Annotated in this window: 107 protein-coding genes and 4 tRNA genes (2 of these 111 cut by a window edge); 33 read left to right on the top strand and 78 right to left on the bottom strand. The window is 67.7% G+C overall.

Annotated elements, in window-relative coordinates:
- Nucleotides 1–144, bottom strand: the 5' end (the start) of a protein-coding gene (locus WIX39_RS12120; protein WP_205366972.1) for a M20/M25/M40 family metallo-hydrolase. 1,155 nt of this gene lie to the left of the window's left edge; the window shows 144 of its 1,299 coding nt (coding positions 1–144); it begins with the start codon at nt 142–144; its stop codon lies beyond the left edge, outside the window.
- A 41-nt stretch (nt 145–185) separates the two neighbouring features.
- A complete protein-coding gene (gene polA / locus WIX39_RS12115) occupies nt 186–3,005 on the bottom strand; it encodes a DNA polymerase I (protein WP_081266876.1) in 2,820 nt (939 codons plus the stop codon).
- Nucleotides 3,006–3,101: 96 nt separating this feature from the next.
- On the opposite strand from polA, the gene WIX39_RS12110 reads away from it, so the two are divergent.
- The 3 genes from WIX39_RS12110 to WIX39_RS12100 are packed head-to-tail and all read left to right on the top strand — an operon-like array spanning nt 3,102 to nt 5,439.
- Nucleotides 3,102–3,476, top strand: a complete 375-nt coding sequence (locus WIX39_RS12110) for a hypothetical protein (protein ID WP_106937515.1) — start codon at nt 3,102–3,104, stop codon at nt 3,474–3,476.
- A gap of 58 nt (nt 3,477–3,534) precedes the next feature.
- Complete coding sequence (locus WIX39_RS12105) at nt 3,535–4,599, top strand: homoserine kinase (protein ID WP_409195072.1); 1,065 nt, start codon at nt 3,535–3,537, stop codon at nt 4,597–4,599.
- Nucleotides 4,600–4,608: 9 nt separating this feature from the next.
- Nucleotides 4,609–5,439 (top strand): BPSS1780 family membrane protein, encoded by an 831-nt coding sequence (locus WIX39_RS12100; protein ID WP_106935217.1) that lies wholly within the window; start codon nt 4,609–4,611, stop codon nt 5,437–5,439.
- A 2-nt stretch (nt 5,440–5,441) separates the two neighbouring features.
- Here WIX39_RS12100 and WIX39_RS12095 read toward each other — a convergent pair whose 3' ends face one another.
- From WIX39_RS12095 to WIX39_RS12085, 3 genes are all read right to left on the bottom strand, one after another.
- Nucleotides 5,442–6,941, bottom strand: coding sequence for a DUF3999 domain-containing protein (locus WIX39_RS12095; protein ID WP_106935218.1), 1,500 nt, complete (start codon nt 6,939–6,941; stop codon nt 5,442–5,444).
- 17 nt (nt 6,942–6,958) lie between these two features.
- Complete coding sequence (locus tag WIX39_RS12090) at nt 6,959–10,669, bottom strand: DUF2339 domain-containing protein (protein ID WP_106935219.1); 3,711 nt, start codon at nt 10,667–10,669, stop codon at nt 6,959–6,961.
- 107 nt (nt 10,670–10,776) lie between these two features.
- The gene (locus tag WIX39_RS12085) at nt 10,777–13,212 is read right to left on the bottom strand and encodes a UvrD-helicase domain-containing protein (RefSeq protein WP_106935220.1); all 2,436 of its coding nucleotides are present in this window, start codon (nt 13,210–13,212) and stop codon (nt 10,777–10,779) included.
- Nucleotides 13,213–13,418: 206 nt separating this feature from the next.
- Here WIX39_RS12085 and WIX39_RS12080 point away from each other — a divergent pair, with 206 nt between their 5' ends.
- Nucleotides 13,419–14,396, top strand: coding sequence for a GMP reductase (locus WIX39_RS12080; RefSeq protein ID WP_081266881.1), 978 nt, complete (start codon nt 13,419–13,421; stop codon nt 14,394–14,396).
- A gap of 30 nt (nt 14,397–14,426) precedes the next feature.
- Here the strand turns inward: WIX39_RS12080 and WIX39_RS12075 are convergent, their stop codons facing one another.
- Nucleotides 14,427–15,293 carry an alpha/beta hydrolase gene (locus WIX39_RS12075; RefSeq protein ID WP_106935221.1) on the bottom strand — a complete coding sequence of 289 codons (867 nt, stop codon included), beginning with the start codon at nt 15,291–15,293 and terminating at the stop codon, nt 14,427–14,429.
- 91 nt (nt 15,294–15,384) lie between these two features.
- On the opposite strand from WIX39_RS12075, the gene WIX39_RS12070 reads away from it, so the two are divergent.
- Nucleotides 15,385–15,460: transfer RNA gene (locus tag WIX39_RS12070), tRNA-Ala, on the top strand.
- Between the two features lie 52 nt (nt 15,461–15,512).
- On the opposite strand, the gene WIX39_RS12065 is transcribed toward WIX39_RS12070, so the two are convergent.
- Entirely contained in the window at nt 15,513–16,220 is a 708-nt protein-coding gene (locus WIX39_RS12065) for an SDR family NAD(P)-dependent oxidoreductase (protein ID WP_081266883.1), read from the bottom strand.
- Nucleotides 16,221–16,359: 139 nt separating this feature from the next.
- Between WIX39_RS12065 and WIX39_RS12060 the strand changes: the two genes are divergently transcribed.
- From WIX39_RS12060 to WIX39_RS12050, 3 genes are all read left to right on the top strand, one after another.
- Nucleotides 16,360–16,435 (top strand) — tRNA-Lys (locus WIX39_RS12060).
- 598 nt (nt 16,436–17,033) lie between these two features.
- Nucleotides 17,034–17,306, top strand: coding sequence for a hypothetical protein (locus WIX39_RS12055; protein ID WP_155742437.1), 273 nt, complete (start codon nt 17,034–17,036; stop codon nt 17,304–17,306).
- Between the two features lie 315 nt (nt 17,307–17,621).
- Nucleotides 17,622–18,431 carry a response regulator transcription factor gene (locus WIX39_RS12050; protein ID WP_106935222.1) on the top strand — a complete coding sequence of 270 codons (810 nt, stop codon included), beginning with the start codon at nt 17,622–17,624 and terminating at the stop codon, nt 18,429–18,431.
- A 55-nt stretch (nt 18,432–18,486) separates the two neighbouring features.
- Here WIX39_RS12050 and WIX39_RS12045 read toward each other — a convergent pair whose 3' ends face one another.
- The 6 genes from WIX39_RS12045 to WIX39_RS12020 all read right to left on the bottom strand — a co-directional run bounded on the left by WIX39_RS12045 (nt 18,487) and on the right by WIX39_RS12020 (nt 20,974).
- Nucleotides 18,487–18,903 (bottom strand): hypothetical protein, encoded by a 417-nt coding sequence (locus WIX39_RS12045; RefSeq protein ID WP_106935223.1) that lies wholly within the window; start codon nt 18,901–18,903, stop codon nt 18,487–18,489.
- Nucleotides 18,904–19,443: 540 nt separating this feature from the next.
- Nucleotides 19,444–20,007 (bottom strand): HNH endonuclease, encoded by a 564-nt coding sequence (locus tag WIX39_RS12040; protein WP_409195071.1) that lies wholly within the window; start codon nt 20,005–20,007, stop codon nt 19,444–19,446.
- Nucleotides 20,008–20,068: 61 nt separating this feature from the next.
- Nucleotides 20,069–20,142, bottom strand: a tRNA-His gene (locus WIX39_RS12035).
- A 34-nt stretch (nt 20,143–20,176) separates the two neighbouring features.
- The gene (locus WIX39_RS12030) at nt 20,177–20,383 is read right to left on the bottom strand and encodes a short-chain dehydrogenase (protein WP_409195070.1); all 207 of its coding nucleotides are present in this window, start codon (nt 20,381–20,383) and stop codon (nt 20,177–20,179) included.
- A gap of 39 nt (nt 20,384–20,422) precedes the next feature.
- Nucleotides 20,423–20,499 (bottom strand) — tRNA-Arg (locus tag WIX39_RS12025).
- A 271-nt stretch (nt 20,500–20,770) separates the two neighbouring features.
- Nucleotides 20,771–20,974, bottom strand: a complete 204-nt coding sequence (locus WIX39_RS12020; protein ID WP_155742439.1) for a hypothetical protein — start codon at nt 20,972–20,974, stop codon at nt 20,771–20,773.
- Nucleotides 20,975–21,126: 152 nt separating this feature from the next.
- On the opposite strand from WIX39_RS12020, the gene WIX39_RS12015 reads away from it, so the two are divergent.
- A complete protein-coding gene (locus WIX39_RS12015) occupies nt 21,127–21,522 on the top strand; it encodes a hypothetical protein (RefSeq protein ID WP_106935225.1) in 396 nt (131 codons plus the stop codon).
- An 11-nt stretch (nt 21,523–21,533) separates the two neighbouring features.
- On the opposite strand, the gene WIX39_RS12010 is transcribed toward WIX39_RS12015, so the two are convergent.
- The 23 genes from WIX39_RS12010 to WIX39_RS11900 are packed head-to-tail and all read right to left on the bottom strand — an operon-like array spanning nt 21,534 to nt 46,797.
- Entirely contained in the window at nt 21,534–21,968 is a 435-nt protein-coding gene (locus WIX39_RS12010) for an acyl-CoA thioesterase (RefSeq protein ID WP_081266890.1), read from the bottom strand.
- Between the two features lie 2 nt (nt 21,969–21,970).
- Nucleotides 21,971–22,501: a MarR family winged helix-turn-helix transcriptional regulator gene (locus tag WIX39_RS12005; protein WP_081266891.1), complete on the bottom strand. Its 531-nt coding sequence runs from the start codon at nt 22,499–22,501 to the stop codon at nt 21,971–21,973.
- A complete protein-coding gene (locus WIX39_RS12000) occupies nt 22,498–23,274 on the bottom strand; it encodes an SDR family NAD(P)-dependent oxidoreductase (RefSeq protein ID WP_081266892.1) in 777 nt (258 codons plus the stop codon). Before WIX39_RS12000 ends, WIX39_RS12005 begins: the two co-directional genes overlap by 4 nt.
- 53 nt (nt 23,275–23,327) lie before the next feature.
- Nucleotides 23,328–24,074: an SDR family NAD(P)-dependent oxidoreductase gene (locus WIX39_RS11995; RefSeq protein WP_106935226.1), complete on the bottom strand. Its 747-nt coding sequence runs from the start codon at nt 24,072–24,074 to the stop codon at nt 23,328–23,330.
- A gap of 4 nt (nt 24,075–24,078) precedes the next feature.
- Complete coding sequence (locus tag WIX39_RS11990; protein WP_106935227.1) at nt 24,079–25,668, bottom strand: ATP-dependent acyl-CoA ligase; 1,590 nt, start codon at nt 25,666–25,668, stop codon at nt 24,079–24,081.
- Complete coding sequence (locus WIX39_RS11985) at nt 25,658–26,389, bottom strand: ABC transporter ATP-binding protein (RefSeq protein ID WP_081266895.1); 732 nt, start codon at nt 26,387–26,389, stop codon at nt 25,658–25,660. The genes WIX39_RS11990 and WIX39_RS11985 overlap by 11 nt, the downstream gene beginning before the upstream one ends.
- Nucleotides 26,386–28,173 carry a branched-chain amino acid ABC transporter ATP-binding protein/permease gene (locus WIX39_RS11980; RefSeq protein WP_106935228.1) on the bottom strand — a complete coding sequence of 596 codons (1,788 nt, stop codon included), beginning with the start codon at nt 28,171–28,173 and terminating at the stop codon, nt 26,386–26,388. The genes WIX39_RS11985 and WIX39_RS11980 overlap by 4 nt, the downstream gene beginning before the upstream one ends.
- A complete protein-coding gene (locus tag WIX39_RS11975) occupies nt 28,170–29,225 on the bottom strand; it encodes a branched-chain amino acid ABC transporter permease (protein WP_081266897.1) in 1,056 nt (351 codons plus the stop codon). Before WIX39_RS11975 ends, WIX39_RS11980 begins: the two co-directional genes overlap by 4 nt.
- 34 nt (nt 29,226–29,259) lie before the next feature.
- Nucleotides 29,260–30,423, bottom strand: coding sequence for an ABC transporter substrate-binding protein (locus tag WIX39_RS11970; protein ID WP_081266898.1), 1,164 nt, complete (start codon nt 30,421–30,423; stop codon nt 29,260–29,262).
- A 42-nt stretch (nt 30,424–30,465) separates the two neighbouring features.
- The gene (locus tag WIX39_RS11965; RefSeq protein ID WP_106935229.1) at nt 30,466–30,930 is read right to left on the bottom strand and encodes an aromatic-ring-hydroxylating dioxygenase subunit beta; all 465 of its coding nucleotides are present in this window, start codon (nt 30,928–30,930) and stop codon (nt 30,466–30,468) included.
- On the bottom strand, nt 30,927–32,252 hold the full coding sequence (locus tag WIX39_RS11960) for an aromatic ring-hydroxylating dioxygenase subunit alpha (RefSeq protein WP_106935230.1): 1,326 nt from the start codon (nt 32,250–32,252) through the stop codon (nt 30,927–30,929). The genes WIX39_RS11965 and WIX39_RS11960 overlap by 4 nt, the downstream gene beginning before the upstream one ends.
- A 26-nt stretch (nt 32,253–32,278) precedes the next feature.
- Entirely contained in the window at nt 32,279–33,424 is a 1,146-nt protein-coding gene (locus WIX39_RS11955; RefSeq protein WP_081266901.1) for an ABC transporter substrate-binding protein, read from the bottom strand.
- A 1-nt stretch (nt 33,425) separates the two neighbouring features.
- Nucleotides 33,426–34,592 carry an ABC transporter substrate-binding protein gene (locus WIX39_RS11950; protein WP_106935232.1) on the bottom strand — a complete coding sequence of 389 codons (1,167 nt, stop codon included), beginning with the start codon at nt 34,590–34,592 and terminating at the stop codon, nt 33,426–33,428.
- Between the two features lie 49 nt (nt 34,593–34,641).
- Nucleotides 34,642–35,376 carry an SDR family oxidoreductase gene (locus tag WIX39_RS11945; protein WP_106935233.1) on the bottom strand — a complete coding sequence of 245 codons (735 nt, stop codon included), beginning with the start codon at nt 35,374–35,376 and terminating at the stop codon, nt 34,642–34,644.
- Nucleotides 35,373–36,185: a cyclase family protein gene (locus WIX39_RS11940; protein WP_106935234.1), complete on the bottom strand. Its 813-nt coding sequence runs from the start codon at nt 36,183–36,185 to the stop codon at nt 35,373–35,375. Before WIX39_RS11940 ends, WIX39_RS11945 begins: the two co-directional genes overlap by 4 nt.
- A gap of 16 nt (nt 36,186–36,201) precedes the next feature.
- Complete coding sequence (locus tag WIX39_RS11935; protein ID WP_106935235.1) at nt 36,202–37,455, bottom strand: SDR family NAD(P)-dependent oxidoreductase; 1,254 nt, start codon at nt 37,453–37,455, stop codon at nt 36,202–36,204.
- Nucleotides 37,452–38,627 (bottom strand): thiolase family protein, encoded by a 1,176-nt coding sequence (locus WIX39_RS11930; protein WP_106935236.1) that lies wholly within the window; start codon nt 38,625–38,627, stop codon nt 37,452–37,454. Before WIX39_RS11930 ends, WIX39_RS11935 begins: the two co-directional genes overlap by 4 nt.
- Complete coding sequence (locus WIX39_RS11925) at nt 38,624–40,249, bottom strand: AMP-binding protein (RefSeq protein WP_106935237.1); 1,626 nt, start codon at nt 40,247–40,249, stop codon at nt 38,624–38,626. Before WIX39_RS11925 ends, WIX39_RS11930 begins: the two co-directional genes overlap by 4 nt.
- 14 nt (nt 40,250–40,263) lie before the next feature.
- Nucleotides 40,264–40,752 carry an aromatic-ring-hydroxylating dioxygenase subunit beta gene (locus tag WIX39_RS11920; protein ID WP_106935238.1) on the bottom strand — a complete coding sequence of 163 codons (489 nt, stop codon included), beginning with the start codon at nt 40,750–40,752 and terminating at the stop codon, nt 40,264–40,266.
- Nucleotides 40,752–42,065, bottom strand: a complete 1,314-nt coding sequence (locus WIX39_RS11915; RefSeq protein WP_409195069.1) for an aromatic ring-hydroxylating dioxygenase subunit alpha — start codon at nt 42,063–42,065, stop codon at nt 40,752–40,754. Before WIX39_RS11915 ends, WIX39_RS11920 begins: the two co-directional genes overlap by 1 nt.
- Before the next feature lie 20 nt (nt 42,066–42,085).
- Nucleotides 42,086–43,078, bottom strand: coding sequence for a PDR/VanB family oxidoreductase (locus WIX39_RS11910; RefSeq protein WP_106935240.1), 993 nt, complete (start codon nt 43,076–43,078; stop codon nt 42,086–42,088).
- A gap of 13 nt (nt 43,079–43,091) precedes the next feature.
- Nucleotides 43,092–44,600, bottom strand: a complete 1,509-nt coding sequence (locus WIX39_RS11905) for an indolepyruvate oxidoreductase subunit beta family protein (protein WP_106935241.1) — start codon at nt 44,598–44,600, stop codon at nt 43,092–43,094.
- Between the two features lie 4 nt (nt 44,601–44,604).
- Nucleotides 44,605–46,797 carry an indolepyruvate ferredoxin oxidoreductase subunit alpha gene (locus WIX39_RS11900; RefSeq protein WP_106935242.1) on the bottom strand — a complete coding sequence of 731 codons (2,193 nt, stop codon included), beginning with the start codon at nt 46,795–46,797 and terminating at the stop codon, nt 44,605–44,607.
- A 144-nt stretch (nt 46,798–46,941) separates the two neighbouring features.
- Here WIX39_RS11900 and WIX39_RS11895 point away from each other — a divergent pair, with 144 nt between their 5' ends.
- Nucleotides 46,942–47,421 (top strand): MarR family winged helix-turn-helix transcriptional regulator, encoded by a 480-nt coding sequence (locus WIX39_RS11895; protein ID WP_081266913.1) that lies wholly within the window; start codon nt 46,942–46,944, stop codon nt 47,419–47,421.
- A gap of 27 nt (nt 47,422–47,448) precedes the next feature.
- Here WIX39_RS11895 and WIX39_RS11890 read toward each other — a convergent pair whose 3' ends face one another.
- The 6 genes from WIX39_RS11890 to orn all read right to left on the bottom strand — a co-directional run bounded on the left by WIX39_RS11890 (nt 47,449) and on the right by orn (nt 54,152).
- Complete coding sequence (locus WIX39_RS11890; RefSeq protein ID WP_106935243.1) at nt 47,449–48,333, bottom strand: quinone oxidoreductase family protein; 885 nt, start codon at nt 48,331–48,333, stop codon at nt 47,449–47,451.
- On the bottom strand, nt 48,330–49,133 hold the full coding sequence (locus tag WIX39_RS11885) for an alpha/beta fold hydrolase (RefSeq protein WP_106935244.1): 804 nt from the start codon (nt 49,131–49,133) through the stop codon (nt 48,330–48,332). The genes WIX39_RS11890 and WIX39_RS11885 overlap by 4 nt, the downstream gene beginning before the upstream one ends.
- Nucleotides 49,130–50,134 (bottom strand): 3-hydroxybutyryl-CoA dehydrogenase, encoded by a 1,005-nt coding sequence (locus tag WIX39_RS11880; RefSeq protein ID WP_106935245.1) that lies wholly within the window; start codon nt 50,132–50,134, stop codon nt 49,130–49,132. Before WIX39_RS11880 ends, WIX39_RS11885 begins: the two co-directional genes overlap by 4 nt.
- On the bottom strand, nt 50,124–51,197 hold the full coding sequence (locus tag WIX39_RS11875; protein ID WP_106935246.1) for an NAD/NADP-dependent octopine/nopaline dehydrogenase family protein: 1,074 nt from the start codon (nt 51,195–51,197) through the stop codon (nt 50,124–50,126). The genes WIX39_RS11880 and WIX39_RS11875 overlap by 11 nt, the downstream gene beginning before the upstream one ends.
- Before the next feature lie 211 nt (nt 51,198–51,408).
- A complete protein-coding gene (locus WIX39_RS11870; protein WP_106935247.1) occupies nt 51,409–53,307 on the bottom strand; it encodes a DEAD/DEAH box helicase in 1,899 nt (632 codons plus the stop codon).
- Between the two features lie 248 nt (nt 53,308–53,555).
- Nucleotides 53,556–54,152: an oligoribonuclease gene (gene orn, locus WIX39_RS11865; protein ID WP_106935248.1), complete on the bottom strand. Its 597-nt coding sequence runs from the start codon at nt 54,150–54,152 to the stop codon at nt 53,556–53,558.
- A 60-nt stretch (nt 54,153–54,212) separates the two neighbouring features.
- Between orn and WIX39_RS11860 the strand changes: the two genes are divergently transcribed.
- The 3 genes from WIX39_RS11860 to rsgA are packed head-to-tail and all read left to right on the top strand — an operon-like array spanning nt 54,213 to nt 56,837.
- Nucleotides 54,213–55,472 carry a M48 family metallopeptidase gene (locus tag WIX39_RS11860; protein ID WP_106935249.1) on the top strand — a complete coding sequence of 420 codons (1,260 nt, stop codon included), beginning with the start codon at nt 54,213–54,215 and terminating at the stop codon, nt 55,470–55,472.
- Between the two features lie 33 nt (nt 55,473–55,505).
- Nucleotides 55,506–55,865 (top strand): 4a-hydroxytetrahydrobiopterin dehydratase, encoded by a 360-nt coding sequence (locus WIX39_RS11855; protein WP_106935250.1) that lies wholly within the window; start codon nt 55,506–55,508, stop codon nt 55,863–55,865.
- A 12-nt stretch (nt 55,866–55,877) separates the two neighbouring features.
- Nucleotides 55,878–56,837, top strand: a complete 960-nt coding sequence (gene rsgA / locus WIX39_RS11850) for a ribosome small subunit-dependent GTPase A (RefSeq protein ID WP_081266922.1) — start codon at nt 55,878–55,880, stop codon at nt 56,835–56,837.
- A 9-nt stretch (nt 56,838–56,846) separates the two neighbouring features.
- On the opposite strand, the gene WIX39_RS11845 is transcribed toward rsgA, so the two are convergent.
- The 8 genes from WIX39_RS11845 to rpsP form a co-directional block, all read right to left on the bottom strand.
- Entirely contained in the window at nt 56,847–57,890 is a 1,044-nt protein-coding gene (locus tag WIX39_RS11845) for a hypothetical protein (RefSeq protein WP_234382727.1), read from the bottom strand.
- Nucleotides 57,887–58,981 carry a histidinol-phosphate transaminase gene (gene hisC, locus WIX39_RS11840; protein WP_106935251.1) on the bottom strand — a complete coding sequence of 365 codons (1,095 nt, stop codon included), beginning with the start codon at nt 58,979–58,981 and terminating at the stop codon, nt 57,887–57,889. The genes WIX39_RS11845 and hisC overlap by 4 nt, the downstream gene beginning before the upstream one ends.
- Nucleotides 58,982–59,003: 22 nt before the next feature.
- A complete protein-coding gene (locus WIX39_RS11835) occupies nt 59,004–60,005 on the bottom strand; it encodes a CobD/CbiB family protein (RefSeq protein WP_081266924.1) in 1,002 nt (333 codons plus the stop codon).
- Nucleotides 60,006–60,035: 30 nt separating this feature from the next.
- The gene (locus tag WIX39_RS11830; protein ID WP_106937517.1) at nt 60,036–60,755 is read right to left on the bottom strand and encodes a CoA pyrophosphatase; all 720 of its coding nucleotides are present in this window, start codon (nt 60,753–60,755) and stop codon (nt 60,036–60,038) included.
- A 162-nt stretch (nt 60,756–60,917) separates the two neighbouring features.
- Complete coding sequence (gene rplS, locus WIX39_RS11825) at nt 60,918–61,298, bottom strand: 50S ribosomal protein L19 (protein WP_081266925.1); 381 nt, start codon at nt 61,296–61,298, stop codon at nt 60,918–60,920.
- A gap of 110 nt (nt 61,299–61,408) precedes the next feature.
- Complete coding sequence (gene trmD, locus WIX39_RS11820) at nt 61,409–62,155, bottom strand: tRNA (guanosine(37)-N1)-methyltransferase TrmD (RefSeq protein WP_081266926.1); 747 nt, start codon at nt 62,153–62,155, stop codon at nt 61,409–61,411.
- Between the two features lie 16 nt (nt 62,156–62,171).
- A complete protein-coding gene (rimM, locus tag WIX39_RS11815) occupies nt 62,172–62,726 on the bottom strand; it encodes a ribosome maturation factor RimM (RefSeq protein ID WP_081266927.1) in 555 nt (184 codons plus the stop codon).
- 16 nt (nt 62,727–62,742) lie between these two features.
- On the bottom strand, nt 62,743–63,006 hold the full coding sequence (gene rpsP / locus WIX39_RS11810; RefSeq protein WP_007831311.1) for a 30S ribosomal protein S16: 264 nt from the start codon (nt 63,004–63,006) through the stop codon (nt 62,743–62,745).
- 179 nt (nt 63,007–63,185) lie between these two features.
- Here rpsP and WIX39_RS11805 point away from each other — a divergent pair, with 179 nt between their 5' ends.
- Together WIX39_RS11805 and WIX39_RS11800 are read left to right on the top strand one after the other, a co-directional pair.
- Nucleotides 63,186–63,710: a GNAT family N-acetyltransferase gene (locus tag WIX39_RS11805; protein WP_106935252.1), complete on the top strand. Its 525-nt coding sequence runs from the start codon at nt 63,186–63,188 to the stop codon at nt 63,708–63,710.
- Between the two features lie 7 nt (nt 63,711–63,717).
- Nucleotides 63,718–64,164 (top strand): hypothetical protein, encoded by a 447-nt coding sequence (locus WIX39_RS11800; protein ID WP_081266929.1) that lies wholly within the window; start codon nt 63,718–63,720, stop codon nt 64,162–64,164.
- A gap of 19 nt (nt 64,165–64,183) precedes the next feature.
- On the opposite strand, the gene WIX39_RS11795 is transcribed toward WIX39_RS11800, so the two are convergent.
- The 5 genes from WIX39_RS11795 to hda all read right to left on the bottom strand — a co-directional run bounded on the left by WIX39_RS11795 (nt 64,184) and on the right by hda (nt 69,015).
- The gene (locus tag WIX39_RS11795; RefSeq protein WP_081266930.1) at nt 64,184–65,194 is read right to left on the bottom strand and encodes an inorganic phosphate transporter; all 1,011 of its coding nucleotides are present in this window, start codon (nt 65,192–65,194) and stop codon (nt 64,184–64,186) included.
- A gap of 14 nt (nt 65,195–65,208) precedes the next feature.
- Complete coding sequence (locus WIX39_RS11790) at nt 65,209–65,853, bottom strand: DUF47 domain-containing protein (protein ID WP_081266931.1); 645 nt, start codon at nt 65,851–65,853, stop codon at nt 65,209–65,211.
- A gap of 162 nt (nt 65,854–66,015) precedes the next feature.
- Nucleotides 66,016–66,663, bottom strand: a complete 648-nt coding sequence (gene folK / locus WIX39_RS11785) for a 2-amino-4-hydroxy-6-hydroxymethyldihydropteridine diphosphokinase (RefSeq protein ID WP_106935254.1) — start codon at nt 66,661–66,663, stop codon at nt 66,016–66,018.
- A complete protein-coding gene (gene pcnB / locus WIX39_RS11780; RefSeq protein WP_409195068.1) occupies nt 66,660–68,300 on the bottom strand; it encodes a polynucleotide adenylyltransferase PcnB in 1,641 nt (546 codons plus the stop codon). The genes folK and pcnB overlap by 4 nt, the downstream gene beginning before the upstream one ends.
- A 28-nt stretch (nt 68,301–68,328) precedes the next feature.
- Entirely contained in the window at nt 68,329–69,015 is a 687-nt protein-coding gene (gene hda / locus WIX39_RS11775) for a DnaA regulatory inactivator Hda (RefSeq protein WP_285412070.1), read from the bottom strand.
- A 141-nt stretch (nt 69,016–69,156) separates the two neighbouring features.
- On the opposite strand from hda, the gene purM reads away from it, so the two are divergent.
- The 5 genes from purM (at nt 69,157) to WIX39_RS11750 (ending at nt 73,612) form a co-directional block, all read left to right on the top strand.
- The gene (gene purM, locus WIX39_RS11770) at nt 69,157–70,197 is read left to right on the top strand and encodes a phosphoribosylformylglycinamidine cyclo-ligase (RefSeq protein ID WP_106935256.1); all 1,041 of its coding nucleotides are present in this window, start codon (nt 69,157–69,159) and stop codon (nt 70,195–70,197) included.
- 51 nt (nt 70,198–70,248) lie between these two features.
- The gene (locus WIX39_RS11765) at nt 70,249–71,340 is read left to right on the top strand and encodes an AI-2E family transporter (protein WP_081270624.1); all 1,092 of its coding nucleotides are present in this window, start codon (nt 70,249–70,251) and stop codon (nt 71,338–71,340) included.
- Nucleotides 71,341–71,463: 123 nt separating this feature from the next.
- Nucleotides 71,464–72,024: an isochorismatase family protein gene (locus WIX39_RS11760; protein WP_106935257.1), complete on the top strand. Its 561-nt coding sequence runs from the start codon at nt 71,464–71,466 to the stop codon at nt 72,022–72,024.
- Nucleotides 72,021–72,647 carry a DJ-1/PfpI family protein gene (locus WIX39_RS11755; RefSeq protein WP_106935258.1) on the top strand — a complete coding sequence of 209 codons (627 nt, stop codon included), beginning with the start codon at nt 72,021–72,023 and terminating at the stop codon, nt 72,645–72,647. Before WIX39_RS11760 ends, WIX39_RS11755 begins: the two co-directional genes overlap by 4 nt.
- Entirely contained in the window at nt 72,608–73,612 is a 1,005-nt protein-coding gene (locus tag WIX39_RS11750) for a GlxA family transcriptional regulator (RefSeq protein ID WP_409195067.1), read from the top strand. Before WIX39_RS11755 ends, WIX39_RS11750 begins: the two co-directional genes overlap by 40 nt.
- Nucleotides 73,613–73,636: 24 nt before the next feature.
- Here WIX39_RS11750 and WIX39_RS11745 read toward each other — a convergent pair whose 3' ends face one another.
- The 5 genes from WIX39_RS11745 to murJ all read right to left on the bottom strand — a co-directional run bounded on the left by WIX39_RS11745 (nt 73,637) and on the right by murJ (nt 78,406).
- Nucleotides 73,637–74,929, bottom strand: coding sequence for an RNA polymerase sigma factor (locus WIX39_RS11745; RefSeq protein WP_409195066.1), 1,293 nt, complete (start codon nt 74,927–74,929; stop codon nt 73,637–73,639).
- Between the two features lie 28 nt (nt 74,930–74,957).
- A complete protein-coding gene (locus WIX39_RS11740) occupies nt 74,958–75,389 on the bottom strand; it encodes a YciI family protein (RefSeq protein WP_106935261.1) in 432 nt (143 codons plus the stop codon).
- 140 nt (nt 75,390–75,529) lie between these two features.
- Complete coding sequence (locus WIX39_RS11735; RefSeq protein WP_081270630.1) at nt 75,530–75,958, bottom strand: bleomycin resistance protein; 429 nt, start codon at nt 75,956–75,958, stop codon at nt 75,530–75,532.
- Between the two features lies 1 nt (nt 75,959).
- The gene (locus WIX39_RS11730; protein WP_106935263.1) at nt 75,960–76,811 is read right to left on the bottom strand and encodes a SirB1 family protein; all 852 of its coding nucleotides are present in this window, start codon (nt 76,809–76,811) and stop codon (nt 75,960–75,962) included.
- 41 nt (nt 76,812–76,852) lie between these two features.
- Entirely contained in the window at nt 76,853–78,406 is a 1,554-nt protein-coding gene (gene murJ, locus WIX39_RS11725) for a murein biosynthesis integral membrane protein MurJ (protein WP_081270632.1), read from the bottom strand.
- A gap of 129 nt (nt 78,407–78,535) precedes the next feature.
- Between murJ and rpsT the strand changes: the two genes are divergently transcribed.
- Nucleotides 78,536–78,850: a 30S ribosomal protein S20 gene (gene rpsT, locus WIX39_RS11720; protein ID WP_007831346.1), complete on the top strand. Its 315-nt coding sequence runs from the start codon at nt 78,536–78,538 to the stop codon at nt 78,848–78,850.
- A 136-nt stretch (nt 78,851–78,986) separates the two neighbouring features.
- Here rpsT and WIX39_RS11715 read toward each other — a convergent pair whose 3' ends face one another.
- Nucleotides 78,987–79,316, bottom strand: coding sequence for a DUF3579 domain-containing protein (locus WIX39_RS11715; protein ID WP_081270633.1), 330 nt, complete (start codon nt 79,314–79,316; stop codon nt 78,987–78,989).
- Nucleotides 79,317–79,476: 160 nt separating this feature from the next.
- Here WIX39_RS11715 and WIX39_RS11710 point away from each other — a divergent pair, with 160 nt between their 5' ends.
- The 8 genes from WIX39_RS11710 (at nt 79,477) to WIX39_RS11675 (ending at nt 86,730) form a co-directional block, all read left to right on the top strand.
- On the top strand, nt 79,477–80,685 hold the full coding sequence (locus WIX39_RS11710; RefSeq protein ID WP_081270634.1) for an aspartate aminotransferase family protein: 1,209 nt from the start codon (nt 79,477–79,479) through the stop codon (nt 80,683–80,685).
- On the top strand, nt 80,682–81,617 hold the full coding sequence (gene argF, locus WIX39_RS11705; RefSeq protein ID WP_106935266.1) for an ornithine carbamoyltransferase: 936 nt from the start codon (nt 80,682–80,684) through the stop codon (nt 81,615–81,617). Before WIX39_RS11710 ends, argF begins: the two co-directional genes overlap by 4 nt.
- Nucleotides 81,618–81,645: 28 nt before the next feature.
- Nucleotides 81,646–82,203 carry a hypothetical protein gene (locus WIX39_RS11700; protein ID WP_106935267.1) on the top strand — a complete coding sequence of 186 codons (558 nt, stop codon included), beginning with the start codon at nt 81,646–81,648 and terminating at the stop codon, nt 82,201–82,203.
- Entirely contained in the window at nt 82,200–82,514 is a 315-nt protein-coding gene (locus tag WIX39_RS11695; protein WP_106935268.1) for a YkgJ family cysteine cluster protein, read from the top strand. Before WIX39_RS11700 ends, WIX39_RS11695 begins: the two co-directional genes overlap by 4 nt.
- A gap of 78 nt (nt 82,515–82,592) precedes the next feature.
- A complete protein-coding gene (gene kynB, locus WIX39_RS11690; RefSeq protein ID WP_081270638.1) occupies nt 82,593–83,243 on the top strand; it encodes an arylformamidase in 651 nt (216 codons plus the stop codon).
- A gap of 10 nt (nt 83,244–83,253) precedes the next feature.
- Nucleotides 83,254–84,531, top strand: a complete 1,278-nt coding sequence (gene kynU / locus WIX39_RS11685) for a kynureninase (RefSeq protein ID WP_285412081.1) — start codon at nt 83,254–83,256, stop codon at nt 84,529–84,531.
- Nucleotides 84,528–85,376: a tryptophan 2,3-dioxygenase gene (gene kynA / locus WIX39_RS11680; protein ID WP_285412082.1), complete on the top strand. Its 849-nt coding sequence runs from the start codon at nt 84,528–84,530 to the stop codon at nt 85,374–85,376. The genes kynU and kynA overlap by 4 nt, the downstream gene beginning before the upstream one ends.
- Nucleotides 85,377–85,479: 103 nt before the next feature.
- Nucleotides 85,480–86,730, top strand: a complete 1,251-nt coding sequence (locus WIX39_RS11675; protein ID WP_285412083.1) for an SMI1/KNR4 family protein — start codon at nt 85,480–85,482, stop codon at nt 86,728–86,730.
- A gap of 18 nt (nt 86,731–86,748) precedes the next feature.
- Here the strand turns inward: WIX39_RS11675 and WIX39_RS11670 are convergent, their stop codons facing one another.
- The 11 genes from WIX39_RS11670 to WIX39_RS11620 form a co-directional block, all read right to left on the bottom strand.
- On the bottom strand, nt 86,749–87,933 hold the full coding sequence (locus tag WIX39_RS11670; RefSeq protein WP_409195065.1) for an FAD-dependent monooxygenase: 1,185 nt from the start codon (nt 87,931–87,933) through the stop codon (nt 86,749–86,751).
- A 5-nt stretch (nt 87,934–87,938) separates the two neighbouring features.
- On the bottom strand, nt 87,939–88,229 hold the full coding sequence (locus WIX39_RS11665) for a DUF6587 family protein (RefSeq protein WP_081270642.1): 291 nt from the start codon (nt 88,227–88,229) through the stop codon (nt 87,939–87,941).
- Nucleotides 88,230–88,358: 129 nt separating this feature from the next.
- Complete coding sequence (gene feoB / locus WIX39_RS11660; RefSeq protein WP_285412087.1) at nt 88,359–90,254, bottom strand: ferrous iron transporter B; 1,896 nt, start codon at nt 90,252–90,254, stop codon at nt 88,359–88,361.
- The gene (locus WIX39_RS11655; RefSeq protein WP_081270644.1) at nt 90,247–90,546 is read right to left on the bottom strand and encodes a FeoA family protein; all 300 of its coding nucleotides are present in this window, start codon (nt 90,544–90,546) and stop codon (nt 90,247–90,249) included. Before WIX39_RS11655 ends, feoB begins: the two co-directional genes overlap by 8 nt.
- A 204-nt stretch (nt 90,547–90,750) precedes the next feature.
- Nucleotides 90,751–91,587, bottom strand: coding sequence for an iron uptake system protein EfeO (efeO, locus tag WIX39_RS11650; protein WP_155742641.1), 837 nt, complete (start codon nt 91,585–91,587; stop codon nt 90,751–90,753).
- 52 nt (nt 91,588–91,639) lie between these two features.
- A complete protein-coding gene (gene efeB, locus WIX39_RS11645; protein WP_409195064.1) occupies nt 91,640–92,965 on the bottom strand; it encodes an iron uptake transporter deferrochelatase/peroxidase subunit in 1,326 nt (441 codons plus the stop codon).
- 19 nt (nt 92,966–92,984) lie between these two features.
- The gene (gene efeO / locus WIX39_RS11640) at nt 92,985–94,175 is read right to left on the bottom strand and encodes an iron uptake system protein EfeO (protein ID WP_409195063.1); all 1,191 of its coding nucleotides are present in this window, start codon (nt 94,173–94,175) and stop codon (nt 92,985–92,987) included.
- A gap of 8 nt (nt 94,176–94,183) precedes the next feature.
- On the bottom strand, nt 94,184–95,020 hold the full coding sequence (efeU, locus tag WIX39_RS11635; RefSeq protein WP_081270647.1) for an iron uptake transporter permease EfeU: 837 nt from the start codon (nt 95,018–95,020) through the stop codon (nt 94,184–94,186).
- Nucleotides 95,021–95,133: 113 nt separating this feature from the next.
- Entirely contained in the window at nt 95,134–95,598 is a 465-nt protein-coding gene (locus WIX39_RS11630; protein WP_409195062.1) for a metallophosphoesterase family protein, read from the bottom strand.
- Nucleotides 95,599–95,602: 4 nt separating this feature from the next.
- Nucleotides 95,603–98,470 carry an aconitate hydratase gene (locus WIX39_RS11625; RefSeq protein ID WP_409195061.1) on the bottom strand — a complete coding sequence of 956 codons (2,868 nt, stop codon included), beginning with the start codon at nt 98,468–98,470 and terminating at the stop codon, nt 95,603–95,605.
- Between the two features lie 114 nt (nt 98,471–98,584).
- Complete coding sequence (locus WIX39_RS11620; protein WP_409195060.1) at nt 98,585–98,998, bottom strand: hypothetical protein; 414 nt, start codon at nt 98,996–98,998, stop codon at nt 98,585–98,587.
- Nucleotides 98,999–99,118: 120 nt separating this feature from the next.
- Here WIX39_RS11620 and WIX39_RS11615 point away from each other — a divergent pair, with 120 nt between their 5' ends.
- Nucleotides 99,119–99,982, top strand: coding sequence for a helix-turn-helix domain-containing protein (locus WIX39_RS11615; protein WP_081270651.1), 864 nt, complete (start codon nt 99,119–99,121; stop codon nt 99,980–99,982).
- Here WIX39_RS11615 and WIX39_RS11610 read toward each other — a convergent pair.
- The 6 genes from WIX39_RS11610 to WIX39_RS11585 all read right to left on the bottom strand — a co-directional run bounded on the left by WIX39_RS11610 (nt 99,870) and on the right by WIX39_RS11585 (nt 108,483).
- On the bottom strand, nt 99,870–102,146 hold the full coding sequence (locus WIX39_RS11610) for an acyl-CoA dehydrogenase (protein WP_081270652.1): 2,277 nt from the start codon (nt 102,144–102,146) through the stop codon (nt 99,870–99,872). The two genes, WIX39_RS11615 and WIX39_RS11610, sit on opposite strands and share 113 nt — an antisense overlap.
- 278 nt (nt 102,147–102,424) lie before the next feature.
- Nucleotides 102,425–105,010 (bottom strand): bifunctional aconitate hydratase 2/2-methylisocitrate dehydratase, encoded by a 2,586-nt coding sequence (locus tag WIX39_RS11605; RefSeq protein ID WP_081270653.1) that lies wholly within the window; start codon nt 105,008–105,010, stop codon nt 102,425–102,427.
- An 80-nt stretch (nt 105,011–105,090) separates the two neighbouring features.
- Nucleotides 105,091–105,663, bottom strand: coding sequence for a hypothetical protein (locus WIX39_RS11600; RefSeq protein WP_106935283.1), 573 nt, complete (start codon nt 105,661–105,663; stop codon nt 105,091–105,093).
- 34 nt (nt 105,664–105,697) lie between these two features.
- Nucleotides 105,698–106,696 carry an HpcH/HpaI aldolase/citrate lyase family protein gene (locus WIX39_RS11595; protein ID WP_409195059.1) on the bottom strand — a complete coding sequence of 333 codons (999 nt, stop codon included), beginning with the start codon at nt 106,694–106,696 and terminating at the stop codon, nt 105,698–105,700.
- The gene (gene tam, locus WIX39_RS11590; RefSeq protein WP_409195058.1) at nt 106,693–107,484 is read right to left on the bottom strand and encodes a trans-aconitate 2-methyltransferase; all 792 of its coding nucleotides are present in this window, start codon (nt 107,482–107,484) and stop codon (nt 106,693–106,695) included. The genes WIX39_RS11595 and tam overlap by 4 nt, the downstream gene beginning before the upstream one ends.
- A 12-nt stretch (nt 107,485–107,496) precedes the next feature.
- Nucleotides 107,497–108,483: a malate dehydrogenase gene (locus tag WIX39_RS11585; RefSeq protein WP_301506779.1), complete on the bottom strand. Its 987-nt coding sequence runs from the start codon at nt 108,481–108,483 to the stop codon at nt 107,497–107,499.
- 183 nt (nt 108,484–108,666) lie between these two features.
- Here WIX39_RS11585 and WIX39_RS11580 point away from each other — a divergent pair, with 183 nt between their 5' ends.
- The 3 genes from WIX39_RS11580 to sdhD all read left to right on the top strand — a co-directional run.
- Complete coding sequence (locus WIX39_RS11580) at nt 108,667–109,425, top strand: GntR family transcriptional regulator (RefSeq protein ID WP_106935286.1); 759 nt, start codon at nt 108,667–108,669, stop codon at nt 109,423–109,425.
- Between the two features lie 226 nt (nt 109,426–109,651).
- On the top strand, nt 109,652–110,098 hold the full coding sequence (gene sdhC / locus WIX39_RS11575; RefSeq protein ID WP_081270659.1) for a succinate dehydrogenase, cytochrome b556 subunit: 447 nt from the start codon (nt 109,652–109,654) through the stop codon (nt 110,096–110,098).
- A 13-nt stretch (nt 110,099–110,111) separates the two neighbouring features.
- On the top strand, nt 110,112–110,450 hold the 5' portion of the coding sequence (sdhD, locus tag WIX39_RS11570) for a succinate dehydrogenase, hydrophobic membrane anchor protein (protein WP_081270660.1). The gene runs 27 nt beyond the window's last position; 339 of the gene's 366 nt are visible here — the first part of the coding sequence; its start codon is at nt 110,112–110,114; the stop codon falls past the right edge of the window.

The raw sequence follows: 110,450 nt of genomic DNA, 5'->3' as shown, positions 1-110,450 counted from the left end.
TTTCAGCGTCTCGAGCAGCGCCGGCTTTTCCTTGGCGGCGAGCGCAGCGATGCGGGCGTCCGGCGCGGCGAAGGCGGTGCCGAGCGTGGCGGCGCAGACGGCAAAGACGGCGGTGTGCAGGAACTTGCGATGCGGGAATTTCATTGGGGAGGTTTTTTCTTTCGTCTCGTGTTCGAGCGTGGTTTTCAATGCGCCTTGTCCCAGTTGGGGCCGACGCCGATCTCGGCGAGCAGCGGCACCTTCAGCGCGGCAACGCCGGCCATGATGCGCGGGATTTCCGTGCGCACCCATTCGACCTCTGCCTCGGGCACTTCGAACACCAGTTCGTCGTGCACCTGCATGATCATCTTCGTGCCGCGCTTCTCTTCGTCAAGCACGTTCTGTACCTTCACCATGCTGAGCTTGATGAGGTCGGCCGCCGTGCCCTGCATCGGCGCGTTGATGGCCGCGCGCTCGGCGCCGCCGCGGCGCGGGCCGTTGGGCGAGTTGATCTCGGGCAGGTACAGGCGCCGGCCGAACACGGTCTCCACGTAGCCCTGCTCCTTGGCCAGCGCCTTGGTCTCGTCCATGTAGGCCTTCACGCCCGGGTAGCGCGCGAAGTAGCGTTCGATGTAGGACGCCGCGGCCTTGGTCTCGATGCCGAGGTTCCTGGCCAGCCCGAAGCTGCTCATGCCGTAGATCAGCCCGAAGTTGATGACCTTGGCATAGCGGCGCTGCTCGCTCGACACCTCGCCCGGCGTGGAGCCGAACACCTCGGCCGCCGTGGCGCGGTGCACGTCGATGCCTTCGGTGAACGCGCGCAGCAGCGACTCGTCGCCGCTGATGTGGGCCATGATGCGCAGCTCGATCTGCGAGTAGTCGGCGCTGGCGATCACGCTGCCGGCGGGCGCCACGAAAGCCTCGCGCACGCGGCGGCCTTCGGGCGTGCGGATCGGGATATTCTGCAGGTTGGGGTCGTTGCTGCTCAGGCGCCCGGTGACGGCCACGGCCTGCGCATAGTGCGTGTGCACGCGGCCGGTGCGCGGATTGGCGAGCTGTCCCAGCTTGTCGGTGTAGGTGCCCTTGAGCTTCGACAGGCCTCGGTGCTCGAGGATCTTGGCGGGCAGCGGGTAGTCCTCGGCCAGTTTCTCGAGCACTTCCTCGTCGGTGCTGGGCGCGCCGCTCGGCGTCTTCTTGATCACGGGCAGGCCCAGCTTGGTGAAGAAGATCTCGCCGATCTGCTTGGGCGAGCCGAGGTTGAAAGGCTGCCCGGCGATGTCGTAGGCCTCCTGCTCGAGCGCCATGATGCGCGTGCCGAGTTCGTGGCTCTGCGAGGCCAGCGTGGGCGCGTCGATCAGCACGCCGTTGCGCTCGATGCGGTAGAGCGCCTCGCTCGAATCCATTTCGAGCTGGTAGATGAAGCGCAGCTTTTCGTCGCGCTCCAGCTGGGGCCAGAGGGTGTTGTGGACGTCGAGCGTCTGGTCACTGTCCTCGCACGAGTATTCGGCAGCCTTGGCGATGTCGACCTGGCTGAACGGGATCTGGTGCGCACCCTTGCCGCACAGGTCTTCGTACGAGATGCCGCTGCGGCCCAGGTGGCGCTCGGCCAGGCTCGACAGGCCGTGCGGCTTGTGCACTTCGAGCACGTAGCTCTGCAGCATGGTGTCGTGCGCATAGCCCTGCACCTCGATGCCATGGTTGGCGAACACGTGGCGGTCGTACTTGATGTGCTGGCCGAGCTTCTTCTTGTCGCCGTTCTCCAGCCAGGGCTTGAGCCTGGCGAGCACTTCGTCGATGGGCAGCTGCTGGGGCGCGTCGGGATAGTTGTGCGCGAGCGGAATGTAGGCCGCCTCGCCGGGCGTGACGCTGAAGCTCACGCCGACGATCTGCGCGACCATCTCGTCGAGCGAGGTGGTCTCGGTGTCGATGGCGGCCAGCTCCGATGCCTCCAGCCTGGCAAGCCACGCATCGAACTGCTCCCAGGTCATGACGGTGTCGTACTTGAGATTGCTCGCGGGAGCCGCCGCCTCCAGCGCCGACATGTCGGCGGGCTCGTCGAACAGGCCGCCCTGGTCCTTGCCGGCCTTGGCGCCGGCTTTCTTCTTCTTGATGCTTTCCTCGATCAGCTCGGGCGGCACTTCCTGCGCCTCGAGCGTCTTCACAAGGCTCTTGAAGCCGAACTTCTCGTAGAAGGGCTTGAGCTCGGCCGTCTGCGGCGCGCCGACCGGCAGGCTTTCGAGCGACGGCAGCCCGGCGACGTGGCCGTCGAGGTCGCAGTCGGTGCGGATCGTGACCAGGCGCTTGCTCAGCGGCAGCTTGTCGAGCGCGCCGCGGAGGTTTTCGCCGGCGGCGCCCTTCACTTCAGCGGCGCGTTCGACCAGCGCGTCGAGCGAGCCGTATTCCAGCAGCCACTTGGCCGCCGTCTTGGGACCGACCTTGGGCACGCCGGGCACGTTGTCGACGGAGTCGCCCACCAGCGTCTGGTAGTCGACCATCAAGTGCGGCGGCACGCCGAACTCGGCCGTCACGCCGGCCACGTCGCGCTTCTTGCCGTTCATGGTGTCGATGATGGTGATGTGCTCGTCGACCAGCTGGCTCAGGTCCTTGTCGCCGCTGGAGACGATCACCTCGATGCCCTGCGCGGCGGCGATCTTGGCGAGCGTGCCGATCACGTCGTCGGCCTCCACGTCGGGCACGCTGAGCACGGGCCAGCCGAGCAGCCTGACCACCTCGTGGATGGGGTCGATCTGGCTGCGCAAGTCGTCGGGCATGGGCGAGCGGTTGGCCTTGTATTCGGGGTACCAGTCGTCGCGGAAAGTCTTGCCGGGCGCGTCGAAGATGCAGGCCGCGTAGTCGGCGCGGACCTCGCGGCGCAGCGCGGTCATCATGTTGATCATTCCCCGGATGGCGCCGGTGGCCGGGCTCTTCGGGTCGCCGGGCACGGCCCGAAGGTCGGGCATGGCATGGAAGGCACGGTAGAGGTAGCTCGAGCCATCCACGAGCAGCAGCGTTTTCTTGTCGGTCATCGGGTCATTTTGCCGTGCCCGCACTGGCCTGCGGAACCACACCGGAACGAGGTGCAAACCGACACCCCCGTGCAGGCGCACGCCTACAATCAGTGCATGCCTAGCTCCACACTCCTGGTCGCCCGCCGCATCCTGCTGGCGCTGGCTTTCGCAACCCCGTTTGCCGCCACCGTGCACGCGCAGCAGCCTGCGCCCGCGCCGGCTGCCGCACCGCCGGGCGATCCGCTACAAAATCAGGAGCAGGCCGCCGAAGGCCGACGCAACCAGAAGGTGGAGAACCTGCACACCGAGGACAGCGCCGCCACCGTCGACGAAGTCCGCTACGGCGGCCGCACGCAGAGCATCAACGTCAAGCCCAAGTCGAACATGCCCGGCTACGAAGTGCTCCCGGCCGACGCGGCCACCGGTCGCCAGGGCTCCACGGAAACGGGCGCCAATGGCCCCCGCGTCTGGAACGTGATGAAGTTCTGATGACCGTGCGCCTCTCCGTTTCCGCAGCAGCAAGCGCAACGCGGCGCTGAGCCCCGTCATGGCAGTTTTTACCGAAGTCGATTTCGGCGAGGCAGACGCGCTCGTCCGACGCCTGGGCCTGGGCCCGCTGCGCGAGCTGTGCGGCATCGAGGGCGGCATCGAGAACACCAACTACTTCGCGACCACCGAGTCCGGCGAGTTCGTGCTCACGCTGTTCGAGCGGCTGAGCGCCGAGCAGCTCCCCTACTACCTCTGCCTGATGAAGCACCTGGCGAGCGCCGGCCTGCCGGTGCCCGCGCCCGTGGCCGAGCCGCCAGCGCCCGAGAAGGCCGCCAGGAAGGGGCCGTCCCCCGCCGCAGGCACCGCTGAAGCCGCATGCGACCTGCTGCACACCGTCGCAGGAAAGCCGGCCGCGGTGGTCCAGAAGCTTTCCGGCCGCAGCGAGCTGGCGCCCGGCCCCGCCCACTGCGCCGAACTCGGCGCGATGCTCGCGCGCATGCACCTCGCGGGCCGCGACTACCCCCGCATCCAGCCCAACCTGCGCGGCCTTCCCTGGTGGAACGAGACCGTGCCGGTGGTGCTGCCGTATATCGAGGAATCGCAGGCGACGCTGCTGCGCGCCGAGCTGGCCTACCAGAACCACGTCGCCGAATCGTCGGCCTATGCGGCGCTGCCGCGCGGGCCTGTGCATGCCGACATGTTCCGGGACAACGTCATGTTCGCAACCGGCGACAACGACGATCGCGCCCCGCCCCGCCTGACCGGCGTGTTCGACTTCTATTTCGCCGGCACCGACACCTGGCTGTTCGACCTGGCCGTGTGCCTGAACGACTGGGCCATCGACCTGCCGAGCGGCCGGCACGACGCCGAGCGTTCCGAGGCCCTGCTGTCCGCCTACGAAACCGTGCGCCCGCTGAACGCGGCCGAGCGCGCGCTGCTGCCCGCGATGCTGCGCGCCGCCGCGCTGCGCTTCTGGATCTCCCGCCTCTGGGACTTCCACCTGCCGCGCGAGGCGAGCATGCTCAAGCCCCACGACCCCGCGCATTTCGAGCGCGTGCTGCGCGACCGCGCCACCCACCCGCATGCCATGGCCCAGGCGCTCGCGCCGCTCATGGCAGCCTGACCCTCACCCATGAAACTCAACCTCGTGCCGGCGCGAACCGGCGCCGAATGGGTCCGCCTCGGACTCAAGACCTTCTGGCGGCAGCCGCTGGCCTTCATCTCGCTGTTCTTCCTGCTGATGGCGATCATGTCGACGGTGTCGATCCTGCCGGTGATCGGCAGCATCATCGCGCCGGCGCTGGTGCCGTTCATGACGCTGGGCCTGATGGTGGCCACGTCGGTGGCATACACCGACAACGCCGAGGGCGCCGGCCGCGCGGGCGATGCACGGCGCCCCACGGGTTCGGCAATGCTCGTGGCGGTGTTTTCCGCCATGCGCGCCGAGTGGCGCGCGCTGCTGGTGCTGGGCGTCATTTCAGCCATCTACTTCGTGCTGGCCGTGCTGTTGACCGCGCTGGTCGACGGCGGGCAGCTCGCAAAGGCCTATCTGCTCGACGATCCGCTGACGCCCGAGATCATTGCCAGCAGCGACTTCCAGCTCTCGCGCATGCTGCTGATGTGCCTGAACCTGCCGCTGTCGCTGGCCATGTGGCACGCGCCGGCGCTGATTCACTGGCACCGCGTGGAGCCGGTGAAGAGCATTTTCTTCAGCATCGTCGCGCTGTTCCGCAACTTCGGCGCCTATGCGCTGTTCGGCATCGCGTGGTTCGGCGTGTTCCTGATTGCCGGCATCGGCATGGGGCTGGTGGCAACGGTGCTGGTCGGCGTGGGCGCGCTGGGCGCCGGCGGCGCCGCGCTGGCGGTGGGCAACATCCTGATCATCGGCACGGCGCTGGTGCTTGCGGCGATGTCGCTGAGCTCGACCTGGTTCACCTTCCGCGACACCTTCGATCCCAACTGAAATCAGTCGCCCGCGGCCTGCTCCCTCGCCTTGCGCAGGCTCGCGAACAGCGACCACGCCATGCCGGCCAGCAGCAGCAGGCCGGCACCCAGAGCCCCCCACAGCCACCATTTGCGCAACGACGCCTGAATGGGAGCGGTTTGCGCCTGGACAGCCGGCGCCACGGCGGCGGCAGCGCTCATCAGGGGCAGCGCGACCGAGGCACCGTCGGCGGCAACGGGCTTGTCAGCCGCATAGCCGGGAATGAGCGTGGACAGCGCCAGCGGCGCACCGGGCTCCGCGCCTTCCACGGTGCCCGCGGCTTCCGGCGCCGAGCGCCATGCCAGCGAGAACGGCGCCGCTCCCTGAGCCAGGAACACCAGCGTGCGCGGCACCGCGCCCACGGAAATGGTCGGCGGCGTGGCGCCCAGCACGCTCATGGGGCCGGAGGTACGCAGCCGCAACCGCGCGTGCACGGCTCCGTCGAGCGCCAGCACCGGGGAACGCGCTTCGCCGCCGGCCTGCGCGAGCCGGTACACCACGGTGTCGACCAGCGGGGTTTCGTCCGCCAGGGCCGAGCGTTGCACCGGCTGGCGCTGCCGATGCCGCAGCGCGTAAAGCGGATTGAGCGGCACCGGTCGCGGCTGTACGGCCGATGACGTGGGCGCGGGATCGGACAGCCCGGAAATCGCGACCTGCGCCAAGGTGTTGATGTCGGCGAGGTCGATGCGCAGGCTCTGCAGCGGCAGGCCGCGCGGCGGCAGGTAGTCGCAGTAGTCGGCGGCGCAGCGTTCGGGCTTCAGCGAAGCAGACCATTCGAGCGGCGCGGCCGGTTCGATCTCCTGCACGCTGTCGATGCCCACGCCGGTCAGCGCCACGCCGTGCTGCGGATCGCTCCAGCGCAAGCGCAGGAAGCGCGTGCGCAAATTGCCCAGGTCGACCGCGAGGCGCTCGATGGTCTGGCCGCCATGGGACAGCCGCACGAGTTGCTCCTCACCGCCCACCGAGCGCCAGCGGCGCAGGTCGTCGCTGGCCTCCAGATGGAAAGCGAACAGGCCGCGCGCGTCGGGCGCGATCTCGAAGCGCGCCTGCAGCAGGCTGCCCTTGACCCGGCTCAGGTCGATGAGCCATTGGGCCGCGTCGGCCACCTTGCGGCTGGCGGCCTTGCCTTCAAGCGCCAGGGAGCCGTCGGGGCGCACCGTGAAGGCGAGCGCCGCATCGCCGGATGCCGCGCTGGCATCGACACCGGGCAACGCGAAGATCGGCACGTTCCGCGAGGCGATTCGCGGTGTCGCGGCTTCGCTGCGCAGCCATGCGTAGGGCACCGCATGGCCGGCGCCGTTGCGCACCCGCAGGTCGCGCAAGTCGGCATAGGCGGCGCGGCCATGGATGGAGAGCGGCAGCGTGAGACGGTGGTAAGGCCCGGGGCCTTGCAGTGTGATGGGCGCGGTGGTCGCCGGCTGTGCGACGGCGCTCCCAGCCGTCACGGCCAGGAGCGCGGTGACCGCGCGGAGCGCCCGCATGGAACAAAGATCTCGGCTCATGCAACCCCGCCTTCCGTCGGCGACTTCTCCGACGCATCCTGTGCCTCTTCCCGCTTCGGCGGCACGGGCGCGAAATACCCCACCAGCAGGAGCAAGGCTCCCACCGCGATGAACGACACGATGCGGAACAAACCGCCTCGGTCCGCCAGTTCGACGAAGAACAGCTTCAGCACCACCACGCCGAGCAGCGCCGCGCCAGCCACCCACAGGGTGCGCACCCGGCGCGAATGGCCGAGCACCATCGCGACCACGCCGCAGACGGCCCAGGTGATGGACAGCGCCGCCTGCGTGAGCCATGAGGCATAGAGCGCATCGAAGCGCCATTCGACGCCCGCGTAGTGGTGACAGGTGCGCAGCACCATGCCGGTGAGCAGCGCAAGCCCGGTGAAACCGGCCGCGCCCTTCGCGACCATCGGCTGCACGCGTGCGAACGACGCCGTCGGCAGCGCACGCCACCACAGCACCAGCGCGAACAGCATGAGCCATTGCGCGAGTTCGAGCGGGTTCAGCAGCGGCACATAGGGCAGCGGCGCCGCATCGCCGGGGCTGACGGCGTTCGTCACCCACACCCAGGCGAGCAGGTATGCGGCCACCGGCGTCGCGGCCAGCTCCAGGTAGGCGCCGCGGTATTCGGCCAGCGGCCAGCGTTGCAGCAGCGCGCGCGAGCGCATCGCCCACAGCACCAGCGCCGGCACGATCGCCCAGCCCAGCAGTTGCCAGCTCGACCACTCGGCGCCGACGCGGCCGAGCTGCCATTGGCATTCGCGCGCGGCCAGCAGCAGGAAGAGCCAGAAGCCGGCGACATGGAAAGGCGTCAGCACCCAGGCCTCGAACCACTGCTTCTGCGCGCGCAGCAAGCGCAGATGCCAGGCGAGCGCAAGGGGCCAGGCGATCCAGCCCAGCGTGCTCGACGGCACGTAGAACAGCGTCGGCCCGCCCACGATGCAAAAGGCCGCGATCAGGCCGAAGCCCGGCAAGGTGGCGATGGTCGCCCTGCCCAACTGCTGCCAATCGCGGCGATGCGCGACCAGCGCCGCCAGCGCGGAGGTGACGAGCGCCACGGCCGTCGCAGCCGCCGGCACGTAGACCGACAACCCGTGGCGATCCAGCACGCGAACGCTTTCGTCCAGCATGCCGAACAGCCACCAGCCGAGGCCCCAGACCACCGGCGTCCAAAGCACCACAGGGATGGCGCACCACGCATTGGCCCAGCGCTGCCGCGCCGAGCCGGCAGGCTCGCTCGCGCGAGGCCGCGCTTCGTCGCGCAGCCAGTCGCCTGCCAGCAGTGCGGCCAGGCCGAGCACCACGGGCGTCCAGAAACGCAGGCTGGCGAAGGCCGGTGCGCCGGCTGCATCGAGCCCGGCCGACTGGGTCGCGCCGAATGCGAGAGCGCTGATCACCTGCAGCACCCCGGCCAGCGCGGCGAGCGGGAAATGCGCCATGCGCAGCGCAACCCACAGCACCGCCGTGGCGGTGAGCGGCCACAGCAGCGCGGCCTGCGCGAGGCTCAGCTGGAACAGCATCGCCAGATGCAGCAGGCTCACGCCGGCCAGCACGCCGACCACATTGCCCGTCGACCACACCGGCTGCACGCCGCGCGCCAACGCGGCGCGATGCGCCTGCAGCATCGACCACGCGGCGCTGCCGAGCACGCTGAGCGCGATGACAGTGGCCGCCACGGCACCCTGCCATCCGCTTTCGAGCACGCGCCCGTCGACGACTTCGCCGGTGCGGTGCAGCGTCGCGATGAATCCCGCAACCGCCAGCGCCTGCATGCCGAAGCTCACCCGCGCGAGCGGCGACAACGCGAAGCGGATCGCCACCGCAAAGGTGACCGAGGCGAGCACCGCCGTTGCAGCGGCCGCCCACGGCGGCGTCCACCACTGCCACAGCAGCAGCGTGAGCGCGGCCATGCCGAGCCACGGCAGGGCGCCGCCGGCCACGGCTTCCACGCCCTTGCCCTCGTCGAGCCGGACGCGGCGGTGGATGGCCCACATCGCGAACGCGCTCACGGCCACGAGCACCGGGCCGATCAGCGAACCGTCGAGCAAGGGGTGCCCCGGTGCTGCGTCGAGCCGGGTGGCCTCCAACAGCTTCAGCACGGCGCCGGCGAACACCACGAACGAGAAGGCCCGCGCATACACCCGCTGCTGCCGTGCGCCCAGCCAGTACATGCCAGCGGCTTCCACCGCCCAGGCCGCGCCGGTCCACTGCCCTTCAAGGCCCAGCGGAATCGCGAGGGTGCCGAAGATCACGCCGACGATGGCGTAGGCCTCCGCGAGCAGAGCCAGCCCCTTGGGCTGCGTGGCAAACACCAGCCGGCCCAGCACGAGATAGAAGGCCGCGAGCGCCATCGCCGAGAACGCGGCGCCGTATTCCCACGGACGCATCAGCAGGACCTGCATGCCGAACGCGACCATCGGCGTACCGAACACCAGCGAGCTGTCGACACGGCCCGCGCGGCGCAGGGTGTCGAGCGCGCGGGTGGCCAGCGGCTGGGCGGGCTGCACCGGGGCGTCGAACAGCGTGCGGCGCGCGAACAGCAGGCCGATGGCGGTGAACAGCAGGAAGAAGACGATCAGGAAGGGCTGCACCGTCGCGTACTGGTCGTCGGTGTAGTACTTGTGCGCCCAGCCGGCCGCCAGCGTGAAAGTGCCGACGAAGCCGATCAGGTTGAGCACGCGCCAGGCCCGGAACCACGCGATCAGCACGATGCCGACATCGAGCACCAGCAGGTAGGTGAAGAGCCCCACCGGCTGGTTGGACCCGGTGGACGCCAGCACCGGCGCGGCGAAGCCCTCGAGCGCCGCGACGATCGCCAGCACCGGCGCGTTCTGCAGCACCGCCAGCGCCGCGCTCAGCACCGCCACGCCGAAAAGGAATGCGAAGCCGACGCTGGCCGGCAGCAGCCCGCTGAGCTTCATGGCCGCGAGCGTCGTGAGATAGAAGACACCGATACCCGCGCCCTGCAGGATCAGCGCATAGCCCGCGCGCTTGTTGCGCAGCAGCCAGCCCAGCACCAGCAGGCCGGCGCCGACCAGCGCCACCGCCGCGTAGCGCAATTCGATCGGCACGGTCACGCGTTCGGCCGTGTAGCGCAGCAGGAAAGCCAGGCCAAGGAACAGGATCAGCACGCCGAGCTTGACGAGCATGTTGCCGCCGAAGATCAGGTTGGCGATGGGCGCGGGGAGACGATCGCGCAGCGGGACCGGAGGTGGCGGCGGCGGGCGGCGCACGGGTGCGGCTACCGGGGGCTTGGGAGTCGGAGCTTCAGGAGCGGCGGGCTGGGGTGCGACCTCCGGCCCAGGCACCTGCACGACGGCGACTTGCGGCCGTTGCACCTCCAGCGGCTGGGCGGGCGGCAACGGAACTTCGGCCAGCGCGACTTCGGGCACCGCAGGCAGCTCGGAGGCTTGCACCGCACTGTCGCCCGCGCCCTGCGTCAGCCGCCGCTCGAGCGTGGCGACCCGCTGTTCGAGTTCCATCACGCGCCGCTGAAGCTTCACCATGCCACCGTCGGCGGCCACAGGGTCCGCGGGAGCCTGGCCCGGGATGCGTTCAGCTTCGGTGCGATGCGGCGGGACCTTCTTCTTGCCGAGCAACCGCGGCAACAGGAACGCACCAGCCACCGCGAGCACCAACGCCACGGGCACCGATTCGAACAGCGCCCCTATGAACAGGCCGGCAATGATGCCTATGAACCACATCCTGACTCCCCTTGTTTGGCGAGTGCGGAGTTTACGGCGGTTCAGCAGGCGGGGCCGCACGGCGCCGCGAGCAGCCTGGGTTGTTAGCTATAGCTTTAGTAGCAAGCTCAGATTGGCGTGAGCTTGGCCACCGACAAGGCCAGCCACTTGACGCCGTGCCGCGCGAACTTGACCTGCGCCCGCGCGTCGTCGCCGGTGCCTTCGAGGGCCGTCACCGTGCCTTCGCCGAACTTGTTGTGGAACACCTGCATGCCCGAGCGCAGTCCGTGCGAAGGCGCCGTCTTCTGCGGCGGCACCGGCGGGCTGGCGAAGGTGTCCTTGTCGCGGCTGCCGCCGTAGCTGTTGGCGCCGTAGCCGCCACCGCCGCCTCCCCCGCCACGCGTGCTGCCGTAGCCGCCGCCGTATCCGAAGGCCGAAGTGCCGCCGCCGAAACCCTGGTTCTTGGGCGTGAGCCACTTGAGCGCGCCCTCGGGCAGCTCCTCGAAGAACCGGCTCTTGACGTTGTAGCGGGTCTGGCCGTGCAGCATGCGGGTCTGCGAATGGCTCAGGTACAGGCGCTTGCGGGCACGGGTGATCGCCACGTACATCAGGCGGCGCTCTTCCTCGAGGCTCTCGAAGTCGCTCATCGAGTTCTCGTGCGGGAACAGGCCCTCTTCCATGCCGGTGATGAACACGCAGTCGAACTCCAGGCCCTTGGCGGCGTGCACGGTCATCAGCTGCACCGCGTCCTGCCCGGCCTGCGCCTGGTTGTCGCCCGACTCCAGCGCTGCATGCGTGAGGAACGCGGCCAGCGGGCTCAGCGTTTCGCCGGTCTCCGCGTCGGGCGCGAGCGGCTCGTCGATCACCGGGCGCGCCAGGTCGATGCCCTGGCTCGCGGGCGACTGGCGCAGTTCGTCGACCGGCAGCGCCACCGCGTCGCGGCCGAAGCCCTCCTGCGTGACGAAGCTCTCGGCCGCGTTCACCAGTTCCTCCAGGTTCTCGATGCGGTCGGCGCCTTCGCGGTCGGCCTTGTAGTGCTCGACGAGGCCGCTGTGGTCGAGCACCAGCTCGATGATCTCGCGCAGGCTCACGCCCTGCGTCTGCTCGCGCAGCACGTCGATCTTGGCGACGAAGCCGGTGAGGTTGGCGCCCGCCTTGCCGCCGACCACGCTCACCGCGTCGTGCAGCGAACGGCCGGCCGCGCGGGCCGCGTCCTGCAGGGTTTCGAGCGTGCGCGCACCGATGCCGCGCGGCGGGAAGTTCACGACGCGCAGGAAGCTGGTGTCGTCGTCCTTGTTCTCGAGCAGCCGCAGGTAGGCCAGCGCATGCTTGATTTCCGCGCGCTCGAAGAAGCGCAGGCCGCCGTACACGCGGTACGGCACGGACGCATTGAAGAGCGCGGTTTCGATCACCCGGCTCTGCGCATTGCTGCGGTAGAGCACGGCCATCTCCTTGCGATCGAAGCCATCGCGCGCGAGCTGGCGCATTTCTTCCACCATCCACTGCGCCTCGGCCAGGTCGGTGGTCGACTCGTACACGCGCACCGGTTCGCCGGGGCCCTGGTCGGTGCGCAGGTTCTTGCCCAGGCGCTTCTTGTTGTGGCTGATGAGCTCGTTGGCCGAATCGAGGATGTTGCTGTAGCTGCGGTAGTTCTGCTCCAGCTTGATCTGGTGGCGCACGTCGAATTCGCGCACGAAGTCGGTCATGTTGCCCACGCGCGCGCCGCGGAACGCATAGATGCTCTGGTCGTCGTCGCCCACGGCAATCACGCTGTTGTCGCGCCCGGGCTCGAACTGGCCGCCGACGGTGTTGCCGGAGAGCATCTTGATCCACGCGTACTGCAGGCGGTTGGTGTCCTGGAACTCGTCGATCAGGATGTGGCGGAAGCGCCGCTGGTAGTGCTCCCGCACCGGGTCGTTGTCGCGCAGCAGTTCGTAGCTGCGCAGCATGAGCTCGCCGAAGTCGACCACGCCTTCGCGCTGGCACTGCTCTTCATACAGCTGGTAGAGCTCGACCTTCTTGCGGTCGTCGTCGCTGCGCACCTCGACGTCGCCGGGGCGCAGGCCGTCTTCCTTGGCGCCGGCAATGAACCACTGGGTCTGCTTGGCGGGGAAGCGCTCGTCGTCGACGTTGAACTGCTTCATCAGCCGCTTGATGGCCGAAAGCTGGTCTTGCGTGTCGAGGATCTGGAAGGTGGACGGCAGGTTGGCCAGCTTCCAGTGCGCGCGCAGCAGGCGGTTGCACAGGCCGTGGAAGGTGCCGATCCACATGCCGCGCACGTTGACGGGCAGGATGGCCGTCAGCCGCGTCATCATTTCCTTGGCGGCCTTGTTGGTGAAGGTCACGGCGAGGATGCCGCCGGCCGACACCTGCCCGGTCTGGAGCAGCCATGCGATGCGCGTGGTCAGCACGCGGGTCTTGCCGGAACCGGCGCCCGCGAGGATCAGCGCGTTGCCTGCGGGCAACGTGACCGCGGCCAGTTGCTCCGCGTTCAGGTTCTTGAGCAGCGGCAGGTCCGAAGGATTCGGGGAGTGGGCGTCAGCCGCAGGATCATTAAACAACATCCTCCGATTGTAGAAACCACTGCGTATGCCGGTTATACGAAGAGGCGGAAGACCCGGCTTCGCAAGACCGCGTAAAATCAATCACCGGGCCCAAGTTTCTTGCGCCCGGTTTTTTGTGGGCGTTTTCTTTGCTGAACGCACTGCGAAAACCGGCCGGACCAAGCGCTCTTTCGTTCCCTTCAACGATTCCTTTCTGGAGCCTGGCCATGCAAATCTTCGACTACGACAACATTCTTCTGCTCCCGCGCAAGTGCCGCGTGGAGAGCCGCTCCGAATGCGACGCCAGCGTGAAGCTGGGCGAGCGCAGCTTCCGCCTGCCGGTGGTGCCCGCCAACATGAAGACGGTGGTCGACGAGTCGATCTGCCTGTGGCTGGCGCAGAACGGCTACTTCTACGTGATGCACCGCTTCGACCTCGACAACCTCAAGTTCGTCAAGGACATGCAGGGCAAGGGCGTGTTCGCCTCAATCTCGCTCGGCGTGAAAAAGCCCGACTACGACACCGTCGACCAGCTCGTGGCCGAGGGCCTGACGCCCGAATACATCACCATCGACATCGCGCATGGCCATGCCGACAGCGTGAAGAACATGATCGGCTACCTGAAGCAGAAGCTGCCGAAGGCCTTCGTGATTGCCGGCAACGTCGGCACGCCCGAAGCGGTGATCGACCTCGAGAACTGGGGCGCGGACGCAACCAAGGTCGGCATCGGCCCGGGCAAGGTCTGCATCACCAAGCTCAAGACCGGCTTCGGCACCGGCGGCTGGCAGCTGTCGGCGCTCAAGTGGTGCGCGCGCGTGGCGACCAAGCCGATCATTGCCGACGGCGGCATCCGCGACCACGGAGACATTGCCAAGAGCGTGCGCTTCGGCGCCTCGATGGTGATGATCGGCTCGCTGTTCGCGGGCCACGAAGAATCGCCGGGCAAGACGGTCGAGGTCGATGGCGCGCTGTTCAAGGAGTACTACGGCTCCGCCAGCGACTTCAACAAGGGCGAATACAAGCACGTGGAAGGCAAGCGCATCCTCGAGCCGATCAAGGGCAAGCTGGCCGACACGCTGGTCGAGATGGAGCAGGACGTGCAGAGCTCGATAAGCTATGCGGGCGGCCGCACGCTGATGGACATCCGCAAGGTCAACTACGTCACGCTGGGCGGCGACAACGCGGGCGAACACCTGCTGATGTAAGCGCCCTGCCCTGCGCTGCCGCCGCGCCGTTCAGGCTTCGAGCAAGTGCACCGCGTGTCGGTGCAATGCGTGGGCCGGGTCCGCAAGCGCATCGACCACGCCGAAGTGGTTGAGGCCCGGCAGCACCTCGCACACCGGCACGGTGTTGCGGCCCCACGCCTCGCGGATCATCGCGTTGTGGCGGATGAACTCCTCGCTCTCATCGCCGCCGGCCACTGCGTAGAGCTGGCCGCGCTTCGGCGCGGGCCACAGCGCCGGGCTGGCGCGCAGGGCGTCGGCATCGGTCAGCTTCAGCGTGTTCATCAGGAAAGGCGTGTGCTGCAGCGGACGCAGGTCGTAGAGGCCGGAAATCGACAGCGCGTTGCGCACCAGTTGGGCGGGCAGATCGGGCGCGACCGCTTTCCAGTCGCATGACAGCAAAGCCGCCGCCATGTGGCCGCCGGCCGAGTGCCCCGCCACCGTGATGCGCGAGGGGTCGCCGCCATGGGCCGCGACATGGCGCCACGTCCATTCGAGCGCGCGCACCATCTGCATCAGGATGCCGGGCACGGTCACGGGCTGCTCGGGCGTGCCGGGGCACAGCGCGTAGTTGGGCTGGACCACGCATATGCCGCGGTCGTTGAACGCCGGGGCGATGAAAGAGTGGTCCTTCTTGTCCATGGCGCGCCAGTAGCCACCGTGGATGAAGACCAGCACGGGCGCGTCGGGCACGGGTGCCGGGAAGACGTCGAGCGTTTCGTTCGTGCCGCTGCCGTAGGGAATGTCGATCCGGGCGGGCAAGGTGTCGCGCGCGGCGGCGGAGTCGCGCGCCCAGCGCTGGAAGTACGCGGGGTGGTCTTTCACCCGCGCAAGATTGTTGTACATGCCTTCCAGCCAGGCGGGTTCGTACGAGGCCATGCGGTTCTTTTCTCAGTGCTTCGAAAGGCGCGAATCTTGGCACGGCGCAATGGCCCAAAACCGTGGTTCTGGTTAAAATTTGGCCTGCGTTGGGGGGGTAGCTCAGCTGGGAGAGCGCCGCGTTCGCAATGCGGAGGTCGGGAGTTCGATCCTCCTCCTCTCCACCAACCGACACCGAAAAAGGCCTTGGCATCCGCCAGGGCCTTTTCCTTTTGCGGCTCAGGTGTCGAGCGTCAGGTGCTGGCCGTGCAGCGCGGCGGCCGCCGGCGAAGCGAGAAAGCCGATGGTCTGCGCGGCGACCGAGGTCGACACCCACTCGGCCGGATTGGCGTCGGGCATCGCCTGGCGGTTCGCGGGCGTGTCGAGCACGCTCGGCGCCACGCTGTTCACGCTCACGCCGTGCGGTGCCGCTTCCGCCGCCATGGCTTCCACCAGACGCTGCAGCGCGCTCTTCGAAGCGATGTACGCGGCCATCGCCGGCAGTCCACGTGCGGCGACCTTCGCCGTCACGGCCACGACGCTGCCCGCGCGGCGCTCGATCATCGAAGGCAGCACAGCCTGAGTCACCGCGACGAACGACCATGCGTTGAGATTCATCATCCGGTCCCAGCTCTCGCGCGAGAGCGCATGCGTGGCCTCACCCATCTCGAAACCACCTGCGATGTGCACGAGCGCGTCGATCTGCCCGAAGGACTTGAGCGCCTGCGCGGCAAGACCGGCCATGCCGGATGCCGAGGTCACGTCGCCCGCGAGCAGCAGGTGCCGCGAGTTGTCGAGGCCCGGAAAGACTTCGGCGAGCCGGTCTGCGTGATGGTCGACCAACGCAAGGCGCGCGCCTTGGTCAAGGAAATGCTGGGCCACTGCGCGGCCCAGCGCGCCAGCCGCGCCGGTGATCAAGACATGGGACGTGGTGCTCGCATCGGTCATCGAAATTCTCCTGGTTGAGGGACGTGGTCCGTCGGGTGTGGCGCATCCTAACGCTGCAACTCACAAATTTTTTGGACAAGATCAAAATCTGGGATATACTCGTGGTCTTGCCAGAAAACACTAAATGTTTTCAAAGCAAGGGCTCTTAGCTCAGTTGGTAGAGCAGCGGACTCTTAATCCGTAGGTCGAGTGTTCGAGTCACTCAGGGCCCACCACCAACACTAGGAACTGCGCGGTTCTCGCGCTATTTCTTAAGAAGCACTGTTTTGCAATTGCGAAACGTGCTCCGCAAACAGAGAAACCTCCCGTCGAAAGACTGGGAGGTTTTTTCTTTTCCAGCTTGTCTGAAAAAGCCGCGCATCACAACACAACAGCGGCCTCAAATCGAGATCGCGCAATCAGCCAAGGCGGCAGTACCCCTTGCTCGGACGACGCGATGATTGCTGCGAGGTTCAGCGCCATGGCCCAAGTACCTGCCACCCTGATCAAAGGCTGGGGGTCGAGTACAATCCCGCAACGCTCAATGGTTCTGAGCGCTGTCCTCCGGGGCAAGCTGAACCCCATACCAGCGCGTCGAAGTCACTACGACGAAGAAAACAAAAATGACTTCATGCAAAAGAATTTGCCGTAGCGTGGACCGCGTAAGAGTTCACGACCACATTCCCGAAGCCCGCCTTGTGCGGGCTTTTTCGTTGGTGCGCATGCGCTGCCAGCCAGCACTGCATAGCAGTCGCGAAGCAGCTGCACTACTTGGGCGTGCTCTTGGAGTACAGTCATAAGTCCTCAACACGGAGCCCGCAAGGGCAGGACAAAATGGCCACACCGGAAGAGGCAACGACCACCGCTTCAGCTGCAAACCTTCTCGGAACAGAGATGGCGCTGACGGCAGCTCTCAGAGCGCTCATCAAAACCCACCCCCAGCCCAGCCTGCTCGCACAAGAACTTGTGCAACAGCGGCAGTTTTCTCAGGCTCATCTTGAAGCAAGTCCTGTATCGGACAAAGCGTTGATGGGCTTCGAATTGACCTGGGCAATGATCCTTCACCAGGATCCCGCGCAAGACGTCCAACTCGTGCCCGCGTCCTAGCGGCAACGCCCGTCGGCCATCTTGGCTCACTGCGTCGACGCGGGTGCGTCAGGTGTGTTCTTGCGTGCCTCGCCGCATGCGCACCTGCTGCCACCAAGCAGGACTTTCTTCACAAACGCACAGACCTTGCTGAACAAGTCTGTGCGTTTGGCCGAACCGAACCCATTCCTGTCTCGCCCCAACCTTTTCCGAACGCGCTGAAAAGTGGAGATTCAAGCCGTCGACCGCTCTTCTGGAGCGGTCGATACAAACCCGGCGCTGCGAACAGCGCGCCGGCATGGCTCGATCGAAAACTATTGACAGGGGGAACTGGCAATGAACCAGTTGACGGAAATGAAGCCCATCGCACTCGTGGGCTGCGACAAGGTACGGGCGGTGATGCTGAGCGAAAAGCTCCGGTCCATGGGACATGTATCCGCGACATTCGACCGCGGTGCCGACTTCCTGGTGGCGCTGGGAAGCGGCAGGAAGTTCAGCCTGCTCCTGTTGACGCTGCAGGACGAGGGCGGATGGACCGGAATCGTTGCCATGTGCAAGGTGCTTCATGTGCCCGTACTCCTGGTCGTCGACGAAGCACAGCGCCATATGCCGGTCGACGAACTGGTCGCGGTACGAGAAGAAGCTTCGAAGGATCACGCCATCGACTTCATCGTCTGGCCAATCAGCGATCTCGATCTGGACTGGCGCATACGCACCCTCGTCCGCCGCATGGAGGTGTCGCCCGCTCCGCCTGTGCGCAACATCGATCTCGCGTTCGACCGCTATCGTTTTCTCGGACCCAACCGCGTGGTCATGAATGACGATCAGGAGGTGCGACTGAAGCCCCGCGAGTTCGAACTCGCGCTATTGCTCTTCCGCAACAGCGGCCAGTTGCTGGAGCGGGACTGGATTCTTTCGTTGCTCTGGGGTACCGGCGTGACGCGCAAGGACAGCCGCGTGCTTGATGTCTGCATGTCGGGCATCCGCCGCAAACTTGCCCTCTCGAGGGAGAACGGCTTCATCCTGCACACGGTCTACGGACGCGGCTATGAACTGGGACGAGTACTGCAGCCGACGCATCAGCCGCAAAGAACAGGGGCCTTCACCAGCCTGCGCGTCGAGGAAGCTCACATCCCGGCGATGTGATTCGCGCCCCAAAGAAGGGGCAGTGAAGGGGCAATGACACCGCGCAGCGGCAAGCTCAGGGTGCGGCGCCTCGCCCGGCAGCCCAGTCATCGACAAAGCGCATGAGCGCCTCCTGGTGCTCACCGATCTCAGCGGCGAGGTACTGGCGTGCGTGCTCCTGGGCGAGTTCGCTCGACAGGAACCACTGTTCACGCGCGAGACTGCCCTGCAGTGGCGGCGTGCCCCAAGCCGCGTTTCTGCTGCCAAGAAAGGCCTCTGTCACCGGCAAGCGCCCGTCGGTCTTGCCAAGCTCCGACAGCGCATTGCGCGGGCCGCCCAGGGTAACGCGAACCCGGAGGATGTCTTCGTCCACGTCGATGGAAGCACCCAAACCACCGGATTGATGCACCTGCCAGAGCTGCGCCGCCGAAGCGTTGCGAACCCAGCTAGCGAGTGCCTTGGCCAAACTTTCGAGAACGATTTTTCTGTTCATGAGGAAATATTCCACATATTTGTCGACTTATTACGCCGCGGAGGGGCACGACCTGCAAAAGCTCCCTGTGCGACATGGCATCTTGCAATGGCTGTCACGCATCACAAGAACATCAAGACAGGGGAAACAAACTCGAAGCTCAAAAGCTCGTTCAGACCCGCTCATGCGGGTATTTTTTTGTCTGCTCGCAGCCTGAATCGACAGCGACGCCAGGGAACCACAAAATGAACCGGCAACGGCGTGCGGCTTCGGGGGTCGGCTATATTTCTTGCCATGGAAAAGGCTTCCGACATAGGCAAACCCACGGTACCCATCGACTTGATCGGACCGGACCACTGGCCTCGTTCGCGGCGCGGCAACGGCCGCACTGCCAAGGTAATCGCTGTCATCGTGGGGGGAATCGCGGCCGCAGGACTGGTCGCCTACCGCTTCTTCGGTGTCGGGCGCTGACCCGGCCACTGAATGAGCCAAAGCCCGCTGCCTCGAAGACAGCGGGCTTTTTTATGGGCACGGACATAAACGAGCATCACGGTAGAGCCCCTAGTGCAGCCGCGAACCCTTGGGCAACCGCTTCGCCAACCACTCGTGCACATCCGCACGAATGCTGCGGCCTTCGAGCAGAAAGTTCTCGAAGCGGCTCGGCACGTAGGGCAGGTACACCAGCGGCATGCCGGCTTCTTCCGGTGTGCGCGCGGCCTTGCGGTTGTTGCAGACGGCGCACGCACTCACGAGGTTGGTCCATGTCCAAGGGCCGCCGCGTGATTCAGGCATTACATGCTCGCATTGCAGGTCGCGTTCCTGGAACACGCCTGCGCAGTAAGCGCAGGTGTGGCGGTCGCGGCGAAAGAGCTTTCTCTTGGTAACGCTCGGCACCACGTCGAAGAGGTTGATCTTCGAGGCCCCGCGCAGCGCGATGATCGGTGCCACCTCGACGCGAGACTGCATGCCGCGCGCCACGTTGAAGCCACCGCGCAGGGTGGCAAGCGGCAGGTCACCGTCTTCCCAGGCCACGGAGCCGGTGGCGTAGTGCAACACCGCCTGCTCCAGCGAGGTCCAGGCTTGCGGCGTGCCCTGAATGTCGAGTTGCAGGACGTGAGGATGCATATATCGCCTCCTTTCGCGGCGATGGTCGTCTTGGCGACGTTGGATGAAATCCAGATAACGATGGGGTGCACGAACGGAATCGAACCGTCGTCAGCGGGACCACAACCCGCGGCTCTGCCATTGAGCTACGTGCACCACGAAACATGAGTTGCTTGCTGTCAGGCAGCCGCTACCACTCGCCGACTGCGCGCACGCGCTGATCGAGATCGAGGCCCTCGAGCTGAGGCTCGCGACCAGGCAATGCATCAGCACCTTCCAAAGCACGCCGAGCATCGGTCACGATGCCGAATCTGCGGGCCAGGGCCAGCACCATGCGCTTGCGCGGCTGTGCGGGACGCACGGTGATCATCCGGATCGGGGTGTTGCGCTTGCGCATGACGGCTCCTTGGTTGATGTGACAGCAAACAGAAAAAACTGGCCCCACGTGCACGACTCGAACGTGCAACCCCTTGCTTCGTAAGCAAGTGCTCTGATCCATTGAGCTAACGCGGGTCGAAAAACGGGAATCGAAACTTGCCCGCCTGCTTTCCATTCCGGTTGTGTCCTCACGCGACGGACAGCGCTGGGCGCTGCCCCGTACGACGTCGCTGCACAGGAGTGATCAATTCCTGCACATCCCGCCAGACCGTCTACGCGGTGGGCTCTGGCGGTGTGGTGAAGGCACACCCGGAATGGCCAGGCACGGCCAACAACAAACAAAACAAAAAGGCCCGGAACCTTTCGGTGTCCGGGCCTCTGCTGAGAGAGCTTGGAAGGTATGCGCCTATGCGCAACCTCCACCCGGTAGCACCTGATCCTCGACTTTTCCAACGCGCAGGCTGCCTGCGGCTTTTGTGGAATACGCGTGGCTCTGGTGCTGATTCAGTCGGATCGACGGCATGCCGCCGAAACCACCGCACGCCCCGACGCGCACGAGCGATCGACCCGAGGCGGGTCGATTGCTGGTGAAGGTCAATGCGATGTTCACGATGGTTCCTGGGTCAAAGATTGCCGCTGCCGGCCGTCAGGGGTTGGGGGAAAAAGTGCGGTTTGGGCCGCGAATGAAGCCGACTGTAAATAGTGTTTACGGCACCGTCAACAACCGGGACAATCTTTTTTTCTCGTTGTTGTTTTTGAACAGTGCCCAATACCACCGTCGCGCGTCGCCGCAATGCCCTCGCGCTTCATCGCCGTTTTCTCGAAGAGGCCGTTGCAGCCGGCCTGCCCGCCAAGGGGCTGGACCAGGCGTTCGCCAAGAAGATCGAAATCTCTCCCAGCATGTGGAGCCAGATCAAGAGTGCCCGGCCCATCGGCGACAACCTGGCGCGGCAGATCGAGCGGCATTGCAACGTGGAAGCCGGCTGGCTCGACAAGGAAGACCGTCCCAGCGAAGTGCCCGATGCAGCGGAAGAGCGCTTCATCGCGGCGGCACGCGAGGCATGGCGCAGCGCCAATGCCAAGGGCAAGAAGGAACTCACCGGCTGGCTGAAGAAGCGCGCGCAGGACGCAGTGCCTGGCAGCGAGTCCGCGCACTAAGCAGCGAGTGCTCAGCCCAATTCGGGCGCGTTGCGCACGATGGCCGCGCGCATGTCGTCCGGTATGGCAACCGCGCGATGGGTTTCCAGCGACGTAGTCACCAATACCTGCTGCATCTGCATGCGCACTTCACCGTCGGCCGGATCGAAGCAGCGCACGCGCAAAGTCATCGAACGCGAACCCAGCCGCTCCACGGCCAGCCCGAGCATCACCTGGTCGCCCATGCGGCTCACGGCACGGAAGTCGACTTCGAGCTTCACGGTGGGCAAGCCGATTCGCCGCTGTGCCACCAGCCCGTGATAGCTGAGGCCGAGGCCTTCGTTCACCCAGTCTTCGACGAGGCCGTTGAGCATCACAAAGTACTGCGGATAGAAGACGATGCCCGCTGGATCGCAATCCGAGAAGCGGATCAGCCGCGGCCGGCAGAACTCGTTGCCGTTGCCCATGCTCAGCCCTCCTCACCCGCCGGCTCGCCGCGCATCACATGCACCCGCAGCAGGCCGAGCTGCGTGTGCAGCTGCTTGACCGTCTTCATGTCGAGCCCCGAGAACATCTCGAGGATCCACTGCTCGTGTTCGCTCGCCATCGTCTCGAAGGTGCGGCGGCCCGTGGGCGTGAGGCTCACGATCCATGCGCGACGATCGTCGGGACTGGGGGCGCGCGCCACCATGCCTTCGCGCTCGAGCTCGTCGGTAAGACCGGTGACGTTGCCGCCCGTCACCATCAGGTAGCGCGACAGCACGCGCATCTTCAGGCCGTCCTTGTAGCGATAGAGCTGCGCCATGTAGTCGAAGCGTGCCAGCGAAATGCCGAAGCGCTCGCGCAGCCGGCGCCGGATCTCGGCTTCGATCTGCGTGGTGCTGGCCAGCATGCGCAGCCACAGCTTGAGCATCGCGTGGTCCTCGTGGCCCGCGCGCGCCTCGTGCCCGAGTTCTTCGGCATCGCTCAGCGCGGCGTGGGAAGCGTCGTTGCGTGTCATGTCACCTCTCCTCCGGAAACCGAGATCGACTGCCCCGTGACCGACGCCGCGCCCGCACCGCACAGCCAGCGCACCGCATCGGCCACCTCGGCCGGCTGCACGATGCGGCGCTGCGGGTTGACGCTCGAGAACTCCGCCAGCGCATCGGCCTCGCTGCGCCCCGTCTTGCCGACCACGTTGGCCACGCTGTTGCGCAGGATGTCGGTGTCGGTATAGCCCGGACACACCGCGTTCACCGTGATGCCCTTGCGCGCCACCTCCAGCGCCAGCGAGCGCGTGAGCCCGACCACGCCATGCTTGGCCGCGGTATAGGCCGCCACGTACGCGTAGCCCTTCTGCCCTGCCGTGCTCGCGATGTTGACGATGCGGCCCCAGCCGGCATCGAGCATGTCCGGCAATGCGGCCTGCGCGCAAAGAAAACTGCCCGTGAGATTGACCGACAGCATGCGCTGCCAGAGATCGAACGAGGTCTTGAGGAACGGCGCACTCTCTGCCGCGCCAGCGTTGTTGACGAGGATGGCGACCGGCCCGCGCGCGGCGCGCGCTTCGGCGAAAGCGGCCTGCACCGCCTCCGGGTTCGCCACATCGGCAGCAGCCACGCCGTGCCCGGCGCCTTCGAGCGAATCTGCCACTCGCTGCAGTGCCTCGCGGTCGCGCCCCAGCAGTGTCAGGACGGCGCCCTCCGCGGCCAGGGTGCGGGCGATCTCGGCGCCAATGCCGCGTGCGGCACCCGTCACGAGTGCATGGCGGCCAGTCAGTGAATTTGAGTGCATACCTGAATGTTTTAGTTCTGAATCATTTTAGCGGAGCAGGCGGACGCGGGGTGTCACCGCATGAAACGGCCGCCGTTCAGGTCCAGGGTGGCGCCGGTCATGAAGGCCGCCGCGGGAGACGCGAGATAGACCACGGCAGCTGCTACTTCCTCCGGCAAGCCGAAACGCCCCATTGGAATGCCTGCCTGCAGCGCCTGTCGGCGCGCGGGGTCCAGCGCATCGAGCAACGGGCCCTGGATGACCGCCGGGGCCAGCGCATTCACGGTCACGCCATGCGGCGCCAGTTCCTGCGCGAAGGAGCGCGTCAGCGCCAGCAACGCGGCCTTGCTGGCCGCATAGTGCACGCCGGTCGCCGCGCTGGCCTGCTGCCCCGCCATCGAAGCAAGGTTGACGATGCGGCCCGCGCCGCGTTCACGCATGTGCAGCCCGGCAATGCGGCAACCGAAGAAGCTGCCGCGCAGGTTGATGGCGAGCACGTCGTCCCATTCCTCAGGCGTGATGTCCCAAAGCGAGGTTGTGGGCGTTCGGGCCGCGTTGTTGACCATGATGTCGACGGCGCCGAAGCGGGCCACGGCCTTGTCGAAGCAAGCAGAGAAAGCGCCCTCGTCACGCACATCGAGTTCCATCGCGAGCCCGCCGGTCTCTTTCGCCGCCGCATCCACGCCTGCAAGGTCGATGTCGGCGAGCGCCACGCGCGCGCCCGCCTCATGGAGTCCGCGCGCAATCGCCATGCCCAGCCCACGCCCCGCACCCGTCACGAACGCCACGCGGCCGGCAAGGGGGAGCGCTGCGTTCGTCATGCGCCTAGCTCCTCGCGGGGCGGCCGTCCCAGGTCAGCGGGCCCACGCCGCGCTCGCGCAGCTTGAACTTCTGCACCTTGCCGTTCTCGGTGCGCGGCAGGTCGGCCAGCACGTCGATGTAGCGCGGCACCGCGAAATAAGGCAGGCGCCCCTCGCAGAAACGCGCGAGCTCGGCAGGGTCGACCGGCACGCCTTCTCGCGCCACCAGCGCGGCCATCACCTCGTCTTCAGCCAGCTCGGAGCGCACCGGATACACCGCGCACGCGGCCACCCCCGGATGGCTCAGCAGCACCTGCTCCACCTCGAATGAAGAGATGTTCTCGCCCCGCCGGCGGATCGCGTCCTTGATGCGGTCGACGAAGCGAAAGGCTCCATCGGCATCGCGCACCACGCGGTCACCCGTATGGAACCAGAGATTGCGCCACGCCTCGACCGTCTTCTCCGGCATGTTGAAGTACCCGCTCGCAAAGGCGTAGGGCTCGTCCGCGCGCAGCAGCAGTTCGCCCGCTTCGCCAGGCGGCAGCGCCACGTCGTCCTCATCGGCCACGCGTGCCTGGAAACCCGGCCGCAGCCAGCCCATGACGGCGCCGCGCGGCGAATCGGGCGCTGTGGCAATGGCGAAGTTGGTTTCGGTCGAGCCGTAGCCCTCCAGCAGCGACACACCCGTGCGCGCCCTGAACGCCGCCCCCGCCGCGGAAGGCACGCCCGGCCCGAGCCCGATGCGCACGCGATGATCCCTCTCCCCCGCCCCTTCCGGTTGCGCGAGCAGGATCGGCACCATCGCGCCCAGCAGGTAGACCACCGTCGCGCGACTCGCGCGCATCGCCGGCCAGAAGCCCGACGCCGAGAAGCGCTGCTCGAACACCACCTCGGCCCCGGTCAGGGCGGCCTGCGCGAAGGTGTTGAGTGCGTTGATGTGGAACAGCGGCAGCGTGGAGCACAGCACGTCATCGGTCCCCACGCCGAGCACCTCCGCGCTGTTCACGCCCCACCAGAAATACTGCGCATGCGGACAGATCACGCCCTTGGCAGGCCCGGTGGTGCCGGAGGTGTACAGGATGGCGAGCGGATCGCCCGGCTGCACCGGTGCGGCCTCCAGCGCGTCTCCTGCCTCGGGATACGGCACCAGGCGCACGCCGGCGGGCGCCGACCACCCGACAGCGTCCGCGTCCCCGACGACCCAGATCTCGCGCAGCGCCGTGCGCCCCAGGTCCGCTGTCGCAAGCCGCTCGACGAATGCGGCCTCGATGACCAGCAGCTTCGCCTCGCTGTTCGCCAGGAAGTATTCGATCTGCGGCCCCATCGATGCCGTGTTGACCGGCACCGTCGATGCGCCCAGCCATCCCGCGCCAAGAAAGCTCTCCAGGAACTCGACGCGGTTGCCGCACATCACCGCGATGCGGTCGCCACGCGCCACGCCTGCGGCCGCCAGCGCACCGGCGCGGATGGCGGCAACCCGCGCCGCATCGCGGTGGGTCCAGGCATGCGCGCCGATGCGCAGCAACGCGCGCGCGCCGAACACCTCGGCTTGCCTCAGCAGCATCGCGGGCAGCGTGCGCCGGGCAGGCGGCACGGCGCGGGCGTCAGTCGTCATCGTGCGTGCCTCCGCCGAGATAGGTCGCCTGCACGCGCGGGTCGCTGGCCAGTTCGGCCGAGGCACCCGACAGCGCGATCTCGCCGGTCTCGAGCACGTAGCCCTGGTCCGAGCTTTCCAGCGCCGCGCGTGCGTTCTGCTCCACCAGCAGGATCGACACGCCGTCTTCCCGCAGCTTGCGCACGATGGTCAGGATGTCGCGCACGATCAGCGGCGCGAGGCCGAGGCTGGGCTCGTCGAGCATCAGCAGCCGGGGCGCCGACATCAGCGCGCGCCCCACCGCCAGCATCTGCCGCTCGCCGCCCGACAGGGTGTCCGCGCGCTGCGACCTGCGCTCGGCCAGGCGGGGGAAACGGTCGTACACCGACTGCAGCCGCTTCTTCATGGCATCGCCGCGCAGCCGCTTGGCGTAGGCGCCGAGCTGCAGGTTGTCGAGCACGGTGAGCTCGCCGAACAGCTCGCGCTTCTCGGGCACGAGGCACAGGCCACGCTCCACGCGCGCCTCCACGTCCAGCCCCTGCAGGTCCTCGCCTTCGAAGCGCAGCGTGCCCTTGCAGGGCAGCAGGCCCATCGCCGCGGCCAGCAATGTCGTCTTGCCTGCGCCGTTCGGCCCGATCACCGAAATGATCTGCCCCGGCTGCAGGTCGAGCGAAACACCGCGCACCGCCTCGACCTGCCCGTACGACACGTGCAGGTCGCCAATCTCCAGCATCGCGGTCATACGACGCTCCCCAGGTAAGCCGCCTGCACGCGCTCGTCGGCGCGCACCGCCGACGGCACGCCCTCCACGAGCTTGGAGCCGAAGTTCATCACCACCAGCCGGTCCACCAGTTTCATCACGAAGTCCATGTCGTGTTCGACGATGAGGATGGTCACGCCTTCCTCGCGCAGCTTGCGCAGCAGATCGCCGAGTGCCATCTTTTCCTTGCGGCGAAGGCCCGCTGCGGGCTCGTCGAGCACCAGCAGCACCGGGTCGGCGGCCAGCGCGCGCGCGATTTCCAGGATGCGCTGCGTGCCCAGCGGCAGGCTGCCCGCGAGTTCGTGCGCGCGGTCGCCCAGGCCGATGCGGTCGAGCTGGCGTTGTGCCTCCTGCAGGATCTGCCGCTCTTCCGTGCGGTCCAGCCGCAGCCCGGCCTTCAGGATGCCCGAGCGTGTGCGCGAGTGCGCGCCCAGCGCCACGTTGTCCAGCAGGCTCATGTGCGGCCGCAGCTTCACATGCTGGAAGGTGCGCGCCAGGCCCAGCCGCGCCACTTCGCGCTGCGGCATGCCTGCGATGTCGTGGGCCAGGAAGCGCACCTGGCCCGAGCTCATCGGCAGCGTGCAGGTCAGCAGGTTGAACATGGTCGACTTGCCCGCGCCGTTGGGCCCGATCAGCCCGACGATCTCGCCGGCCTTCACATCGAAGCTCACGTCGTTCACCGCCACCAGCCCGCCGAAGCGCTTGACCGCGCCGTTCACCGACAGCACCTGCGAGCCGCGCTCTGGCAGCGTGCGGTGCGGCAACGGCTCCACGGGCGGCGCATCGTGGCGCGAAGGCCCCTGGGCGCCGCCGCGCCGGCGCGTCCAGCGGCGCAGCAGCCCCATCACGCCGCCGCGCGCAAAGTGCAGCAGCAGGATGAAAAGCGCCGCGAAGGCCACCGCCTCCAGCTGCCCTGCACGCTGCGTGAGCATGGGCAGCACGTCCTGCAGGCCGTTCTTCAGCACCAGCACCAGCGCGGCGCCCACCAACGCGCCGGCAAGCTGGCCCAGGCCGCCTGCCACTGCCATCAGCAGGTACTCGATGCTTGCGCGCACGTCGAAGGGCGACGGGCTCACGAAGCGGTTCATGTGGGCATAGAGCCAGCCCGCCAGCCCCGCGAAAAGCGCGGCCGTCACGAACAGCGAGAGCCGCACGCGGTACGCGTCCGCCCCCACGCTCGCCAGCAGCGTCGCGCCGCCGCGCAGCCCGCGAATCGCGCGGCCCGGCCGCGACTGCAGCAGGTTGTAGCTGAACAGGCAGGCCAGCCCCACCACCACCCAGATCAGGTAGTACATGGCACGCGGATCGGCCAGCGACCAGCCCGCGATCTGCAGCGCCGGAATGTTCGACAGCCCCGTGTGCCGCCCGAGCGCGTCGACATTGCCGAACAGCATCGCGATTGACAGCCCCCAGGCGATGGTGCTCAGCGGCAGGAAGTGCCCGCCCAGGCGCAGCGTCAGCATGCCGATGGCCAGCGCCGACAGCCCCGTGAGCAGTAATGCGAACAACAGCCCGATCCAGGGCGACATGCCCTGCGTCGTCGTGAGCCACGCGGTCGCATACGCCGCGATGCCCACGAAGGCCGCCTGCCCGAAAGAGGTCGCGCCGCCCACGCCGGTCAGCAGCACCAGACCCAGCGCCACCAGCGCGCCGATGCCGATGTCGTTCAGCAGCGAGACGGTGAAGCTGCCCGCCACGGCCGGCACCAGCGCCAGCACCACGACCAGCCCGGCGATCCACGCCATGCGTTTGCGATTGCCGTTCATTGGTCCACCTCGTCTTCTTCCTCTTCGGCGTGCGCCGCCATGAAGGAGCGCAGCATGAGCACGGGAATCAGCAGGCTGAACACGATCACGTCTTTCAGCGCACCGCTCCAGAACGAGGCAAAGCTCTCCACCACGCCGACCGCGAGCGCCCCCACGGCCGTCATCGGGTAGCTCACGAGCCCACCAATGATCGCGGCCACGAAGGCCTTCAGGCCGATGATGAACCCCGAGTCGTAATACATCGTGGTCACCGGCGCGATGAGCACGCCGATCAGCCCCGCCAGCAGCGAAGCGCAGCCATATGCCAGCAGCGCCGTGCGCACCGGCCGTATGCCGACCAGCCGAGCACCCACCCGGTTCACGGCCGTGGCGCGCAGCGCCTTGCCGGCCACCGTGCGCTCGAACACCAGGAAGAACAGCCCGCTCAGCACGATGGCCGCCCCCACCATCAGCACCACCTGCCCGCTGACGGTGAAGCCGTCGCCCAGCGTGAACACGGCGCTGGTCAGCGGCGTGGTGCGCGAGCCTTCGGGCCCGAAGAACAGCAGGCCCAGGCCCGACAGCAGGAAGTGCAGCGCCAGAGAGACGATCAGCAAAACCAGCACCGATGCATCCGCGATCGGCTGGAACACCACCCGCGCGAGCAGCGGCGCAATGGGCACCACCAGCAGCACGGCGACCGCGATGTGCACCGCCACCGGCACGCCGGGCCGCGCTGCCAGCCATGCGAGCACGCACGGAATGGCCGGCAGCACGCCCCACATCAGCACCGCCTTGGGAATGCGCGCGGCCTCGCCGCGCCGCAGCAGGCTGCCGATCTCGGTGGCCAGCGCCAGCGCGGCCAGCACCGCGACCATGCCGATGGTCGGCGGCACGCGGTCGGTCTCGAATGCCGCGAGCGACAGCGCCGCAAAGGCTGCGATGTCGCCGAACGGCACGAACACCACCCGCGTGACCGAGAAGATCAGCACCAGCCCGAGCCCGGCCAGCAGGTAGACGGCGCCGTTGGCCAGGCCGTCGGTGAGAAGGATGAGCGCCACGTCCCACGTCATCGCGCAGCCCTCCGGAAAGTCGAATGCATGAGGTTCAAGGTGCGAGCTTCCATTGGCCGTTGTCGAGCTTGACGATCACGCGGGCGCGTTCGTCCACGCCGTAGAGACTGCCGGGCTTGAAGGTGTACACGCCGTGCGTGCCCACCACTTCCTTCGTGCTGAAGATGGCATCGCGCAGCGCCACGCGGAACTCGGGCGTGCCCGGTTCGGCCTTCTTCATGGCGCGCGAGGCCGCGTCGGCGAACACCAGCCAGCCGTCGAACGAATAGGCCGAGAAGGCATCGCTGGTCGGCGCGTTGTTGACCTTCTGGAAGACGGCGCGGAAATCGGTCGCGATCTTCTTGGTCGGATAGCTGTCGGGCAGTTGCTCGGCCACGATCACCGGGCCGGTGGGCATCAGCGCGTTCTGGCCGGCCGCGCCGACCACGCGCACGAAGTCGGGGTTGATCAGCCCGTGCTGGCCGTACACGCCGCCCTTGAAGCCGCGCTCCTGCAGGGCCAGGAACGGCAGCGCGCCGGGCGTGCCGGCACCGCCGGTCATCACCGCGTCGGGCCGCAGCGCCACGATCTTCAGCACCTGGCCGGTCACCGATGCGTCGCCGCGCGCATAACGCTCGTTGCTGACCACCTTGATGCCTGCGCCGGGCGCGGCCTTCATGAGCGCGTCGTAGACCAGGTCGCCCCAGGCGTCGGAGAAGCCGATGTAGCCCACCGTCTTCACGTTGTTGCGCTTCATGCGCTCGACCACCGCGTCGATCATCAGCTGCGTGGGCTGCGCCACGGTCATGACCCAGGGGTTGTCGTTGGGGTCGAGCAGGATCGGCGTGAGGCCGATCATCGGCGTCTTCGCTTCCTTGCCCACCTGCGCCATCGCTATTGCCGCGGGCACGCCCGATGTGCCCATGAGCACGTCGACCTTCTCGTCCTCGATCAGCTTGCGCGCATTGCGCCCGGCGGTGGTGGGGTCGGAGCCGTCGTCCAGCACGATGAGCTGCACCTTGCGGCCGTTCACCTCGCCCTTGTAGGCCAGCGCGGCCTGCATGCCCTTGGCGTAGGGCACGCCCAGCGAGGAGTTCGGCCCCGACAGCGACACGCTCAGGCCGACCTTGAGGTCGGCCGCCAGCGCGCTCGCAACGCCACAGGCGGTCAGCACCGCGGCGAGTGTGCCGCGCGTCAAGGTCTGCATCAGGCTCTTCATGTCGTAGCTCCGGTAAGGATGGTGTTGGAGGGAACAGGTAACTCAGATGAACAACTGGATGGCCGGCAGCGCGCGTGCCGCGTTGAGCAGGTCGATGCGCTTCTGGCGGATCGACCAGCCGGCGGGTGTGCGGACCAGGTGATGGCGGGCGGTGCCGCTCAACAGGATCTGGTCTTCGCCGCGCGCCTCGACGTAGAGGAACGGCGTGCGCAGCCATGCCTGGCCGCCCTCCTCGCGCTCGATGCGCGAGGGCTGCAGCACATGCTGGCTGTGGCTGGCCGGGTGCTGCGAATGGGCGCGCGGGTTCTTCAGGCGGTCCACGCGCAGCTGCAGCAGCAGCCGGTCTTCGTAGGCCAGCGAGTTGTGCGAGAACGGGTCGGCCTGCGCCGCGCCCAGCAGCGGCACCCAGTAGTGGCCGTCTTCCGCGAAAAGGGCCAGCCACTCGTCGAGCCGGCGCTCATCGAGCAGGGCCGCTTCATGGGCGACGAAATCGCGCGGGTCCGTCATTGCACGGCCTCCATGCCCGCCGCCATGGACTTCGCCCATGCACGGAACTGGTTGCGCATCAGCAGTTCGTTGGTGCCGTTGGTGGTGACCGTGGCCTGCTGCGTCTCGGCCGGATCGTGGTTGCGATGCAGGCTCACCCATTCGTTGCCGCCGGCGCGCAGGCCTTGCTGGATGCTCTCGAACAGATGCACGTCGTCATGCGCGACCACCGACATCGGCGAGAACACGAGCCGGTTGTAGCTCATGGCGCGCTCGAACAGCAGTTCCGGCGCACCCGCAGCGCGGAAGCTCCAGGCCTCTATCAGCGTGCGGTTGGCGGCCAGCGGGCGAATCACGCGAATGGCCTGCGGCGAGCCCTTGACCGACAGGCTCGGATAGAAGACCGAGTTCTGCGGCGAGCGCTGCAGTATCTCTGCGGCACGCTCCTCACCGTGCGCGGCGCGCATCGCGGCTTCGTACTCGGGCAGTTGCGCGTAGTTGGAGTGGATGCTGAAATTCACCCCCAGCACGCTGTGGCCGTTGGCGAACACGCGTCCGCCCATCTTGTCGAAGAACTCGTAGCCCGAGCCGAAGGGCAGTATCTGTTCCATCGCCATCGGCTTGGAGTCGGTGGGCGCATGGCCTTCCCACAGCGCCTCGGCCGCCTTGGTGGCCGACTCGTGCGTCGACATCGGGTGCACCGTGTCGTTGATGTTCTCCAGGTACATCTTCCAGTTGCAGTGGACGATGTTGCGCAGCACGCCGCCGCCCACCGTCAGCTTGCCTTCGGGCGAGCGGTCCACCATGTTGTCGATGGCGCCCAGCACCTCGCCGAAGTAGTCCTCGAACGAAGGCCCGCTCTCCGACAAGCGCACGAACACGAAGTCGCGGTACACCTTCACGTTCTTCACCACCGACAACCCCTGCCCCGACTCGCAGGCCTTGAGCTGCGTGCCCTCGTAGCCGTTCTTCAGCGGCAGCCCGAGCGGCGCGCCGTCGAGCTTGTAGGTCCACGCGTGGTAGGGGCAGCGAAAGAAACGGCCGGTGTTGCCGCACTCGTCCGTCACCAGCTGCGTGCCCTTGTGGGCGCAGCGGTTGTAGAGCACGTGCACGCCGCCATCGGGCTGCCGCACCATGAGCAGCGGCCGGCCCGCGATGTCCTGCGACACGAAGTCGCCGGACTCCGGCACCTGGCTCGCATGACCGAGAAAGACCCAGGTGTTGGCGAACAGGTGCTCCTGTTCCAGCGCGAAAAGCTCCTCGCTGAGGTACAGGTCGCGGTGCACCCGGTCGTCCCGGACCAGCGCCGCGACAAGATCGGGGCGGTTGCGGTAGGTGGTCATGGCGATGTGCTCGGTGGCGTGGGGGGCTACGGAACCAGCTTCCACTGCCCTTTGGTCATCTGCACGATGACCACGCCGCGCTGGTCGGAGCCATAGCGGTCGTCGGGCTTGAAGGTATAGACGCCGTGCGTGCCCACCAGCTCCTTGGTGCTCACGATGGCATCGCGCAGCGCCGTGCGGTAGGCCGGCGTGCCCGGTTCGCCCTTGGTGCGCGAGGCGGCGTCGGCCAGCAGCAGGTAGGCGTCGTAGGTGTACGACGAGAACGCATCCGTCGGCACCGCGCCGTTGACCTTCTGGTAGGCGCTGCGAAAGGCCATCGACACCTTCTTGATCGGGTTGCTGTCGGGCAGCTGGTCGGCCACCAGCACCGGGCCGCTGGGCACCTGCAGCCCCTCGATGGAAGCGCCGCCCACGCGCACGAAGTCCGCGTTGATGAGGCCGTGCGTGCCGTAGATCTTGCCCTTGTAGCCGCGATCGGCCAGCGCGATGTACGGCAGCGCGCCGGGCGTGCCGGAGTTGCCCGCGAACACCGCATCGGGCCGCGCCGCGACGATCTTCAGCACCTGCCCTGCCACCGATGAATCGCTGCGCGCATAGCGTTCGTTGGCCACCACCTTGATGCCGGCCGCGTCCGCGCTCTTCACCAGCGAGTCGTAGGCCAGGTCACCCAGCGCGTCCGAGAAGCCGATGAAGGCCACCGTCTTCACGCCCGACTTCTTCATGCGGTCGACCACGCCCGCGACCATGAGCGGAAAAGGCTGCGACACCGTCACGGTCCACGCGCCCTCGGGGCCGGCGATGGTGACCGGCGTGGGCGAGATCAGCGGCGTGTTCAGTTCCCTGGCCACCGCGGCGATGGCCATGGCGCCGGGCACGCCGGATGTGCCGATGAGCACGTCGACCTTGTCCTCCGTCACCAGCTTGCGCGCATTGCGCCCGGCGGTGGTGGGGTCGGAGGCGTCGTCGAGCACGATCAGCTGCACCTTGCGGCCTGCGATCTCGGGGTGCTCGGCAATCGCTGCGCGAATGCCCTTCTCGTACGGAATGCCGAGCGCCGCGACAGGCCCGGAGAGCGAGCTGATGAAGCCGATCTTCAGGTCCGCCGCCATGGTTTGCGCGGCGGCCAGCGCGAGCGCCGTGGCGCCGAGGATGTGTGTGAGCTTCAGTTTCATGTCAGGGCACCAGCTTCCATTGGCCTTTGTCGAGCTTCACGACGACGCGCGAGCGGTCGTCCGAGCCGTAGCGATCGGTGGGCTTGAAGTTGTAGACCGAGTGCGTGCCCACCAGCTCCTTGGTGCTGACGATGGCGTCACGCAATGCAAGGCGGAACTGCGGCGTGCCGGGCTCGGCCTTGCTGGCCAGCGCACGCTGCGCGGCATCGAGGTAGATCAGCCATGCATCGAAGCTGTAGGCCGAGAAGGTGTCGGTGGGCGGCGCGCCGTTGGCCTTCTGGTAGGCGGTGCGGAAGTCCATCGCGATCTTCTTCATCGGGTTGGCGTCGGGCAACTGCTCGGCCACCACCACCGGGCCGGTGGGCGCCAGCAGGCCTTCGACCGACGGGCCGCCGACGCGGATGAAGTCGGGGTTGATCAGCGAGTGCATGCCGTAGATCTTTCCCTTGTAGCCGCGCTCTGCCAGCGCCAGGTAGGGCAGCGCGCCGGGCGTGCCCGATGCGCCGGTGATCACCGCGTCGGGCCGCAGCGCCACGATCTTCAGCACCTGCCCGGCCACCGACGAATCGCTGCGCGCATAGCGTTCGTTGCTCACCACCTTGATGCCGGCGGCGGGCGCCGACTTCATGAGCGCGTCGTACACCAGGTCGCCCCAGGCGTCGGAGTAGCCGATGTAGGCCACCGTCTTCACGCCGGCCTGCTTCATCTTCTCGACCATCGCGCCCATCATCAGCGGCGCGGGCTGCGGCAGCGTCACCATCCATGCGCCCTCCTCGCCGGCCAGGTCGGCATTGGCGATGGAGATGAGCGGCGTCTTGGTTTCACGCGCCACGCCGGCGATGGCCAGAGAGCCAGGCGCACCGGCCGTGCCGATGATGACGTCGACCTTGTCTTCCTCGATCAGCTTGCGTGCATTGCGCGCGGCGGTGGACGGGTCGGACGCGTCGTCGAGCTGGATCACCTGCACCTTGCGGCCACCCACTTCCGACTTGTAGGCGACTGCGGCCTTCATGCCCTTGTCGTAGGGAATGCCCAGCGACGACACCGGCCCCGACAGCGAAGTGATGAAACCGACCTTGAGATCGGCGGCCCAGGCGCTCGCGGCGCCCAGCGCGCCGATACCCACGGCCACGGCCGCGAGTGTGCGAATTCGGTTCATGACTTTCATGGCGATGCTCCAGAGGTGGTTTTGGTTGGACGTGAGGAAAACTGGAAACTCAGAGGGCGAGGCTTCCGACGCTGGTGCCGCCGCACACGTACAGCACCTGCCCGGTGACGAAGCTGTTGTCGGCATCCGCAAAGAAACGCACGGCGCGTGCCACGTCGGCCGATTCGCCCAGGCGCTTGACGGGCACCGAGGCGGCAAGCGCGCGTTCCTTCTCGCTGCCGGCCTCGACCACGTCGTAGAACATGTCGGTGCGGATCGGCCCCGGGGCCACCACGTTCACCGTGATGCCGTCGGCAGCCAGTTCGAGCGCCCAGGTGCGCGCCATGCCCAGCATGCCGGCCTTGGTGGCCGAGTAGCTGGTACGCGTGGCGAGGCCCAGCGCGGCGCGCGACGACAGCAGCACGACACGGCCGAAGCGTTGCGCGCGCATCGCGGGCAGCGCACCTTGCACGAGCTGTATCGCACAGCCCAGGTGCAGGTCGACCAGCGCATCGAGGTCGTCGAGCTTGACGTCGGGCAGCAGCGCGGCGCGGATGACGCCCGCGTTGTGCACGATGGTGGTCGGTGCGAAGCGCCCCACCAGTTCGCGCACAGCCGCGCTCGTGGCGGCGCGGTCGCTCAGGTCGACCTCGATGCTGTGCAGCTTCGGGTGGTCGATCTCGGCCTTGCGGCGTGCGAGCGACACTACCTCGTAGCCCTGCGCGAGCAGGTCTTCGCAGATCGCCTTGCCGATGCCGGCGCTGCCGCCGGTGACGGCCGCGACCCTGGGTGCGGCGTTGGTCATGCCGAAGCTCCCACCAACGCCAGCACACGCAGCGGGCTGCCGCTGCCCTTCTCGATCTTCAGCGGCGGGCAGATCAGCACGGCGCCGGCCGGCGGCAGCAGGTCGAGGTTGCTCAGGCACTGCAGGCCGTAGCGGCCCGCGCCGTGCATGTAGTAATGGCACGGATACGGCGGCCGCAGGTGATAGCCCTGGCCCGCATCCGTACCGATGGCCTCGGAGCCGAAGCCCAGCACGTCGCGCTGCTCGACCAGGAAGCGCACGGCCGCGGTGCTCGGGCCCGGCGTGTGCTGGCCCGTCTCGTCGAAGTTCTGATACGCCTCGGGGTCGGTGCGCTTGGACCAGTCGGTGCGCATCAGCACCCACGCGCCCTTGGGGATGCGGCCATGCGCCGCCTCGTAGGCTTCGATGTCTTCCAGCGTCAGCAGGTAGTCGGGGTCGTCCTTCACCTGCGGCGAACAATCGATCACACAGGCCGGCGCCACGAAGTGCTGCACCGGAATGGTGTCGACCGAGTTGTTCGGCAGGTCGCGCCCGGAGATCCAGTGGATCGGTGCGTCGAAGTGGGTGCCCGTGTGCTCGCCGCAGGAAAAGTTGTTCCAGTACCAGCCCGGGCCGCGCTCGTCGTACTTCGAAACTTCCTCGATACGGAAGGGCCAGCACTGGCCCATCTCGGGCGGCAGCGCGATCTGCGGAAACTCGGGCGTCAGCGTCTGCGTGAGGTCGATCACGCGGATGCGGCCGCTGGCCATGGCAGTCACCAGGCCGCCCAGGATCTCGGCGGTGGACATCAGTTCGGTTGTCGTGGTCATTCGTGTGGCTCCTGTCTCAGCCGCCTGCGGCCAGCTCGCGCTCGAGCACCTTGGGGTTGTCGCGCCAGCGCTCCAGCCACTCCTGCGCCACGTCGCCGGGGTACACGTCTTCCACGCCGTCGCGCAACGCCTTCAAGATGGCGTTGGCCAGCGCGGCGGGCGCGAGCTTGGGCGGCGGCGTGTGCTGGTTCCATTCGTCGTCGATCGGGCCGGGGAACACATTGATCACGCGGATGCCGGCCGGCCGCATCTCCGCGCGCAGGCACTGCGCCAGCGAATGCGCCGCCGCCTTCGAGGCGCTGAAGGTGCCGTGCGGCGGAAAGTTGCTCAGTGCATAGATCGACAGCAGGTTGACCCATGCCGTAGCGCCGGTCACGCCGTCGGCCGAGCGGCCCTTCAGCGCCGGACCGAACTCCTGAGCCAGCCGCAGCAGGCCGAAGTAGTTGATGTCCATCTCGGCCTTGGCCACGTCGGTGCCGCGCCGTGCGGCGATGCCGAAGGTGCGGTGCACCTCGGCGTTGTTGATGACGATGTCGACCTTGCCGCCGATGGAGCCCGCAAGCTCGGTCACCTGGCGGCCGTTGGTCAGATCGAGCGGCACCAGCGTGACCTGCGGCAGCGCCGAGATGTCGTCCAGCCCCTCGCCCATCTTCTTCCAGGGCTCGGCATGGCCGACCCAGACGATGTCTGCGCCGGCCTTCACCAGCGCGCGCACTATCGCCTGGCCGGTCTCGGTCTTGCCGTCGGTCACCAGCACCTTGCGGAACTTGGGGTCGCTGGTCATTTCGCGCAGCATCTTGTCGTCGGCCATGTGGGGACTCCCTTCATTCGGAAAACCAATGAGAACGGCCTGGCCCGCGCGGTCGAGCCGGGCGCCTACGCGCACCCTTTGCGGCGCGTCGCCGACCTCGCCATGCAGATGGACCATGAGCGTGGGGCCGGCATCCAGGTGCACCAGGCCCAGCCGCCAGGGCAGCCGCTCGCGGAAGAACAGGTCGTTGCTGTGATGCAGCGTGGTGCTGCCGAGCAGTTCGCCCTCGCCGCTCTGCGCGCGCCAGCGCAGCGCGGCCGAGAGGCACTTGTGGCAGACCTCGCGCGGCGGGTACTGCACCGTGCCGCAGTCATCGCAGGTCTGCAGCTCGAAGCGGCCCTCGGCGGCGGCGGCCGTCAGGCCCAGCGCCACGCGGCCGCGCGCGCCGGGCGGCAGGTTCATCTGCCGGGTGCGCAGAACCGGGTTCTTGCGCGGAGGGCGCATCAGGGGCATGGTCATGCGGGTCTCCCCAGGATCACCGCGCCTGTGCACAGGCAGCGGTCGTAGGTCACCATGCCGAAGCCGGCGACGAGGCCCAGTTGTGCATCGGGCACCGCGCGTTTTTCGGCTTGATCGGTCAGCTGGCGGATCGCCTCGACCATGCCGAGGAAGCCGCCCGCAGCGCCCGCCTGACCTGCCGACAGCTGCCCGCCGCTCGTGTTGTTCGGAAAGCTGCCGTCGAAGGTCATGGTGTGGGCCTGCACGAAGGCGGGGCCCTCGCCTTTCTCGCAGAAACCCAGGTCTTCGAACTGCATCATCACGATGACGGGGTAGTCGTCGTAGGTCTGCACGAAGTCGAGCTCGGCGGGCTGGATGCCGGCCTGCGCGTACAGGTCGTCGCGGTCCTTGCGCCAGCCGCCCTGCACCATCACAGGGTCTTCGGCATACGCGTTGTGGCGTTCGATGGCACCGAGGATGACGACGTGCGCCAGGCCAAGGTCGCGCGCGCGCTCCTCGCTCATCACGAGGAAGGCGTCGGCGCCCGCGCAGGGCATCACGCAGTCGAACAGGTGGATCGGGTCGGAGATGGGCCGGGCCGCCATGTACTCGTCGAGCGTCAGGCCCTTCTTGAACATGGCGTTCGGGTTGCCCAGCGCGTTGGTTCGCTGGTCGACGCAGATGCGGCCGAAGTCTTCACGCTTCGCGCCGTAGGTGCGCATGTAGTTGGCCGTGATGAACGCGAAGATCGAGTTCGGGCCGCCCGAGCCATACGGGTAGCTCGCGTCGCGCGCGAAGTTGCTGAAGCTGCCGAGCGTCTGGCGGAAGGAATCGACATGGTTGGTGTCGGCGCCCACGCAGGCCACGATGTCGGCATCGCCCGCCTGTACCGCCCGCGCGGCGCGGCGCAGGCACATCACGCCCGAGGCACCACCGGTGGGCACATGGTCGAGCCAGCGCGGCGACATGCCCAGGTGCTGCGTGACGCCGACGGCCGTGTCGGGCGCGAGCGAGAAGCTGCTGAGGCACAGGCCGTCGATCTGCTCCTTTGGCACGCCGCTGGCCTTTACCAGCGCCTCGATAGCCTGCCCGATGAACCAGTGCGCTGTGCGCGTGGAATAGCGCACGTAGGGCACGGTGATGGGCACCGCGACCGCGACGCCATCGTAGGAGAGCCGTCGTTTCGTGGTCATGGCTGCCTTTTCTTCATCGCACGCGTGTCGATGCAATGGCCCTGGCCCGGCAACGAATGCGCCATCTCGCGCAGCTGGCCGCGCTGGATCTTCTGCGACGGCGTGAGCGGCAACGCGTCGACGAAGGCGACGTATCCGGGCGCCTTGTAGTAGGCGAGCTGTGCCAGCGCATGCTCGACGATGCTGGCCGCTACCTGCGCGCGCTGCGAGGCATCCATGTCTTCCCTCATCACGATGCAGGCCAGCACTTCGTCGCCGCGCACCGCGTCGGGTGTGGCGGCCACGGCCGATGCCTTCACCGCCGGGTGCTGGTTGAGCACGCTCTCGACCTCGACGGCGGAGATGTTCTCGCCGCTGCGGCGGATCACGTTCTTCTTGCGGTCGACGAAGAAGAAGTTGCCTTCGGCGTCGCGGCGCACCAGGTCGCCGGTGTGGAACCAGCCGTCGGCCCAGGCTTCGCGCGTGGCCTCCTCGTCCTTCAGGTAGCCGGAGAAGAAATACCGGTTCGGGTCGGTACCGGCCGAACGCACCAGCAGTTCGCCCGGTGCATCGACGCCGGCTTCATTGCCATCCTCGCCCACGAGGCGAATCTCGACGAAGTCTTCCTGCCGCCCGAAGCAGCTCGTGCCCACGAGGCGCGGCTCCCGGTTGGCCATGATGCAGGCGGCCGCGCCGGTCTCGGTCATTGCCCAAGCCTCGACCAGCGGGAAGCCGAAGCGCTCCTCGAAGGGCGCGTGGTTCTTGCGGTCCACGCCGGCGCCGAAGCCCCAGCGGATCGCATGGTCGCGGTCGGCCGGCGACTGCGGCGCGGAGAGCAGCATGGCCGGCATCACGCCCAGGTAGTGCACGATGGTCGCGCCGCTTTCCTTCGCGCTGGCCAGCCAGGTCTTCGGGTGGAAGCGGTCGAGCTGCACCAGGCAACCGCCGGCGACCAGCACCACCATGGTGGAGAAGGCCATCGCGTTCATGTGGTTCAGCGGCAGCGGCGTGATGACGCGCTCCGCGTCGGGCCGGATGCTGCAGACGCCGTCGAGCGCCGCGTACCACTCGCCAGCGCGCAGGAAGTAGGCATTGCTCAGGATGCAGCCCTTGGGGCGGCCCGTGGTGCCTGATGTGTAGAGCAGGCCGCATTCGGTGTCTGTGCCGATGGGCTCATGGGCGCGCGGTGCGGCGGTCTTCGCCGGCGGCACCGCGTCTTCGGGGCCCATCGTCTCGAATTCGACACCCGCCCGCGCCGCCGCTGCACGCAGGTCGGCGGCACGGCCCGGCAGCGTCACGGCCAGGCCGATCTCGCTGTGGCCGATCAGATAGACCAGCTCGGCCGAGCGCATCTCGGCGTTGATGGGCACCACGCTCACGCCCAGTGCGTTCAGCGCGAGCCAGTGGAAGATGAAGGCCGGCCGGTTTTCCAGCAGCAGGCCGACGCGGTGGCCGTGCCCATAGCCGGCTTGCGCATAGGCCGCGCGCAGGCGCTCGATCTGCGTGGCAGCCTCACCCCAGCGGATGGCGCCTGCGTCGATGCCGTAGGCGGCGGCAGTCACCGATTCGGTGAACAGGAACTCGGCCTGCGGCGTGCGCGCCGCGGTGGCCGCGAAGACTTGATGGACGGTGGCGTGTGGCATCGCTTTCGTCCCTGTCAGATGAAGAGCTGCACGGCCGGCAGCGCCGCGTCGCAGTTGAGCAGGTTCACGCGCTTGAGCGTCATGCGCAATGCATCGTCCTGCACCGTGAGGTGATGGAAAAAGGTGCCGACGTAGAACTGCAGTTCGTCGCCCTGCGATTCGGTGTAGTGGAATTCGGTGCGCACCACGTAGCGATTGGCTTCAGCATCGAACTGCTCGACCACGGGCACCTGCAGCAAATGGTGGCAGCGGCTCGGCGGCTGCTGCGAGAAAGCACGCGGGCTCTTCAGGCGCTCGATGCGCAGGTCGCGAAGCAGCTTGTCTTCGTAGAGATGCGATGTGTGGTTGAGGCCGTCTTCCTGGTCTGGCACGAGCGGCACCCAGTAGAAGGCGTCGTCGGTGAAGAGCGCATTCCACGCTTCGTAGCGGCGCGTGTCGAGCAGGTGCGCTTCGTTCACGACGAAGTCGATCAGGTCCTGGCGGGTGACTTCGATGCCGGCCATCACATGGTCTCCGTCATGCGCTGGACCCAGCTTCGGTACTGGTTGCGCATCGGCAGCTCATTGGTGCCGCCCGTGGTGATCTCGCCGCCCTTCAGCTCCGAAGGGTCGTAGTCGCGGTGCAGGCTCACCCACTCGTTGCCGCTCGCATGCAGCCCCGCCTGCATGCCGCGGTAGGCCTGCAGGTCGTCATGGCCCACCACCGAGAACGGCGAGTTGATGAGCCGGTTGTACATGGTGGTGCGCTGCAGCAGTTCGGGCGGCGCGCCCTTGAGGCGGAAGGTCCAGCTCTCGATCAGCGTCTTGTCTGCGGAGATCGGCTTCACCACGCGGATCGCCTGGATCGCGCCCTTGATCGTCAGGTTCGGGTAGTACACCGTGTTGTGCCGCGCCATGCCCAGGATCTGCGCCGTCTTCTCCTCGCCGTAGCGGGCCTTCATGGCGTCGTCGTACGCGGGGATCGCCTTGTACTTGCTGTGGATGCTGAAGTGCACACCCGTGAAGCTGTGGCCGTTGTCGTAGGTGCGGATGCCCATGTCCTCGAAGAACTTGTAGTCGGACATGAAGGGCGCGAACTGCTCCACCGCCATGGGCTTGGGCTCGTCTTCCGGCTTGTCGGCCCACATGCGCTTGGCGGTGCCGGCCGAAGACTCGTGCGCCACCATGGGGTGCATGGTGTCGTTGAGGTTCTCGACGAACATCTTCCAGTTGCACTGGTGCATGAAGCGCAGGCAGCCGCCCGCTATTTCCAGTTCGCCTTCGGGCGAGCGGTCGGCCATGTTGTCGATGGAGCTCAGCGAGTCGCCGAAGTATTCGTCGAAGCCGGGGCCGGCGTCGTTGATCTTCACGAAGATGAACCCACGGTGGCTGCGCACATGCTTCACAGTGGTGAGACCCTTGCCCGATTCGCATTCGTGCAGCTGGGTGTTCTCGTAGCCGGTCTTCAGTGGAATCGCCAGCGGCGCGCCGTCCGTCTTGAAGGTCCAGGCGTGGTAAGGGCAGCGGAAGAACTTGCCGGTGTTGCCGCACGCGCCGTTCACGAGCCGCGAACCCTTGTGGGCGCAGCGGTTCATCATCACGCGCACGCTGCCGTCGGAGTGCCGCACGATGATCAGCGGGCGGCCCGCGATCTCGTTGCTGATCCAGTCGCCGGGCTTGGGCAGTTGGCTTTCATGGCCGACGTAGTTCCAGGTGTTGGCGAAGAAGTGTTCCTGCTCCAGCTCGAACAGCTCCTGGCTGGTGTACAGGTCGCGGTGCACCCGGTCGTGCTGCACCAGCGCGCGAACGGCATCGGGGTTGTCTCGGTACGAGGTCATGGTTCTTCAGGCTCCTGGCTTCAGATGTCCAGCACCAGCCGCGCACCCTTGGCGCGCGAGATGCAGATCTGCATGACGTTGCCTTCCGCCTTCTCGCGGGCGGTGAGCACGTAGTCGCGGTGTTCGATCTCGCCTTCGAGCACGGGCACGGCGCACACGCCGCATTCGCCGCGCTTGCAGTCGAACATCGGGTCGCAGCCGTGCTCGATCAGGCAGTCGAGGATGCTCTGGTTGGCCGGCACGGTGAAACGCTGGCCCGACTGGGCGAGCTCCACCTCGAAGGGCTGGTCGCCTTCTTCCGCGACCGGCTCGGTGAAAAGTTCGAAGTGCACGCGGTCGTGTTCCCAGCCGCGCGCCTGGGTGCGCTCGAGCACCGCGTCGAGCATGACCTTGGGGCCGCAGACGTAGAGGCGGTCGCCGGCGGGAACGCCGTCGAGCATTGCATCGATGCCGAGCGGCGCGCCGGCTTCCGCATCGGCGTGCACGTGCAGGTCGTCGCCCAGCAGCGCCTGAAGTTCAGGCAGGAAGGCCATCAGGTCGCGGCTGCGGCCGGCGTAGTGCATGCGCACGGCCGCACCTTCGGCGCGGCGGCGGGCGGCCATGGTGGCGAGCGGCGTCACGCCGATGCCCCCGGCTACCAGCACGGTGCCGCCGGGGCCGGTGTGCAGCGGGAAGTCGTTCTTGGGCGCCTCGATGGCGAGGGTGTCGCCCTCTTTCAGCTGCTCGTGCATGAAGCGCGAGCCGCCCCGGCCTTCGGCTTCCTTGCGCACGGCGATCACATATTCCGCCGGGGCATTGGTGGCGTTGCGCGCCGTATCGAAGTTGATGAGCGAATAGTGACGCCAGTCGGCCTTGCCGTCAGGCAGCGTCACCTGCACGCGGATGTGGGCACCGGCCGAGAAGCCGGGCAGCGCGCGGCCGTCTTCGGCGCGCAGGCGCAGCATGCGGATCAGCGGATTCAACGCACGCGCCTCGACGACGCGCAGTGAAAGGGTGGCTGAGGGTGCGGTCATCTTCGTTGTCTCTTCAGGCCAGTGCGTGCTGCGCCAGCGCGGCCTGCAGCTTGTGGCCGTGTTCGTCGGCCAGCGCCGCGTCGCGCAGTTCGCGCAGCGTGGCCGGCGCCAGCGCGGTGCCGGCGCGCTCCACGGCGCGCATCACGGTGTCGTAGTTGCGGATGCCGCGCTCGTGCGTGTCGCTGTAGCCCTTGACCAGGCGCTGGCACTGGGCAAGCTCCACGGCCAGTTCGGGGTTGCGCTGCGCGGTCGCGGCGATGCGCTGCAGCCATTCCTCGATGCGTCGGTTTTCCTCGGCATAGCGCATGGTCGAGAGGCGCCAGCGCTTGCACGCCGCCACCATGCGCAGCATGAGATAGCCGCGCAGCGAGCTGGTCTGGATCACGCGGCCATGCTGCGTGAAGCGCTCGACGAGCTTCTTCGGCGTCGTCGAATTCATGAGCCAGCGGCCGATGCCACCGGGCAGCGTCTCGCAGATTTCCTGCAGGCGCGGGTGCATGTATTCGTTGATGGCGAGCACCTGGCCGGGCTGGACGCGGGCCTCGCCGCGCACGCGCTCGAAGCGGGTGGCACGGGTCTTCAGCGCCGCGACGCGGGCGGTGTCTTCGTAGGACATCCAGAGCGCGAGGTGGCGCGCGGTTTCGCGCAGCAGGCGGTGCTCATCGTTGCCTGGCAGCGCGGCAACGGCTGCCATGCGGTCCAGGTACAGGCCGGCGTAGGCGGGGTCCTGGTAGTCGATGAGGCGGCGCACGCCTTCGAGCAGGAAGTCTTGCGCCTGCACCGGAAAGTCGCGTTGCACCCGCTCGACCAATGCCCGAACAGCCGGGTGGCGCGGCTGCGGCGCCGGTGCGGTGACCGGCGCTTCCTTCGCAGGCTCGCCGTCGTCACCGCCCTGTGCGCGAGCGAACGCCGCGCCAAAGGCCTTGAGGCTGGGCTTCACACCCACGCCGCCACGTTCGATGGTCGCCTCGAACTGCGCGCGGCTGAACGGCAGCACGCCCGAACCCGCAAGCGCGCCGAACAGCACCGCGCTGATCACGCTGCCCGAAGCCTCGGCCGCCTGCGCCATGTCGAAGCGGATGAAGCGCTTGGCGGCCTTGGCGGTGTGTGCCAGCAGCTGATCGCTGTTGACACGGCCATCGCCAAGTGCGCTCTTCTCGGCGATGGAGAACACGCGGTGCGTGGACGCGATCAGCGTGGTGCGGTCGCGCGTGACCAGGCCCCGCTGCACGGCGCGCCCTGCCTCCATGAGCTCCGACGCCAGCACCACGTCGACGTCGCCGGGCAGCGGCATCAGCGCAAGAATCGGCAAGCCGCCATCGGCCTCGGCCTGCGCCGTCGGGTACAGCTCCACGTAGTAGATGGTTGCGCCGGTGCGCTGGGCCACGCCCGGCACCGATGTGGTCTGGGCGACGTAGCCGTTGGCCTCGCCCATGTCGACGATCCAGTCGGCCAGCACGCCGCCGCCCTCCCCGCCCATGGCGAGGATCGCAATCTTGATAGGTTGTGCAGCGCTCATCATCGCGTCAGAAGGCATAGGCTTCACGGCGACGCGCTTCGCCGCGCTGCAGCCAGCCGATGACGGCGGCACGCACGCGCTCGCGCAGCATGTCCCAGCGGCTGGGGTTGCTCACGATCTGCGCCTTGTAGAACGACGGGCACAGCACCGCGGCATGCGAGACCTCTCCGCAAACGCCGCAGCCTACGCAGCTGTCGAGCACGGTCGCGACCGGGTCGGTGCGCAGGGGATCGGGGTTGGGCTTGATCGACAGCGACGGGCAGCCCGACAGGCGGATGCACGAGTGGTCGCCGGTGCAGGTGTCGGAGTCGACGCCGAACTTCTCGCGCACCATGCGCTTGCCGTCGGCGATGGCCTTGCGCACCAGCGGCTTCTCGCGGCGCTGCTTGTTGAGCATGCATTCCGACTGGGCGATCAGGACCTTGGGGCCCTTATTCGTCGTGGTGAGCGCTTCTTTCAGCGCATCGCGCATGCCCGCCACGTCGTAGGTGCGGCGCAGCGTCCTGACCCATTCGACGCCCACGCCGCGCACGGCACGCTCGATCTCGTGGCCGGTGCTGCGCGTCTTGTTGACGGCGTGCGACGACAGGATGTCCTGCCCGCCCGTGGCCGAGGTGTAGTTGTTGTCGACGACGATGGTGAGGTTGTCGCTCTTGTTGAAGACCGCGTTGGCCACGCCGCTGGTGAGGCCGTTGTGCCAGAACCCGCCGTCGCCCATCATCGAGATCGCGCGCTTGCCGGCCGGCGCATTGAGCGCCGCCGCACCCGCACCCCCCAGGCCGTAGCCCATGGTGGTGTTGCCGATGTTGAAGGGCGGCAGGATGGAGAACAGGTGGCAGCCGATGTCGGCGCTCACGTGGTGCGCGCCGAGTTCGCGCTCCACCAGCTTCATCGCGCTGAAGATCGGACGTTCAGGGCAGCCGGTGCAGAAGCCCGGGGGGCGGGCATGCACCACCTCGCCGAGCGCGGTCGATGGCTGCACGGGCTCGGGTGCGGCATCGACACCGACCGCGGCCACTTCCTTCAGCGGAATCACCTTGCGTACCGGTGCGGGCACCGGCAGCGGCGCCAGGCGGCCGTAGCGTTCGCAGAAGCTGCGCGCGCCCTTGAGCAATTCGGCGGCGGTGTATTCGCCGGCCACCGGCAGCATGTCCTTGCCGTGCAGCGTGGTGTGAGAACCGGCCTGGCGCAGGATGGTCGCGAGGTTCTGCTCTACGAAGTTGGGCTGCCCCTCTTCCACGATCATCACCGCGCGCTTGCCCTTGCAGAAGCGGATCACCTCGCTCTCGATGACGGGGTAGGCCACGTTCATCACGTAGAGCGGCACCTGCGTGTTGCCGTAGACGTCGGCCAGGCCCAGCCGCTCCAGCGCGCGCAGCAGCGTGTTGTAGCTGCCGCCCTGGACGATGATGCCGATGTCGTCGGCGTCTTCCGAGAAGAACTCGTTGAGCTTTCGCTCCTCGATGAAACGCACGGCGGCGGGCCAGCGGTCCTTCACCTTCTCCTGCTCGTGCACGAAGCTCGCTGGCGGCAGCACGATGCGGCCGACGTCGCGCTGCGGATTCTCGAGCGCGTCTTTCAGCGTGAACTTGGCGCGCTTGTTGTCGCCAGCCACGAAGTGCCCGTGCACATGGCAGGCACGGATGCGCAACTGGAGCATCACGGGCGTGTTGCTGGCCTCCGAGAGATCGAAGCCCTGCTTCACCGCATCGACGATGCTCGGCAGGTTGGGGCGCGGATCGAGCAGCCAGATCTGCGACTTCATCGCGAAGGCATGGCTGCGCTCCTGCATGATCGACGAGCCTTCGCCGTAGTCCTCGCCCACGATGATGAGCGCACCGCCGGTCACGCCGCCCGAGGCGAGGTTGGCCAGCGCATCGGAGGCGACGTTGGTGCCGACAGTCGCCTTGAAGGTGACGGCGCCACGCAGCGGGTAGTTGACGGAGGCGGCCAGCGTGGCGGCTGCAGTGGCTTCGCTCGCGCTGTTCTCGAAGCGGATGCCGTGGTCGGCCAGGATGTCCTGCGCGTCGGCCAGCACGTCCATGAGATGAGAGATCGGCGCGCCCTGGTAGCCCGCCACATAGGAAACCCCGGATTCGAGCAGGGCCTTGGTGACGGCCAGAATGCCCTCTCCACGGAACACCTCTCCGCCAGAAAGCCGCAGCTTCTTGACTTCTTCGACGAACGAACGCTCAGCCATGTGGGTCCTTGTTCTCTATCGTGGGAGGATGGGCATCAGTTGCCACATCACGCTTTCTATAATGTTGACAAATGAATGTATCCACAATCATGAATTACCCTAGACATGCAAGCCGCGTGCCCGCGGCGACCGTGAGGTGCCTTCATGGCTGAAGAACAACCCATCGAGTCCCACCGCTTCGTCGACGACTACCTGCCCGCGCTGCTGGCGCAGGCCAGCCAGCTGATTTCGTCGGAGTTCCACGAGGTGGCGCGGCAGCAGGGCTTCTCCGTGTCCGAGTGGCGCGTGATGGCGTCTCTTGCAGGCAGCGAGCCGGTCAGCATCGGCCAGCTCGCGCAGGTGACCGTCACCAAGCAGCCGACGGTGACGCGGCTGCTGGACCGCATGGAATCGCGCGGACAGGTCGAGCGCCTGCCCCATGAAAGTGATCGCCGCATCACGCTGGTGCGCATCACGCGCAAGGGGCTGAAGGCGGTCGAGCACCTGATGGAACTGGCGCGCGAGCACGAGCGGCGCGTGCTGGAGCCCTTCGGCCTGCGCCGTGCCGAGGAACTCAAGCAGACGCTGCGGCAGATGATCGAGCTGCACGTGCACGTGCCCGTCGAAGGGCCAGAGGAAGACTGAAGGATCGAGGCGCGCCTTTTCAGCGGCTCAGAGGCGCGTCACCAGAACGGCCCGTCCCCGGTGGCCTCGCTGCGCGATCCAGTCGAGCGCGAGGGCTGCGTCCGCCAGCGCGAACGGCTGCACGTCGAGATGCAGGCGGCCATCGGCAAGCCTTGCCAGCAGTTCGGGCGCGGCGGCGCGGCCCGCTGCTTCACGCCGGAACATGTTCAGGGGCAACAACGCAACATCACGTTGCAGGAAGTGAGCGATGTCCAGTTGCAGCGTCGGGCCGGCGGTGTAGCCGACCAGCACGGCGCGCCCGCCAGGTCGCACGCACGGCAGGACTTGGGCGAGGACATCGCCGCCCACGGTGTCGACCAGCAGATCAGCGCTGGCTCCAGGGGGCGGCTCGGCACCCGGCATCACGGCGGTGACCGTGCAGCCTGCCTCGCGCGCAAGCTGCACCACGAGCGACCCCACGGCGCCGCTTGCGCCCGTTACCAGCACCTGCTCTCCGGTTTGCAGCCTGGCGACGTCATTCAATGCTACCCAGGCCGAAGTCGTCGGCGAGAAGAACGCCGCGCCCAGCGTCATCGGCACTTGGTCCGGCAATGGCCCGAGCGCTTCGTCGGGCGCGTCGATGCATTCGCACCAGGTGCCGTCGAAGAGCGTGCCCAGGCCGCTGCCGCGCAGCCATACGCGCTGGCCGACCTGGTAGCACCCGCTTGCTACGACGATGCCCGCTGCCTCCACACCGGGCGTGTACGGCAAGGGCGGATGCCGCAGGAAGCTGCCACGCCATACGGTCCGGTCGATGTGGCCGACCGTGGCGGCCTCCATCTGCACGAGGGTGCGACCGGGCCTCGCGACAGGGTCGGCCACTTCTTCCAGCACCGGTGCTGCGTCGAAACCGTGGATGCGAACAGCCTTCATGGCAGAGTAGAGAAAAATTCGAGCACCGTGCGCGCAAAGGCCTCGGGCATCTGGTCGGGCAGCGGCACCATGCCGCCTTCGATATCGACGATGCGGGCCTGCGGCAGATGGTGCTGCAATTCAGCCGCATGCGGCGCGGCAAAGGGATCGTGGGTGGCGCGCACGATCAGCGTGGGCTGCGCGATGCGGCCGATGCGGTCTTCCATGCGGTAAGAAGCCACGGCGCGGTGGCCTTCTTCGACACGATGGCCGACCTTCAATGCATCGAGCACGAAGGCCTCGAGCAGATCGGGCCGCCCTGCCGGATAGAAACCCTGGCGCTTCTGCCACAGCGCGGCGAGATGGGTGCCGTCCTCGCTGGGAGCGACTTCGTCGATGGGCGGGCGTTGTGCGCGCGCACGCCGGAACGGCTCGTCGGTATAGGGCGTCGAAGACAGCACGAGGCTGCGAACACGATCGGGGAACGCCGCGGCAAGCTCCACAGCCACGACCCCGCCCGTGTGATGGCCGACCACGTCGGGCTGCGCGATGCCCAGTTCATCGAGCAATTCGCAGGCGACGCGCGCCCATTGCTCGATGCTCGCGGGCACGCCGCCATCGGAGGAATCGCCGAAGCCTGCCGTGTCCATCGCAATGGCGAGCCGATGCGCGCCCACCAGCGGCAGCACCGCGCGGTACTCGGCCCAGCTGCGCGGCGACTGGTGCAGCAACAGCACGGCGCGCGCATCGCGTTCTCCGCATGCCGCATAGTGCACCTGCCCCACCGACAGGTCCGCGAAGGCGCGGCGGATGGCGGTCATGACAGCGTCTCGTCGGCAGGTGCGCGCCACAGGCCCGCATGCCGCAGTTCGCCGAGCGTGCGCGACAGCACGTCGCGACGGTAGGCGCCGATGTCGCGGCCTTCGTAGTCGTAGAAGCCGCTGCCGCTCTTCAGCCCCAGCCGCCCCTCTTCGACCATGCGGCCGACGATGGCCGGTGCGGTGTAGCGGCCCTTGTCGAGCGAGGCCGACATCTCGCGGCTCGCGTGGTGCAGGATGTCGCAGCCACCGAAGTCGATGAACTCGACCACGCCAAGCGCGGCGAAGCGCAGCCCCAGGCCGTAGCGCGTGGCCTTGTCGATCTCTTCGGCCGTGGCAGCGCCCTCTTCGATCATGCGTGCGGCCTCGTTCATCACCAGGGCCTGCAGGCGCGGCACGATGTAGCCCGGCGACGCACCGCAGACCACGGGCAGCTTGCCGATCTGCTCCATCAGCGCCTTGGTGCGCGCGAGCACGCCGGCGTCGGTGCCGGGGTGGCAGCTCAGTTCCACCACCGGGATCACATAGGCCGGGTTGAGCCAGTGCATGTTGAGGAAGCGCTCTGGCAGCCGCACGAACGCGGCCAGCTGCGTCACGAGGATGCTGCTGGTGGTCGAGGTGAGGATGGCATCGTCGCGGCAATGCCGGTTGATGTGCTCGAAGGCCTCGCGCTTGGCCTCCATGGTCTCGGGCACGCCCTCGAACACGAGTTCGGCGGCGGCAAGCGCGCGCGGGGCCGACGCGGCGTCGACGAAATCCACGCGGGCGGCAATGCGCTCGATCTGCGAAGCGTCGATCACGCCGAGCTGCGCCAGGCCCGAGAGGCTGGCCTCGATCTCGGCCTTCGCTTCGTCGCGCAGGCGCCGCCAGGCTTCGTCGCTGCGCTGGCGCAGGTCGATCAGCGAGATGCGGTGGCCGGCATAGGCGAACGCGATCGCGATGCCGCGCCCCATGCGGCCGGCGCCGACGGCGGCGAACCGGGGCGGCGTGGCGTCATTCGCCATCGTGCAGCCTCTGCTTGAGCTGCGTCGCGCTCAGGCCGGCAAGGCCCAGGCTCTCGAAGGTGCGCGGGCCTTGCCGCAGGTCGCGCCCCAGGAAGCCGCCGACGATGGCCAGCAGCCCGTGCGCAATCGGCGCATCGACACCTGCGTGCCGCGCTGCCGACGCCAGGAAGGCGAGGCCGAGTTCGGTGTCTTCCGTGATGTAGCGGTGCGTGTGCAGGTCGATGTTCTCGCGCCAGTCGCCCGACTTGACCAGTTGCTTGTGCGCATCGCCGTACATCCAGCGGTCGTTGTCGTAGTGGTCGGCCAGCGGATAGTGCGGCGCGCCCTTCCCGAAGGCTTCGCGCACGGCGATGCGCTCCTGGTCGAGCCGGTCGGTCACGTCGCGCACCGCGCGCTGCGTGCCTTCGTTGTGGATGTCCCAGCGCTCGAAGTGCTGCAGCGGCGCGGCGTTCATCACCATCAGCGGGGGATGGATGACGGGGCCGGCATTCATGAGCGCGCCCGAAAGCGCGTCGCCGCAGCCGTGCACCGACGGGTAGGCGCGGCGGATCACTTCGATGGCCTGCGCCTCCTTGCGGGCCGGATACACGCCCGTGGGCAGCCGGATCGCGCGGATGGTGACGTTGACCTCGCGCTCGCCATGCTTGCGCGCCAGGTACGGCAAGGTGCCGGTCTCGGCCCAGGCGACATCGGCACGGCTGCCGGCTTCTTTCACCGTCCTCGCCATCACGTAGCTGCCGAAGGTGCCCGGCGGCAGGAACACCACCTGCCCGTCGGCCAGGTGCGGGGCCATCGCGAGCGCGATGTCGTGCTGGGCGATGGCGGGCGTGGGGATGACGATGAGCTCGGCGTCCTTCAGCGCCGCGCCGATGTCGGCCGTGGCGAGCGCGACCGGGACTTCGCGTGCGCCTTCGGCATCTTTCAGCGTGATCGCTCCGGCGCGCACCACGGGTTCCAGCGCCGCGGCATCGCGGCGCCACAGGCGCACCTCGTGGCCGGTTTCAGACAGGTCGGCGGCGGCCGCATAGGCACCGTGACCACCCCCAAGAATCGCAATTTTCATGTCGAAAGTCGAAAAGCAGGTGTCGATGAACCGGCGGCCGCAGGACGGACCCGGGGAAGCAATGCGCTATTACATTACTTTTCATCGATTCAGGTGTCAATCAAATTCGACGACACCGGGCTGCTCGGAAACCCGAAATGAAAAAGCCCGCGTTCTTGAGAAGCGCGGGCTTTTTCGGGCGAAACGGCCGTCAGGCCGTTCGGAGGCGGGATCAGCGGGTGGGCTTGAACGCGCGCTTTTGCGCGTCGCGGGGCACGAACACCTTGCCCGGGCCGCCGTGGCCGGCGCCGTTGCCGCGGGGCGCAAAGCCCTCGCGAGGCGCAAAACCTTCGCGGGGAGCGAAGTCGCCACGGCCACCGCCGTTGCCGCCGCGCGGGGCGCTGTCGCCCCAGCCCGGCTTGCGGCCATAGCCGCCGCCGTTGCCTTCGTCACGGCCGCCGCCGAAACCGGCGTTCTGGCCGCCGAAGCCGCCAGCACGCGGGCCCGGAGCGCGCGAACCGCGGTCGTTGAAGCCGCTGGCGCCGGCGTAGTTGCTGTTGCCGCCGCCGAAGCCGCCGGCATTGCCACCGCGATGGCCGCCACCGCCGCCACCGAACTTGCGGTCGCGCGAATGGTTGTCACGGCCGCGGCCGCCGAAGTCGCCTTGCGGGCGGGATTGCGGCATGCGCTGTTGCGGCTCCATGCCCGGCACCACTTCCGCCTTGAACTGCTGGCGGCTGTATTGCTCGATGTCCATGATCTTGCGGCGATCGCGGAATTCGGCAAACGTGATGGCCAGGCCATCGCGGCCGGCACGGCCGGTACGGCCGATACGGTGGGTGTAGTCCTCGGCCTTCATCGGCAGGCCGAAGTTGAAGACGTGGGTGATGGTCGGCACGTCGATGCCGCGGGCGGCGACGTCGGTCGCCACCAGGATCTGGACCTGGCCCTGGCGCAGCGCCATCAGGCGGCGGTTGCGCAGACCCTGGCTCAGGGCACCGTGCAGCGCCACGGCGCTGAAGCCTTCTTGCTGCAGGTCGTTGGCGAGGCCGTCGCATTCGACCTGCGTGCTCGCGAACACGATGGCCTGGTTGATGCTGGTGTCACGCAGCCAGTGGTCGAGCAGCTTGCGCTTGTGCTGGGCGTTGTCGGCCCAGAACAGCACCTGCTTGATGTTGGCGTGCTTTTCCTGCGGGCTGTCGATGGTCACGCGCTGCGGCTCGCGCATCACGCGGGTGGCCAGCTGCTGGATGCGCGGCGCGAAGGTGGCGCTGAACATCATGGTCTGCTGGCGCTCGATGGTGAGCTGGTTGACTTCCGCCAGGTCGTCGGCGAAGCCGAGGTCGAGCATGCGGTCGGCTTCGTCGACCACCAGGAACTTGACCTGGTCGAGCTTGATCTGCATCGAGCGCTGCAGGTCGAGCAGGCGGCCCGGCGTGGCGACGACGAGGTCGGCGTTCTGCAGGCGGGCGATCTGGAGCTGGTAGGGCATGCCACCCACCACGTTGGCGATGCGCAGGCCGCGGCAGTGGCGAACCAGTTCGATGGCGTCATGCGCGACCTGCTGCGCGAGTTCGCGCGTCGGGCACAGGATGAGGGCGCCGGGGGTGGCGGCCTTGAAATGACGGGCGTTGGTCGGGTCCTTGCGCTTCGGCTTCTTCGGCACGGTTTCGCCGCGGGCGACGGCTTCGGCGGCCAGGCGCTGGAATTCGGCCTTGGCTTCGGCTTCGGCTTCGGCCTGGCGCTTGATCAGCGTGTGCAGCACGGGCAGCAGGAAGGCGGCGGTCTTGCCCGAGCCGGTCTGGCTGGACACCATCAGGTCGACGAAGCGTGCCGATTGGGCGGTGCCTGCCTGCTCGCCCATGGCGATCGGAATGACCTTTTCCTGGACGGTGGTGGGCTGGGTGAAGCCCATGTCGGCCACGGCGGCGATCAGCTCGGGCGCGAGGCCCAGCTTGATGAAGCCGTTGGGCTTGGCGGGCTCTTCGGCCACGGCCGCTTCGGGGGCGGCGGCGTCGAGCGCCTCGAGGATGGGAGCCTCGGAAACAGTGTCCACGGCAGCGGTGAACTCGTTGTGGGTAGCGGATTGCACAGGCGCGAATTCGCCCTGCGCTTCAAAAGCGTCGGTCATGTATGTCAATCTCAAACGCGAGCGCTGCCGTAGGCGGCGCCCCGTTGGTGGTTAAAAACATCAACCATCCAACGACATTCAGCTTCAGGCTTTCGCCTGGGGCTGCGGCCCTTTTTGATCAGCGGATGCGATCGGGCGCGGTGTGCAAGATAGGGAGATGCAAGAGACGCTGGCCGGGCCTGGAACACATGGCCTGATCAGCGAAGCCCGCAATTATGGCACGAATCCGGGTTTTTACCTAATCAGGATCAATCCGCAAGACGAAGGAAGGTTTCGCGGTAGTGCGCGAGTTCCTCGATGGACTCGTGCACGTCGGCCAGGGCGGTGTGCGCCTGCTGCTTCTTGAAGCTGCTGTAGGCCGTGGGCTTCCAGCGCTTGGCCAGTTCCTTCAGCGTGCTGACGTCGAGGTTGCGGTAGTGGAAATACGCCTCGAGCTTGGGCATGTACTTGACCAGGAAGCGCCGGTCCTGGCCGATGGTGTTGCCGCACATGGGCGAGCCGCTGCGCGGGATGTACCTGGCGATGAATTCCAGCAATTGCTGCTCGGCGGCGGCTTCGTCGAGCGTCGAGGCCTTGACCTTGTCGATCAGGCCGCTGCGGCCATGGGTGCCCTTGTTCCAGGCATCCATGCCGTCGAGCACGGCGTCGCTCTGGTGGATGACGAGCACGGGGCCGTCGATGCGAGGCGTGAGGTCGGGGCCGGTAACGACCACCGCGATTTCGAGCAGGCGCTCTTTCTCGGGGTCGAGGCCGCTCATTTCACAGTCGAGCCAGACCAGGTTCTGGTCGCTTTTCTTGAGGGTGGGCACTGCGGCCGGGGACGTCGGGTCAAGGGATTCGGGCATCGCAGGATTGTCGTCGAAGGTCTGCGGCCCCAGATAGCGAGGGCTAAACTCGCCGCTCCTATGTCCTATTCGCTCATCTTCACCATTGCTTTCGCGGTCGCGCTGGTTGCGGGGCTGCTCGTGAAGTTCTGGCTCGCCTCCCGACAGGTGCGCCATGTGGCACAGCATCGCGGCACCGTGCCGGCCGCTTTCGCGCAAACCATCACCCTCGCCGCCCACCAGAAGGCGGCCGACTACACCATCGCCAAGGCGCGCTTCGGCTTGATCGAAATGGCCTGGGGCACCGCCCTGCTGCTCGGCTGGACGCTGCTCGGCGGGCTCGACGTGCTCAACAAGCTGCTGCTGGCCTGGATCGGCGGCGGCATGGTGCAGCAGCTCGCGCTGCTGGCGGCATTCGCGGCCATCGGCGGGCTGCTGGAACTGCCTTTCACGCTCTGGCAGACCTTCCGGCTCGAGGAGCGCTTCGGCTTCAACAAGATGACCTGGAAACTCTGGCTGGCCGACACGGTCAAGTCGACGCTGCTGGGCGCGGCGATCGGGCTGCCCATTGCGGCGCTCATTCTGTGGCTCATGGGTGCCGCGGGCCAGCTGTGGTGGCTCTGGGCCTGGGGTGCCTGGATGGGCTTCAACCTGCTGCTGATGCTGATCTATCCGACCTTCATCGCACCGCTGTTCAACAAGTTCAAGCCGCTCGACGACCCCACGCTGAAGGCGCGCGTCACCGCCCTCATGAAGCGCTGCGGCTTTGCCGCCAAGGGCCTGTTCGTGATGGACGGCAGCACGCGTAGCGCGCATGCCAACGCCTACTTCACAGGCTTCGGCGCCAGCAAGCGCGTGGTGTTCTACGACACGCTGCTGCGCCAGCTCAACGCGAGCGAGGTCGAGGCCGTGCTCGCGCACGAGCTCGGCCACTTCAAGCACCGCCATATCGTGAAGCGCCTGATCGCCATGTTCGCGCTGAGCCTGGCCGGCTTCGCGCTGCTGGGCTGGGTGTCGACGCAGGTCTGGTTCTACACCGGCCTGGGCGTGCAGCCCAACATGGCCGCGCCGAACAGCGCACTCGCGCTGCTGCTCTTCATGCTCGCGGTGCCGGTGTTCGGCTTCTTCGTGGCGCCGCTGCCAGCGCGCCTGTCTCGCAAGCACGAGTTCGAGGCCGACGCCTACGCGGTGGCGCAGACCAGCGGCGCCCACCTGTCGGCCGCGCTGCTCAAGCTCTACCAGGACAACGCATCGACGCTCACGCCCGACCCGGTGTTCGTCAGCTTCTACTACTCGCACCCGCCGGCCTCGGAGCGCCTTGCGCGCATGACGGCCGCCTGACCGCCCCCTCACCTCATTCAGAAGAAGCCTCCCATGAGCAGCATGTTCAAGCCCAAAGACTGGAAGAACCTCCCTCCCCGCAAGGCGCTGAGCGCCACCGAGATCGTCGCCGGCCTCGCGCGCCTGGACGGCTGGAAGCTCACCGGCGACGGCGCCGATGTCGCCATCGAAAAGACCTTCACCTTCGCCAACTACTTCGAGACCATCGCCTTCGTGAACGCGCTGGCCATGGTGGCTCATACGCAGGACCACCACCCCGACCTGTCGGTGCACTACAACCGCTGCGTGGTGCGCTTCAACACGCACGACGTGAGCGGCCTGTCCGCCACGGATTTCGACTGCGCGCGCGAGGCCGACGCGCTGGTGGCCGCTCCGGCAGCCGCTGCCGCATGACGGTACCCGCCCTTGGCTAAGCCGGGCCGCCGCGCCGCGCCAGCAGCAGCCGCAACGGCTGCGAAGGCCCTCCAGGACGGCCTCGTCGTCGCCAGCCACGGGCGTCACTGCCTGGTCGAGACGCCCACGGGCGAGCGGCTGATCTGCCATCCGCGCGGCAAGAAGAGCCAGGCCGTGGTCGGCGACCGGGTGCACTGGCAGGCCAGCGAAGACGAAGGCACCATCGAGCAGGTGCTGCCGCGCCGCAACCTGTTCTACCGGCAGGACGAAATCCGCACCAAGTCTTTCGCGGCCAATCTCGACCAGGTGCTGATCCTGATCGCGGCCGAACCGGAATTCTCGGAGCACCAGCTGGCACGCGCGCTGATCGCGGCGGAGGCCGAACGCATCAAGCCGATCATTGCCCTGAACAAGAGCGACCTGGCAGAGCCCTTCGAGCGCGCCTGGACCAAGCTGGCACCCTACCGGCGCATGCACCACGGCGTGCTGCCGCTGTCGCTGAAGGCCTCGGGCGAGGCAGACTACGCCTCGCTGATGAAGCTGTTGGCGGGCAAGTCGACGCTGGTGCTCGGTCCGTCGGGGTCGGGCAAGAGCACGCTGACCAACCTGCTGGTGCCGGGCGCGAGCGTGCTCACCCAGGAGATTTCGCAGGCGCTGAATTCAGGCAAGCACACGACCACCAGCACCACCTGGTACTGGATCGACGAAGCGCGCACCACCGGCCTGATCGACTCGCCGGGCTTCCAGGAATTCGGCCTGAACCACATCGCGCCGATGCAGCTCGCGGGGCTCATGCCCGACATTGCAGAGCACGCGAACGACTGCAAGTTCTACAACTGCACCCATCTGCACGAGCCGGGCTGCGGCGTGATCGCGAATGTGGCATCGGCCGATGGGCAAGGGGCCATCAGCGCGAGCCGCTACAAGATCTACGGCGAACTGTTCGCCGAACTGAGCCAGAAGCGGTACTGAGCCAGCGCCTCAGCCGACCCAGGTCCGGTACGAGTTCCAGGTCGGATCGAAGGCCAGGTCGAGCCTTACGGGCAGCTCCGAGTTCTCCTGGATGGATTGCGCATGCGCAATCGCCGCTTCGGGCTGCGCCACATGGAAGTTGATGGTGCGCACGCCCTCTTCCAGCACGACGTGCGTGCAGCAGCCGTCCTCGTGCGTCTGCAGCAGCGCCGTCAGCTGGTCGCCGAAGAGGCGCGCTTCTTCCAGCTCCTCGCCCGATTCGACCGGCACCGCGGCCGAGAGCCGGTGGCACAGGTCGGCGCGCCCCACCAGCGCGGCGGCGGAGTCGTTGCGCATGACGATCAGCTCTACCTCGCCGCCGTCCTCGGTGTCGCGCGTGGCGCTCAGCGCGGACCATGCATGCTCGCCCACCGGAAACAATCCGGTGTGGCCGAGCTCCTCGCGCCAGCAGGCGTCGAAAAGCGGCACGAAATCATCGAGCGGCACGCCGTCGAAAGCAGCCTGCTCGCCAGCGTCGACATAGTCGACCGGACCCACCTTGATGGCCGTGTCGTACTCGCCCAGGATGTGGTCGAGCATGATCAGGCTCATGTGGCGGGCTTGGTCCTGCATGTCCATGGGGATGGGCTTGGCAAAGCCGATCTCCAGCGCCACGAGGCCCTTGTATCGCTCGTGCTTGACCAGCACGTCCGCGCTAGAGAGCTCGAAGTCGTCCATGCGGATGCTGAATCCCTTGCCCATTCGCTGCCGGAAGGCCTCGACCTCCACCTGGGGCAGCGCCGGCGCGCTCTGGACCAGCATCATCACGTCGTCGAAGTCTTCGACCGATCCATGCGCCGTGACCACGAGCGTGAATGCGGGCGAATCGCCCGCAACCTCCACCGCGAGCTTCGGAAAGGAGGGCTCCAGCAGCCCGTTCAAGGCCTCCATCAGCTCTTGGCCGGGCAATGCGCGCAGGCTGTCGAGCTGGCCGCTCACAGCTTGCCAGAAGCTGGCGCAGGCGGCTGAACGCGGGTCGGTGTCGAGGGTCGGCATCGGCAGGGCTTCCTTCATGCGGCGGGGCTCTGGAGGATGTCTTGCAGATGCTGGACCAGCAGACTGCACTGCTCGCGCGTGCCGATGCTGATGCGCAGGTATTGCGCTACGCGCTGCTGCCTGAAATGCCGCACCAGCACCGCGCGTTCGCGCAGCAGCGCGGCCAACTCGGCCGCATTGCGCTGCGGATGGCGCGCGAAGACGAAATTGGCCTGCGAAGGCAGCACCTCGAAGCCCAGGTCCTCGAGCTGCAGCGTGAGGCCTTCGCGGGTGTCGATGACCTTGTCGCAGGCGGTGCGAAACGCGGCTTCGTCCTCGAGCGATGCCACCGCGCCGGCCAACGCGAGCCGGTCGATCGGGTACGAATTGAAGCTGTCCTTGACGCGCACCAGCCCGTCGATCAGGTGCGACTGGCCGCACGCGAAGCCGACGCGCAGTCCGGCCAGCGAACGCGACTTGGAAAGCGTCTGCACCACCAGCAGGTTCGGGTACTTGCCCACCAGCGACAGCGCGCTCTCGCCGCCGAAATCGACATAGGCCTCGTCGACAAGCACCACGCGGTCGGGGCACGCCTGCAGCAGCTGCTCGAGGCGCGAGAGCGGCAGGCCGATGCCGGTGGGCGCGTTCGGATTGGCGATGACGATGCCACCGCAGCCTTCTCGCGCCCGCGCGGCAAGCGAGTCGATGTCGATGCGCAAACCCTCGTCGACCGGCTGCAGCTCGCAGGCAATGCCGTAGATCTGCGCGTAGACCTTGTAGAAGCTGTAGCTCACGTCGGGCATCAGCAACGGCTCGGCTTGCTGGAAGAACGCGAAGAACGCATGAGCCAGCACCTCGTCGGAGCCATTGCCCGCGAACACCTGGTCGGCGCGCAGGCCGTGGCGCCGGGCCACGGCCTCGCGCAGCGCGAGCGAGGTCGGGTCGGGGTAGAGCTCCAGGCCGTTCGCCGCGGCACGCTGGATGGCCTCGACGACATCCGGCGAAGGCGGATACGGGTTCTCGTTGGTGTTGAGCTTGACGAGGTTCGCGATGCGCGGCTGCTCGCCGGGCACGTAGGGTTCGAGCGCGCCGATGCGCGGGCTCCAGAAAGCCGGGACTTGGGTGGTCATGAAGGGTTCCTCGCCTGCTGGCTCAGCCGAGCAGGCGCGCGAGCGTGAGCAGTGCCAGCAGCACCATCCACATCACGACCGAACGCCAGACCAGCCCGACGACGCTGCGCAGGTGGCCGGGCTCGGGCTCGCGCCCGGGCGTGCTGCCGCTGTCCGGCGCCCGGCCGTCGGCGATGGTGTCGCCGGCCTGGGCGCGCGACAGCGGGTCGAGCGTTGGAATGGGGCGCAGCGAGCCGCCGCCGAGCCGCACGTTGACCGCGCCGGAGGTGGCAGCCAGGATCACGCCGTCGTTTTCGTTCGGAAAGCGCTGTGCATCGTTGCGCCAGCAATCGATGGCTTCCTCGAAGCTGCCGACCACCGCGAAGCCGAGCGCGGTGATGCGCGCGGGCAGCCAGTCGACGGCATGCCAGGCGCGCTCGGCGGCTTCCTGGACCGCGACGCTCGAGGGCTGCACGGCGGCGCCGTTCTTGTGCGCCCAGTAGCGCGACACGAACTCGCTCATGCGATAGAACACCGCGCCGGCCGGCCCGAGGCCGATGGCCGCGATGATCGAAAACCACGCCAGCACGCCGAACACGTGGCGGTGCGCGGCGATCACCGAATGCTCGATGACGTGGCGCACGATCTCGCTGCGCGGCAGGTCCGCCGCGTCGACACCCTGCCAGTGCGCGAGCAGCGAGCGCGCGAGCGGCTCGTCGCCCTCGTCGAGCGCGTCGCGGATGTCGGTGAAATGGTGGCTGAACTGACGGAAGCCCAGCGTGACGTAGAGCACCGCAATGCTCCACAGCACCGCGAACGGCAGGCCCAGCGTGAGCACCAGCAGCCAGTGCACGCCCAACGCGAGCAGCGTCGGCACGAACACCGCGAGCCCCCATGCGATCCATCCGTGATGGGGCTTGCCCGCGTCAAAGTTGCGGCTGGTCCAGCGGGTCCACGCCAGAACGCTGCCGTACACGGGGTTGTGCGGGCCCAGCGGCCGCACCTGCTCGATCAGCAGCGCGCACAGGATGGCAAAGAAGCTCATCCTTCGATGATAGCGATCCAGCCTGAAGGTTCAGGCGGCGAGAAAGCGATAGAGATTGCGCAGCATGCCGGCCGTCGCGCCCCAGACGAAACGCTCGTCGGGCCCGTCCTGGTAGGGCATCGAATACCACTCGCGCTTGCGGCCGTCGGTTGCGCTCACGGCGTGGCGGCGGTGGTTGGCGGGGTCCATGAGCCACGCAAGCGGCACTTCGAAGGCCTGCGCCACCTCGTAGGGGTTGATGGTGAGTTCGAAGTCGGGCTGCACCAGCGCGACCACGGGCGTGACGATGAACGAGGTCACGGTCGTGTAGGTCGGCAGGCTGCCGAGCACTTCGATGAACTGCGCGGAGAGACCGACTTCCTCCCACGCCTCGCGCAACGCGGCGGCGGAGATGTTGGCGTCTTCCGGATCGACGCGGCCGCCAGGAAACGCGACCTGGCCCGAATGGTTCGACAGGTGCGTGGTGCGCTCGGTGAGCAGCACGGTCGCGCCTTCGGGGCGCTGCACGATCGGCACCAGCACGGCGGCCTGTGCGGGTGCGCGGTCGATCATTCGCGGCTCGCGGCGCAGCTCGGGCGTCCATGCCGGCGGGTTGGCGAAACGCGCGCGCAGGGCCTGCGCCGTCAGTTGCCCCGCCGACACCGCGGGCAAGCCATCACTGCCATCCACGAAAGGCGTCTCGCGCGGGTCGAACTGCTGCAGCGTGGGCGGCACCACGGCATTGACGGGTTCGAGGGGCGCGGATTGCATGGGGACGACGATGTTGGTCAAGAGATGAAGTGACGGAGGACCGGCTGGAGGGAGTAGAGCGTAAAAAGGCGGCGCTGTCTTTCGGGCTGTGTCCCGTGCGGAGCACCAACGCAAAAAGCCGCCAGAACGGCGGCTTTTCTTGCACGACAGGAAGGCGGCTTATTAGGAAGCCGACGCAGCCGTCGACTTGCTCGGCAGCTTTTCCTTGATACGTGCCGAACGGCCGCTGCGGTCGCGCAGGTAGTACAGCTTGGCGCGGCGCACATCGCCACGGCGCTTGACTTCGATGCCGGCGATCAGCGGGCTGTAGGTCTGGAACGTACGTTCCACGCCTTCGCCGCTGGAGATCTTGCGCACGGTGAAGCCGCTGTTGAGGCCACGGTTGCGCTTGGCGATCACGACGCCTTCGTAAGCCTGCACGCGCTTGCGGGTGCCTTCGACGACGTTCACGCTGACGATGACCGTGTCACCGGGCATGAAATCGGGGATGGTCTTGCCGAGGCGGGCGATTTCTTCCTGCTCGAGGGTCTGGATGAGGTTCATGATTTCCTGATGTTCGATCGTGTCGGGCTACACAAAAGGCGCTTTTGGCTTTCACGGAAGAACCGCAAGAAGACCGGGCGCGGCCGGGCAGAGGATCGGGGAGCCGACGATTATAGCTTTTTTTTCAGCGCGGCCTCATCGGCCTTGCCCAGCCGACCGGCGGCGCGGGCGGCCTCGATCAGCTCCGGGCGGCGCTCGGCCGTGATGGCGAGGCGCTGGTCGCGGCGCCAGCGCTCGATCTGCGCATGGTGGCCTGAAAGCAACGGTGCCGGCACGCCCTGCCCGTTCCATTGCTCGGGACGGGTGTAGTGGGGGCAGTCGAGCAGGCCGTCGAGCGCGGGGTTGAAGCTGTCCTGCACATGGCTCGCTTCGTCGCCCAGCACGCCCGGCTGCAGGCGGGCCACGGCGTCGAGCAACGCCATCGCCGCGATCTCGCCGCCGGAGAGCACGAAATCGCCCAGGCTGACCTGATGCGTGATGCGCGCGTCGATGAATCGCTGGTCGATGCCCTCGTAGCGGCCGCAGACCAGCACCGCGCCTTCGCTGGCGGACCAGCGCTCGACGGATTCGTGCCGCAAGGCCTCGCCGATGGGCGAGAACAGCACCACGGGCGCCTGCGCCCCGCGCGCGGCCAGGGCCGCGTCGAGGCAGGCGGCCAGCGGCTCGGCCATCATGACCATGCCGGGCCCGCCGCCGAACGGACGGTCGTCCACGCGCTTGTAGTTGCCCAGCGCATAGTCGCGCGGATTCCAGAGCACCACCTCCACCTGCTTCGATTCGTAGGCGCGGCGCGTCACGCCGCTGGCCAGGAAAGGCGCGAACAGCTCGGGAAACAGGGTGATGACGTCGAAGCGCATGCCGCGCGAGCGCCCGTCAGAAATCGGGCTGCCAGTCGACCGTGATGAGCCGGCCGGGCAAGTCGACCTTGTCGACGAAGACCGAGACGAAGGGCACCATGCGCTCGACGGCCTTGCCGTCTTCTTCGGCGGCAAGCACCAGCGTGGTCTGCGGGCCGGTGGCGAGCAGTTCGCGCACGGTGCCGAGCACCACGCCTTCGCGGTTGACCACCGACAGGCCGATCAGGTCGACCCAGTAGTACTCGTCGTCGCCGGCGGTGGGAAAGCTGGAGCGCGGCACGAAAACTCGTGCGCCTCGCAGGGCTTCGGCTGCATTGCGGTCGGGCACGTCCTCGGACGTGGCGACGATGCAGTCGGAATGTTCTTTGGCTTCGCGGATCGCAAGCCGGAAAGCGGTGCTCGCAGCGGCTCCGGGAGCCTGCAGGAACCAGCGCTTGGAAGAAAAAAGCGCCTCGGGCTGGGCGCTATGGGGAAGGACCTTGAACCAGCCCTTGATTCCCCATGCATCGGCGATGCGCCCTACTTCGATCGCATCCGCCGGCAATTCGGCGGTTTCGAGTGTGGGCAGCATCGCCGTGCGGGGCGGCTTAGGCCGCCGCCTTGGGAGCTGCCGCGGCAGCTTGCTTGATCAGGCGCAGAACGGTGGGCGAAGCTTGTGCGCCGACGCTCTTCCAGTACGCCAGGCGGTCCTGGGCGATACGGATGCTTTCTTCGTTTTCCTTGGCGGTCGGGTTGTAGAAACCCAGGCGTTCGATGAAACGGCCATCGCGGCGAACGCGCTTGTCCGACACGACGATGTTGAAGAACGGACGGCCTTTGGAGCCGCCGCGGGAGAGTCGAATGACGACCATGATTTATCCTTGGGTGGTCAGCAAGCCTTGTGGATTAAGAAAAGGCCCGCTCACAATGTTCTTCCAGCGTCGAGACACGCGACATGGCCACCCGGCCAGCGACACGCTGAAAAGCCCGCGATTATAGCCCGACACGCGTTTTCTCCGAATCCCGGCCTCGCGCCATCCGTTTTTCGCCCATGCCCCTGACCATCCGCCCCAGCCGCGACGAAGACGTCGCAGCCATCACGGCCATCTACGCCCACCACGTGCTGCACGGCACCGGCACCTTCGAGACGGAGCCACCCTCCCCGGCCGACATGGCTTCGCGCCGCGCCGACGTGCTGGGCAAGAAATTGCCGTATCTGGTCGCGGAAGAAGATGGCGAAGTGTTGGGTTTTGCCTACTGCAACTGGTTCAAGCCGCGCCCGGCCTACCGTTTTTCGGCCGAAGACTCGATCTACATGTCCGAGTCAGCACGCGGCAAGGGTCTGGGCGCCAAGCTGCTCGCCGCGCTGTCGCAGGCTGCCGAGGCGGCCGGCGTGCGCAAGCTGATCGCGGTGATCGGCGACTCGGCCAACGCGGGCTCCATCAGCGTGCATCGCGGCCAGGGCTTCACGCACGTGGGCGTGCTGAAGGACTGCGGCTGGAAGTTCGGCGAATGGCGCGATGTCGTACTGATGGAAAAAGTGCTCGGCGAAGGCAGCACCACCCGACCCGAGTGAAACCCGCATGAAAAACAAGACCACCGCCGCCTGGCTCACCTTCCTCGGCGGCCCGCTGGGGCTGCACCGCTTCTACCTGCGCGGCATGGGCGACTGGCTTGGCTGGCTGCTGCCCATTCCCACGGCTTTAGGCGTCTACGGCATCGAGCGCGTGCGGATGTACGGCGTGGACGATGGCATCAGCTGGGCGCTGATCCCGCTGCTGGGCTTCACCATCGCCGGCTGCGCGCTGACGGCCATCGTCTACGGCCTCATGACGCCGGAGAAGTGGAATGCCCGCTTCAACGCGAGCGCCGCGGCGGACGCGGCGCCCGGCCGCACGAACTGGTTCACCATCGGCGCGGTGGTGCTGTCGCTCTTCTTCGGCAGCACGATCCTGATGGCCAGCATCGTGTTCAGCTTCCAGCGCTACTTCGAGCACCAGGTCGAAGAGGGGCGGAAGATCTCGCAGTGACTGCGGTACCGGCAGCCGCTCAGAACAGCTGCATGCTGATCCAGTAGGCAATCGCCGCCACGAAGGCCGACGCCGGGATCGTGAAGATCCACGCCCACACGATGTTCCCCGCCACGCCCCAGCGCACCGCGCTCGCGCGCTGCGTGGAGCCCACGCCGACGATGGCGCCGGTGATGGTGTGCGTGGTCGAGACCGGAATGCCCAGGGCGGTGGCCAGGAACAGCGTCAGTGCGCCGCCCGTTTCCGCGCAGAAGCCGCCCACGGGCTTGAGCTTGGTGATCTTCTGACCCATCGTCTTCACGATGCGCCAGCCGCCGAACATGGTGCCCAGCGCGATGGCGGCGTAGCAGCTCACGATGGTCCAGGTCGGCGGGTTCGCGTCGCCGGCGTTGGCATAGCCGGTGGCAATGAGCAGCATCCAGATGATGCCGATGGTCTTCTGTGCGTCGTTGCCGCCGTGGCCCAGGCTGTAGGCACCGGCGGACACGAGCTGCAGCCGGCGGAACCAGCGGTCCACGCGCGACGGCGTGGCGCGGCGGAAGCCCCAGGCCACCACGACCATCATCATCGAACCCAGCAGGAAGCCCAGCAGCGGCGACACGAAGATGAAGGCCACCGTCTTCCAGATGCCGGAGGCCACCAGGCCGCTGGTGCCCGTCTTGGCAATCACGGCGCCCACGATGCCGCCGATCAGCGCGTGCGACGAGCTGCTCGGAATGCCGTAGTACCAGGTCACCAGGTTCCAGCTGATGGCGCCCACGAGCGCGCCGAACACCACGTGCACGTCGACCACGCCCGGCTGGGCGATGCCCTTGCCCACGGTGGCCGCCACGCTCAGGTGGAAGACGAAGATCGCGATCAGGTTGAAGAAGGCCGCGAACACCACGGCCTGCCCCGGCTTGAGCACCCCGGTGGAGACCACCGTCGCAATCGAATTGGCGGCGTCGTGGAACCCGTTCATGAAGTCGAACAGGATCGCAAGCGCGACCAGCACTATCACCACCCAGAGGGCGACCTGAACCGTTGCCATCGGTCGCTACCCGCTCAGGAATTCTCGAGGACGATGCCCTCGATCACGTTGGCCACGTCCTCGCACTTGTCGGTGATCGTCTCCAGCAGCTCGTAGATCGCCTTGAGCTTGATGACCTCGCGCACATCCGGCTCCTCGCGGAACAGCTTGCTCATGGCGCTGCGCATGACGCGGTCGGCGTCCGATTCGAGGCGGTCGATTTCCTCGCAGGTCTTGAGCGTGGCCTCGGCCACGGCCGGGTCGGCGATCTTGCCGAGGTACTTGACGGCGTCCTTCAGGCGGTCGCAGCACTTCACGCTCAGTGCCGTGAGGCGCACGATCTCGTCGGTCATGTGGCGCACGTCGTACAGCGCCATGGTCTCGGCCGAGTCCTGAATCAGGTCGGCAACGTCGTCCATCGTGTTGATGAGCTTGTGGATCTGCTCGCGGTCGATGGGCGTGATGAAAGTCTTGTGGATCAGCCGGTTGACGTCGTGCGTCACGCGGTCGGCGGCGCGCTCGGCGTTGTCGACGTCGCGGTTGTACTGCTCGCGCAGGTGCACGTCGCTGTAGTTGGCGACCAGTTGCTCGAACGCCCTGGCCGCCTCCACGATGCGCTCGGCGTGCTGGTTGAACATCTCGAAGAAATTGCCCTCGCGGGGCAGCAGCTTGCCGAACATGGAAACTCCTGGGGTGCGCCAATCACAATTTCATGACGCCTTCATGAAAAAACCGGCGAAGTTTAACGGGCGCGAGCGTCCAATCCGGTCCGACCGGCTTTTCAAGGCCGATGGAACGCCAGAAATTCAGCCCGGCAGGCGCAGCACCGGCAGCACGGCCGTCTAGACGATGCGCTTGACCACCTGGCCCGTGACGCGCGCCAGCGCCGCGCGCGGCACCTTGTCGGGCGCGATTTCGGCAAGCGGCTTCAGCACGAAGGCGCGCTCCCGCATGCGAGGATGCGGCAGGGTCAGGGTCGGCGTGTCGATCACCGAATTGCCGTGCATCAGCAAGTCGAGGTCGAGCGTGCGCGGCGCATTGGGAAAAGGCCGCTCGCGGCCTGCCTGCGTCTCCAGGCGCTGCAATGCCACCAGGAACTGCTCGGCATCCAGGCCGGTGCGCACGGCCACCACGGCATTGATGAAATCAGGGCCTTCGGCGTCCACCGGCTCGCTGCGATAGAGCGACGAGCGGGCCGTCACCTGGGTTCGCTGCAGCGCGCCGATCGCGGCCATGGCCGCCTTCACGGACGCCTCGGCATCGCCAAGGTTGGCGCCGATGGCGACGAAAGCCTGCACGGTCGGGTAGTCCTCGCGCGGGCCGCGGGGGCCGCGCGAGGGGGCACGGCCGGGCGCGCGGCGAGCGGGCGGCCCGCTCCTGGCGCCGGCTGCCGGCGGCTTGCCTGCGGCGCGCGGCGGCGCGGCCTTCGGCTTGCCGGCCTTCGCCGCCGGCTTTTTCCTGCCGTCCTTCGGCTGGTTGGACGCGCTCATTCGCCTGCGGCGCTGCCGCCGCCCTCACCGCCGCCACCACCCGCGGGGCGCGGCTTGCGGCGGCGCCGGCGCTTGCGCGGCGCCGCGGCTTCGCCATCGGGCGGAACGGCACCGGCCTCGACTTCGACCTCGTCGTCCGGCTCCGCATCCTGGCCGCGGCCCTGGTTCTGGGGCGGGTTCTGGCGAGGCGCGGGCTCGTTGCGCAGCTTGGCCGGCGCGGCGGTGTCGCGCACCCGCACGCGCTGGCGAACCTTCTGTTCTTCGCGCACCTGCTCCAGCAGGTCTTGCCGGCGCACGTCGTCGGCAATGCTGAATTCCTGCCACCACTCGGCAATCGCCTCGCTGACCTCGCCCACGTCGGCGCGCAGGCGCATGAAGTCGAAGGCGGCGCGAAAACGCGCCTGCTCGACCAGGCTGTAGGGCGTGGAGCCGGTGCGCTTGTCGAAGCGCGGCTGCATCATCCAGATCTCGCGCATGTCGGCGGCCAGCTTGCCGCGGCCGGACACGTCGCCGATGCGGGCATTGAACACATCGTCGATGGCGTCCTGCAGCGCCGGGAACGGCGCCTGCGGGCGCTGGCCGCGCTGGCCTTCCTGGCGCAGGGCCCAGCCGTCGCGCACGTCGGCCCACAGCACGCAGGCCAGCAGGAAGCTGGGCGCCACGGGCTTGCCTTCGCCCACGCGGCGGTCGGTGTCCTGCAGGGCGGCCTTGACGAAGGGCTGGTCGGCACGCTCGACCACCACGTCGAGCAGCGGGTAGATGCCCTTGGCCAGCCCCAGCTTGTTCAGTTGCTCGACCGTGGCAATTGCATGGCCGGTCTGCAACAACTTGAGCATTTCGTCGAACAGGCGACTCTGCGGCACGTCAGCCAGCAGCCTGCTCGACTCGACCAGCGGGGCGGCCGTCTTGGCTTCCATCTTGAAGCCCAGGGCCGCGAGCTTGGCCGAGAAGCGGATGGCGCGAATGATGCGCACCGGGTCTTCGCGGTAGCGCGTGGCCGGGTCGCCGATCATGCGCAAGGTGAGCTTCTGGGCGTCCTTGATGCCGTTGTGATAATCGACCACGACCTGGTTGGCCGGGTCGTAGTACATGGCGTTGACGGTGAAGTCGCGGCGCGCCGCGTCTTCTTCCTGCGGGCCCCAGACGTTGTCGCGCAGCACCCGGCCGCTGGCGTCCACCGCATGCTTCATGCTGGCGAGCTCGCCCTTGCTGGTGCGCTCGTTGCCCGCCACCTGCTCGGCGGCGGCGTTGTCCATGTAGGCGCGGAAGGTCGATACCTCGATCACCTCGTGCTCGCGGCCCCGGCCGTACACCACGTGCACGATGCGAAAGCGCCGCCCGATGATGAACGCGCGGCGAAACAGCGACTTGACCTGCTCCGGCGTGGCATTGGTGGCCACGTCGAAGTCCTTGGGGCGCAGCCCCAGCAGCAGGTCGCGAACCGCGCCGCCCACCACGTAGGCCTCGAAGCCGGCCTGCTGCAGCGTGGTGACCACGTTCTTCGCGCGTTCGTCGACCAGGGCCGGATCGATCTTGTGAACCTCTGCCGGCACCTCCTGGCGCTTGCCGAAGCGGCTCTTGCCCTGTGCGCCGCCGGCGGTCTTGCCGAGCAGCTTGTCGATGAATTTCTTGATCATTTGTTGGTTGAAAGCCTAGTTCGCTCTTTTATTCGTTCTCGAGCATGGAGCGGATCAGCGGAATGGTGATCGCGCGTTGCGTCTGCAGGGCATAGCCGTCGAGCTGCGAGAGCAGCTCCATCAGGCTGCCGAGGTCGCGGCTGAAGCGGTGCAGCATGTAGTCGAGCACGTCGTCGGACAGCATCACGCCGCGCGCGTCGGCCGCCTGGCGCAGCACCGCGCGGCGTTCGCTTTCGCTCAGCACCTGCAGGTGGAACACATGGCCCCAGCCGAGGCGGGTGCGCAGGTCTTCGCGCAGCGGCAGGTCGGCCGGCGGCAAGGCGCCGGCGGCGACCACGCCGCGCTGCAGGGTCTGGGCGTTCACGAACCAGTTGAAGGCCGCGTGCTGCTGCACTGCGGTGTAGAGGTGGACGTCGTCGAGCAGGACGGCGCCCCAGCGCTCGTCGAACTCGGGCGGCTCCAGCAGGCCGGCGTGCAGCCAGCCCACGCTGGCGCCCTGCTCGCGCAGTGCGACACGCACCGATTCGAGCAGGTGGGTCTTGCCGCTGCCGCCGTCGCCCCACAGATAGGTCGGCACCGGCGAGTGCAGCGCGGGGCCGCCGGCGCCGCCCACCCACACTTGCAGGTGCCGCAGCGCCGCCTCGTTGGGGCCGGCAAAAAAGGCGTCGAAGCTGGGGCCCGTCGCAATGCCGATATCGAGCGCGAGCTGTTTCATCCCGGGAAGGTTCATGGAGGGGGCCGCGAGGGCCCTTAAAATCGTGAGGAATTCTATCGGCCCGGCCAACATGGTTACCGGGGCCGCCTTCCGCTCCCTAGTCCTCGCATCCTTTCGCGTCCTTCCCGACCTCGACCAACCATGACCTCCTCCACGCCCACCCCGCTCAGCTACAAGGACGCAGGTGTCGACATCGATGCCGGCGACGCACTGGTCGACCGCATCAAGCCCCTGGCCAAGAAGACCATGCGCGAAGGCGTGCTGGCCGGCATCGGCGGCTTCGGCGCCCTGTTCGAGGTGCCCAAGCGCTACAAGGAACCGGTGCTGGTCAGCGGCACCGATGGCGTGGGCACCAAGCTCAAGCTGGCCTTCGAATGGAACATGCACGACACCGTCGGCATCGACCTGGTGGCCATGAGCGTCAACGACGTGCTGGTGCAGGGCGCCGAGCCGCTCTTCTTCCTCGACTACTTCGCCTGCGGCAAGCTCGACGTGGACACCGCCGCTGCCGTGGTCGGCGGCATCGCCCGCGGCTGCGAACTCTCGGGTTGCGCACTGATCGGCGGCGAAACCGCCGAAATGCCCGGCATGTACCCGGCCGGCGAATACGACCTGGCGGGCTTCGCGGTCGGCGCGGTCGAAAAATCGAAGATCCTCACGGGTCAGAACGTCAAGCCCGGCGACGTGGTGCTGGGCCTGGCCTCGGCGGGCGTGCATTCCAACGGTTTCAGCCTGGTGCGCAAGGTGATCGAGCGCGCCGGCGCCGACCTTCCCGCCACGCTGGACGGCAAGCCCTTCCGCGAAGCCGTGATGGAGCCCACCCACCTCTACGTGAAGCCGGTGCTCGAAGCGCTGGGCAAGCACCCGATCAAGGCGCTGGCCCACATCACCGGCGGCGGCCTGCTGGAAAACATCCCGCGCGTGCTGCCCGAAGGCACCGCCGCCCACCTCAAAAAGGGCAGCTGGCCGCAGACCGAGCTGTTCGCCTGGCTGCAGAAGGTGGCCGGCATCGACGACATCGAGATGAACCGTACCTTCAACAACGGCATCGGCATGGTCGTGGTCATCGACGCGGCCGAAGCCGCCGCCTGTGCCGCCACCCTGCGCGCCGCCGGCGAGACGGTGCATGAGATCGGCGTGATCGCCACGCGCGGCGAAGGCGCCCCGGTGGTCGTCGGCTGACCGCCGGCTGCTCCGTCCGATTCCCTGAACAGAGCACGCGACACCCACCGGATGGCCAACAAGCCGCAACCCATCACCCCCGCCGTTGCGACGGCCCCCATCCAACGCCCCCCGGCCTCGCGCGGGGTGATCATCGCGAGCTACCTGCTGATGCTGGGCGCGCTCCTGCTGGTGATGTGGGAGCACCTGCTGCCCGGATTGCTGTGCGTGTGCATCGGCTTCCTGGCCACGCGCTGGTTCGCGCGCGTGCTCACGGGCGGCCTGCAGCGCATTCCGCCGCTCGGCAGGCGCCCTGAACGAGCCGGCGGCTGGGCCAACGTGCTGGCCGTGATCCTGGTGCTGGTGGGGCCGATCGCGCTGCTCACGCTGCTGTTGTCGCAGGCCCGCGAATACATCGTCGACGCGCCCGACCAGTACCGCGAGCTGCTCGACTACACGGCGCGCACGGTGCTAGAGCTGCGCTCCAAGCTGCCCGGCGAGATCGCGGCCTACCTGCCCGAGGGCGCGGCCGAGATCCAGCGCGTGATCGCCAACTACCTGCGCGCGCAGGCCGGCTCGCTGGCCATGGCCGGCCGCGCCTGGCTGCACGGGCTGCTCTTTTCCTACGTGGGGCTGATCGTCGGCGCACTGGCGGCCGTGGCGCATGCCGCGCCGCGCCGCATGCCGCTGGCCGACCAGTTGCACCAGCGCGTGCAGACCTTCGGCGAGGCCTTCGGGCAGATCGTCGCGGCCCAGTTCTGGATCGCCGCCTTCAACACGCTGCTCACGGCCATCTTCCTGCTGTTCGTCATGCCGATGTGGGGGGCGCACCTGCCGTACACGCCGGCGCTCATCACCCTCACCTTCCTCGCGGGCCTGGTGCCGATCGTGGGCAACCTGGTGTGCAACTCGGTGATCACGCTGGTGGGGCTGTCGGTGTCGCCGGTCACGGCGGCGGCCTGCCTGATCTTCCTGATCGTGATCCACAAGGCCGAGTACGTCATCAACGCCAAGGTGGTCGGCGCCCGCACGCAGATGAGCGTGTGGGAACTGCTGGCCGTGATGTTCGTGGCCGAGGCGGTGTTCGGCCCGGCCGGGCTGGTGGCGGCGCCGCTGTACTACGCGTACCTGAAGAAAGAGCTGCAGGCGGCCGCGCTGGTCTGACCGCGGGCGCGGTCAGCGATGTCCGGATCTGATCGATTCTGGTCCGGCACCGAGCGGCTCGCCGGCTGGCCGCGCGAAAGAATCGGGGGCATCATCCACTCCGCACCCTTGCGAGCCGCCGCCATGAAAACCTGTCTGATTGTGATCGACGCGCAGGAGTCGTTCCGCCATCGCCCCTACTGGAACGAAAGCCTGGCCGCCGCCTACCTGGGCGCCCAGAACGCCCTGATCGAAGGCTGCACCGCCGCCGGCCTGCCGGTCGTGCGGATCTTCCACACCGACGGGCCCTCGGACGCGAGCAACCCCTTCGCGGTCGAATCCGGCCATGTGCGTCCCATCGCCGGGCTGGCGCATTTCGAGGCCGCCGCCAACTTCACCAAGCACCGCCACAGCGCGCTGGTCAACAGCGGGCTCGACGTGTGGCTCACGCAGAACGGCATCGGCCGGCTGATCGTGAGCGGCATCCGCACCGAGCAGTGCTGCGAAACCACCACCCGCCACGCGTCCGACCTGGGCTGGCAGGTCGACTACGTGACCGACGCCACCCTGACCTTCGACATGGTGCAGCCTGACGGCAGGCCGCTGTCGGCCGCCGACATCAAGGCCCGCACCGCGACCGTGCTGCATGGCCGCTTCGCCACCGTCTGCACCGTGGCGCAGGCGCTGGAACGGGCCGTGGCATGAGCACCCTGCGCGTAGTGATCCTGGCGTTCGACGGCGTGGAGGCGCTCGATTTCGCCGGCCCCTTCGAGGTCTTCACCACCGCGAGCCGCGTCAGCCAGCGGATGCGACCGGGCACTGCCGCGCCCTTCGAGGTGGTCTCGGCGGCCCTGGGCCAGACGGTGCAGGCGCGCGCCGGCCTGCAACTGCTGGCCAATCACACGCTGGCAGACAGCCCGCAAGCCGACGTGCTGGTCGTTCCCGGCGGCGTGGTCGACGCGCCGCTGGCGAGCCCCGACACCCTGCGCTGGATCGCCCGCAACGCGGCCGGCGCGCAGGTGGTCGCCTCGGTCTGCACCGGCGTCTTCCTGCTGGCCGCCAGCGGCGTGGTCACCAGCGACGCCGTCACCACGCACTGGGAAGACATCGCCGACCTGCGCGCGCAGTTCCCCGCGCTGAACGTGCGCGAAGACCTGCGCTGGGTTGATACCGGGCGCATCGTCAGCTCGGCCGGCATCAGCGCCGGCATCGACATGAGCCTGCACCTCGTGGAGCGCCTGGCCGGCCGCGAACTGGCCGAGCGCACCGCGCGCCAGATGGACTACGCATGGACCCGCAACCCCGCCGGCACCAGCCCATCCGCGTAGTTTTCGTCCTGCTGCCCGGCAGCTTGGTGCTCGACTGGGCCGGCCCGGCCGAGGCACTGCGCATCGCCAACCAGCGGCTGCGGGCCATGGGCCAGCCCGAGCGCTTCGCGATCGAGTTCGCAAGCCCCCGGCCGACCGCGATGGGCTCGGTCGGCGTCGCGCTTTCCGGACTCGCGCCGCTGCCGGTGCGGTGGGACGGCCCCGGCTGGGTCGTGCTGGTCGGACTGCCCGGCGACACCATCGCCGTCGACACCCCGGAGGCGCAAGACCTGTTGCACTGGCTGCGCGGCCAGCGCTTCGAGCGCGGCGGCCTGGAACTGGTGACGATCTGCGCCGGCGCCGTGCTGGCGGCGCATGCCGGCGCACTCGCGGGCCGTCGCGCGACCACGCACCATCATCACCTGGGCGAACTGCGCACGGCGGAGCCGCGCTGCGACGTGGTCGCCAACCGGGTGTTCGTGATCGACCCGCCGGTCTACAGCAGCGCGGGCGTGACGACCGGCATCGACCTCGTGCTGCACCGCATCGCAGAACTCTGCGGCGAGGCGCTGGCGGCGCAGGTCGCGCAGACCATGGTGGTGGCGCTGCGGCGCGGCCCGCAAGACCCGGAGTTGTCGCCCTTCCTGGCCTACCGCAACCACCTGCATGCCGCGCTGCACCGCGTGCAGGACGCGGTCAGCGAGCAGCCGCAGGCCGACTGGAGCGTGCCGCGCATGGCAGAGGTGGCGCATACGTCGGCACGGCATCTCACGCGGCTTTTCATGGAGCATGCGGGCGTCGCGCCGCTGGCCTACCTGCGCAGGCTGCGGCTGGCGGCGGCGCAGCTCGCGCTGGCTTCCGGCGCCAGCGTCACGCGGGCGGCGGAGCAGTCGGGCTTCGGCTCCGACACGCAATTGCGCCGCGCGTGGCACCAGTTCGGCTTGCCGGGCTCGCCCTCGGAGGCCGGCCAGGCTTTCAAGGCCTGAGCTGCGGCACCCGGCGCCGGGCGTTCACCCGGCCATGCAGGCCCGCGCACGCGCGAGCAGCAACGCACGCTCGCGCGTGTTGCGCGTGAGCGCGGCGGCGCGGTCGAACTCCCTGCGCGCCTCGTCGTAGCGCCCGAGCTTGAACAGCAGGTCGCCGCGCACCGTCGGCAGCAGGTGGTAGCCCTTGAGCGCGGGCTCGTCCATGAGCGCGTCGACCACCTCCAGCCCCGCCGCCGGTCCGAATGCCATCGACAGCGCGACCGCGCGGTTGAGCTCGACGATGGGCGACGGCGCGAGCTCGGCCAGCGCGTCGTAGAGCGCGGCGATGCGCGCCCAGTCGGTTTCGTCAGCCGTGCGCGCACGGCCATGGCAGGCGGCAATGGCTGCCTGCAGCGCGTAGGGGCCGAGCGCGCCGCCGAGCGATTCGGCGCGTGCGAGCGCGGCCAGGCCGCGGCGGATCAGCATGTGGTCCCAGCGCGCACGGTTCTGCTCGAGCAGCAACACCGGCTCGCCCGAGGCGCCGACGCGCGCGGCGGTGCGCGAGGCCTGGATTTCCATCAGCGCGACGAGGCCGTGCACTTCCGCCTCCTTGGGCATCAGCTCGGCCAGGATGCGGCCGAGGCGCAGGGCCTCGTCGCACAGCGCGGGGCGCATCCAGTCGTCGCCGGCGGTGGCCGAATAGCCTTCGTTGAAGATCAGGTAGATCACTTCGAGCACCGAAGCGAGCCGGCCTTCCAGCTCGCGGCGGCGCGGCACCTCGAAGGGCACGCGCGCCTCGGCCAGCGTGCGCTTGGCGCGCACGATGCGCTGCGCCACGGTGGCCTCGGGCACGAGGAACGCGCGGGCGATCTCGTCCGTCGCGAGGCCGCCCATCAGACGCAGCGTGAGCGCCACGCGCGCCTCGGTCGACAGCACCGGATGGCAGGCGGTGAACACCAGCCGCAGCAGGTCGTCGCCGATGTCGTCGTCCAGCGCCGCATCGACCGCGTCGGCGAAGTCGGCCTGCGCCATTTCGTGCTGCGCATCGAACTCGCGGCCGATCTCGCCGGCCTTGTGCTCGGCCAGTTGCCGGTGGCGCAGGCGGTCGAGCGCGCGGCGCTTGGCCACGGCGGTGAGCCAGGCGGCGGGGTTGTCTGGCACGCCTTCGCCGGGCCACTGCTCGAGGGCGGAGACAAGCGCGTCCTGCGCCAGTTCTTCGGCCAGGCCCACGTCGCGCACCATGCGCGCGACGGTGGCAATGATCTTCGCGGACTCCATGCGCCACACCGCCTCGACGGTGCGGCGGATGGCGCCCTCGCGGCCCTCTTCTGCGGTCACGGCGGCTCCCGCGATGCGCCGGGAGCTGTCAGCTGCCGGTCTTGCCGCGGGCCTCGGTCTCGGCGCGCAGGCGGTCTTCCTGGGCAAGCAGCTCAGGCGTCATGGCGTCGCCGAAGTCGGCGGCCTCGAACACCTGGCGGATCTCGATCTCGCCCTCCTGGAAGGGACTGCGCTTGATCCACTCGATGGCTTCTTCCTTCGACTTCACCTGGAACAGCCAGAAGCCGGCCAGCAGCTCCTTGGTCTCGGCGAAGGGGCCGTCGATGACGGTGCGCTTGGTCGGGCCTTCGCAGCGCACGCGCGCGCCCTTGGAACTGGGGTGCAGGCCCTCGCCGGCCAGCAGCACGCCGGCCTTGACCAGTTCTTCGTTGAACTTGCCCATGGCGGTGAGGATTTCGGTGCTGGGCATCACGCCGGCTTCGGAATCGGCGTTGGCCTTGACCAGAATCATGAATCGCATGTCTTTTCTCCTGAAGTTGATGAGGCTGGGAGCCGCGGGAAACCGCTGCTCCTGTTCACACGTCGGACGAGCGGAAGTCGGATCGACACGGCGGCATCGATCTATCTGTAATTTTGTGTTTCCGGCTCCAGGCGGTGGCGTCAGGGCAAGGAGCTGCAGAAGCGCAGCACATGACCGTCGGGTTCGCGGATCGCGAATTCGCGCAGGCCCCAGGGCTGGGACACCGGCGGTTCGACGACCGTCACGCCGCGTTTCAGGTAAGCCGCGTGCAGGCCGTCGATGTCCTTGCCCACGTGGATCACGATTTCGCCGCGCCAAGGCACGGCCCCGCGGGTGTTGCACTGCCACAGTCGCAGGTAGACCGGGTCGCCGTAGCTGCGGTCGCCCTTCTTCACGCGGGCATAGCTGGGCGGTTCGCCGGCGATGAAGTCGAGCTCGAAGCCCAGCACGTCGCGAAACCAGCGCGCGGCGCGCGACACGTCCGACACCGGCAGCACCGGCTGCACGCCGTGGAACTCATGCAAGGTGCCCAGGTCGGGCGCCGGGCTCACACCGGCCTTGGTGTCCATCTCAATTGGCCATGCGGCGCAGGGCGGCGACGCGCTCGGCGATCGCGTCGATGTCCAGGGCGTCTTCGGCCTTCGACAGGTAGGTTTCGAGGTCGCGCACGGCCTGCGTGGTGTTGCCCTGCTCGGCGTGCGCGATGCCGCGGTCGCGGTATTCGCCCCAGGCGCCGGGCAGCAGGGCGATCAGCCGGTCCTGCACGGCAATGACGCGCAGCCAGTCTTCCTGCGCGTGGTGAACTTCCTTCAGGTTGCGCAGCATGCGCGCGATGATCTCGCGCGAGCTGGCCGGCTGCAGGTACAGGCCCAGCGGCACGTCGAAGTCGCCCACCAGGCCGTTGCTGCGCTTGTAGGGCTCGAGCCGCTCCCCGAGCTCTTCGCGCGACAGCGACTTGCCGGTGAACGGATCGATCACCACCTGCCCCTTGGGCAGCGTCACCTTGAGCATGAAGTGGCCCGGGAAGCCGATGCCCCGCGCCTGCAGGTCCAGGCCCTGCGCCAGCTCCATCCACAGCACCGCCAGCGAAATCGGAATGCCGCGGCGGGTGCGCAGCACGGCGTTCAGGTAGCTGTTGTCGGGGTCGTAGTAGTCGTTGAGATTGCCGCCGAAATTCAGGTCGTTGAAGAAGAACTGGTTCAGCGCGCGCAACCGCGCCAGCGGGGCCGCGTCGGCGGGCAGGCGGCGCTTCAGGCGGGCCAGGAGCTGGTCGACGTCGCCCAGCACCTGCTGCACGTCGAGGTCGGGGTACTCGTCCTGCGCCAGGCTGGCGGCGGCTTCGAGCAGCGGAAAGTGATCGTCGCTGCGGACCAGCGATTCGAAATACTCCAGCGCGGAGGGAACCTGAAAGCTGAACGTCATGTGTCTTTGTAGAGGAGCCCGCCGGGGGCGTCAAGGCGTGTTCAGCGGCGCAGAAAACTGCGCAAGCGAACGCCCGCCGCCGCCAGCACGCCGAAGTACACCACCACGGAAGCGGCGATCAGCGCGGCCAGCAGGCCGATGCGCAGCAGGCGCTGCGCGCGCAGGCCGACCCAGTCGAAATGCGCCGAGCCCCACGCCAGCAGCGCCGCCAGCACCAGCGTGCCCGCCAGCACCTGCAGCGCGAACTTGCCCCAGCCGGGTTCGGGCTTGTAGCTGCCGCGGCGGATCAGGCCGGCCAGCAGCCAGGCCGAATTGACCAGCGCCCCGATGGCGATGGTCAGCGTGAGCGCCGCGTGCTGCAGCACCGGCACCAGGAAGACGTTGAGCACCTGCGTCAGCACCAGCACGCCCACGGCGATGAGCATCGGCGTGCGCGTGTCGTGCTTGGCGTAGTAGCCGGGCGCGAGCACCTTCACGGCCACGATGCCCACGAGGCCGACGCCGTAGCCCATCAGCGCCAGGGTCGTGCGGCCCACGTCCTCGCCGGTGTAGGCGCCATTGTGGAAAAGCACCGCCACCAGGGGCCTGGCAAAAAGCAGCAACGCGATGGCGCAGGGCGCCGAAAGCATGACCACGAGGCGCAGGCCCCAGTCGAGCAGCGACGAATAGCGCGCATCGTCCTTGGCGGCACGGGCGCTGGAGAGCTGCGGCATCAGCACCACGCCGAGCGCGACGCCGAGCATGGCGGTGGGAAATTCCATCAGCCGGTCGGCATTGGTGATCCATGTCACGCTGCCCACCGCGAGGTGCGAGGCGATCTGCGTATTGATGAGCAGCGAGATCTGCGCCACGCTGACCCCCAGCAGCGCGGGCAGCATCAGCCTGAGCACCTTGCGCGTGTTCGGGTCGGTCCACGCGGTGCGCAGCGCCCGCAGGCTCACGCCGATGCGCGGCAGCAGCCCGAGCCTGCGCAGCGCCGGAATCTGCAGGGCCAGTTGCAGCATGCCCCCCACCAGCACGCCCACGCACTGCGCGTAGATCGGCTCCACGCCCCAGCGCCGGAAAAGCGGCGCGCCGATCACGATCGACAGGATCAGCGCGATGTTCAGCAGCACCGGCGAAGCCGCCGGCACCGCGAACTTGCGCCAGGTATTGAGAATGCCCCCGGCCAGCGCCACCAGCGACATGAAGCCGATGTACGGGAACATCCAGCGCGTCATGACCACGGCCGAGTCGAAGCCCGGCAACCCGCTTGCCATCGCCCACACCATCAGGGGCGCACCGACCACGCCGGCCACGCAGACGATCAGCAGCGTCCAGGTCAGCAGGGTGGCGACATGGTCGATCAGCTGCCGCGCGCCTTCCTGGCCGTCTTCGGTCTTGCGCGCGGCCAGCACCGGCACGAAAGCCTGGCTGAAGGCGCCTTCGCCGAAGACGCGGCGAAACAGGTTGGGAATGCGGAAGGCGACGTTGAACGCGTCGGTCAGCGCGCTGACGCCGAAAACCGAGGCGAAAAGCACGTCGCGCACAAGGCCCGTGATCCGCGAAGCGAGAGTCAGCAGGGAGACGGTGGAGGCGGATTTGAGCAGGGACACGGGGGCCGAGTTTAGGCCCCGCCGGCCGCGGGAACGGGCCGATTCGGGCGCGAATTGGGAGAAAGGGCCAACCCGGCCTATAATGGAGGGCTTTGCTGCATCATCCTCAGACACCTAAGGAACTAAATCATGGCATCCGCCAAGCCCAAGAAAAAGAACCCGCGCCTCGCCTCCGGCCGTAAGCGCGTCCGCCAGGACACCAAGCTCAACGCTGCGAACACCTCGCTGCGCTCCAAATACCGTACCGCTGTCAAGAACGTCGAAAAGGCTGTTCTGGCTGGCGACAAGACCAAGGCAAGCGAACTGTTCGCGAAGGCCCAGAGCATCGTCGACACCGTCGCCGACAAGGGCATCTTCCACAAGAACAAGGCCGCCCGCGACAAGAGCCGCCTGTCGGCCAAGGTCAAGGCCCTCGCCCTGGCGCCTGAAAAGGCCGCCGCCTGACACCTGTCAGGCAAGCCCGGACCGGAATTCTTCGGTCCGCCGTTTGATCGGGGTGCGCTGCAGCAAAGTGTAAAAAACCGCCTTCGGGCGGTTTTTTCATGCCTGATCGGCTCGCAAAAAGAAAAAGGCCTGTCTGTCAGGCCTTCTTGGGGGGGATGGGCGTGTCGGGCACCAGGCAGGCCTCGGCGACCTGCAGGTCGTTGTCTTTCGCGAAGTTCACGCAGAAGTCCCAGGCCATGGGCTCGGCATCGCGCAGCGCGCGGTTCACGACCACGCACTTCACGCCGTTGATGGTCGTCGGCACGCACCAGGGGGAGTAGCTCAGGTAGCTGCCGGGAAAGGCGCCGCCGGGGCGGAAGGAGCTCATCACGCCGGCAAGGCGCTCGGCCCAATCGCTCGGGCGAAAGGTCCGTCCATCCTTGGTGATGCCCTGGATGAAGATTTCTTTGGCTGTGGGGGAAATCATCGTTGAATGAGGCGCCCGAGCAGGTGCTGCGGTGCAACACGCGATTCTATCTTCGCCACTTTTTGCATCCTGAACATGGGGCATTGCTGTAATGCGGAATCCTCAACGAAGCCGTCAAACCGCACGCCTAGAATCCGCGTTCCCTATCTGGAGAACCCGAATGAGCGCTACCGCCCAGCCCACCTCGCCCCACGTCATGAACACCTACGGTCGCCTGCCGATCGCACTGTCGCACGGCCAGGGCTGCCGAGTCTGGGACACCTCGGGCAAGGCCTACATCGACGGCCTCGGCGGCATTGCCGTCAACACCCTGGGCCACAACCACCCCGAGCTGGTGCCCGCCCTGCAGGACCAGCTGACCAAGCTGATCCACAGCTCCAATTACTACCACGTGCCCGGCCAGGAACAGCTGGCCGCCAAGCTGACCGAACTGTCGGGCCTCACCAACGTCTTCTTCTGCTCCACCGGCCTCGAAGCCAACGAAGCCGCCCTGAAGCTGGCCCGCAAGTACGGCCACGACAAGGGCATCGAGCGCCCCGAAATCGTCGTCTACGAAGCCGCCTTCCACGGCCGCAGCATCGCCACCTTGTCGGCCACCGGCAACCCCAAGGTGCAGGCCGGCTTCGGCCCGCTGGTCGAGGGCTTCATCCGCGTGCCGCTGAACGACATCGAGGCGCTGAAGAAGGCCACCGAGGGCAATCCGAACGTGGTCGCCGTGTTCTTCGAGACCATCCAGGGCGAAGGCGGCATCCACCCGATGCGCTGGGAATACCTCAAGCAGGTGCGCGCGCTGTGCGACGAGCGCGACTGGCTCATGATGATCGACGAAGTGCAGTGCGGCATGGGCCGCACCGGCAAGTGGTTCGCCCACCAGTGGGCGGGCATCAAGCCCGACGTGATGCCGCTGGCCAAGGGCCTGGGTTCGGGCGTGCCGATCGGCGCCGTGGTGGCCGGCCCCAAGGCCGCCGGCATCTTCGCCCCCGGCAACCACGGCACCACCTTCGGCGGCAACCCGCTGGCCATGCGCGCCGGCGTCGAGACCATCCGCATCATGGAAGAGCACAAGCTGCTCGAGAACGCCGCCACCGTGGGCGCCCACCTGAAGGCCGCGCTGGAGCGCGAGATCGGCGGCCTGCCGGGCGTGAAGGAAGTGCGCGGCCAGGGCCTGATGCTGGGCATCGAGCTCGACCGCCCCTGCGGCGTGATCCTGAACCGCGCCTGCGACGCCGGCCTGCTGCTGAGCGTGACGGCCGACAAGGTGATCCGCCTCGTTCCGCCGCTCATCCTGACCATCGCCGAGGCCGACGAGATCGTCGCCATCCTCGCGCCCATCGTCAAAGCCTTCCTGTCGGAGCCCGCACCCCAATGACGACCGCCACCGCGAACACGAACATCCGGCACTACCTGCAGTTCGCCGACTTCACGGCCGACGAATACGCCTACCTCTTCGACCGCATGGCGGTCATCAAGAAGAAGTTCAAGACCTACGAGAAGCACCAGCCGCTGGTCGACCGCACGATGGCCATGATCTTCGAGAAGGCCAGCACGCGCACCCGCGTGAGCTTCGAGGCCGGCATGTACCAGCTCGGCGGCAGCGTGGTCCACCTGACCACCGGCGACAGCCAGCTGGGCCGCGCCGAGCCCATCGAGGACAGCGCCAAGGTTATCAGCCGCATGGTCGACATCGTGATGATCCGCACCTACGAGCAGACCAAGATCGACGCCTTCGCGGCGCACTCGCGCGTGCCGGTCATCAACGGTCTGACCAACGAGTTCCACCCCTGCCAGATCCTGGCGGACATCTTCACGTACATCGAGCACCGCGGTTCCATCCAGGGCAAGACCGTGGCGTGGGTCGGCGACGGCAACAACATGGCCAACACCTGGCTGCAGGCGGCCGAGATCCTGGGCTTCACGGTGCACGTGAGCACGCCCAGCGGCTACGAGGTCGACCAGTCGATCGCCGGCATCCGCTCGGGCGACAGCTACAAGGTCTTCAAGGACCCGATGGAAGCCTGCCGCGGCGCCGACCTCGTCACCACCGACGTCTGGACCAGCATGGGCTACGAAGCCGAGAACGAAGCCCGCCGCAAGGCCTTCGCCGACTGGTGCGTCGACGAGGACATGATGCGCGCCGCCCAGCCCGACGCGCTCTTCATGCACTGCCTGCCCGCCCACCGCGGCGAGGAAGTGCAGGCCGAAGTCATCGACGGCCCGCAGTCGGTGGTGTGGGACGAGGCGGAGAACCGCCTTCACGCCCAGAAGGCGCTGATGGAGTTCCTGCTGCTCGGCAGGCTCTGAGAAGCTTTCGATCCGCCGGGGCCCGCGCATGGAGCTGATGACCCGCTACCTTCCGCGCTACCAGTTCGCGGAAGAACACAGCCTCCACGTGCCGGCCTCGCCTGCTCGCGTGCTCGACATGGCGGCCCGGCCCGATGTGGTCGACGACCCGGTCGCCCGCCGCCTGATCTCTCTGCGCGAGTTGCCGAACCGGCTGGCCGGGCGCCTGGGCTTCGCGTCGGCGCTGCAGAACCGGCCGGCATTCAGCCTCGGCGAATTCACCCAGCTCGGCCGAGACGGCGAACGCGAACTCGCTTTCGGCCTCGCGGGCCGCTTCTGGCGGTCGGACTACGGACTGGTCCCGCTCGCCGATGCCCGCGCCTTCGCCGCGCTCGACGCCACGGGCATTGCCAAGCTGGTGCTCAATTTCACCGCCCAGCCCGAGGGCCAGGGCACGCGCCTGACCACCCGCACCCGCGTCTGGTGCGGCGACGATGCGGCACGCCGCCGCTTCACCCCCTACTGGCTGCTGATCCGGCCCGCGAGCGGGCTGATCCGTCGCCGCCTGCTGAGGCGCGTGCACGACGCCGCCCTTCTTGCCCCATGAACCCCTGCCAGCAATGCGGCGCCTGCTGCGCCAGCTACCGCGTCGACTTCAGCGTGCACGAACTCGACGACAACGGCGGCAGGGTGCCGTCCGGCCTTGCCGTCGAGGTGAACAACAGCCTCTGCCGCATGCGCGGCACCGATCACACGCCGATGCGCTGCGCCGCCCTCACCGGCAAGATCGGCGAATCCGTGAGCTGCGGCATCTACGAATGGCGGCCCAATCCGTGCCACGAGCTGCAATCGGGCAGCGACGCCTGCGAGCGCGCGCGGGCCCGCCACGGGCTGCCGGCGCTGCCGTCGCCGCACTGAGCCTGCGCTTCAACTCGTCACGCAGGGTGTTGGAAATAACCGACACCACGACCCCTCGCCCGGCGCTAACTTCGCGCCATGGCTCCATCACATCAGCATCGCATCTGGGACATTTCGCCGCCCGTGCATGAAGGCGCGCCGGTCTTTCCCGGCGACACGCCCTACCAACAGCGCTGGGCCGCGACCATCTCGCCCGGCTGCCCGGTGAACGTCAGCGAGATCAAGCTCTCGCCCCACGTCGGCGCGCACGCCGACGCCCCGCTGCACTACGACCCCGAGGGCCAGGCCATCGGCAACGTCGACCTCACGCCCTTCCTCGGCCCCTGCCGCGTGATCCATGCGATCGACAAGGGCCCTCTGATCGAGTGGGAGCACATCGCACACGCCATCGACAGCCACCTGCCCCAGCGCGTGCTGGTGCGCACCTACGACAGCATGCCGGTCGGCCACTGGGACCCGCAGCTCGCGGCCTATGCGCCCGCCACCGTCGAGCGCCTCGCGGCCATGGGCGTGAAGCTCATCGGCATCGACACCGCCAGCATCGACCCGGCCGACAGCAAGACGCTGGAGAGCCACCAACGCATCCGCCGCCTCGACCTGCGCGTGCTCGAGAACCTCGTGCTCGACGACGTGCCCGAAGGCGACTACGAACTCATCGCGCTGCCGCTGAAGCTGGTCAGCGCCGATGCCTCCCCCGTTCGCGCCGTGCTGCGCGAACTTCCCCGCTGAAACCTCCACCATGACGACACTTGCAGACTGCCGCGCGCTCGACGCGCAAGACCCGCTGCGCGCCCTGCGCGACCAATTCATCGTGCCCGAGGGCGTGCTCTACCTCGACGGCAACTCGCTCGGCGTGATGCCCAAGGCCGCGCCCGCGCGCATCGCCGAAGTCGTGACCAAGGAATGGGGCGAAGGCCTCATCCGCTCCTGGAACACCGCGAGCTGGTTCGACCTGCCGCAGCGCCTGGGCGACAAGGTGGCCCGCCTGATCGGCGCCGCGCCCGGCGAAGTGGTGTGCACCGACAGCACCTCGGTCAACCTCTACAAGGTGCTGTTCGCTGCCCTGTCGCAGCAGAAGGACAGCGGCCGCAAGCTGGTGGTGAGCGAGCGCAGCAACTTCCCGACCGACCTCTATATTGCCGAGTCGCTGTGCCGTGAGCGCGGCTTCACGCTCAAGCTGATCGACGCAAGCGAATTGCCCGGCGTGCTGACCGACGAAGTGGCCGTGCTGATGCTCACGCACGTCAACTACCGCACCGGTGCCATGCACGACATGAAGGCCGTCACCGCCGCCGCGCATGCGGTGGGTGCGCTCACGGTGTGGGACCTCGCGCACAGCGCGGGCGCCGTGCCGGTTGCGCTGAACGACAGCAACGCCGACTACGCCATCGGCTGCGGCTACAAATACCTCAACGGCGGCCCCGGCGCGCCGGCCTTCGCCTGGGTGCACACGAAGCACGCGGGCGCATTCGAGCAGCCGCTGTCCGGCTGGTGGGGCCATGCGGCGCCCTTCGAGTTCACGCCGCACTACCGCCCTGCCCCGGGCGTGGGCCGCTACCTGTGCGGCACGCAGCCGATCATCGCGCTGGCCGGGCTCGAATGCGGGCTCGACACCGTGCTCGCGGCCGAGTCGTTCAACGGCGACCACGGCGCGATGGCCGCGCTGCGCACCAAGTCGCTCGCGCTGACCGACATGTTCATCAGGCTGGTCGAGGAGCGCTGCGCCGGCCACGGCCTCTCGCTGGTCACGCCGCGCGACCATGCCCAGCGAGGCTCACAGGTCTGCCTCAGTCGCGAGGAAGGCGCCTACGCCATCGTGCAGGCACTCATCGCGCGCGGCGTCATCGGCGACTACCGCGCCGGCGACTCGCAGATGCCCGACATCCTGCGCTTCGGCTTCACGCCGCTGTACATCGGCTTCGAGGACGTGTGGAACTCGGTCGAGCATCTGGTGCAGGTGCTCGAGACCGGCGAGTGGCGACGCCCTGAATTCAACCGCAAGAACGCAGTGACATGAGCACCGAACACAGCCCCGAGCGCATCGTCCACGAAGAAAAGGCGCAGCTGGACTTCAGCAAGTCCATGAGCTACGGCGACTACCTGCACCTCGACGAGATCCTCAACGCGCAGCATCCGCTCTCGCCCGCGCACGACGAGATGCTGTTCATCGTGCAGCACCAGACCAGCGAGCTCTGGATGAAGCTCATGCTGCACGAGCTGCGCGCCGCCACCGCCTGCATCGCGGAAGAAAAACTGGCCGACGCCTTCAAGATGCTGGCCCGCGTGAGCCGCATCATGGAACAGCTGGTGAGCGCGTGGACCGTGCTCTCGACCATGACGCCGCCCGAATACACGGCGATGCGCCCCTACCTCGCCAACTCCAGCGGCTTCCAGAGCGCCCAGTACCGCTGCATCGAGTTCGCGCTCGGCAACAAGAACGCCGCCATGCTCAAGCCGCACGCGCACCGCGCCGACCTGCTCGCGCAGGTGGACGCGGCCTACCGCGCGCCTTCGCTGTACGACGAGTCGCTGCGCCTGCTCGCGCGCCACGGCCTGCCCGTGCCCGCCGACCGGCTGGAGCGCGACTGGACGCAGCCCTACGAAATGAGCGACGGCGTGGAGGCGGCATGGCTCACCGTCTACCGCAATCCGCACGATCAATGGGACCTGTACCAGCTCGGCGAGAAGCTCACCGACCTCGAAGACGCATTCCGCCTCTGGCGCTTCCGCCACGTGACGACGGTCGAGCGCGTGATCGGTTTCAAGCGCGGCACCGGCGGCACCGGCGGCGTGAGCTACCTGCGCAAGATGCTCGACGTGGTGCTGTTCCCCGAGATCTGGAAGCTGCGCACGGACCTCTAGATCTGCAGCCTCGCCGTGCAAACGCCCTCATGAGGCCGGGGTGGTCCGGATTGTTCCTTCGGTGCAACGCGCTACAGTTTTGGAAACAACGGAGGCCACCGCCATGCACGACATCCGGTTCACACCCGAAGAGCTTTCCACCCTGCGCGAACACGGCGTCGTGCTTTTCGCCAACCGCGTGATCTTCGACGCGCAGCCGCCGATGCCCCAGGAACGGATTGCCGCCGTGCAGTCGCTGTGCGCGGGGCCGATCCCCGATGGGCTGCTCGCGCTGTGGGAAGTCACCGCGGGCGGGCGGCTCGACTACGACCTGTCGCTCGAGATGAACGGCAACCTCGAAGGCATCAGCTGGACCGAGCTGTTCTGGAACGGCAGCGACGGCTATCACGACCTGCAGGGCTGGATCGACCACGAACTGGAACTGGCGCAGGAAGCCGCCGAAGAAAGCGGCGAACCATGGAGCGGCAAGCTCACGCACCTGCCCTTCGGCGGCTTCGAATACACCGACCGCATCTACGCGGTGGTCGAGCCCGGCGCCGAGCACGGGCAGATCGTTGCATGGAAGAAAGGCCTGCCGCCGGCCTGGACGCATGCGCTGCATGAAGACAGCGTGAACACCGTCGCCTCCGACCTGATGGGCGCCTTCGCTGCGCTGCACCTGGACGAAGACCCGCTGGCCCCCACGAGCGACTATTTCGCGGGGCAGACGCTGCTCGAATACTTGGACGACCGGCACGAGGAACACGGGCTCGACCTCGACCTGATGGACAAGCTGGTCGCCTTCTATTCGCGCGCCGTGGTCGACTGGCGCACGCCGCTGGCCGAAGGCACGCTGCGCCACAAGCCATCGCTCGCACGCGTGGCGCTGCGGCACGCCATCGCGACGGACGACGCCGACATGGTCGCCCAGCTTGCCGCCGCGGGCGTGGGCTTCGACGGGCCGCTGCAAGGCAGTGCGCTTGCGGTCGATGTCGCGGTCGGGAATGGCGCCTTCGCCGCCGCGGCGGCGCTGGTGCGTGCCGGTGCGCCGGTGCCTGCGGACGCGCTGGGCAGCATCGACGGGCAGATCTCGCCCGAACTCACGGCCGCGCTGCTGGCCAACGGTGCGGAGCCCGACGTGGCGGCCATCGTGAAGTGCGCGGCCTGCGGTGCGCCCGCGAGCGCGCACCTGATCGCCGAAGCCTGCGAGCGGGCAGGCATCGACGTGGCACCGGCCTTCGTCGCGGACCGCGATGCGATGCTGCTGGAACTGGAGACCACGCTGGCGCAGATGCAGGACGGCAAGCTGGGCCACTACCTGGGGCAGGAAGGAATCGCCGAGCGCATCGAACACCTGCAGGCGTTCCGGCTCTAGGGCTCCAGGGCTCCAGGGCTACCCGCCGTAGAGCCAGGGCTGGTCGAGCAGCTTCGCGCCCAGCAGGCGCATAGCCATGTCTCGGCCCAGCCGCACCGCGCCGGTCGCGTGGAAGATTTCGCCGTTGCGGCGCGCCCTGGCCTGCACCTGCGCATTGCGCGCCCAGCGCGCCTCGGCATAGCGCGCGAAGGCCGCCGGCACCTCCGCCGCGTCGCCCTCGCCCAGCGCATCGGCCAGCGCCAGCGCATCTTCGATGGCCATGCCCGCGCCCTGCGCGAGGTAGGGAACCATCGGATGCGCGGCGTCGCCCACCAGCGCGACGCGTTCGTGCGCCATGTCGGCTGCGCAGGTCATGGGCGCCCGGTCGCCGAGCGACCACGCGCGCCAGGCGGGCATGGCGTCGAGCAGCGACTGCAGGGTGCCGCAGCTGCGGCCCATGGCCTGCCTGAGCGCGGCGATGCTGCTGGCCTGGTCCCAGTCGCGAGCGTCGCCCGCGGGCGCCGATTCTGCGATCACGACCACGTTGAGCCAGTCGCCGCCGCGCACCGGATACGCCACCGCATGCAGGCGCGGCCCCAGCCACACGTCGACCTGCCGGCGGCGCAGCGCAGCGGGAAGCTTCGCCTGCTCGATCATCGAGCGCCATGCCGTGTGGCCGGTGACGCGGGGCGGCTCCGCGGCCGACGGGGTGTCGAGCTGGCGCCGCACCAGGCTCCAGAGGCCGTCGGCGCCGACGATCGCCTCGCCTTCCCAGGCGCGCGCGTCGGTGCTCGACATGCATACCAGGTCGTCGCTGGTCTCGACCTGCGTGATGCGCGCGGCGGTGACGAGCGTGCCGGTGCCGCGCGCACGCACGGCGTCGAGCAGCAGCCCGTGAAGGTCGGCACGGTGCACGCAGAAGTAAGGGGCGCCATAGCGCTGCTGCATGGCATCGCCGAGCGGCATGCGGGCCAGGTCGGAGCCGCTGTCGGCGCTGTGGACCACGAGCGCTTCGGGCCGCGCCGCGATGGCCGCGAGCCCCGGCCCCAGGTCCAGCTGCTGGAGGCGCCGCGTGGCGTTGGGGCCGAGCTGCACGCCGGCGCCGATTTCGCCGAAGACGGCGGCCTGCTCGAAAACGTCGGCCCGGTGCCGATGGCGGGAAAGCGCCAGCGCGGTAGCCAGCCCCCCGATGCCGCCCCCGGCGACGAGGATGTGCGCGGGCATCGGTCTCAGCGGCTTTGCGTGGACGGGCGGGTGGTGGTGGCCTGGTCGGCTTCCGTGGGTTTGAGGGGTGTCTTGGGAGCGCAGCTTCCGCAGCTGTCGCACGAGCCGCAGCCCGATGTCCTGGCGAGCGATGCGGCCAGTTCCCTGGCGCGCTCTTCGTCGACCCAGCCCGCGCGATGCGTGCCGGCCGCGAGCTTCTGCGCGGCACCGCGCCGCCAGCCTGCGGGCATCCAGCGCCAGACCGCGTAGAACGCGGCGGCTGCGACGATGAATCCGACGATCAGTTGTTGCGTCATATCTCGAATACTCCAGTCCCCAAGCCTACTCCAGGAATACCGCGGAACCGGCTTTGCCGGGCCGCAGGCATTGCCCCTGCAAGGGGGTTGGCGGCCACACGAAGTGGGCAAGCCTGGGGGTTTGCTTTTTTACCCTGCTCCGAGTGCCACCGCAACGCGGTAGGTGATGAAACAGGCCATATAGGCAAGCGCGAAAAGGTACCCGGCCATGATCCACACGTACTTCCACGAGCCGGTCTCGCGCTTCACCGCGGCGAGCGTCGAAATGCACTGCGGCGCGAACACGTACCAGACCAGCAGCGACAGCGCGGTCGCCAGCGACCAGCTGCCCGCGATCAGCGGTTCCAGCTGGCCCGCCACGTCGTCGCCCGTGGCCGACAGCGCGTACACCGTGCCCAGCGCGCCCACGGCGACTTCGCGCGCGGCCATGCCCGGCACCAGCGCGATCGAGATCTGCCAGTTGAAGCCGATGGGCGCGAAGATGTGCTCCAGCCCGCGGCCGATCATGCCGGCCAGGCTGTACTGGATGGCCGGTCCGGTCGCGCCTTCTGGCGGCGACGGGAAGGTCGAGAGAAACCACAGCAGGATGGTCAGCGTGAGGATGATCGTGCCCACGCGCTGCAGGAAGATCCATGCGCGCTCGTACAGGCCCAGCGCCAGGTTGCGCGGGTTGGGCCAGCGGTAGGCGGGCAGCTCCATCATCAGCGGCGAATGCGCGGTGTTGTCGCGGAAGCGCTTCATCACCCACGCCACGGCCATGGCCGAGACGATGCCGAACACATACAGCGCGAACAGCACCACGCCCTGCAGGTTGAACACCCCGCCCACGGTGCGCGCCGGAATGAAGGCCGCGATGAGCAGCGCATACACCGGCAGCCGCGCCGAACAGGTCATGAGCGGCGCGATCATGATGGTGGTGATGCGGTCGCGCCAGTTGCTGATGGTGCGCGTGGCCATCACGCCCGGAATGGCGCAGGCGAAGCTCGACAGCAGCGGAATGAACGAGCGGCCCGACAGGCCCACGGTGCCCATCACGCGGTCGAGCAGGAAGGCCGCGCGCGGCAGGTAGCCGGAGTCTTCCAGCGCGAGGATGAACAGGAAAAGAATCAGGATCTGCGGCAGGAAGACGATGACGCCGCCCACGCCCGCGATCACGCCGTCGACCAGCAGGCTCTGCAGCATGCCTTCGCCCATGTGCGCCTTGATGAGGCCGCCGAGCGCCTCGGTGCCGGCCTTGATGGCGTCCATCGGCACGTTGGCCCAGCTGAACACCGCCTGGAACATCAGGAACATGGTGACGGCCAGCACCAGCATGCCCCACACGGGGTGCAGCACCAGGCGGTCGATGCGGTCGCTGGTGGCGAGGCTGCCGACCGGCTCTTTCACCGTGAGGCCGAGGATGCGGCGCACCTCGCGCTGCGTGGCCAGCACGTCGTCCAGGCCAGGCGCCTGCCAGGGCTGCGGCGCGGCGGCGGCCACGGGCGCGTCGAGCGCCTCGAGCAGGCCCTGCGCGCCGCCGGTGTGCACGCCGACAGTCTCGATGACCGGCACCCCCAGCTCGCGCGAGAGCGCGGCCTTGTCGACCACGATGCCCTGCTTGCGGGCCATGTCGGTCATGTTGAGCGCCACCACCATCGGCAGGCCGAGCCTCCTGGCTTCGAGCACCAGGCGCAGGTTCAGCCGCAGGTTGGTGGCGTCGGTGACGCACACCAGCAGGTCGGGCAGGGCTTCCTTGCTCTGGCCGGTGACGATGTCGCGGGTCACGGCCTCGTCGGCGCTCAGCGCATTCAGGCTGTAGGCGCCCGGCAGGTCGAGCACGAACACGCGCCGGCCCGAGGGCGTGCGCAGCGTGCCTTCCTTGCGCTCGACGGTCACGCCGGCGTAGTTGGCCACCTTCTGGCGGCTGCCGGTGAGCAGGTTGAACAGCGCGGTCTTGCCGCAGTTGGGATTGCCCAGCAAGGCGATGCGGCCCGGCTGCGCGGTGGGCGCAAAGCCGCCGGGGCCCTGGATGACGGCCTCAACCATGGTTGGCAGCCCCCGGCGTCACGTGGATGAGCGCGGCCTCATGGCGGCGCAGCGCGAAGGTGGTGTGCCCCAGCCGTACGGCCAGCGGCTCGCGCCCGGGAATGCCGCTGGCCACGATGCGCACCGCTTCGCCCGGCACGAAGCCGATTTCGGTCAGGCGCAACACGAGTTCGCGGTCATCCGCGCTCTCGGGGCGCGCCACGTCGATCACGGTGGCCCACTGGTTGTCGGGAAGCTGGTCGAGGTGCAGGACGGCGGATGCCGGCGCTGCGCCGTTGTCTTTGGTGTGCACGGTGAGAGGGCGCCCTGAATATCGGCGCGCCAAGTAAGCAATACCCGAATGCTATCAATTCTCACTCGCGCAAACCTGACCACCCTTCAAAAAGGCGGGGTGCAGCCCAGAAACACCGCGGAACTGGCTATGCCAGGCCGCAGGTGTTGCCCCCGGTAGGGGGAAGGCGAAGCGACACGAAGTGCGCGCAGCCTGGGGGCGAGCCTAGTTCAATCCGAGCATGCCGCGCAGCTTGGACAGGTCTTCGGCCAGCGTATTGACGCGGCCCGCCAGCAGCTTGCGGTCACGCTCGGTGAGCTTCGAATAGGTTTCGAAGCCGCCGTCGGCCGTCCTGTACTTGGCCAGCGTGTCGAACACCACCTTGAAATTGGCGTCGGTCTTGTCCGAGAAGGCCTTGTTTTCCTTCACGACCAGCGGGCGCAGCAGTTCGACGATCTTGAAAGCGCCCTCGAAATTCGACTGGAAGTCCCACAGGTCGGTGTGGCTGTAGCGGTTTTCCTCGCCGGAGATCTTGGTCGCGGCCACTTCTTCCATCAGCACCGCGGCGCCGCCCACCACCTTCTCCGGCGGGAAAGTCAGCGCACCCAGGCGCTTCTGCAGCTCGAGCACGTCGGCCAACAGCTTGTCGGCCACCGGGTTGAGCTCCTTGGTGTTCTTCTGCACCCACAGGCCGTATTCGATGCGGTGGAAGCCGCCGAAGGCCGGGTCTTTCTCGGCCTTTTCGTGGTCGTCGGCGCGCGAGTCGATCGCCTTGTCGAGGTCGTTGAACAGCTCGGCCACCGGCTCGATGCGCTCGTAGCTGGTGCGCGTGGGCGCATACAGCTTCTTCGCCTTCTCGATGTCGCCGGCCTTCACCGCGGCGGTGAAGGCGCGCGTGTCCGCGGCCAGCTTGCGCACGTTCTCGGCGACGTAGATCTTGTAGTCGGAGATCGGTCCGACCAGCTCGAGCGGCGACACGGCGGCCTGTGCGCCAACGGCACAGAGCCCGGCGAAGCCTGCGACGAAAGTGGCGAGGAAGTGGCGGCGGAACTGCACGGTCATGGATCTCCTTGTTCTGGGCAGTGGTGAAAAAACTTGCGGCACCGATGCCGCTTCAGGCGGCCATCAGGCTGCGCCCCAGCCAGTCGTGCTCGTCCCGCACGCCCGGCAGCGTGAAGAAGAAGCCGCCGCCGATGGGCTTGATGTATTCCTCGAGCGGCTCGCCGTCCAGGCGCTTCTGCACCGCGATGAAGCCGTTCTCCAGGTTGGCCTGGTAGCAGATGAACAGCAGCCCCATCTCGAGCTGGCCCGACTTGGTCACGCCGTTCGAATAATTGAAGGGCCGGCGCAGCATCAGGTTCTTGTCCGAGGCCTTGGTGCGCGGGTTCGCCAGGCGGATGTGCGCGTCCATCGGCGTGGCCTTGCCTTCGGGGTCCTTGGTGTAGTCGGGCACGTCGTGCTCGGTCTTGCCGCCGTCCATCGGCGCGCCGGTGGGCTTCAGACGGCCCATGATGGCCTCCTGCTCCTGCAGCGGCGTGCGGTCCCAGCGCTCCACGAAGTTGCGGATGATGCGCACCGCCTGGTAGCTGCCGCCCACGGCCCAGGCGGGCTCGTCGCCGCCGGGCTGCACCCACACGATGCGGTCCATGAGCTTGTCGTCGGCCGAGTCGGGGTTGGCGGAGCCGTCCCTGAAGCCGAGGAAATTGCGCGCGCTCTCGGCCGGCTTGCCGGGCACCGCCGGAATCGGCGGCACGGTGCCTTCCTGCTTCCAGTGCAGCACCAGCAGGTCGGGCGTGTTCTTGATGATGTCGCGCAGCGCGTGGATGTTGGTGTCGGGCGTGTTGGCGCAGAACTGGATCGACAGGTCGCCGTGGCACAGCGCGGCGTCGAGCGCGTCATTCGGGTGGCGCTGCATCTGGTTCAGCCGCAGGGGCTTTTTCTTCTCGAGGCCGAAGCGCTCGTCGAACAGCGAAGTGCCGACCGACACCGTCACCGTCAGCCCGTCGGGCTGCACCACCGGCCCGAGGATGCCGGAGCCCGCGGGCGGTAGCTTGGGGTCGGGGTCGGTCTGCGGGCCGCCCTGCGTGAGGAAGGCGATGCGCTCGGTGAGCGTGCGGAACAGCCGCTCCAGGTCGGCGCGGTTCTCGGCCAGCACGTAGAACGAAGCGATCATGCCGGCCGTCGGGCGCGGCGTGACGATGCCCGCCTGGTGCCTGCCGCGGAAGGGCACGCGGTCTTGCGTGTGGGTGCTCTGCGGCGCGTCGGTCACTTGCGCGCCGCTGTCCGGCGAATTGGGCGGGCCGGAAGGCGCGGCGCCGGCACGGGCCGAGGCGGCCAAGCCCGCGAAGGCGACGCCGGCGGCGCCGAGCATGCGGCGGCGGTGCGGTGATTCGGGACGTCCCTCGGGCGGGACGGCTTCGTTGAACTTCGACTTTTCCATGGGGATGCCTGCTCTCACGTCATTCCAGGCCGAGCGCCGCGTTGACCTTGCCGAGTTCCTCGGCCAGCGCGCGCACGGGTTCGGCCAGTGCCTTTCTTTGCGCCTCGTCCAGCGGCGCGGGCTTGAAGCCCTCGCCATCGCGGTACGGGGCCAGCGCGGCGTCGAAGGCCGCGAAGCGCTCGTCCACGCTCTTCTGCAGCGCGGGCGCCGCCTTCACTAGCAGCGGCTGCAGCAGCTCGGCAATCTTCTTCGTGCCTTCGTAGGTGCCTTGCAGGTTGGCGGCTTCGGCGTGGCCGTAGTGGTCTTCGCCGCCGGCCGGCAGGTTGTCGGCCACGCGGCGCAGCAGCTTGGAGGCCGAGCCCGCGAGCCGCTCCGGCGGCATGTTGAGGCCGCGCAGGCGCTCCTTGAGGGTGCCGATGTCGCCCGCGAGCTTCTCGACCATGGGCGCGAGGCCCTTCACGTCGTTCTGGCTGTACAGCGCGTACTCGATGCGATGGAAACCGGTGAAGCCGGGGTCGGCCTCGCGCTTCTCGAAGTAGTCGGCGCGTGCGTTGATGCGGGTGTCGAGGTCGGCGAACAGCTCGGCCATCGGCTCGATGCGCTTGTAGGCCTGGTGCGCCGGCGTGTAGAGCGCCCTCGCCTGCTGCAGGTCGCCGGCCTTGACCGCGTCGGACAGCGCGCCCACGGCGTCTTCGAGCGAGCCCGCCTCCAGCCGCAGGAAGGTCTGGTATTCGGCCAGCGCACCGACGTAGTTGACCAGCGACGGCCGCGCCGCTTCGGCATCGGATGCGGCCGAAGGCGTGACGCGCAGCTTGCCGCGTGGGTTGCTGAGCAGGCCGCAGGTGATGGCGAACTCGCCCGGCTGCAGCTTGACCGTCATGGTCTGCGAGAAGCCGGGCGCGATGTTCTCGCGCTCTTCCACCACCATCACGCCGTCGAGAATTTCCCACTCGAGCGCGCGGTTCGACTTGTTGACGATGGTGAAGGTGGTGCGCCCCGCGGGCACGGTGATCTCGTTGGGGTCGCAGGCGTTGCCCTGGATCGTGACGGTGACGGCGTTGTCGGCCGCCTTGGGCGGCGCCTTGCGGGCCTCGTTCGAGGCATACCAGAAGGCCGCGAGGCCGGCGACCACCAGCAGCGCCGAGCCGGCCACCGCCGCGCGCATCAGTTTCGAGGTGGAGGGCTTGTTGTCGGAGGAGGAAGAAGACATTGCGGGTCTCAGCGGGCGGCGGCCGCGCGTGGCGCCGGCGCGGGGGCCGGACGCAAAAAGAAGAAAAGGGCGACGGCCAGGAAGGCCAGGTAGACGATGACCTCGCCCACCACGGGGGCGGCCTGGTAGCCCAGCAGGCCCGAGAGCACGGCGCCCACGGGGCTGTCCATCGGCAGCTTGTCGCTCATGTCGAACACCACCGTCTGCAGGTGGTTCCACACGCCGCCTTCATGCAGCTTGCGCAGGACGCCGGCCAGCAGGCCCGCGGCCACCAGCAGGATGAACAGGCCGGTGAAGCGGAAGAAGCGGCGCAAGTCGAGCCGCACGCCACCCGAATAGAGACCCCAGCCAACGACCACCGACACCGCGATGCCGGCCAGCGCGCCCACCGGCGCTTCCCAGCCGCTGCTCTGCTGGAACACGGCCAGCAGGAAGAACACCGACTCCAGCCCTTCCCGCGCCACCGCGAGAAACACCATGCCGATCAGCGCCCAGCCCTGGCCGTCGGCGCCCTTGGCGAGCGCGCTGTCGATGGAGGCCTGCAGCTCGCCCTTGATCGAGCGCGCCGCCTTGCGCATCCAGAACACCATCGACGTCAGCATGACCACCGCGATGAGCCCGACCACGCCTTCGAACAGCTCCTGCTGCTTCTGCGGAAACTCCGCCGCGAGCAATTGCAGGCCCGCGCCCGCGAACAGCGAGAGCGCGGCGGCCAGAAGCACGCCGACCCACACCGCGGGCATCAGCGCGCCGCGTCCGCTTTGCTTGAGGTAGCTGGCAACGATGCCGACGATCAGCGCGGCTTCGATGCCTTCGCGCAGCATGATGAGAAAGGGAATGAGCATCGGCTTCTGGATTCAGGGCATGGAGAGCCCAGGAGCCAACGAGCATACCGCATCAAATAAGATCCATTCTCATTTGATGGCTTTGATTACCGAATGGTAATGAAAGCGATGTGTCAGGCGCCGATTTCGTGGATGCGAGCGGTGACCGCACCGCCGTCGATCCGCAATTCAGCCACGGCAATGGGCAGCTTGAAGCGGCGCGGCCCCGCGCTGCCCGGATTGACGTACAGCACGCCGCCGCGCTCCTCGATCTTCGGCTTGTGCGAATGGCCCGAGACGACCACGCGCACGCCGGCCGCCGCCGGATCGATGCCGAGCTGCGACAGATCGTGGATCGCATACAGCTGCACGCCGCCGAACTCGACGAGTTCGGTTTCCGCGATGCCGTCGGCCCAGGCTTCGCGGTCGTTGTTGCCGCGTACCACCGTCAGCGGTGCCAGTTCGCGCAGCGCATCGAGGATGCCCGGATCGCCGATGTCGCCGCCATGCACGATGTGGTCGCAGCCCCGGAGGGCCGCGACGGCCTGCGCACGCAGCAGGCCATGGGTGTCGGAGATGAGCCCGACCCGCGTTACCACCGCATCAGGCCGACAGCAGCTGCCGCAGCACGAACGGCAGGATGCCGCCGTGCTTGTAATAGTCGACCTCGATCGGCGTGTCGATGCGCAGGCGCACCGTCACCTCCTGGTGCGTGCCGTCGGGGCGGTGCACCACCAGCTTCACGTCCATCTGCGGCTTGAGTTCGCTGCCGATCACCACGTCGATCTTCTCGTCGCCCGTGAGGCCCAGCGTCTGCCAGGAATCGGCGCCGCGGAACTGCAGCGGCAGCACGCCCATGCCGACCAGGTTGGCGCGGTGGATGCGCTCGAAGCTGCGCGCCACCACGGCCTTGATGCCCAGCAGCTGCGTGCCCTTGGCGGCCCAGTCGCGCGACGAGCCGGTGCCGTACTCTTCGCCGCCGAACACCACGGTGGGCACGCCCTGCTCCATGTACTTCATGGCGGCGTCGTAGATGAACATCTTCTCGTTGCCGGGCTGGAACCGCGTGACGCCGCCCTCTTCCTGCGTGCCGTTGGCGTCCGGCGGAATCATCAGGTTCTTGATGCGCACGTTGGCGAAAGTGCCGCGCATCATCACGTCATGGTTGCCGCGGCGCGAGCCGTAGCTGTTGAAGTCGGCCTTGGCCACGCCGTTGGCCTTCAGCCAGATGCCCGCGGGCGAGCTTTCCTTGATCGAGCCGGCCGGCGAGATGTGGTCGGTGGTGATCGAGTCGCCGAACAGCGCCATGATGCGCGCGCCCTTGAAGCCCGCGTCCGACGCGTGCGGCTTCATCTTGAAGCCCTCGAAGAACGGCGGCTCGGCAATGTAGGTGGACTTGGGCCAGTCGTAGACCTGGCCGTTGGTGCCCTTGATGCTCGTCCAGAACTTGCCCGGATCGGACTTCACCTTGTCGTAGTTCGCGCGGAACGACTTGGCGTTCATGGCATGGCGCAGGTTGTCGTCGATTTCCTTCGGCGTGGGCCAGATGTCGCCCAGGTACACGTCCTTGCCGCCCTTGCCCTTGCCCACGGGCTGGGTCATCAGGTCGGTCATGACGTTGCCGGCGATGGCGAAGGCCACCACCAGCGGCGGCGAGGCCAGGAAGTTGGCCTTCAGGTTCGGATGGATGCGCGCCTCGAAATTGCGGTTGCCCGACAGCACGGCCGCGCCGATCAGGTCGTTCTTGGTGATGGCTTCGTTGATCTCGGGCGTGAGGTCGCCGGCGTTGCCGATGCAGGTGGTGCAGCCGTAGCCGGCGAGGTAGAAGCCCAGCTTCTCCAGGTACGGCAGCAGGCCGGCCTTCTCGAGGTATTCGGTCACGATGCGCGAGCCGGGTGCCAGCGAGGTCTTGATGTGCGGCTTGACGGTGAGGCCGGCTTCCACCGCCTTCTTTGCCAGCAGGCCGGCAGCCAGCATCACGCTCGGGTTGGACGTGTTGGTGCACGAGGTGATGGCGGCGATCAGCACGTCGCCGTTGCCGATGGTCACTTCGCCCTTGGGCGCCGAAGGGGCGGTGACGCTCACGTGCGCGGCGGCCTTGGTGGAGCGGTTGGCCACCATCTCGACCACGTCGAGCGGCGCGCCCGCGGGCGGCGACGCCGCCTCGTCATCGCTGCCCTTGCCGGCAGCCACCAGCGGATAGCGCACCTTGAGCTTGTCCGCCGGCTGGTTGAAGCCGTTGGCGTCGTTGGGCTTGCTGTAAAGCTCCGAGAACTTGGTGGACAGGTGGCCCAGGTCGATGCGGTCCTGGGGACGCTTCGGGCCGGCCAGGCTGGGCGACACGGTGCCGAGGTCCAGGCGGACCACCTTGGTGTAGTCGATGTCGCCCGGGGCAGGCATGCCGAACAGGCCCTGCGCCTTGTAGTAGGCCTCGAAGCGCTCGACCTCTTCCTTGGTGCGGCCGGTGCCTTCGAAGTAGGCCACGGTCATTTCGTCGACCGGGAAGAAGCCCATGGTCGCGCCGTATTCGGGCGCCATGTTGCCGATGGTCGCGCGGTCGGGCACGGCGATGGATGCGGCGCCGGGACCGAAGAATTCGACGAACTTGCCCACCACCTTCTCGGCGCGCAGGATGGCGGTGACGTACAGCACCAGGTCGGTGGCGGTGACGCCTTCGCGCAGCTTGCCGGTGAGCTCGAAGCCCACCACGTCGGGCGTCAGCATGTAGACCGGCTGGCCCAGCATGGCCGCCTCGGCCTCGATGCCGCCCACGCCCCAGCCGACCACGCCGATGCCGTTGATCATGGTGGTGTGGCTGTCGGTGCCCACCAGCGAGTCGGGGTAGTAGGTGGGCTTGTCGCCGTCGTCGTACGGGCTCTTGTAGACGCCGCGCGCAAAGTACTCCAGGTTCACCTGGTGCACGATGCCGAAGCCCGGCGGCACCACGCGGAAGGTGTCGAAGGCCTGCATGCCCCACTTCATGAACTGGTAGCGCTCGTTGTTGCGCTGGAATTCCAGCTTCATGTTCAGGTCGAGCGCCTTGGGCGTGCCGTAGTAGTCGACCATCACCGAGTGGTCGACCACCAGGTCGACGGGCACCAGCGGCTCGATGGTCTTGGGCGACTTGCCCAGCTTGGCGGCCACGCTGCGCATGGCGGCCAGGTCGGCCAGCAGCGGCACGCCGGTGAAGTCCTGCAGCACCACGCGGGTGACGACGAAGGGAATTTCGTCGGTGCGCTCGGCGTTGGGCGCCCAGTGGGCCAGCTCTTCGACGTGCTTGGCCGACACCTTCTGGCCGTCGCAATTGCGCAGCACCGATTCGAGCACGATGCGAATGGAAACCGGCAGGCGGTCGACGGTCGGGTATTGCTTGGCCAGCTCCTTCAGGGACCAGTACTTGCCGGACTTGCCGGATGCTGTCTTGAAGGTCTTGAGGGTGGACGCAAAGGCATGCGCCGGTGCTTTGGCCATAGAGGGACTCCTGTTGGTTCGTGGAAGCCTCTCAAAGATAGCAGGGATCGATGTCAGTGGCTGTAGTCGGGGGACTCGGCTCGCCCCCGTTTTTCCGAATGGGCAGCCGGCATTTCAGGCCATGGCCATTCGCGTACCGCCGCGCGTGCGGCGCAGGCCGGTCCATTGCAGTTCGGCCAGCACGACCACGCAGGCCGCCTGCGCCAGCACCCATGCCATGCCCAGCGCACTGACCGCGAACATGCCGCTCACCAGCAGCGCGATGCAGGCCGCGGCCCAGCCGAAATTGCCCACGACGACAAGGCCGATCAGCCCGCGCGGCGGCGTGCTGCGGCTGGCCATGAAGGCGGCCATTGCCGCATAGGCCAGCAGGAAGACGCCCGTGCCCATGAGCAGCGGCGCCGGCAGGCCGGTCAGCCGCGCCAGCGCGTCGGTGAAGGCCACCTGCAGCGCGCCGGTCGCGGCGCACGAGGCGGCATCGGCCCACATCACGTTGGGCAGGAAACGGGGGGATGCGAAGACGGACATGCGGTTCTCCTTGGTGTAGTACCGGGGTGGTACGGCGCCAATGATTCCGGCGGCGGCGCACCGCGTCGATGACCTCCGAGGTCATGGCGCCGCACCACGGCCGCGCCAGAATGCGGCTCCATGAACACCATCCGCTCCCATTCGTCCAAGGCCGACCGCCCCGGCGCGCGCGATCCGTTCGGCGTCCATCTGCGGCACTGGCGCACCCACCGCCGCCTGAGCCAGCTCGACCTGGCCCAGGAAGCCGAAGTCTCGACCCGCCATCTGAGCTACGTGGAAACCGGCCGCGCAGCCCCCAGCCGAGAAATGGTGCTGCGGCTGGCCGAACGGCTGGAGGTGCCGCTGCGCGAGCGCAATGCGCTGCTGGTGGCGGCGGGCTTCGCGCCGATGTACCGGCAGCGCTCCCTCGACGACCCTGCCATGGCCTCCGCGCGCCGCGCCATCGATTTGGTGCTGAAGGGACACGAGCCCTTTCCCGCGCTGGCCGTGGACCGCCACTGGAACCTGGTCGCGCACAACGCGCTGGTGCCGCTGCTGATGGAAGGCGCCGCGCCCGAACTGCTGAAGCCGCCCATCAACGTGCTGCGGCTGAGCCTGCACCCCGACGGCGTGGCACCGCGCATCGCCAACCTCGCGCAGTGGCGCACCCATCTGCTCGAGCGGCTCCAGCAGCAGATCGCGGCCACCGGCGACGCGGTGCTGCAGTCGCTGCACGACGAACTCGCGGCCTATCCCCCGCCCGCCGTGAGCCACGACGCCCCGGCGCTCGACACCGCGCTGTCGGCGGTGGCGGTGCCCTTCCAGGTCGTCATGCCGAGCGGCGTGCTGAGCTTCATCAGCACCATCACGATCTTCGGCACGCCGGTCGACGTCACATTGCAGGAACTCGCGGTGGAGTCGTTCTTTCCGGCCGATGAGCAGACGGCTGCGGCGCTGGTTGCATTGGCGGCGCAGCTGGCGCAGTCCACGCCGCAGGCGGATTGAGATCGGCCCTGCCGTCCGCGCCGCGCGGCGGGCCTTCGAAGTCGTCCACCTGGATGACCTTGTCGGCGGCCTTCAGGTAGGCCAGAGCCAGTTCGGGATCCGGCGCCGAGCTGGCCGCCTCTTCCAGCGAATTCGTGCGGCGCAGCACCTTGTTGAGCGCGGCGGTGGTGTCGCCGAGCTGCACCGAAAGCTCCATCGCATGCATCAGGTCGCGCAGGCCGCCGGGCGCGGGCTCGCTGAGGTCGGGCGCCAGGCGCTCGATGATGCGCGGGTTCTTGCGCAGCAGGTCGGCCAGTGCGATCAGTTGCACGTCGCGCAGAGGCGCCAGGTGCGAAGTGCGGCGCAGCACCAGCGCGCCGATCACGCGCCGCCCGGCGGTCGGCAGGTTGGCGTACAGGTCGCGCAATATCTTGCCGGCCTCGTCGAGCTGCAGCCGGATTGCGGCCTGCGCGAACGGCAGCAGCTCGGGCGCCCCGTCGACGCGGTAGCGCCAGATGCACGCGCTGGCCAGGTACAGGTGCGCGAGCACGTCGCCGAGCCTTGCCGACAGCAGCTCCATGCGCTTGAGCTTGCCGCCGAGCATGCCCATCGCAAGGTCGGCGGTGAGCGCGTACTTGGCGCTCATGCGCGCGACCAGCCGTGCCTCCGGCAGCAGGTCTTCGGGCGGCTGGCCCAGCACCGGCGCGCCGAACAGGCTGTGCCACAGGTTGACGGCCACGTGCCTGCCGTGCGCCATCAGCGCCTTGCCCAGCGCGGTTTCGTCGCCCGCCTGCACGGCGGCCATTTCGTCGAGCACGTGCGGGTGGCAGCGCACCGCGCCCTGCCCGAACACGATGAGCGCGCGCGTGAGGATGTTCGCGCCCTCCACCGTGATCGCGATCGGCGCCTGCCGGTAAGCCACGCCGAGCAGGTTCGAAGGGCCCGAGATGATGCCCTTGCCGCCGAGGATGTCCATGCCGTGGTTCACAGCGCGCCGCCCCGCCTCGGTCAGCTGCACCTTGAGAATGGCGCTGGCCACGCTGGGCCGCTCGCCCTTGTCGAGCGCCGCCGCGGTGTAGCGGCGTGCCGCGTCGGTCGCATAGAGCTCGGCGGACATCTGCGCCACCAGCCCCGCCACCGCATGGAACTTGCCGACCGGCATGCCGAACTGCTCGCGGATCTGGCCGTAGCCGTCGCTCACGTAGAGCGCGGTCTGCTGCATCGCCGAGCCCAGCGCGGGCAGAGAGATGGCGCGGCCCGCGGCCAGGCACTCCATCAGCATGCGCCAGCCCTGCCCGACCTGCTTCTCGCCGCCGATGATCCAGTCCATCGGCACGAACACCTGCCGGCCGTGAATGGGGCCGTTCATGAAGGCGCTGTCCATGGGGCGATGGCGCCGGCCGATCTCCATGCCCTCGTGCGGCACGGGAATCAGCGCGCAGGTGATGCCCAGGTCGCGCTGGCCCTCGGGCCGGCTCTCGTCCACGGCATGGAAGGCCAGGCCGACCACGGTGGCCACCGGCGCGAGCGTGATGTAGCGCTTGTCGAAATCGACCAGGAAGCCGCGCGTCATGCGGCCTTCGAACTCGCGCTCGACCACCACCCCGCGATCGGGAATCGACGCCGCGTCAGACCCCGCGTAGGGCGAGGTCAGGCCGAAGCACGGCAGCTCGCGGCCATCCGCGAGGCGCGGCAGGTAGTGGTCCTTCTGCGCATCGGTGCCGTAGCGCAGCAGCAGTTCGGCCGGGCCCAGCGAGTTGGGCACCATGACCGTGACGGCCGTGGCGGTGTTGACGGTGGCAATGCGCGTCACCACGGTGGCGTGCGCGAAGTGGCTGAAGCCGAGGCCGCCGAACTCCTCGGGAATGATCATCCCGAAGAAGCGCTTCTCTCGAAGGAAGCGCCACACCTCGGGCGGCAGGTCGCGCGCCTGGTCGATGGCGTGGTCGTCCAGCATGTGGCACAGCGTGCGCACCTCGTTGTCCAGAAAGGCCTGTTCGCGTTCGGTGAGCCGGTTCGGCCCCATGGCCGAGAGCGCGTCGAAATCGGGCCGCCCCGCGAACAACTGGCCCTCGAAGCCGACGGTGCCGGCCTCCAGCGCGGCCCGCTCGGTGTTTCCGAGCGGCGGCAGCGCCTTCGAGAATGGCTTCATGGCCCATCGGCCGATCAGTGTCGCCAGCGGCATGGTGCGTCTCCTTCCGCGACGAACGCGCGCGGATTGACACGATTCTTGAGGCTTGTAACGGGCCGCGCGAGCCGGCCAAGTGCGAAGCCGTCTGTCGGATACGGACGCGCCTGGGCCGATCAGCGAGAACATCGGTCCCATCGAGCAGCACGTCATGGCCGCGGCTGCCCTGCACCGCGATTACTTCCGCTTTCCGCCGATGCGCCCATGAATGGAGCGCGCAAGAAAAAGCCCCGGCTGGCGGGGCTTCTTCAATGGCGCGGGCCGAGCCGCGGAGATCAGGCCGTGACCGAGTCCGCCACGCCCTTGTAGTCTTCGATCTTGTCGAAGTTCAGGTACTGGTAGATCTGCGCGCTGGAGGCGTCGAGCACGCCCGAAGCAGCCATGTATTCCTCGCGCGTCGGGATGCGGCCCAGGCGCGAGCAGATGGCGGCCAGTTCGGCCGAGCCGAGGTACACGTTGGTGTTCTTGCCCAGGCGGTTCGGGAAGTTGCGCGTGCTGGTCGACATGACCGTCGCGCCTTCGCGCACCTGTGCCTGGTTGCCCATGCACAGCGAGCAGCCGGGCATTTCGGTGCGGGCACCGGCATTGCCGAACACGCCGTAGTGGCCTTCTTCGGTGAGCTGCTGCGCGTCCATCTTGGTCGGCGGGGCGATCCACAGCTTGACCGGGATGTCGCGCTTGCCTTCGAGCAGCTTCGACGCGGCGCGGAAGTGGCCGATGTTGGTCATGCACGAACCGATGAACACTTCGTCGATCGCGGCGCCGGCCACGTCGCTCAGCGTCTTCACGTCGTCAGGGTCGTTCGGGCAGGCCACGATGGGCTCGTGGATCTCGGCCAGGTCGATCTCGATGACGGCGGCGTAGTCGGCGTCGTCGTCGCCCTTGAGCAGTTGCGGGTTCGCGAGCCAGGCTTCCTGCGCGGCGATGCGGCGCTGCAGCGTGCGGGCGTCGGCGTAGCCTTCGGCAATCATCCACTTCATCAGCGTGATGTTGCTGTTGATGTACTCGATGATCGGTTCCTTGTTCAGGTGCACCGTGCAGCCGGCGGCCGAGCGTTCGGCCGAGGCGTCGCTCAGCTCGAATGCCTGTTCCACCTTCAGGTCGGGCAGGCCTTCGATCTCGAGGATGCGGCCCGAGAAGATGTTCTTCTTGCCCTTCTTCTCGACCGTCAGCAGGCCGGACTTGATGGCGTACAGCGGAATCGCGTTGACCAGGTCGCGCAGCGTGACGCCGGGCTGCATCTTGCCCTTGAAGCGCACGAGCACCGATTCGGGCATGTCCAGCGGCATCACGCCGGTGGCGGCCGCGAAGGCCACGAGGCCGGAGCCCGCGGGGAAGCTGATGCCGATGGGGAAGCGGGTGTGGCTGTCGCCGCCCGTGCCCACGGTGTCGGGCGTCAGCAGGCGGTTGAGCCAGCTGTGGATCACGCCGTCGCCCGGACGCAGCGACACGCCGCCGCGGTTGGCCATGAACTCGGGGAGTTCGTGGTGCATCTTGACGTCGACCTTCTTGGGGTACGCCGCCGTGTGGCAGAACGACTGCATGACGAGGTCGGCCGAGAAGCCCAGGCAGGCCAGGTCCTTCAGTTCGTCGCGCGTCATCGGGCCGGTGGTGTCCTGCGAGCCGACCGAGGTCATCTTGGGTTCGCAGTACGTGCCCGGGCGAACGCCCTGGCCTTCGGGCAGGCCGCAGGCGCGGCCGACCATCTTCTGAGCGAGCGAGAAGCCCTTCTTGGTGTCCACAGGGCTTTGCGGCAGGCGGAACAGCGTGGAAACGGGCAGGCCCAGCGCTTCGCGCGCCTTGGCCGTCAGGCCGCGGCCGATGATCAGCGGAATGCGGCCGCCGGCGCGCACTTCGTCGAACAGCACGTCGCTCTTGACCTGGAATTCGGCGATGACCTTGCCGTCCTTCAGCGCCTTGCCTTCATAGGGGCGCAGCTCGACCACGTCGCCCATGTTCATCTGCGTGACGTCGAGTTCGATCGGCAGCGCGCCCGAGTCTTCCATCGTGTTGTAGAAGATGGGAGCGATCTTGCCGCCGAGGCAGACGCCGCCGAAGCGCTTGTTGGGCACGTAGGGAATGTCTTCGCCGGTGAACCACAGCACCGAGTTGGTGGCGCTCTTGCGCGACGAACCCGTGCCGACCACGTCGCCGGCGTAGGCCACGAGGTGGCCGCGCGCGCGCAGGTCTTCGATGAACTTCACCGGGCCGCGCTTGCCGTCTTCCTCGGGCACGATGCCGGGGCGCGCGTTCTTGTGCATCGCCAGGGCGTGCATCGGGATGTCGGGACGGGTCGTCGCATCGGGTGCGGGCGACAGGTCGTCGGTGTTGATTTCGCCAGCCACCTTGAAGATGCTGACGGTGATGCTCTCGGGCACTTCGGGGCGGCTGGTGAACCACTCGGCATCGGCCCAGCTCTGCAGCACGCCCTTGGCGTTGGCGTTGCCCTTGTCGGCCTTTTCCTTGACGTCGTGGAACTGGTCGAACATCAGCAGGGTCTTCTTCAGGCCCTCTGCCGCCACGGCGCCCACTTCGGCGTCGTCGAGCAGGTCGATCATGGGGCTGATGTTGTAGCCGCCGAGCATGGTGCCGAGCAGTTCGGTCGCGCGGGCGCGCGAAATGAACTCGCTCTTCTCGGTGCCGTGCGCCACGGCCGCGAGGTAGCTCGCCTTGACCTTGGCCGCGTCGTCGACGCCGGCGGGCACGCGATAGGTGAGCAGGTCCAGCAGGAAGGCGCCGTCCTTGGCGTTCGCGCTCTTGAGGAGCTCGATCGCTTCAGAGGTCTGCTTCGCGCTCAGGGGCAGCGGCGGGATACCGAGCGCGGCGCGTTCGGCAACATGGTCAACGTAGGCTTGCAACATCTTCTTTTCTCCGGAAACTGGTCTTGCGGGAATGCGGTGCGGTCAAGCAAGAGCCGCACCGCACCCCGCGCTCGGTACGCTTACTTCTTCTCGCCGTCGGCGCCGTCGAACAGCGCCTTGGGTGGGTTCTTCTTCATTTCTGCGGCGAAGGCGACCTGGGCTTCGGTCTGGCATTCGTCGGCAAGGCGCAGGCCGGCCTTCTGGTTCATCAGCATCGACTTGTTGCCGAGCTGGAGCCACATGGCGCCGGCACGCGGGTCTTCGAGGCGGATGGCGCCGGTACGGCTTTCGACCGGGTGCATGCGGTACTTCGCGCCCTTGGTGCTGACGGTGAAGAAGCCGGGCTTCTTGTCGTCGGGCGTGACGGTCACGTCGGCGCCGAGTTCGCACTGGGCCTTGCCGATGGACACGCGCTGCGCCACGGCCAGGTCGGCCTCGGAGAGCGTCACGTCGGTGTCGGTGTTGATGGGCGTGACTTCCTCGACGGCCTTGGCGGCCTTGCGGGTGACCTGGTGCTTCTTGGCAGGGGCCTTCGCCGTGCTGGAGGAAGCTGCCTTGGCGGCGGGCTTTGCGGCCGGCTTGGCAGCGTCCTGGGCCATTGCGGCCAGGGGCAGAGCCAGTGCGACAGCTGCAATCAGGGCAATTTTCTTCATGTGTGGGTTTCCTTGAGGCTGGGTTCGGGTGGTTTCAGGAGGCCGCGAGCGCAAACCAGGCTTTCGCCTCGGGGGGCAACGCGCGCCCTGTTGCGTGGGCACGTGTCAGAACCTGCCAGAAATGGCGGTAGCTCGCGCGGTCGTGCAATGTGCCATCAATTTGTGTCGGCGCCCAATCCGCGGCTGCCGCCTTTACAAGGATTTTTGTGGCAATTTGAATCTGCGCCTCGTCGGGCGCGAAGGCTTCGAGGATCGGCCGGATCTGGTTCGGGTGGATGCTCCACATGCGCGTGTAGCCGAATTCGGTGGCCGCCTTGCGGGCTGCCGTGCGCATGGCGTCGGTGTTGTTGAACTCGGTGACCACGCAGTGCGACGGCACCTTGCCGTAGGCGTGCGCGGCCGAAGCGATGGCCAGCTTGGCACGCACCACCAGCGGATGGCTGAACTGCCCCGCCGCGCCCATGCCGTCGGCGGGAATGGCGCCGGCGTGGGCCGAGACGAAGTCCATCAGGCCGAAGCTCAGCGACTGCACGCGCGGATGCGCGGCGATCTCGAAGGCGTTGTGCACGGCCAGCGGCGACTCGATCAGCACATGCAGCGGCAGCGCGCCGGCGTCGGCCGCCTCGAGCGCGGACACAGCCTGCAACACATCGGCCACCGATTCGACCTTGGGCACCATCAGGTGGCTCAGGCGGTGTCCGGCGCGCCCGGCGATGGTGACCACGTCGCCGGCAAACGCCGGATGATCGACCGGGTGCACGCGCACGCCGACACGCATGCCGGGCCTGGCGGCCAGCGCGAGCTCGGCGACGAGCGCGGCGTGCTCGGCCTCGCCACCCACGGGGGCGCCGTCCTCGCAGTCGAGGGTGACGTCGAACACGCAGGCGCCGAACTCCTCGGCCATCTCGGCCTGGAGCGCGAGGCTCTTCTTCATGCGCGCTTCGACGCCGCTGTAGTGGTCGCACACGGGCAGCGTCACGGCGCCGGCCTGCGCGCCGAGCAGCACCTGGGCGGGGTGTACGGCGTTGGTCATGCGTTGCCGCCCTTCTGCGCGACGAAGAACATGCGCGGGAACGCGAGCAGCCGCTTTCCGTCGGTCCTTGGCGGGTAGGCCTCGTTCACGCGTCGTTCGTATTCGGCCAGGTAGCTGGCCTGCAGCGCCGGCTCGAGGCGATCGACGAAAGGCTTCAGCCCCGTGCCGCGCACCCATTCGACGATGGATGCGGCGTCGGCCATGCGGTGCTGGTAAATGGTGTGCCAGACATCGACGTGCACGGCGCGCGGCGCCAGCAGGTCGTAGTAGCCGGCCAGGTCGAGCAGCCGGGTGCGCAGCCTGTCGGCGTCGCCGATGGGCTCGGCCCACGGCGCTTCGGCGGCCACGGCGCGCATCAGCCGGTGCGTGGGCTCCTGGCGGTTGTCGGGCATCTGGACGGCGAGCACGCCGCCCGGGGCCAGCGCGTCGAACAGGCGCGGGATCAGCTTTTCGTGATCGGGCACCCACTGCAGGGACGCGTTGGCATAGATGAGGTCGGGCGCTTCTTCCGGAGAACGCGGCGCCCAGGTCGCGATGTCGCTCAACTCGAAGCGCGCCTGCGGCAGGCGCTCGCGCGCGCTGGCCAGCATGGCTTCGGAGTTGTCGGTCCCGGTGACTTGCGCCTTCGGGAACCGGTGAACCAGCAGCTCGGTGAAATTGCCCGGGCCGCAGCCGAGGTCGACCACGCGGGCCGCCTCGGTCAGCGGCACCCGCGCCAGGAGTTCCTGTGCGGGGCGGGTGCGCTCGTCCTCGTAGCGACGGTAGAGCGCGGGGTTCCAGTCGAGCATGCTGCGGATGGCTTACAGCAGGTGGGCAACGCCGGCGCGTTCGCCTTCGAGCTCTTCCAGCGTCTTGTTGATGCGTTCCTGGCTGAATGCGTCGATCTCGAGGCCTTCGACCAGCTTGTATTCGCCGTTTTCGCAGGTGACGGGGAAGCCGAACATCACGTCCTTCGGAATGCCGTACTGGCCGTCCGACGGGATGCCCATGGTGACCCACTTGCCGTTGGTGCCAAGGGCCCAGTCGCGCATGTGGTCGATGGCGGCGTTGGCAGCCGAGGCAGCCGACGACAGGCCGCGTGCTTCGATGATGGCCGCGCCGCGCTTGCCGACGGTCGGCAGGAACACGTTGGCGTTCCATTCCTGGTCGTTGATCATCTTGGCGACGCTTTCGCCGTTGATGGTGGCGAAGCGGTAGTCGGCGTACATCGTGGGCGAGTGGTTGCCCCACACGGTGAGCTTCTCGATGTCGGCCACGGCCTTGCCGGTCTTGGCGGCGATCTGGCTGGCGGCGCGGTTGTGGTCCAGGCGCAGCATGGCGGTGAAGTTCTTGCGCGGCAGGTCGGGTGCGCTCTTCATGGCGATGTAGGCATTGGTGTTGGCCGGGTTGCCGACCACGAGCACCTTGACGTTGCGGCTGGCGACGGCGTTGAGAGCCTTGCCTTGCGCCGTGAAGATGGCGCCGTTGACGGCCAGCAGTTCGGCACGTTCCATGCCGGGGCCGCGGGGACGCGAGCCGACCAGCAGTGCGTAGTCGGCGTCCTTGAAGGCGGTCATCGGGTCGCCGTGGGCTTCCATGCCGGCCAGCAGCGGGAACGCGCAGTCGTCGAGTTCCATCATCACGCCCTTGAGCGCCTTCTGGGCCTTCTCGTCGGGGATTTCGAGCAGTTGCAGGATGACCGGCTGGTCTTTGCCGAGCATTTCGCCGGATGCGATGCGGAACAACAGGGCGTAACCGATTTGGCCGGCGGCACCGGTGACGGCAACGCGGACGGGTTTTTTGCTCATGGGAAGACTCCAGAAGGTGATGAAACGGTGTCGGCGCTCTCGTGGGGCGCCAGGGTTCTGCGGGGTGAAATACCCTCCCGCAGCGCGAGACCGGCCGCATTTTAAGCCGATTCAATAAGCCCCGTCTTATGTCTTATATAAGATATCCTCGGGGGCACCGCCACGGCGCACCCCACCGCTGCCATGAACACGCCCACAACACTCGACGAGCCCGCGACGCCGTCCTTCAGTCCGCTCTACCAGCAGATCAAGACCCTGATCCTGCAGAGCCTGCAGGCGGGCGAGTGGAAGCCGGGCGAGCCCATCCCCAGCGAGATGGACCTGGCCGTGCGCTATCGGGTGAGCCAGGGCACGGTGCGCAAGGCCATCGACGAGCTCTCGGCCGAGAACCTGGTGGTGCGCCGCCAGGGCAAGGGCACCTTCGTCGCCACGCATGCGGAGCAGCACGTGCAGTACCGCTTCCTCAAGCTCGTGCCCGATGCCGGCGATCCCAGCAGCGAAGGCCCCGCGGTGCGCACCATCGTCGACTGCAAGCGCCTGCGCGCGTCGGCCGACGTGGCCCGCGCCCTCGGCCTGCGCACCGGCGACGCCGTGCTGCAGGTGCGCCGCGTGCTGGCCTACGCCGGCGTGCCGACCATCCTCGAAGACCTCTGGCTGCCCGGCACGCCCTTCAAGGGCCTCACGGCCGAGCGGCTGCGCGCGTGGCCGGGGCCGATGTACGCGCTGTTCGAAACCGAGTTCGGCGTGCGCATGGTGCGGGCCGAAGAAAAAATCCGCGCCGTGCTGCCCGATGCCGAACAGGCCGCGCTGCTCGACGTCACGCCGCAGATGCCCCTGCTGAGCGTGGAACGCGTGGCGCACACCTACCATGACATGCCCATGGAATTGCGCCGCGGGCTCTATCGCACCGACACGCACCACTACAGGAACCAGCTGGGCTGACCCCGATGCAGACAAAGGCCGAATCACGGCGCGCCAGCGTGCGCGCGCAACATGCACCGCATGCTACGAAGTCAATAGCATCCGACTGCAACGGTGCGCTGACTCATGCGCGTCCGCTGCCCGATGGTGCATTGCAATAGAATTTTGCGTTGTTTGCACTTCCGCATAAGAAACAAAAGCGTTCGCTCTCAGAACAAGTCATCCAAGCCACGAAAGCCCTCCCCTCATGACAGAGCTTGCAAATCCTCCCCGGCCACCGCGCCGCGAATTCCGGAACATCAACGCATTCACCGATCTCACGACCTACCGGCTTCCGCCGGCAGGCATCGTGTCGATCCTGCACCGCGTGAGCGGCGTGCTCATGTTCCTGCTGCTGCCGTTCATCATCTGGATGTTCGACACGTCGCTGTCGTCCGACTACTCGTTCGCGAAATTCAAGGGCGCCTTCAACGTCGGCATCGGCTTCGCTCCGGGTTGGTTCTTCAAGCTTGTCGCGCTCGCGCTCATCTGGGCCTACCTGCACCACTTCATCGCCGGCCTGCGCCACCTCTGGATGGACGTGAGCCACTCCGCGGTGACCAAGGAATTCGGCCACACCTCCGCCCTCTTCACGCTGGGCGCGAGCATCATCCTCACGCTGGTGCTGGGCGCCAAGCTGTTCGGCCTGTACTGAGAAGGAGCCAACCATGTCTGTGAACTACGGCTCCAAGCGCATCGTCGTCGGCGCGCACTACGGTCTTCGCGACTGGCTCAGCCAGCGCATCACGGGCGGCCTGATGGCGCTCTTCACGATCGTGCTGCTCGCACAGCTGATCTTCACCCGCGGCCCCATCGGCTACGACCTCTGGGCCGGCATCTTCGCGGCGCAGTGGATGAAGGTGCTGACGTTCTCCGTGATCGTCGCCCTGCTCTACCACGTGTGGGTCGGCATGCGCGACGTGTGGATGGACTACGTCCAGCCCGTCGCCATCCGTCTCGTGCTGCAAATTTTCACCATCGTCTGGCTTGTCGGTTGTGCGGGTTGG

This window comes from Variovorax sp. AB1(2024) (assembly GCF_037482385.2).
In the GTDB taxonomy this organism is placed as follows: domain Bacteria; phylum Pseudomonadota; class Gammaproteobacteria; order Burkholderiales; family Burkholderiaceae_C; genus Variovorax.
Note: the sequence above shows the minus strand (reverse complement) of the source record. Positions and strands in the feature narration are given on the sequence as shown.

Bases quoted from the DNA above. Each gene is read 5' to 3' on its own strand.
- efeO (WP_155742641.1), bottom strand. From the start codon at position 91,587: ATGACCGTGCAGTTCCGCCGCCACTTCCTCGCCACTTTCGTCGCAGGC.
- WIX39_RS11960 (WP_106935230.1), bottom strand. From the start codon at position 32,252: ATGACCACCTACCGCAACCGCCCCGATCTTGTCGCGGCGCTGGTCCGG.
- WIX39_RS11730 (WP_106935263.1), bottom strand. From the start codon at position 76,811: ATGACGTTCAGCTTTCAGGTTCCCTCCGCGCTGGAGTATTTCGAATCG.
- WIX39_RS11790 (WP_081266931.1), bottom strand. From the start codon at position 65,853: ATGTTCGGCAAGCTGCTGCCCCGCGAGGGCAATTTCTTCGAGATGTTC.
- rpsP (WP_007831311.1), bottom strand. From the start codon at position 63,006: ATGGTCGTCATTCGACTCTCCCGCGGCGGCTCCAAAGGCCGTCCGTTC.
- WIX39_RS11715 (WP_081270633.1), bottom strand. From the start codon at position 79,316: ATGATTTCCCCCACAGCCAAAGAAATCTTCATCCAGGGCATCACCAAG.
- feoB (WP_285412087.1), bottom strand. From the start codon at position 90,254: ATGGTTGAGGCCGTCATCCAGGGCCCCGGCGGCTTTGCGCCCACCGCG.
- WIX39_RS12005 (WP_081266891.1), bottom strand. From the start codon at position 22,501: ATGACACGCAACGACGCTTCCCACGCCGCGCTGAGCGATGCCGAAGAA.
- kynA (WP_285412082.1), top strand. From the start codon at position 84,528: ATGAGCACCGAACACAGCCCCGAGCGCATCGTCCACGAAGAAAAGGCG.
- WIX39_RS11875 (WP_106935246.1), bottom strand. From the start codon at position 51,197: ATGAAAATTGCGATTCTTGGGGGTGGTCACGGTGCCTATGCGGCCGCC.
- WIX39_RS11930 (WP_106935236.1), bottom strand. From the start codon at position 38,627: ATGACCACGAAACGACGGCTCTCCTACGATGGCGTCGCGGTCGCGGTG.
- WIX39_RS12075 (WP_106935221.1), bottom strand. From the start codon at position 15,293: ATGGCCTCGTACGAACCCGCCTGGCTGGAAGGCATGTACAACAATCTT.
- WIX39_RS11765 (WP_081270624.1), top strand. From the start codon at position 70,249: ATGGCCAACAAGCCGCAACCCATCACCCCCGCCGTTGCGACGGCCCCC.
- efeO (WP_409195063.1), bottom strand. From the start codon at position 94,175: ATGTCTTCTTCCTCCTCCGACAACAAGCCCTCCACCTCGAAACTGATG.
- WIX39_RS12065 (WP_081266883.1), bottom strand. From the start codon at position 16,220: ATGACCGATGCGAGCACCACGTCCCATGTCTTGATCACCGGCGCGGCT.
- WIX39_RS11740 (WP_106935261.1), bottom strand. From the start codon at position 75,389: ATGCGATTCATGATTCTGGTCAAGGCCAACGCCGATTCCGAAGCCGGC.
- WIX39_RS11890 (WP_106935243.1), bottom strand. From the start codon at position 48,333: ATGAAGGCTGTTCGCATCCACGGTTTCGACGCAGCACCGGTGCTGGAA.
- hda (WP_285412070.1), bottom strand. From the start codon at position 69,015: ATGAAACAGCTCGCGCTCGATATCGGCATTGCGACGGGCCCCAGCTTC.
- kynU (WP_285412081.1), top strand. From the start codon at position 83,254: ATGACGACACTTGCAGACTGCCGCGCGCTCGACGCGCAAGACCCGCTG.
- WIX39_RS11935 (WP_106935235.1), bottom strand. From the start codon at position 37,455: ATGACCATGCCCCTGATGCGCCCTCCGCGCAAGAACCCGGTTCTGCGC.
- WIX39_RS12080 (WP_081266881.1), top strand. From the start codon at position 13,419: ATGCAAATCTTCGACTACGACAACATTCTTCTGCTCCCGCGCAAGTGC.
- WIX39_RS11595 (WP_409195059.1), bottom strand. From the start codon at position 106,696: ATGACCAACGCCGTACACCCCGCCCAGGTGCTGCTCGGCGCGCAGGCC.
- WIX39_RS11755 (WP_106935258.1), top strand. From the start codon at position 72,021: ATGAGCACCCTGCGCGTAGTGATCCTGGCGTTCGACGGCGTGGAGGCG.
- WIX39_RS12030 (WP_409195070.1), bottom strand. From the start codon at position 20,383: ATGCGCAAGCGCAACACCCCGATCCGGATGATCACCGTGCGTCCCGCA.
- WIX39_RS11710 (WP_081270634.1), top strand. From the start codon at position 79,477: ATGAGCGCTACCGCCCAGCCCACCTCGCCCCACGTCATGAACACCTAC.
- WIX39_RS12055 (WP_155742437.1), top strand. From the start codon at position 17,034: ATGGCCACACCGGAAGAGGCAACGACCACCGCTTCAGCTGCAAACCTT.
- rplS (WP_081266925.1), bottom strand. From the start codon at position 61,298: ATGAACCTCATCCAGACCCTCGAGCAGGAAGAAATCGCCCGCCTCGGC.
- WIX39_RS11805 (WP_106935252.1), top strand. From the start codon at position 63,186: ATGCCCCTGACCATCCGCCCCAGCCGCGACGAAGACGTCGCAGCCATC.
- purM (WP_106935256.1), top strand. From the start codon at position 69,157: ATGACCTCCTCCACGCCCACCCCGCTCAGCTACAAGGACGCAGGTGTC.
- WIX39_RS12000 (WP_081266892.1), bottom strand. From the start codon at position 23,274: ATGCACTCAAATTCACTGACTGGCCGCCATGCACTCGTGACGGGTGCC.
- WIX39_RS11950 (WP_106935232.1), bottom strand. From the start codon at position 34,592: ATGAAAGTCATGAACCGAATTCGCACACTCGCGGCCGTGGCCGTGGGT.
- WIX39_RS11695 (WP_106935268.1), top strand. From the start codon at position 82,200: ATGAACCCCTGCCAGCAATGCGGCGCCTGCTGCGCCAGCTACCGCGTC.
- WIX39_RS11885 (WP_106935244.1), bottom strand. From the start codon at position 49,133: ATGACCGCCATCCGCCGCGCCTTCGCGGACCTGTCGGTGGGGCAGGTG.
- tam (WP_409195058.1), bottom strand. From the start codon at position 107,484: ATGCTCGACTGGAACCCCGCGCTCTACCGTCGCTACGAGGACGAGCGC.
- WIX39_RS12045 (WP_106935223.1), bottom strand. From the start codon at position 18,903: ATGAACAGAAAAATCGTTCTCGAAAGTTTGGCCAAGGCACTCGCTAGC.
- WIX39_RS11910 (WP_106935240.1), bottom strand. From the start codon at position 43,078: ATGACCGCACCCTCAGCCACCCTTTCACTGCGCGTCGTCGAGGCGCGT.
- WIX39_RS11625 (WP_409195061.1), bottom strand. From the start codon at position 98,470: ATGGCCAAAGCACCGGCGCATGCCTTTGCGTCCACCCTCAAGACCTTC.
- WIX39_RS12105 (WP_409195072.1), top strand. From the start codon at position 3,535: ATGGCAGTTTTTACCGAAGTCGATTTCGGCGAGGCAGACGCGCTCGTC.
- WIX39_RS12010 (WP_081266890.1), bottom strand. From the start codon at position 21,968: ATGGGCAACGGCAACGAGTTCTGCCGGCCGCGGCTGATCCGCTTCTCG.
- WIX39_RS11860 (WP_106935249.1), top strand. From the start codon at position 54,213: ATGTCCTATTCGCTCATCTTCACCATTGCTTTCGCGGTCGCGCTGGTT.
- WIX39_RS11915 (WP_409195069.1), bottom strand. From the start codon at position 42,065: ATGACCTCGTACCGAGACAACCCCGATGCCGTTCGCGCGCTGGTGCAG.
- polA (WP_081266876.1), bottom strand. From the start codon at position 3,005: ATGACCGACAAGAAAACGCTGCTGCTCGTGGATGGCTCGAGCTACCTC.
- WIX39_RS11965 (WP_106935229.1), bottom strand. From the start codon at position 30,930: ATGACGGACCCGCGCGATTTCGTCGCCCATGAAGCGGCCCTGCTCGAT.
- WIX39_RS11735 (WP_081270630.1), bottom strand. From the start codon at position 75,958: ATGGACACCAAGGCCGGTGTGAGCCCGGCGCCCGACCTGGGCACCTTG.
- WIX39_RS11970 (WP_081266898.1), bottom strand. From the start codon at position 30,423: ATGAAGAGCCTGATGCAGACCTTGACGCGCGGCACACTCGCCGCGGTG.
- rimM (WP_081266927.1), bottom strand. From the start codon at position 62,726: ATGCTGCCCACACTCGAAACCGCCGAATTGCCGGCGGATGCGATCGAA.
- WIX39_RS11800 (WP_081266929.1), top strand. From the start codon at position 63,718: ATGAAAAACAAGACCACCGCCGCCTGGCTCACCTTCCTCGGCGGCCCG.
- hisC (WP_106935251.1), bottom strand. From the start codon at position 58,981: ATGACCACCCAAGTCCCGGCTTTCTGGAGCCCGCGCATCGGCGCGCTC.
- WIX39_RS11795 (WP_081266930.1), bottom strand. From the start codon at position 65,194: ATGGCAACGGTTCAGGTCGCCCTCTGGGTGGTGATAGTGCTGGTCGCG.
- WIX39_RS11895 (WP_081266913.1), top strand. From the start codon at position 46,942: ATGGCTGAAGAACAACCCATCGAGTCCCACCGCTTCGTCGACGACTAC.
- efeB (WP_409195064.1), bottom strand. From the start codon at position 92,965: ATGGAAAAGTCGAAGTTCAACGAAGCCGTCCCGCCCGAGGGACGTCCC.
- WIX39_RS12050 (WP_106935222.1), top strand. From the start codon at position 17,622: ATGAACCAGTTGACGGAAATGAAGCCCATCGCACTCGTGGGCTGCGAC.
- WIX39_RS11980 (WP_106935228.1), bottom strand. From the start codon at position 28,173: ATGAACGGCAATCGCAAACGCATGGCGTGGATCGCCGGGCTGGTCGTG.
- WIX39_RS11940 (WP_106935234.1), bottom strand. From the start codon at position 36,185: ATGACCACGACAACCGAACTGATGTCCACCGCCGAGATCCTGGGCGGC.
- WIX39_RS11700 (WP_106935267.1), top strand. From the start codon at position 81,646: ATGGAGCTGATGACCCGCTACCTTCCGCGCTACCAGTTCGCGGAAGAA.
- WIX39_RS11955 (WP_081266901.1), bottom strand. From the start codon at position 33,424: ATGAAACTGAAGCTCACACACATCCTCGGCGCCACGGCGCTCGCGCTG.
- WIX39_RS11600 (WP_106935283.1), bottom strand. From the start codon at position 105,663: ATGAAGAAAATTGCCCTGATTGCAGCTGTCGCACTGGCTCTGCCCCTG.
- WIX39_RS11925 (WP_106935237.1), bottom strand. From the start codon at position 40,249: ATGCCACACGCCACCGTCCATCAAGTCTTCGCGGCCACCGCGGCGCGC.
- WIX39_RS11845 (WP_234382727.1), bottom strand. From the start codon at position 57,890: ATGAAGGAAGCCCTGCCGATGCCGACCCTCGACACCGACCCGCGTTCA.
- WIX39_RS12095 (WP_106935218.1), bottom strand. From the start codon at position 6,941: ATGCGGGCGCTCCGCGCGGTCACCGCGCTCCTGGCCGTGACGGCTGGG.
- WIX39_RS11945 (WP_106935233.1), bottom strand. From the start codon at position 35,376: ATGACCAACGCCGCACCCAGGGTCGCGGCCGTCACCGGCGGCAGCGCC.
- WIX39_RS11675 (WP_285412083.1), top strand. From the start codon at position 85,480: ATGCACGACATCCGGTTCACACCCGAAGAGCTTTCCACCCTGCGCGAA.
- WIX39_RS11665 (WP_081270642.1), bottom strand. From the start codon at position 88,229: ATGACGCAACAACTGATCGTCGGATTCATCGTCGCAGCCGCCGCGTTC.
- WIX39_RS11855 (WP_106935250.1), top strand. From the start codon at position 55,506: ATGAGCAGCATGTTCAAGCCCAAAGACTGGAAGAACCTCCCTCCCCGC.
- WIX39_RS11670 (WP_409195065.1), bottom strand. From the start codon at position 87,933: ATGCCCGCGCACATCCTCGTCGCCGGGGGCGGCATCGGGGGGCTGGCT.
- sdhC (WP_081270659.1), top strand. From the start codon at position 109,652: ATGACAGAGCTTGCAAATCCTCCCCGGCCACCGCGCCGCGAATTCCGG.
- WIX39_RS11580 (WP_106935286.1), top strand. From the start codon at position 108,667: ATGAACACGCCCACAACACTCGACGAGCCCGCGACGCCGTCCTTCAGT.
- WIX39_RS11610 (WP_081270652.1), bottom strand. From the start codon at position 102,146: ATGCCGCTGGCGACACTGATCGGCCGATGGGCCATGAAGCCATTCTCG.
- WIX39_RS11605 (WP_081270653.1), bottom strand. From the start codon at position 105,010: ATGTTGCAAGCCTACGTTGACCATGTTGCCGAACGCGCCGCGCTCGGT.
- WIX39_RS11830 (WP_106937517.1), bottom strand. From the start codon at position 60,755: ATGCAATCCGCGCCCCTCGAACCCGTCAATGCCGTGGTGCCGCCCACG.
- WIX39_RS11995 (WP_106935226.1), bottom strand. From the start codon at position 24,074: ATGACGAACGCAGCGCTCCCCCTTGCCGGCCGCGTGGCGTTCGTGACG.
- kynB (WP_081270638.1), top strand. From the start codon at position 82,593: ATGGCTCCATCACATCAGCATCGCATCTGGGACATTTCGCCGCCCGTG.
- WIX39_RS11615 (WP_081270651.1), top strand. From the start codon at position 99,119: ATGAACACCATCCGCTCCCATTCGTCCAAGGCCGACCGCCCCGGCGCG.
- folK (WP_106935254.1), bottom strand. From the start codon at position 66,663: ATGAGCGCGTCCAACCAGCCGAAGGACGGCAGGAAAAAGCCGGCGGCG.
- WIX39_RS11835 (WP_081266924.1), bottom strand. From the start codon at position 60,005: ATGAGCTTCTTTGCCATCCTGTGCGCGCTGCTGATCGAGCAGGTGCGG.
- pcnB (WP_409195068.1), bottom strand. From the start codon at position 68,300: ATGATCAAGAAATTCATCGACAAGCTGCTCGGCAAGACCGCCGGCGGC.
- WIX39_RS11870 (WP_106935247.1), bottom strand. From the start codon at position 53,307: ATGACCGACGCTTTTGAAGCGCAGGGCGAATTCGCGCCTGTGCAATCC.
- WIX39_RS12085 (WP_106935220.1), bottom strand. From the start codon at position 13,212: ATGTTGTTTAATGATCCTGCGGCTGACGCCCACTCCCCGAATCCTTCG.
- WIX39_RS11985 (WP_081266895.1), bottom strand. From the start codon at position 26,389: ATGACCGCGATGCTGGAGATTGGCGACCTGCACGTGTCGTACGGGCAG.
- WIX39_RS11620 (WP_409195060.1), bottom strand. From the start codon at position 98,998: ATGTCCGTCTTCGCATCCCCCCGTTTCCTGCCCAACGTGATGTGGGCC.
- efeU (WP_081270647.1), bottom strand. From the start codon at position 95,020: ATGCTCATTCCCTTTCTCATCATGCTGCGCGAAGGCATCGAAGCCGCG.
- WIX39_RS11760 (WP_106935257.1), top strand. From the start codon at position 71,464: ATGAAAACCTGTCTGATTGTGATCGACGCGCAGGAGTCGTTCCGCCAT.
- WIX39_RS12090 (WP_106935219.1), bottom strand. From the start codon at position 10,669: ATGTGGTTCATAGGCATCATTGCCGGCCTGTTCATAGGGGCGCTGTTC.
- rpsT (WP_007831346.1), top strand. From the start codon at position 78,536: ATGGCATCCGCCAAGCCCAAGAAAAAGAACCCGCGCCTCGCCTCCGGC.
- WIX39_RS11905 (WP_106935241.1), bottom strand. From the start codon at position 44,600: ATGATGAGCGCTGCACAACCTATCAAGATTGCGATCCTCGCCATGGGC.
- WIX39_RS11975 (WP_081266897.1), bottom strand. From the start codon at position 29,225: ATGACGTGGGACGTGGCGCTCATCCTTCTCACCGACGGCCTGGCCAAC.
- WIX39_RS12040 (WP_409195071.1), bottom strand. From the start codon at position 20,007: ATGCATCCTCACGTCCTGCAACTCGACATTCAGGGCACGCCGCAAGCC.
- WIX39_RS12110 (WP_106937515.1), top strand. From the start codon at position 3,102: ATGCCTAGCTCCACACTCCTGGTCGCCCGCCGCATCCTGCTGGCGCTG.
- WIX39_RS11880 (WP_106935245.1), bottom strand. From the start codon at position 50,134: ATGGCGAATGACGCCACGCCGCCCCGGTTCGCCGCCGTCGGCGCCGGC.
- WIX39_RS11900 (WP_106935242.1), bottom strand. From the start codon at position 46,797: ATGGCTGAGCGTTCGTTCGTCGAAGAAGTCAAGAAGCTGCGGCTTTCT.
- argF (WP_106935266.1), top strand. From the start codon at position 80,682: ATGACGACCGCCACCGCGAACACGAACATCCGGCACTACCTGCAGTTC.
- WIX39_RS12100 (WP_106935217.1), top strand. From the start codon at position 4,609: ATGAAACTCAACCTCGTGCCGGCGCGAACCGGCGCCGAATGGGTCCGC.
- orn (WP_106935248.1), bottom strand. From the start codon at position 54,152: ATGCCCGAATCCCTTGACCCGACGTCCCCGGCCGCAGTGCCCACCCTC.
- trmD (WP_081266926.1), bottom strand. From the start codon at position 62,155: ATGCGCTTCGACGTCATCACCCTGTTTCCCGAGCTGTTCGCGCCTTTC.
- WIX39_RS11990 (WP_106935227.1), bottom strand. From the start codon at position 25,668: ATGACGACTGACGCCCGCGCCGTGCCGCCTGCCCGGCGCACGCTGCCC.
- WIX39_RS11585 (WP_301506779.1), bottom strand. From the start codon at position 108,483: ATGAGCAAAAAACCCGTCCGCGTTGCCGTCACCGGTGCCGCCGGCCAA.
- WIX39_RS11750 (WP_409195067.1), top strand. From the start codon at position 72,608: ATGGACCCGCAACCCCGCCGGCACCAGCCCATCCGCGTAGTTTTCGTC.
- WIX39_RS11920 (WP_106935238.1), bottom strand. From the start codon at position 40,752: ATGGCCGGCATCGAAGTCACCCGCCAGGACCTGATCGACTTCGTCGTG.